Here is a 115,343-nt window from a genome sequence, read left to right as displayed (position 1 = left end):
GCGTCAGATGTCCCCGCGTCCGCCCCCGAGCACCCTGCGATCAGAATCACAGCGAGCCCCGCTGCGACCGTGGCACGACCGCGCCTGCCCCACATCCCCATCGACGTTCATCCGATCTACTTGTCGCCCACTCCCGAGACTGCCTGCACGAAGTCGTTTTGGCGTCCCCCGTCAAGGTGACGCCACGGGATGCGCCGAAGTTGCTCAAGTGGCCGGATCGTTACGCAGCCGATGCACCCCCAAACCTGGCCTGACCAGCCGATTGGGATCACGCGTTGGCGCTGTGCTAACGTTCTTCCCGTCGGAACGAGCAAGACATCCGGCAACACAAACAAGCGCCGCTAGCTCAGTTGGTTAGAGCAGCTGACTCTTAATCAGCGGGTCCGGGGTTCGAGTCCCTGGCGGCGTACTCGAAATGAAGGAAGGCTTGTGCTCGTAAAGAGCACGAGCCTTTTTTCATTTCTCGGTGTCTTTTGGGAGCCGACTGGCGTCGCGTGGCCGGCGTGCTCCGCGAGCTGCACCGGTTGACGGAGGCCGGCCGCAGCGCCTAGGGGTGGCGATCGTCCGCCGACCTCCTGCACGCCGAGACCCACATCGCTCGGGTGAGTGGCCGGATCAGGAACTGATCTTCGCGACCGTCGCCTTCGCGGTCGGGCCGACGCCGATGAGCGTCGCTGAGGCGGGTCCGGTCCAGCCGCCGTAGCCGAGCAGGTGCAGGCGCGGCTCTTCAACAGCGGTCGTGCCGTCGACGGCGACCCGGCCGTCGACGTCGCGCAGTCGCAACGGGGCCAGGTGGCTCAGGGCGGGCCGGAAGCCGGTGCACCACACGACGACATCGGCGCCGGACAGGGCTTCGAAGTCCATCGGGGCCGCGACGAGCAGTCCGTTGTCGCGGGCTTCGCGGACCGGTGGCACGGCCACGATGTCGCCGAGGCCGCTGACGCTGCCGTGCCGGGTGGCGATGTCGAACAGGGCTTTGCCGTCGATCTCGTCCGGCATGTACCGCGGCGGACGGCGGGTCATCCAGGTCAGTTCGGTGTGCGGCACGAGGTCGGCCGCGATCTGGGCGCCGGAGTTGCCGCCGCCGACCACCACGACCTTCTGCCCGGCGAATTCGAGGGGGTCGCGGTAGTCGACTACGTGCAGCTGGCGCCCCGGCAGGTCCATCAGTGGCCGGAACGGTCGCCACCAGGTGCCGGTCGCGCTGATGACGTGCCGTGCCGTCCAGGTTCCGGCGTCGGTGTGCACCAACAGCCGGTCACCGTCGCGAGTCACCGAGGACACGTGGACGGGTCGCTGAACGGGGATGTCGTAGCGCTTCTCGTAGGCGGTGAGGTAGTCGACGACGTGTTGGGCGGTCGGGTAGCCGTCCGGAAAGGCCGGCATCGGCCAGCCCGGCAGCGAGCTGTGGCGGGCGACGGAGAACAGGCGCAGCGAGTCCCACGTGAGCGGCCACGCCCCGCCCGGCACGGGTTGCGCGTCCAGCACCACGTGGTCGATCCCGGCGCGGCGCAGGTAGAAGGCGGCGGCCAGCCCTGCCTGGCCGCCGCCGAGCACCACGACGTCAGACCTGAGCACGGGCCACCCATCGGCGCCGCAGCCAGAGGCTGACGTAGACCAGCGCCACGAGCACGGGCACCTCGATCAGCGGCCCGACCACGCCGGCCAGAGCCTGGCCGGAGGTCACCCCGAACACGCCGATCGCGACGGCGATGGCCAGCTCGAAGTTGTTGCCCGCGGCGGTGAACGCCAGCGTCGTCGTCCGCTCGTAGGACAGGCCGGAGGCCTTGCCGAGCGCGTACGAACCGGCCCACATGATCGCGAAGTAGACCAGCAGCGGCAGCGCGATGCGGGCGACGTCGAGCGGGCGGTTCGTGATGTTGTCACCCTGCAGCGCGAACAGGATGACGATCGTGAACAGCAGGCCGTACAACGCGATCGGGCCGACGCGCGGCAGGAACCTCGACTCGTACCAGTCACGTCCGCGCGACCGCTCTCCCAGCCTGCGGCTCAGAAACCCGGCCAGCAGAGGGATGCCGAGGAAGACGAGCACGGACTTCGCGATCTCCCAAGCGGAGAAGTCGACCGCGGCGGCGTCGAGGCCGAGCCAGCCGGGCAGCAGTTCGAGGTAGAACCAGCCGAGCACGCCGAACATGACGACCTGGAACACCGAGTTCAGCGCCACCAGCACCGCGGCGGCCTCGCGGTCGCCGCACGCCAGGTCGTTCCAGATGATGACCATGGCGATGCAGCGGGCGAGGCCGACGATGATCAGGCCGGTGCGGTACTCCGGCAGGTCCGCCAGGAAGATCCACGCCAGCGCGAACATCAGCGCGGGACCGAGAACCCAGTTCAGCACCAGGGAGAGCAGCATCGTGCGGCGATCGCGGGTGACGGTGTCGAGCCTGTCGTAGCGGACCTTCGCCAGCACCGGGTACATCATCAGCAGCAGGCCGAGCGCGATCGGCAGCGACACCTCACCGATCTTCACCGCGTCCAGCACGCCCCGCAGTCCGGGGACGAACCGGCCGAGCAACAGGCCGGCGACCATCGCGACGCCGATCCACACCGGCAACAATCTATCCAAAAAGGACAGTCGGTGCAGCACAGCAGTGTCCGTGGTGCTCAACAGGTTCTCCCGGGGTCAGCAGCAGGAACTGGCGTCGCGCAACGGTCCACCCGGCGCCAGCACCGCCGCGAGGGCGTCGATGGCGGCGTTGTCGACGCGGTACCAGCTCCAGGTGCCGCGCCGCTCACGGCTGAGCACCCCGGCCTGCACGAGGATCTTGAGGTGGTGACTGAGCGAGGACTGCGGCATGTCGAACTGGTCGGCCAGGTCGCAGAAGCACGCCTCCTGCCCCTCGGTCCGGCGCACCAGGCCGACCAGCTCGACCCGGACCGGATCGCCGAGCGCCTTGAACAGGCGGGCGGCGGTCGTCGAGTCGAGCAGCGTCTGGTCCACGGCGACGACCATAGCCGCTTGGATTGACAAAAGTCGATACAGAGGGTGTGATCTGCATCGAAGTGCTCCGGTCCAACGAGGAGAACCGCCGTGCCCAAGACCCCCGAGGTGCTGTTCGTCTGCGTGCACAACGCGGGCCGCTCCCAGATGGCCGCGGCACTCCTGCAGCACTACGGCCTGGGACGCATCGCCGTCCGCTCGGCCGGTTCCGAACCCGCGGAGAAGGTCAACCCCGCGGCCGCCGCGGCGCTCGCGGAGTGGGGACTCGACATCACCGCCGAGGTGCCGTCGAAGCTCACGACCGAGGACGTCGAGGCGTCGGACGTGGTGATCACGATGGGCTGCGGCGACACCTGCCCGGTGTTCCCCGGCAAGCGCTACCTCGACTGGCAGCTCGACGACCCGGCAGGCCAGGGCATCGACGCGGTCCGTCCGATCCGCGACGACATCGACCGCCGGGTGCGCGGCCTGGTCGCCGAACTGCTCGGCTAACGCGGCACGCTCGCGATCGACAACGCGGCCGCCAGCACCCCGATCGCGCCCAGCACCACGAACACCGCCGGATACCCGCCCAGCCACGCCGCCATCGCACTACCCGCCCACGGCGCGATGGCGGCCGTGAGCATGACCGGCGCGATGAGCAGGCCGTTGAGCTGTCCGTAGTGGACGGCTCCCCACCGGTCGGTGATCGCGGTCGCCTGCACCAGCGTGAAGATCCCGCGCGTGACACCCGCGAGCACCGAACCGGCGATCAGCAGCAGCGCCGGGCCCGGCACCACGCCCAGCAGGACCGTCACGGCCGCGCTCAGCAGGAGCACCAGCAGGGTGCGGGTGCGCACGGACGTTCTCGCGGACAGCCTGGCGTAGCCGAGCCTGCCGAGCACCTGGCCGACCCCGCCCAGGCCGAGTGCGATCGCGGCGGCCGAGGTGGTCATACCGCGTTCGGTCAGCAGCGGGACGAGGTTGATCACGACGGCGTACACGCTGAACGCGGCCAGGCTCATCGCGACCACGAGCACGAGGAACGGCCTGCTGCGCGCCACCGCCGACGGAGCGTGCGCGGTCTCGTGCTCGATCGACGGCCACGCCAACCTCAGACCCCACAGGTGCAGCGGAATCGTCGTGACAGCAAGGAATCCGGCGAGCACGAGATACGTGCCGCGCCAGTCCAGGTGGTCGTTGAGCACGGCGGTCAGCGGCGCGAACACGGTGCTGGCCAGCCCCGCGATCAGCGTGACGGCGGTGAGCGCGGTGACCCGGCGCGGCCCGTACCAGCGGGTCAGCGCGGCGAACGCGGGTGCGTAGAAGACTCCTGCCATGGCGACACCGGCCAGCAGCCACGCTGCGGTGTATCCGGCCAGCGAGTCCGCGGTCGCCAGCGCGACGAGCGCGAGCACGGCGACGATCGAGCCGGCGGTCATGATGGCGCGCGGGCCGTGCCGGTCGAGCAGCTTGCCCACCGGGATGCCCACGAGGCCCGCGACGATCTGGCTCGCGGAGAACCCGGCGGTGATCGCCGCGAACGACCACCCGGTCCGCGCGCTGATCGTGGGCAACAGCACGGGAAACGCGTAGTACAGCACGCCCCAGCTGATGATCTCGGTGGTGCACAACACGATCAGCACGCGGCGCAGCCCGGCGTCAATGCCGGGCCGCGCCGTCGTGTCAGCGTGCACTGGGCGCGAGGCCGATCGTCAGCTCACCGTGTTCCGGCGAGCCGCAGCAACCTCCGCCGTTCTTCTGCTCTGCCGGTGCGTCGAACACCCCGGCGCCACCGCACACTCCGGTCTCCGGCAGCACGAGCTCCACCCGCCCGGCCGCCTCGTGGTCACCGGCGATCGCGGCCACGACCGACCGCGCCTGCTCGTAGCCCGTCAACGACAGGAACGTCGGCGCACGGCCGTAGCTCTTCATGCCCACCAGGTAAACACCCGGCTCGGGGTGCCGCAGCTCAGTCTCACCATGCGGGTAGACGGTGCCGCAGGAGTGGACGTTCGGGTCGATCAACGGCGCGAGCTTCGTCGGCGCCTGCAGCACCGGGTCCAGGTCGAGCCGGATCTCCGACAGCCACGACAGGTCGGGCCGGAATCCCGTCAGCACAACAACTTCGTCGACTCCTTCGACGCGCTGGCCGTCGAACGACTCCAGCGTGAGGCTGCCGTCCACCGCACGTTCGACCGCTGCGGTGCGGAACCCGGTCGCGGTGGTGACGTGCCCGGCTTCAACCGCCTTCTGCGCTCGCAGTCCCAACGCGCCGCGCGCCGGCAGTTGGTCGGCCTCACCGCCACCGAAGGCGTTGCCGACGGCACCGCGGCGCAACAACCACACGATCTTCGTGCCGGGCTCCTCCTCCGCGAGCTCCGCCAGCACGACCAAGGCGGTCAGCGCGGAGTGACCGCTACCGGCGACCGCGATCCGCTTGCCGGCGTAGCGAGCGCGCTCGGTCACGAGGTCCGGCACCCGGTAGGTGATCTTCTCGGCGGCCGCCTTCTCCCCCGCCGCCGGAAGTCCGTCCCCACCCAGCGGGTTCGGCGAGCCCCAGGTGCCAGATGCGTCGATCACCGCACGCGCCGCGATCCGCTCTTCCCCGGCCGCGGTCTGCACGTGCACGGTCAGCGGCTCGTCCTCGCGGCCGGCGTCCACGATCCGGTCCCGCCCTCGCCGAGCCACGCCGACCACGCGCGCACCGAACCGCACCCGGTCGCCCAGCACCTCGGCGAGCGGTCGCAGGTAGCTCTCCACCCACTCGCCGCCGCTCGGGTAGGCGTCGCCGTCCGGCCGCACCCAGCCGGCCTCGTTCAGCAGGCGCTCGGCAGCCGGGTCGACGAGCTCGCTCCACTGCGAGAACAGCCGAACGTGGTTCCACTGCGACACGGCCGCACCGGCACGGTCGCCTGCCTCCAACACGAGAACCTGCTCGCCCCGTTCGACCAGGTTCGCCGCCACGGACAAACCCGCAGGTCCGGCACCCACCACGACGACGACTGGAAACTCGCTCACCGCACACCCCTTGCATCGAAGATTTTCGAATCAACGCCGTGACTGTATCGACCGGGATCGATTGACGCAACCATCGATCTGCGTCGATACTTCAGCCATGACGACTACAGCGGCCTCCCCCGCGGTGCTGCCCACGGGCGACGCCGCGACCTACGCGGAGTGGTTCGCGTGCCTCGCCGAACCGACCCGCGTGCGCTTGCTCCACGCGGTCGCCACGGCAGGCCGGTCGATGACCGTGGGCGAACTGACCGACCTCCTCGGCATCAGCCAGTCCACCTGCTCGCACCACGTGCGCAAGCTGGTCGAGGTCGGCTTCCTGCGGCAGCACAAGGAAGGCACCGCCACGCACGTCAGCGTGAACCCGTCGTGCTGCACCGGCCTGCCCCACGCCGCCGACGTCGTGATGGGTGTTCTCGCACCGCGCCCGTGCTGCCCGGTCGACCTCCCAGCGGACGTCCTGGTGCGACCGTTGCAAGGCGCCGACTGGACCGCCGTGCGCCGCATCTACGCCGAAGGCATCGCCACCGGCGACGCCACCTTCGAAACCGAAGTGCCCCTGCGCAGAGCACTCGACGCCAAGTGGCTGCCGGACCATCGGTGGATCGCCGAGATCGACGGCCGGGTCGCGGGCTGGGCCGCTCTCACAGCCGTGTCCACCAGGGACTGCTACGCCGGTGTCGCCGAGACATCTGTCTACGTGGGCGCGGACTTCCGCGGCCGCGGCGTCGGCAAAGCCTTGGTGCACAAGCAGGTCAACGCCGCCGATGACGCCGGCCTCTGGACGTTGCAGACGTCGGTCTTCCCCGAGAACCGCGCAAGCCTCGCCCTGCACCACTCCGCCGGCTTCCGCACCCTCGGCGTCCGCGAACGCATCGCACAGCACCACGGTGTGTGGCGCGACACCGTCTTCCTCGAACGCCGCGCCACCAACTGACACCCGACCGACCGCCCACCCGTCGCCGCACTCGGCGACGGCTACTTCGAGGTGCCCATGAACAGCCACGACGCCATCGTCATCGGCGCCGGCCAGTCCGGCCTCGCCACCGCCCACGCCCTTCTCGAACGCGGCTCACGTCCGCTCGTCCTCGAAGCCGGCGACGAACCGGTCGGCTCCTGGCCGCACTACTACGACAGCCTGACCTTGTTCTCGCCGGCCAGGTACAGCGCTCTCCCCGGTCTGCCGTTCCCCGGCGACCCCGAGCGCTACCCGCACCGGGACGAAGTCGTCAGCTACCTGCGCACCTACGCCGCGCGCCTCAACGCCGACGTTCGCACCGGCTGTCGCGTCACAGAAGTGGTGCACGACAGCGAATACCGCGTGACCACCGCAGACGGCGAGATCTTCACCGCGCCGGTCGTCATCGCCGCCACCGGAGGCTTCGGCAACCCGCATCGGCCGGCTCTGCCCGGTCTCGACGCGTTCCCCGGCACTGTCCTGCACGCCGCGCGGTACCACTGCCCCGAACCGTTCCGGGGCCGGCGCGTCGTCGTGGTCGGTGCCGGAAACTCCGCCGTCCAGATCGCCGCAGAACTCGCCGAACACGCCCGCGTCACCCTCGCGACCCGCAAGCCGGTGAAGTTCACCGCCCAGCGCCCGTTCGGCAGAGACCTGCACTTCTGGCTCGACCGCACCCGCCTCGACCGCCTCCCGATCGGCCCGTGGCTGCCCGGCGAGCTCACGACCCCGGTCCTGGACACCGGCATCTACCGCGCCGCGCTCGACCGACGCCGCCCGGACCGCCGGCAGATGTTCACCGCTATGGAGGGCTCGAAGCTGATCTGGCCCGACGGGCAACGCGAGCACGTCGACTCGATCATCCTGGCCACCGGCTATCGCCCCGACCTGCCGTACCTGGGCGCCCTGGGCACGGACCACGACCGCGGCATCTCCCGCCGGCATCGCGGCCTCGGCTTCGTCGGGCTCGAATGGCAGCGGAGTCTGTCCTCCGCGACCCTGCGGGGTGTCGGACGTGACTCAGTCCACGTGGTGCGCCGGCTGCTCCGGTGACGCCGGATCAGTTCAGCGAGAGCTGTTCGCGGTGGAAGTCGAAGTGCCGCACCGGGAAGCGGTACAGGTCCGCCGCGGTCATGAACTCGCGGAAGCACGGGTCCCACCGCGTCGGGTAGGGCATCCCCTTCGCCAGGCTGATGTCGTTCTCCCGGTCGAGGCGGCGGTGCAACGCGGCGATGGTGCGGTCACACAAGACGATCATCGCTCGGCGCGGCATCAGGCTGCCGCCGAGCCAGGAGCCCGCGAAGTTGACCGCGTCGAACGGTTTCGTGCCCGCGTTGAGCAACCTCGCCCAGCCACGGCCCACCCCGGCGGGCAGCCGCGCCATGATCCGCGCCAACGCCAGCAACGCTCGCATGATCAGAAACCCGAGCAGCATGTGGAAGAGCAGCTGCCGGTTGGTCCAGCGGGTGCCGTTCGAGCGGCGACCCAGTTCCTCGTCGGCCGCACCGTCGAGCAACGCCCGGAACGCCGTTCGTGTTCGCTCGTAGTCGTCATGAACCGCTTGCTTGTCCACCACTTCAGTGTGAGCGGGGAGAGGCCGGCGCGCGACCTCTCCCCACCCGCGACTACTTCAGCGTGTACGCCTGCAGGACCGTCTGGTCGACGGTCCCGTGTGCGTCACCGGTCTTCGCCTTGAACGACACGGACTTCGCGTCCTTCGGGTGCGCCAGCGTGGTCAGCCACCTGTTGCCCGCCTTGAACACGACGACCCGCTGCCAGGTCTTGCCCTCGTCGTACGAGACCTCGACCTGCGGCGTGCGGACGTCGGTCACGTCGGCCTTGGCGCCGTTGCGCTGCACGGTCACCGGGACCGTGAGCACGCTGCCCGCCCTCGCCTGGTTGCGGTCGTCGAGCTTCGGCGAGAACCGGACCGCGAGCAGCGGCAGGGCCTTCGAGCGGTCGCCCGAGACGGTCCCGGAGGTGAAGGTCCAGTCCGCCGTCACCTTCGACGACAACGGGGTGCGGTTGCCCTCGGTCTGCAGCCGGTAGGTGGTCTTGGCCGCCGGCACCGGGGTGAAGATCCTGCCCGGCGTCGGTGCCTCGGCGACGACCTCGCCGTTGGCGCTCAGCCTGGTGAAGCCGGTGCTGCTGTCGAAGTCGAACGCCGAGTGCTCACCGGTGCCGTCGGCGAACAGCTGCGCGTTCACGAACAGCTGGTCGCCCAGCCTGCCGCCCCACGCGGCGGTCATCTCGGCCGGGACCGCGGGGAAAGCCGGTCCGAACACGGCGGTGTTCCACTGCTCGGTGCCCTTGGCGCCGCGCCGGAACGTGTTCGGGTTCGCGTCGTCGACGATCGTCGGCACCGCGCTCGGGTCGGTCTGTTCGACCAGCCAGCGGCCCCACGCCACACCGGGCGTGTAGTACTCGGTCAGCTTGAACGGCAGCGGGCCGGAGACGCCGTTGTTGCGGCTGCCGATCGAACCCGGGATGCGGGCCTTGAGCGTGGTGTCGATCTTGGCCATGTCCCGTTCGCGGTCGCTGTGCTTGATCGCGGTCGGCATCTTCTCCTCGCCCGCGGTCTGCGAGTGGAACTGGTACGGGCTGCCGTAGAAGCCGCCCTCGGCGTTCTTCTTGGCGAACACGCTGCCCGCGGACCAGCTGAAGCCGGGGTCCGACGTGGCGGAGGGGTGGACGTAGAAGTCCTTCCAGTCGCGCAGGCCCCAGCCGCCGCCGTACCCGAAGTTCTCCTTGCTCATCCGCACGTTCAGCGACGCGCTCGCCGGCGCGGCCTCCTCGCGGTCGACGGTGATCGACGGTGCGGAAGCGTTGCGGGCGTCGAGGTCGAGGGTCTTGTCACCGGTGACCTCGACGGACGGTTCGTACGCCACCGTGATCTTCGGGGGCGTGCTCGGGTCGGTGGTCACCGTCTCGAAGAACGTGGACAGGAAGTACCGGCCCTTCGGCAACCGGAGCGTCACCTTGCCGGTCGGTGCGGCACCGCTCTGGAACCCCGGGGTGTCGATGCCGATCAGCAGGAAGCGCCACGCGTTGCCCGGCTTGCCGTCGTGACCGGTGTAGTTGAGCGTGAGGTCGTAGCTCTCCGGCTCCTTGTGCACGCCGATCGGCACGCGGGTGCCGTTGGAGGCGACGATCGCGGCGCCGTAGCCACCGTCCGGGCCGGCCACGCGGGTGTCCGCGGTGACCGAGGCCTCCGCGGTGCCGCCCGCCGGGACCGTCAGTTTCGCCGGGGACACGCTGAACAGGCCTGCGGCCGCGGGCTTCTGCTCGGCGACGGCCAGATCGAGCGTGAGCGGCTCGGTGCCGGTGTTGCGGTAGGTGATCTTCTTCGTGATCGGCTGGTCGTCGTCGTGCGGCCAGCGGGCCGTGCCGAAGCTGAGGCTGGCCGGGGTGGCGACGGGGCTCGAGGTGACCGCGCGGGCCACGTCGACGCGTCCGGCGCCCTGGTCGAAGACGCTGGAGTCGGCAAAGGGCTTGGCGGTGTTCATCAGCGCGGTCTTGATCTCCAACGGGGACCACGCCGCGTTCTTCGCCGCGAGGATCGCCGCCGCGCCCGCGACGTGCGGTGCCGCCATCGACGTGCCGGACAGGGCCACGTGACCCTCGCCGACCGGCGTACCGATGACGCCGTTCTTGGCCTTGGCGGCGACGATGTCCACACCGGGCGCGGTGATGTCCGGCTTGATGGCGCCGTCACCGACGCGCGGGCCGCGGCTGGAGAAGCTCGCCAGCCGGTCGTCCCGCTCGACCGCACCGACGGTCAGCGCCGAGTCGGCGGCCGCGGGCGAGGCGACCGGGCCGCCGGAGTTGCCCGCCGAGACCACGAACAACGCGCCGTGCTCGGCGGTGAGCCGGTTGACGGCCTGCGACACGAGGTCGGTGCCGTCGCTGGGACTGTTGGTGCCGAGGCTCATGTTGACGACGTCGGCCTTGGTGGCGGCCCACTCCATGCCCGCGATCACGCCGGACTCGGAGCCGCTGCCGTTGTCGTCGAGCACCTTGCCGTTGACGAGCTTGGCGTCCGGCGCGATGCCCTTGTACTTGCCGTCACCGGTGATCGTCGCGGCGACGTGGGTGCCGTGACCGAGCTTGTCGTCGGTGGTCGCGGCCGGCGTGAAGTTCTTCTCCTCCACCACGCTGCCCTGCAGGTCGGGGTGCGTGACGTCGATGCCGGTGTCGAGCACGGCGACCGTGGCACCGGCCCCGGTGAAGCCCTGCTCCCAGGCCTTCGGCGCGCCGATCTGCGCGGCGCTGCGGTCGAGCGTGGCGGTGATCTTGCCGTCGAGCCACACCTTGGCCGCGCCGGTGGTCCGCGCCGCCGACCAGAAACCGCCCTTCTTGTCAGCGGTCACGGCGTGAGCGTTGATGCTGGGCAACGACTTCGCGTCCGCTCGCAGCCCCGCACCACCCTGGACGATCAACGGGATCGTGTCGCGGTTCGCGTCGTCGTACCCGGACCGCGCGAGCAGCGAGACGTCGAACAGCCGCTGGTCGAGCGCACCGGCCGAGATCTGCCCCACGACGTCGAGCGGCACGACGTGCAGGTCGCCCCGCGCATCGGTGTAGTGGTGGAACCGGACGTCCTCACGCCCCTTGGCGGGGTGCGTCCGCACCTCCCCGTTCGCGACGTGCACGAGGTCACCCGTGATCAGCGTGACCGTTGTCGTCAGACCGTCCGCGGCCTGCGGCGACGCGGTGGTGATCTCCCCCATGGCCGGGGGCACGACAGCCGTGGTGACACCCACGGCAGCCGCGAGCCCAGCAGCGAGAATGGATTTCTTCAACGCGAACTCCCCTTGTTCGGCGTCAGAGAGCGATGTCGCCCTCCGTGACAGAGATACCGCAGAGAGTTGCCACGTTGCGTTGCTTCGGGGCATCTGTCCGAATGACGGCGCGATCCGCCGATCCGGCCTTCCCCGTTCAGTCCGACAGGTACCTCGACATCTCCTCGACACGGGCGTCCCAACGCTCCACCGGTGTTCCCTTCAGCTCCGGCAGGTAGTGCGGTGCGACGCCCGCGCGGTTCTTGCCGTGTCGCTTGGCCATCCGCACGCCCATGATCGCCCGCAGGATCAGGGTGGGCAGGTCCTCCCCATAACCCCGGTCGGCCGAAGCGGCGGTGACGCTCACGTGCAGATCGGGCGCGATCGTCGACCAGTCGTGCGCCCGGATCGCGGCCAGCACCTGATTCGCCCGCAGATGCAGGTCCGGCCTCACACCGGCCTCCGCGATCACGTACTGGTCCCCGCGCAGCCGGCACACCACGCCGATGCCGTCGCAGACCTGGCGGACCAGCCGTCCGCAGGTCTCCAGCACGAGATCTCCCGCCCCGCGCCCGTAGACCTGGTTGATCCCCAGCAACCCGTCCACGTCGACGTAGGTGACGACACCGGCCTCGCCCCCGAGGTGGTTTCGCACGAACTCCACGCATTCGGTCTCACCGAGCACCGGAACCGGCTCCACCTCCAGACCTTCGTCGAGGCCGCCCGGCCCGGCGCCGGAGCCGGAGCCGGAGCCGGAGCCGGAGCCGACGACGATGTGCACGTCGCCGTGGATGTCCCGCGCCTGCAGGATCGCTTGGGTCGTGGTGTCCCGGATCTTGTTGTGGTGCTCGGGGACGTCGCTGTCACTCGTCACATCTTCAGGTTCCCATCCACACTCGAACCAGGGCGGCAGTTGTCCGCATCTGGTGCCACGATCCCGCCATGATCGGACGTTGGCACGGACTCGTGATCGACTGCCCTGACCCGCAGGGCCTCGCGGAGTTCTACGAGAAGCTGCTCGGCATGATCCGGGTGCAGGACGAACCCGGCTGGGTCGTCATCGGCGACGCCCCCGACCGCCCCGGCGTGGCGTTCGCCAAGGTCGACACCTGGCAACCACCGCGCTGGCCCTCCGAGTCGGCGCAGATGCACTTCGACGTCCGCGTCGACGACCTCGCTGCGGCGGGCGAGAAGGTGCTGGCGCTGGGCGCCCGGCGACTGGAAGGCGGCACGGAGGTGTTCAACGTCTACGCGGATCCGGTCGGGCATCCGTTCTGCCTCGTTTGCTGGTGACTTCTTACGCTGTGCCGATGAAGAACCTGGTGTACGCGGCCGCCGCGCTGGTGGATTCAACGGTGGCGGCTTTCGAGCGCGGCGGTGCGCTGCGCAAGGTGACCAAGACGTCGCTGATGCCGGCGCTCGCGGTGGCCAGTCCACCTCAGAACGCCGGCATGGCGGTCGGACTCGCCGGCTCGTGGGCGGGAGACGTCGCGCTGCTCGGCGACTCGGACCGCGCGTTCCGGGCCGGGCTCTTCAGTTTTCTGGTGGCGCACCTCGGTTACACGGCCGCGTTGGCCCAGCGGTCACAGCCGGGATCCCGGCGGGCGGTGGTGCCGATCGTCACAGCTTCGGCGATCGGCGCGGTGGTTTTTGCTCGTGCGGCGGGGCCGATGGGCCGGCCGGTGGGGCTTTACGCGCTCACGCTCGGGACGATGGTCGCCGCCGCGTCCACTGTGCGCGGCGCGGGCGCGCGGCGGGTTTTCGGTGGTGCGGCGCTGTTCGCGGTGTCGGACGCGTTGCTCGGGGCCAGCCGGTTCGTCCTCAAGGGACGGGCGAAGCGGGTCGCGGCGGCCGGGGTGATGCCCACGTACGCGGCGGCGCAGTGGCTGATCCACACGGGGTTTCGCGGGGAAGGTAACCCGCGTGAAACGGCGTGAACCCGTGTGCTAACGTTCTTCACGTCGGAACGAGCAAGACACCGGCACACAAACAAGCGCCGCTAGCTCAGTTGGTTAGAGCAGCTGACTCTTAATCAGCGGGTCCGGGGTTCGAGTCCCTGGCGGCGTACTCCAAAGAAGCAGGTAGAGATTCGTCTCTACCTGCTTCTTTGTATTTTCCGCACTCATATTCAATTTTCGTTTCTTCGCTGTGGATCATGGTTGGCGAGCCCGACATCCCTGGGATCAAGGGATCAGGCGGCTGGTACCGCTGTGTGATGGGCCCAGGCGGTGGCCTCGTCGTAGGTGGTGTCGGTGGCGACGCAGCCGTGAAGGGATCCCGACGAGGCGGTTGCTGACGTGCCGCAGCCAGGCGCACGAACCACGGGCAGGATTCACCAACTCCGAACGAGCCAAGTGCTCACCCGCTGGGCAGCCACCTCACGGTGAGGTGTCGGCCGCCTCCCCTGACATCCTCTGCGTGTCGCTCGAAGGTGCACTAAATCGTGTGCGGCCAACCGAGCACGGCGCCGGATGTGCTCATTGGCAGCCGCAACCAGCTGCTGACTTCGCTTCCGCCACGGTGAGATTCGAGTCGACCGGCTGCTCGCTGGAGGTGCAGCAGGCGCTGACACCACAGCACGAGCCTGCGGCCTGCGGCGAAGCACCTGCGGTGACGGGGTTGATGTCGAGGGGCTTCACCGCCCGGACGATCGCGGAGTGCATGCCGTCCGCTGCCTCGAACGTCGGTGTGATCTCGACGTTGGCGAAGCCGACGGACTCCAAGCCCTCGCGGTACTCGCTGAAGGTCAGGGCTCCCGCGATGCAGCTGACGTAGGAGCCGCGCTCGGCTCGCTCGGCGGACGTGAGGTGATCGTCGGCGACGACGTCGGAGATGCCGATGCGGCCGCCGGGTCGTAGCACGCGGAACGTCTCGGCGAACACGGCGGGCTTGTCGACGGAGAGGTTGATGACGCAGTTGGAGATCACGACGTCGATGGTGTTGCCGGGCAACGGGATGGCTTCGATGTTGCCCTTGAGGAACTCGACGTTGGTGGCGCCTGCCTTGTCGGCGTTGGACAGGGCGAGGGCGAGCATCTCGTCGGTCATGTCCAGGCCGTAGGCCTTGCCGGTGGGACCGACGCGGCGGGCGGAGAGCAGGACGTCGATGCCGCCGCCGGAGCCGAGGTCGAGCACCCGCTCACCTTCGCGGAGCTCGGCGACGGCGATGGGGTTGCCGCACCCGAGGGACGCGGCGACCGCCTCGACGGGCAGCTCGCCGCGCTCCTCCGCGCCGTAGAGGGCGGCCCCGAAGGTGTCGTCCACCTCACGGGCCGCCGGGCCGCAGCAACCGCCTCCGCCTTCGACAACGGCGGTCGCGGCCGCGGCGTAGCGGGCACGGACGGTCTCGCGCAGTTCGGTCTGCTCACTCATAGGTGGCGCACCCCCAGGCTGTATTGAAGTCTGTCTATGTCATGTTGCGCCTGGAACGCGGAGCAGTCAATATTGAAAGATGTCGAAGCAAGAGGGTGGCTGCTGCGAGCCGCTGTCGGAGTCGCCACTCGAGGAGGATCAGGCGGCCGAGCTGGCGTCGATGTTCAAGGCGCTCGGCGACCCGGTGCGCCTGCGGTTGCTGTCCATGATCGCCTCGCGCCCGGACGGCGAGATCTGCGTGTGTGAGCTGACGCCCGCGTTCGAGCTGTCGCAGCCGACGATCTCGCACCACCTCAAGCAGCTGCGCCAGGCTGGCCTCGTCGACTCCGACCGCCGAGGCACGTGGGTGTACTACCGGCTCCGCCCGGAGACCACCGCACGGCTGGCCGCCGTCCTGTCCTCCGCAGGCAACCGGCAGCCGGCCGACGTGGCGTGACCTGTCAGCTTTGCGTGGCCGCCGGGTGCGGCACCACGACGTCTTCCGCGGCCTGCGCGGTCATGGCCGGGTAGAGCGCGCGGATCAGCAGCACGGCGAGCACGCCGCCGACCACCTGGGCGAGGACGTAGAGCGGCACGGAGGCTGGTGCGATGCCGGCGAAGGTGTCGCTGAACATGCGGCCGATGGTGATGGCCGGGTTGGCGAAGCTGGTGGAGCTGGTGAAGAAGTAGGCCGCACCGATGTAGGCGCCCACCGCCGCCGGTGCGGTCGCGGCGCGTCCGGAGCGGGCGAGCGAGAAGATCACCAGGAGCAGGCCGACGGTGGCGACCACCTCGGCGACGCCGTGCGCGAGCGTCGCACGGTCAGTGGTGCTGATGCTGACCACCGGCGCGGCGAACATGATGTTGGCCAGTACCGCGCCGGTGACGCAGCCGAGGACCTGGGCGGGCAGGTAGGCCAGCGCGTGTCGCCACGGCAGGCCACCGAGCGCCGCGTCGACAAAGGTGACGACGGGGTTGAAGTGGGCGCCGCTGATCGGCCCGAAGATGAGGATGATCGCGTAGAGGCCGGCCGCGGTGGCCGCGGCGTTCTCCAGCAGTTGCAGGCCGACGTCGCCGGGTGAGAGCCGCTGGGCGGCGATGCCGGATCCGATCACCAGCGCGGCGAGCAACGCGCTGCCGAGGAACTCGGCCAGCAGCTTGCGGGGCAACCCCATCGAGACTCCTTTGTAGACGCTGCCGGGCTCAGACGCGGGCTTCGACGCCGAGTTCGCCGAGCAGGCCGCGAACCCTGCGCTCGATCTCGTCGCGGATCGGGCGGACTGCGTCGACACCTTGACCGGCGGGGTCGTCCAGCGTCCAGTCGAGGTAGCGCTTGCCGGGGAACACCGGGCAGGCGTCGCCGCAGCCCATGGTGATCACGACGTCGGCGGCCCGGACGATCTCGTCGGTCCACGGCTTGGGGAACTCGCGGGAGATGTCGATGTCCCGCTCGCGCATGGCTTCGACCGCGGAAGGGTTGATCTCGTAGCCCGGCTCCGACCCACCCGACCACGCGACAGCCCGATCCTCAGCGAGGTGGTTGAAGAAGCCGAGTGCCATCTGGCTGCGGCCGGCGTTGTGCACGCACAGGAAGAGCACGATCGGCTTGCCGTCGTTGACGTGTCCCTCGACCTTCGCCAGCGCCTGCAACCGCTGCCCGGCGAACCGCTCAGCGAGCAGCGGCAGGAAGTTCGGCACGGTGCTGCGTGCAGCGAACTGGTCGAAGCTCGTGTGCAGGAACCGCTCGATGGTCTCCTGGGCGAACACGCCGTCGAACTTCGCCTGCAGGCGAGTCGCGGCGGTGCGCAGGGCGAGCTGCTGGTCGATGGTCAGGCTGGCGAGATCGTGGTGCTCAGGCATCGTGTTCTCCGGAGAAGTGAACGGCGGGCGCCAGCCGGTCGACCCGGTCGGCGAGATCACGGAACGCGGTGTCGAAGGCCTCATCGGTCCCGATCCGGGACGGGTCGGGCACCGACCAGTGCAACCGCTCCGGCATCGCGAGCTCTTCATGGGCGTTGTCGCACACCGCGACAACGAGGTCGTCCGGTCGCAGCACGTCGCTGACGTGCGCCGTGCGCGCACGCGCGAGAGACACGCCGTGCGCTTTGGCGGCCACAACGGCCAGCGGGTGAACACGTTGCGCGGGCTGCGTTCCCGCGCACGCGGCCGGCACCGGGCTACGGCGTTTCCACAGCGCGAGGGCCAGCTGCGAGCGAGCCGAGTTGTGCGTGCACACGAACACCACCCGCGGCACCTGCAGGACACCGGCGGGCACCAGACCAGTCAGCATGTCCGGCCGCAACCGCAGATAGCTGCGCCGATGGTCGCCCTCAGAACGAGTCCGGTCGACGACACCGGCCTGTTCGAGCAGCTTCACGTGATGCGCCAGCAGGTTGCTCGGCAGGCCCAGCTCTTTGCCGATCTCGCCGGGTGAGGCGTCACCGAGCAGCAGGCGGTCCACGATCGCCAGCCGCGCGGGCTCGCCGAGCACCGCGTGCAGTCGCGCCCGCGCCACCACCGAGGAAGACCACTCAACGTTCATTGAGTCAATGTTTGCTGAGCTATCTCGCTGAGTCAAGCTCCCGCTCGCTCACCGCCGAGCCAGGTAGCCAGAGTGCTGCCACTCACGTCACCGTGAACCCGTCGTGCTGCACCGGTCTGCCGCACGCGGCCGACATCGTCATGGGCGTCCTCGCGCCCCGCCCGTGCTGCCCGGACAATCTCCCCCGTCCGCGCAATGCGCGACGACGACTCGGCCGCCGTGCGCCGCATCCACGCCGAAGGCATCGCCACCGGTGACGCCATGTTCGAAACCGAAGTCCCCCAACGCAGAGCGCTCGACGCCAAGTGGCTGCGCGACCACCGGTGGACCGCCGAAGTCGACGGCGCGATCGCGGGCTGGGCAGCGGCCGCACCAGTACTGCTACGCAGGCGTTGCCGAGCACTCGGTCTATGTCGCTGCCGGCTTCCGCGGCCGAGATTCGGCAAAGCCCTGCTGCACAAGCTGGTCACCTCCGCCGACGAAGCCGGCCTGTGGACCGCGAAACAGGCGACGAACCGCCGGGCGATGTTCACCGCCGTCACTCAGACGAGGCATTTGGCGGCCGAGACCCGAACCTCGGTCATCGCTTGGCTCTACCTGCCGCCCACTGTCCTTTCTGGACCACGGCTGCGGGTGACCGTGGTTCGCCTGGCCGTACCGCTCGCTCAGACTCTCGCCCGTCGGCCACACCTCGCTCAGCCCGTGGTTCCGGCGGGGATGGCGCTAGCTCAGCCTGTCGACCACCTCGCACAGCGGGCCGCCTGCTTGCATTTCTGCCAGGCAGGCGCGGAGTTCCGCGGTGCGGCGTTCGGACTCGGCCAGCAGGGCGGCGGCCATGCGGGCCCAGTCCTCCTGGCCCACCGCCGGCGGCAGGTCGGCGAACAGGTCGGCGATCTCGCGGACGGTCAGGCCGACGCGCTGGGCGAGCTTCGCGACCTTGATGCGGCACGACGCGGACTCGTCGAACAGGCGTTGGTTGCCGTTACCTCTGGTGGCGGTGATGACGCCGTGCTTCTCGTAGAACCGGACGGCCGACGGGGCGACCCCCGCGGCGCGGGAGACGTCGCCGACGGTCAGCGCGATGGCGTGGGTCATGAGGCCACGGTAGCGAGCTTGACTTCAACCAATGTTCAACCTGCAGCGTGGCAGGCATGAGCGAACAACTGGAGCTGGTCGTCATCGTCGCGAGCGTGCGGGAGCCGCGGATCGGGCCGGTCGTCGCGGACTGGGTGGTGGCGCAGAGGCCCGGTGGGGTTCGGACGCGCGTGATCGACCTCGCTGAGATCGCGCTGCCGCCGGACGCGGAGCTGAGGCCCGGCGGCAGTGCGCGGACAGAGGTGTCTGACGTGCTCGCTGCGGCGGACGGGTTTGTGATCGTGACGCCCGAGTACAACCACGGCGTGCCTGCGAGCCTCAAGCGCTTTCTGGACTGGCACTACACCGAGTGGATGTTCAAGCCCGCGACCGTCGTTCCCTACGGCGTGCGCGGTGGTCTGCTGGCAGGGGAACACCTCCGCCCGGTTCTCGCCGAACTGTCGATGGTGACCACGCGACGCATGGTCGCGCTCAGCGCGCCCTGGGCGTACCTGGCCGAGGGGCGTTACGTGCCGCAGAACGGAGAGGACGCCGCTCTCCGCGAGGCGTTGCGTGAGCTGACGTGGTGGGCGCGAGCGCTGAAGCACGCACGCCACCGTCAACCCTTCGCGCTGGTCGACTGGGTGGGCGCACAGCGGGCGGACACCGATCCGGAGGCGCTCGCCGATCTGGTTGGCCACGCGTCGGTCGTCGGGCTGGGCACCGGGACGCGCAGTGGGCGCGAGACCTTCGCGATCGTGGAGCGGACGACGCAAGCCCTTGTCGAGCGCGGGTTCCGGGTTGTCGCGGTGCTCGACAACCAGAAGGTCGGCGAGTTGTACGACCGGTTCGTGCGCGGTGAGGACGTCGACATCGACGGTGCTCTTCGGCAGGCGTGGGGGCCGTGGCGGACCGAGGAAATGCGCAAAGCCCTCGAAAGGCTGCGGCTCCGCAACGCCGAACACCCCGAAGATGCCGTGCGTGTGGTCGGTGTGGGCGGCTCAAGCGTGCTCCCCACCGACTACGAACGCGTCGCGGCCATGGTCGAGGAGGCCGCCCCCGCCGAGGCGGCGAAGATCCGCGTGCTGTTCGACGTCATCCGCACCGCGCACGACAGCGGTGAGCACGTGCAGCGTGCGAAGGGCACTCACCCCGGCACGCCGTTCGTGGAGCTGGCTCGCGAGGCGCGGGCGATCGCCGGGCAGGCAGGCATCGCGCACGAGCTCCTCGACGCGATCGTCGACCACCACGCCAACGCGATCGGCGTGGGCTACGACGCCGATCGCGAGGAGCGCAGGGCTGCCGAACGCGTGCTGGCGCTGCGCCCCGCACGGGTCGTGCTGTGGGAGGGCAGTGCGCACGTCGCGCGGGACGCCATGATGGGCGAACACCTGCGGGCAGAGTTGGGCGAGGCGTACGCGGCGGTGCACGTGACGTTCGGCTACGGCCAGGCCGCGGGTGTCGACGTCCCACCGCCTGCGCCCGGCTCCCTTGAGGACGTCCTGCTCGCGGCGGGTGGGGAACGAACCGTGGCGCTGAGCAACGGCGCACCGGCAGCTCTCGACGCACCGTGGCGGACCCGGTTGATCTCCGGCGTCTACGACCCGGCCCGCGACGGCGAGCACTACCACGAGGTGCGTTCGCTGCGCGGCGCTTACGACGCCGTGGTCTTCGTCCCGGAGATCACCTCGACCACGATGGTGTCGTAGCTCAGCGGTTCGTCGAGTACGAGTGCGCGCCCGTGCCCGCGAGCTTGCCGCCGTCGACGATCAGGTACTCGTCGCGGATCGGCGTGCCACCGAAGAACGACTCCAGGATCTCCCGCGTGCCGGCCGCGTACCGGGCCTGCGCGGACAGCGAGCTGCCGGAGATGTGCGGCGTCATGCCCTGGTTGGGCATGGTGCGCCACGGGTGGTCCGCGGGCGCGGGCTGCGGGAACCACACGTCACCCGCATACCCCGCGAGCTGGCCGCTCTCCAGGGCGCGGACCACGGCGTCGCGGTCCGCGATGCGGGCACGGGCGGTGTTGATCAGGTAGGCGCCGCGCTTCATCGTGGCGATCAGCTCGTCGTTGAACAGCCCCTCGGTCTCGGGGTGCAGCGGCGCGTTGATCGTCACGACGTCGCAGTGCGGCACCATGTCCGCCGCGGTCTCGTGGAACGTCAGGTTCAGCTCGCGCTCCACCTCCGCGGGCAGGCGGTGGCGGTCGGTGTAGTGCAGGCGCATGTCGAACGGCGCGAGCCTGCGCAGCACTGCCAGGCCGATGCGGCCGGCCGCGACTGTGCCGACGTGCATGCCCTCGACGTCGTAGGAGCGGGCCACGGCGTCGGCGATGTTCCAGCCGCCGTCGAGCACGATCTGGTGCGAGGGAACGAAGTTGCGGACCAGGTTCAGGATCGACATCACCACGTGCTCGGCGACGCTGATGCTGTTGCAGTACGTCACTTCCGCGACCGTCACGCCGTGTTCGATGGCCGCGTCCAGGTCGACGTGGTCCGAACCGATGCCCGCGGTCAGCGCGAGCTTCAACCGGGGAGCGCGGGCGAAGCGTTCGGCGGTGAGGTAGGCGGGCCAGAACGGTTGTGAGATGACGACATCCGCGTCGGCCAGGTGGCGGTCGAACTCGGAGTCGTCGCTGTCCTTGTCCGACGTGACGACGAGCGTGTGGCCCTGGCTCTCCAGGTACTGGCGCAGGCCCAGCTCACCGGACACGCTGCCGAGCAGGTGGCCCGGCGTGAAGTCGATCGCGGACGGGGTGGGCAGCGTCTGGCCGCCCGGATAGCCGTCGAGGTGCGGCAGATCGTTGCGGGCGTACGTCGTGGGGTAGCCGTTGACCGGGTCGTCGTAGAGGACGCACAGGACCTTCGCCATTGCAGGTCTCCCCTTGTCGGAAGTCGTTGTGCCGTCGACCTTCCTCCGGGGATCACCGCGGTGTCCAAGCGAACGTTCCTATCGCTTGACAGCGGGCGGCTATCAAGCCGGATAGGTGTGCGTTTCGGTCGCCTTCACCGCCGCCCACACCGTGTCGCCCGGTCGCAGCCGCAGGTCCGCGAGCGTCGCGGTGGTGATGTCCGCCAGCACGGGTGGCGAACCGTTCAGCCGTACGCGGGTGGTGTGTGCGTGCTGCTCGATGGCCTCCACCGTGACCTGCCAGGTGTTGCGCGGACTGCCCTCCGGCTTCCGCAGGTGCAGACTCACCGCGCTGGGAGGGAAAGCGACGTGCACAGAACCGGAAACAGGCTCGGCGACGGTGATCGTGCCACCTTCGTTGAGGTCCACTGTGGACCCGTGTGCCGTGCCGCGGTAGAGGTTCAAGCCGACGAGGTTCGCCACGTAGTCGGTGCGCGGCTGACGGGCGACCTCGGACGGTGAGCCCTGCTGCACCGCGCGGCCGTTCTCCAGGATCACGAGGCGGTCGGCGAGCACCATGGCGTCCAACGGGTCGTGCGTGACCAGCAACGTGTGCCCGTCGAACTCGGCGAGATGCCTGCCCAGTTCGGAACGGACCTGCAGCCGCGTGCTGGCGTCGAGCGCGGCCAGTGGTTCGTCGAGCAGCAGGAGGCTCGGCCCGGTGGCCAGCGCGCGAGCGAGCGCGACCCGTTGTGCCTGGCCACCCGACAACGCGCGGGGCTTGCGCTGGGCGTACTCCCCCAGCCCGACCCGTTCCAGCCAGCTCTCGGCCTGTGCCCGAGCCTCTGCCCGCCGAGTGCCGCGTGCACGCAGCCCGAACGCGACGTTCTCCAGTGCGGTCATGTGCGCGAACAGCAGGTAGTCCTGGAACACCACGCCGATCGGGCGTTGTTCCGCGTGCACGAAGGCATCCGCGCTGTCCCAAGTGGACTCACCGAGGGCGATGCCGCCCGAGGTGAGCGGCGACAGCCCTGCCAGCGCGCGCAACGCCGTGGACTTGCCCGCGCCGTTGGGCCCGAGCAGCGCGACCACCTCACCGGGCGCGATGGTGAGGTCGAGTTCGAGGTCGAAGTTCCCGCGCGTGACGCGCAGTTCCGCGTTCAGGGTCATGTCGGCCCGCTGATCCACCGGTCACGCAGACCGGCCAGCACCCCGACGGACACCAGTAGCAGCACGATGCTCAGCACGATCGCCGCGTCCGGATCCGTTTCCAGGGCAAGATAAACAGCGAGCGGCATCGTCGTGGTCTCGCCGGGGAAGTTGCCCGCGAACGTGATCGTCGCCCCGAACTCGCCGAGCGCCCGAGCCCAGCACAGCACGCCGCCCGCCACTACGCCGGGAAGCACGGACGGCAACGTCACGCGGCGAAACGTCAGCCACCGCGACGCGCCAAGGGTGGCGGCGGCCTCTTCGAACCGCGGATCGGCCGCTCGCAGCGCGCCCTCCACCGAGATCACGAGGAACGGCATCGCCACGAACGCTTCCGCCACAACGACTCCGGCCGTGGTGAACGGCAGTGAGATCCCGAACCACGCGTCGAGGTGCTGCCCGACCAGCCCCCTGCGGCCGAGCACCAGCAGCAACGCGACACCGCCGACCACCGGTGGCAGCACCAAAGGCACCGTGACGAGTGCGCGGAGAAAGCCGCGTCCCGGCAGACCGGAGCGTGCGAGCAGCCACGCCAGCGGAATGCCGAAGATCAGGCACAGCACCGTGGCCAGCGAGGCGCAGATCAACGACAGCTTCAAAGCCTCGCCCACCTCGGCGCTGAAGAGCTGCCCGGACAGGCTGCCCCACGGTGCCTTGATCAGCAGCCCGGCCAGCGGCACCAGCAGGAACGCCAGGCCGATGAAGGCGGGAAGGGCGAGCACGACCGGAAGCCGTCCGCGCCCTCGATGACGTGTCATGGGCTGACGAACCCGGCCTGGCTGAGCACCGCACGACCCTTGTCGGACAGCACGTAGGCGATGAACGCCTTGGCAGCGGCCGCGTTCGGGGCCTTGGCGACCGGCGCGATCGGGTAGTCGTTGACTGCCTGGTCGGCCTCGGCGAAGTCGATGCCCTCGACCTCGTCGCCGGCGGCCTTCACGTCCGTCTTGTAGACCAGCGCGCCGTCGACCTCACCGAGCGAGACCTTCGTCAGCACGGCCTTGACGTCCTGCTCCAGCGTGTCCGGCGCGGGCTTCACCTTGGCCACCTCGAAGACCTTCTTCGCCGCCGCACCACAGGGCACCTGCTCGGCGCAGAGAGCGATCTTCTTGTCCGCCTGCGCGAAGTCGGGCAGCCCGGAGATCTTGCCGGGGTTGCCCTTCGGCACCGCGATCGCGAGCTTGTTCTTCACGAACGTCGTCGGCGCGTCCGTGATCGCCTTGGTGTCGGTGACCTGCTTCATGTTCGACGGCGCGGCGGAGGCGAACACGTCCGCGGGAGCGCCCTGGTTGAGCTGCTGGGCGAGCGCGGAACTGCCCGCGAAGTTGAACTTCACCTCGGTGCCGGGGTTCGCGGCCTCGAAGTCCTCGCCGAGCTGGGTGAACGTCTCGGTGAGCGACGCCGCGGCGAACACCGTGATGTCGCCGGCGATCTCGGGAGTGTCCGAAGCAGACGTCGAGGCCTGCTGGCCGGAACCGCAGCCCACGAGCGCCAACGCGACCGCGGCGGCGACGACGGTTCTGGACATGAGCTCAGACCTCCGCAAATTCGGCACGAAAGACATAGTAAGTTCCGCTTTTGCGGTTGCAAGCCTGGGCAGTGTTTGCGGATCGAATCGTGATCCGACCCGTCCGCATCGTTCACCGACGTTGACTGATCGACCGGCTCGCGACACCCGGACGTCAGGCCTTGACCTGCACCTGGGCCACATCGGCCGCAACCCGTACCCGCACGCCGCGGAGAACGACGTCATCGTGCGGGTGTGCGCGGCCGGCTTCACCCCCGGCGAACTGGACTGGCCGGGAACCTGGACGGACCGGGCCGGCCGCGACCGGGCCGGCCGCGACCGGACTCCCAGCGTGCCCGGTCACGAGCTGTCGGGCGTCGTGGCAGAGCTCGGCTACGGCACCACCGGGCTCACCGTCGGGCAGCGGGTGTTCGGGCTCGCCGACTGGACCCGCGACGGTTCGCTCGCCGAGTTCACCGCCGTCGAGGCCCGCAACCTCGCGCCCCTCCCGGCAGATATCGATCACGCCGTCGGCGCCGCCCTGCCGATCTCCGGTCTGACCGCGTGGCAGGCGCTCTTCGACCACACTCAGCTCAGGTCCGGGCAGACCGTCCTGATCCACGGCGCGGCGGGCGGGGTGGGATCGATCGCGGTGCAGCTCGCACGCAGGGCTGGAGCGAGGGTCATCGGCACGGGCCGCGCGTCGCCACCGCCGTACAACGAACACCTGGTGCGGGACTGCGGTTTCATGAACCTCGGGCCGACGCTGTTCCTCGTGGTGGCCGCGATCAGGCCGACACCGGTGCTCGTCCGGCTGAGCAGCGCCGCGGTGTTCCTGTTCGGCCTGCCGCACATGATCTTCCACGCCTTCCACCTGGACCACCTGAGTCCCGCGGCGGCAACAACACAGACCATCACCACTGTGGTGCTGACCGTGCTGCTGCCCGCCGCGGTGTTCCTGATGGCAGGTCACACAGACTTGCGGGCCCGCAACACGTAGCCGTCCAACGCGAGCGGGCGGACGGTCTCCAGCACGAAGCCCGCATCGGCCAGCAGAGCGCGGTAGTGGGACTCGGTGCGTTCGCGACCGCCCACGTTGCACAGCATGTGGATGTCCCACGGCACGGAGAGGGACGGTGCGTCGGTCTCCGGGAGCAGCCGCTCGATGATCAGGAGCTCGGCGTGCGGCGGCATTCCGAGCGCACAGGTGGTGAGGATCGTGCGGCACATCGCGTCGTCCCAGTCGTGCAGCACGCGGGAGAGCAGGTAGACGTCGCCGCCACGGGGAACGTCGACCGTGAAGTCGCCCGGAATCAACAGGCACCGGGTCGCGTGGTCGGCGAGCTTCTCCTCGGCGACGGCGATGGCTTCCGGGCGGTCCATCAGAACGCCGCTCAACGACGGGTTCGCGGCCAGGACGCGCGACAGCAGTTCGCCGTTGCCACCGGCGACGTCGACGACCAGACGGGCCTCCGCGAAGTCCACGGTCCTGACCAGCTCGGCGAACATGGCGTTGCTCGCGGCCATCGAGCGGTGGAACAACGAAGCCAGCGCGGGATCTTCAGCGAAATAAGGGAAGTGGTGGGCGCCGAAGACCTTCGCGAACGACTCCTCGCCCGTGCGCACGGCCTCGGTGAGGGCGCCGAACGAGCGGTAGAAGGGACCGCCGTACATGAGGGCGAGCGCACTCATGGAACCCTCGATGCCGGTGCGCAGCAACGTGCCCAGCTCCGTGAGCACGAAGCCGTCCGCACAACGCACCACACCCAAAGTCCCCAGGTAGCGCAACAACCTGCCCAGGCTCTCCTCGTCGGCACCGGTGGCCAGCGCCAGCTCCCCCAGGTCGGACGTCGCAGCGAGGTGGTCGGGCAGCCGCAGTTCGACCGCCGCCGCGATGGCCTGGGTCGCCCACGCGCCGGTCAGCAGGCCCAGCAGCTCGGTGCCGGGTTCGGACTGGCGTTCGTGGGCGGCGAGCACGTCCGAGAACTCGCCCGTGCACAGCAGTTCCAGCCGGCGGTAGGCCGCGCACGACTGGTGGACGTCGCGGAAGTAGAGAACGGTCGAGCCCTCGTGGCCGTTGTAGCCGCCGCCGTCCGGGCGCATGCGGGCGGTGATGGCCGCACGCAGTCCGTTGAGGACGATCGGGTCGGCGTTCGGCACGGCCAGCGCGAAGTGGTTCTCGCGGCCGTGGAGGCGTTCGTCGGCGGCGATGTGCTCCAGCTCCGGCGGCGTGGCCATGGCGAAGATCTCCAGCACGCACTCGCGGCCGGCGCCGTCGGTCACCGGAGTGCGCAGGATGCCGACCTCGAGCTCGTCGAGCGGCACGCCGTAGCGGCGGCTCAACCTCGAACGCACGACAACGCTGGGCACCATCGGGCCGGTCTCGATGCCGTGCCACGACAGTTCGTCGCGCAGGCCGTCCAGGGTGCGGGGGAAGATCAGCAGGGCGGTGTGGGAGAACGGGGCGTGCCAGGCCAGCGCGGCACGTTCGGCGGCGGTGAGCGTGGGCATGGCGGCCGCGAGAACCGACTCGGTGTCGTTGGTGCAGATGAGATCCCTCGCCACGCCAAGGCGGTCGAGGTCCTCCACGGCGAGGGTGATCGTCGTGGTCACGGGTGGCTCCAGAGGTCAGATGCCGACGTAGTGCTCGGCGAAGAAGTCTTGGTGGGCGCGTGACTCGCGCAGGTCGTCGAGCCGGGCGCGGCGCAGGGCGGCCCGGAACGGTGCGTCCGGCCCGGCGTCGACCGGGTCGTGCAGCAGGTTGATCATCCAGTGGGAGAACTCCTGCGCGCGCCAGATGCGCGGCAGGCAGGTGCTGGAGTAGCGGGCGAGGGCTCGCTCGTCATCGCGCTTCAACGCGTCGATGAGCCCGCGCGCGAGGATCTCGGCCTCCATGATCGCCAGGTTGGCGCCCTTCGCGGCCGACGGGCTGATCAGGCTGGCGGCGTCGCCCGCGAGGAACAACCGGCCGTGCTGGATCAGGTCCACGACGTCCGACCGCAGCCGCACGATCCGGCGTTCGGTGATCGGGCCCTGCCGCAGCGGGCCGAACTCCTCGACCCGCATCCGCACGGCCAGCTCGGCCCAGATCCGGTCCTCGGTCCACGACTCGGCGTCGTCACCGGGCGGCACCTGCAGGTAGTAGCGGGTGACCTGCGGACTGCGGGCCATGTGCCCGGCGAACCCGTTGGGGTGCAAGGCATACGTGACTGCGGCCATGCTCTGGGGCGCCTCCGCGAGCACCGCCAGCCACGACACGCCGTGGTCGCGGACGTACCGGCTCTGCGCCGAGAACGCTTGCCGCGCAACGCCGTTGCTGCCGTCGCAGCCCGCCACGAACCGCGCGCTCACCTCGGAGTCCTGAAAACGAACCGTCGCGGTCTCGGTGTCGATGCCGGTGACCGTTGCCCCGAACCGGATCTCCCCGCCACGGGCGACGTACTCGGCGACAAGGTCGGTGACCAGGTGGTGCTGCGGGTACACGGTGTGCGTCTCGCCGCGCCCGAGCTTGGCGTAGTTCAGCTCGAACTCGCCGTCCTCATTGCGAAACGCGCACGTTCCGTGTGAGCTTCCGCGCCGCAGCATCCCGTCACCGAGACCGTGCTCGACCAGCACACGAGCACTGTTCGCACCGAGGAAGCCCGCCCTCGCCCTGGCCTGCACGTGCTCACGACTGCCACGTTCCAGCACGAGGGTGTCGATCCCCTCGGCTCGTAACAGGTTGCCCAGCACGAGGCCCGCCGGACCCGCGCCGATGATGACTACCGACTTCTGCTCGGCCAACACTTCTCAGGCCCATTCCCTCACGCACGATGAACCGGCCAGGTGGCCGCAGCGCGAGAGCTAACCAGCCGCATCAGGCCAGAACCGCTTGCGGCGCGGTGAATTCACCCGTAAGTGATCATGAAACAGGTCGCTCGACTGACCACTGTGGACAATGTTGTTGCATTCGCAAGCAATCCGTCGGCCACATGAGACGCAACACGTTGATCCCCGGCACTTCATCACGATTTGATGCGCTGGACGCCGCGACCGGGCATTCTTCGCGAATGGCACTCCGGCAGGCGAGCGATTTCGCCCAGTTGGCCGCCCAGATCAAGCAGGCCGGCCTGCTTGCCCGGCGGCGCGGTTACTACTCCGCACGAATCAGCGTGAACCTGGCGCTCTTCGCGGGAGCCTGGGTCGCGTTCGCGCTGCTCGGCGACTCGTGGTGGCAGCTGGCCGTGGCCGCGGTGCTGGCGGTGATGACCACCCAGCTGGCCTTCATCGGCCACGACGCGGGCCACAAGCAGATCTTCGCCTCCAGGAAGTGGAACGAGATCGCCGGTTACGTCCACAGTGGACTGACCGGCGTCAGCTACGACTGGTGGGTCGGCAAGCACAACCGGCACCACGCCAACCCGAACCACGAGGACGAGGACCCGGACGTCGACATCTCGGTGCTCGCGTTCACCCAGCGGCAGGGCGCGGCCAAGCGCGGCCCGCTGCGGTGGATCGCGTCGCACCAGGCCCTGTTGTTCTTCCCGTTGCTGCTGCTCGAAGGCTATGCGCTGCACTGGCACTCGATCCGGCACTCCGGCCGCGAGCGGTACCTGATGATCGCGAACGTCGTGGTGTACCTCGGCGTCGTGTTCTGGGTGCTCTCCCCCGTCTACGCCGTGGCCTTCATCCTTGTGCACCAAGGGTTGTGGGGCTTCTACATGGGGTGCTCGTTCGCCCCCAACCACAAGGGCATGCCGGTGCTGTCGGCGGGGCACTCACTGGACTTCCTCCGCAAGCAGGTCCTGACCTCGCGCAACATCCGCGGCGGCTGGTTCGTCGACATCCTGCTGGGCGGGTTGAACTACCAGATCGAGCACCACCTGTTCCCGAGCATGCCGCGGCCGCACCTGCGGCACGCGCAGGTGATCGTGAGCGAGTTCTGCCGGCAGCACGGGATCTCTTACGCGCAGTGCGGGTTGTTCCGGTCGTACGGGTACGTGCTGAAGTACCTGCACGAGGTCGCACCACCGCTGCGCAACAAAGCCGCCGTCTGATTCCCGCCAGACTTCCCGCACCGGGTCGGCCAGGCTGGTCGGTATGGGAACACTGGAAGGAAAGGCAGCTCTCGTCACGGGCGGCAGCCGCGGGATCGGGGCTGCGGTCGCCGAGAAGCTCGCGGCACTGGGCATGCGGGTCGCGGTGACGTACGTCAACACCAAGCCGGAGGGCGTGAAGGCGATCCGGGCGGACAGCGCCGACCCGGACGCCGTGGTGGCGGCGGTGGACGAGGCGGCGGCGGAGTTCGGCCGGCTCGACGTGCTCGTGAACAACGCTGCGGTGTTCCAGGTCGGGCCGTTGGAAGAGCTCGGCCAGGAGGAGTTCGACCACACCATGGCGGTGAACGTCCGGGCGCCGTTCCTCGCGGCACGGGCGGCGGTCCGGCACATGCACGACGGCGGCCGGATCATCAGCATCGGCAGCAACGTGGCCGTTTACGCGCCGTTTCCCGGGTTCGCGCTGTACTCGGCGAGCAAGACGGCGTTGATCGGCATGACGAAGGGCCTGGCGCGTGAGCTGGGGCCGCGCGGCATCACGGCGAACGTCGTCAACCCCGGCCCGACCGACACCGACATGAACCCGGCCGACGGGCCGATGGCGGAGACGATCACGAACCTCACCGCGCTCGGCCGTTACGGGCAGCCTGCGGAGATCGCCGAGGTGGTGGCGGCGCTGGCGGGCGACGCGGGTGCGTACGTCACGGGCGCGAGCATCAACGTCGACGGCGGGTTCACCGTGTGACGAAGAAAAGCGATGACCGGCGCGGGTGGCCAGCACGCTCAACCCCCAGGTGAGCGCGATGGCACGACCGCGCCGGTCATCGCCAGAGATCCAGGTGCTGCTCAGGTCGTGCGCCAGGTGACCGGCAAGGCGTGCACGCCGTAGATGTTCATGTCGGTCCTGAGCTTCACCTCACCCGCGGGAACAGCGAGTTCCAGCGTCGTGAACCGGCGCAGCAGCCCCTCGAACCCGGCGCGCATCTCGATGCGGGCCAGCTGCTGACCGAGGCACTGGTGGATCCCGTGCCCGAACGAGAGATGACCGCGAGCGTTGCGGTGCACGTCCAACGTGTCCGCGTCCTCGAACTTCGCACCGTCGTGGTTGCCGGCCAGCAACGACAGGATCACCGTCGAGCCCTCGCGGATCGTCTCCCCGAAGAACTCGATGTCCTCGGCGGCGTAACGGAAGAAGATGTCGCCCACCGCCAGGTACCGCAGCAGTTCCTCCACGGCGTCGGGGATCAGCTCGGGGTTCGCCCGCAGCTCGGCCAGCTGGTCCGGGTGCTCGAGCAGTGCGAAAGTGCCCAGCGCCAACATGTTCGCGGTGGTCTCGTGACCGGCGAGCAGCAGCAGGAACGCCATGCCGGTCAGTTCCTCGAGACTGAGGTCCTCGTCCTGGGCCAGATCGGACAGCAGGTCGTCGTCAGGCTTGGCGCGCTTGCTGCTGACCAGTTCGTACAGGAACGTGTGCATCGCCATGTACGCGGCCATCTTGTCTTCGAGGTTCACGTCCCGTTCCATGAACTTGGTGGAGTTCGACTGGAACGTGTCGCGGTCCGCGTACGGCACCCCGAGCATCTCGCAGATCACCAGCGACGGCACCGGAAGCGCGAACTCCTGCACCAGGTCGACCGGCGGGGTGAGCTTCGCCAGCTCGTCCAGCTGCCGTTCGGTGATCTCGATGATGCCCTCTTCGAGAGCCTTCATCCGCTTCACCGTGAACGCGCCGGTGAGCTTGCGCCGCAACCGGGTGTGATCCGGCGGGTCCATGCTGATGAACAGTCCGGGCGTCTGCGGCGACGGTTCGGTCTGCTCGGGCATGCCGGGCGTCGGGAACGGGACGTGGAGGATGCCGAGGTCCTGCCGTGAGCTGAACCTCGTGTCGGCTAAAGCGGCCCGTACGGCTTCGTAGCTGGTGATCAGCCACCCCTCGTGGCCGTCGGGGAAGAGCATCGGGCTGATCGGGCGGGTCGAGCGCAGCGACGTGATCGCGCTGGGCGGGTCGAACGGGTTCACGTCGCGGTCCATGGGAAGGCCGTGCAGCATGTCAGGGTCTCCTTCAGCGGGTGGATTCGCGGTTGAAGAGCTTCTTGGACCAGAGGTAGCCGCCGAACCCGATGACGGCGCACCAGCCCAGCGCGATGTAGCCGCTGTTGCCGATCGGCGTGCCCATCAGCAGGCCGCGCAGTGCGTCGATGAACGGGGTGAACGGCTGGTACTCGGCGAACCAGCGCAGCACGGTCGGCATCGAGTCGGTGGGCACGAAACCGTTGCCGAAGAAGGGAAGCAGGATCAGCGGGAGGCCGACGTTGCTCGATCCCTCGACGGTCTTGCTCGCCAGTCCGAGCGCAGCGGACAACCAGATGAGCGCGAACGCCATCGCGATCAGGAGACCCGCCATCGCGAGCCAGTCGAGCGCACTCGCCTGCGGCCGGAAGCCGATCGCCAGCGCGACACCGAAGACGAACGTCATGGCCAGGACCGTCTGGACCATGCTGCCGACCACGTGTCCCGTTAGGACGGAAACACGGGCGATCGCCATGGTGCGGAAGCGGTCCACGATGCCCTCGGTCATGTCCAGGGCGATCGAGATGGTCGTGCCCTGCACCGCCGCGGTGATGGCCATCAGGATGATCGTCGGCGTGACGTAGTTCAGGTACTCGGCGCGACCGCCGGACGGTCCGCCCAGGCCGGCGCCCAGCGTGCCGCCGAAGACGTAGACGAACAGCAGCAGGAAGACAACCGGCATCAACAGGAGCTGGAACGTCATCGACGGGTAGCGGATCATGCGCTTGAGGTTGCGACGCACCATCGTCGCCGAGTCGGTCAGTGCGTAACTCATGAGTGGGCCACCGTTTCGGGCTTGCCGGTGAGGGCGAGGAAGACGTCGTCGAGGTCAGGGGTGTGCGTGCTGAGCGAGTCGACCAGGACCTCGTGCTCGTCGAGCCGGTCGAGCAGGGCCTTGAGCGAACCGACGCTGCCGTCGTTCGGCACGCGCAACGCGAGCGCTTCACCGTCGCGGGAAGCGTTGCGCACCACGCGGATGGCGGCTTCGAGGTGCCGCGGGTCGTTGAACTGCAACAGGACGTGCCCACCGGGGATGCGGCGCTTGAGCTCGTCCGCGGTGCCCTCGGCGACGATCAGTCCGTGGTCCAGCACCGCGATCCGATCGGCGAGCTCGTCGGCCTCCTCCAGGTACTGGGTGGTCAGGAAGATCGTGACGCCACTGGCCACCAGCTGCCGCACGATCTGCCACATCGCGCGGCGGCTGCGCGGGTCGAGGCCGGTGGTCGGCTCGTCCAGGAAGATCACCTGCGGCGACCCGACCAGCGTCATCGCGAGGTCGAGCCGGCGCCGCATGCCGCCGGAGTAGGTGGCCGCCGCCTTGTCGGCCGCGTCCGCGATGTCGAACTGCTCCAGCAACTGCTCGACCTTGCGCTTGCCGTCAGCGCGGCCGAGGTGGTTCAGGTCGGCCATCAGCTTCAGGTTCTCCCGGCCGGTCAACAGGTTGTCGACCGCGGAGAACTGGCCGGTGACGCCGATCGCCTTGCGGACCGCGTTGGGATCTCGCGCGACGTCGTGGCCCGCGACCGACGCGGTGCCGCCGTCCGCGCGGATCAGCGTGGAGAGGATCTTGACCGTGGTGGTCTTGCCGGCACCGTTCGCGCCGAGCAACGAGAAGACGGTGCCGCGCTGGACGTTCAGGTCGACGCCCTTGAGGACGACGTGGTCGCCGTACGAGCGGCGCAGGCCGGTGGCCTTGATGGCGTTCATGGAGTTCCCCTCAGGCACGGCGGACGGAGATGTCGCCGAAGGACGTGTGGGCGGTGACCTTGACGGTCTCGGCGGAGCCGCCGGGGCCGTCACTGCCCTCGAGCGTGTTGGAGACACGGCCGAAGCTGGTCTTGGCGTCGATCCAGGCGGCGGTGCCCTGGGCGATCCCGACCTCGATGCCGCCCATCGCCGTGTTCAGCGTGACGGTGTCGCGGACGACCTCGCCGACCTCGATGGCTCCCATCGCGGTCCGGGCCTCCACCAGTGCGCCGGCTCGTTCGACGCGGATGTCGCCGTTGGCCGAACGGGCCCTCAGCGCGCCGTCGACCGTGCCGACCTCGATGTGGCCGTTGGAGTTCTTGATGACCAGCGTTCCGTCGACCCTGCCGACGCGGAGGTGGCCGCTGCCGGTCTTGACCTCGGCGTTGCCGGTGACGGCGCCGACCTTGACGGCCCCGGCACCGGTGTCGGCCTTCAGCGAGCCGGCGCGGTCGACGTGAATGTTGCCCGCGGACATGTCGACCTCGGTCTCGCCGAGCGCGCCGCTGGTGCGGGTGCTGCCCGCGGTCACGTCCAGGTCCACTTTGGACCCGGTGGGCAGCTCGATCAGGACGTCGACCGACCTGGTCTTCTTGGAGAAGTCGAAGGTCCGCTTCGGCCCGCGCACCATCAGCGTGCCGTCGGCGTAGTCGACGCTGGTCTTCCGCGCCGCCTCGACGTCCGAGGAGTCGGACGAGTCGGAGGGCCGCACGTCGACCGCGGTGGTGGTGCGATCGGTCGCGACGATCTGGACGTGGCCCGCGTAGATGTCGAGCAGTACGGAAATCGGTTCTGGCGTGTCGTAAGAAGGCATGGCTGTCCCCTCAGAAGGTGTCGGTGGAACATCCCCGCAGGTCGGGGCGAAGTGGTGAAGGGCTGGAGCTAGTGCGGTGACCGGCTGCCTTTGCCCCGTATTCGGCGCAGGTTGCCGGTCACGGCACTAACGGACCCAGCCGACGAAACGCGTCGAGCCGGTGATCTCGGACGTGATGGCTTCGGCGATGGTGTCGCGCTTCGGGCTCAGCTGCGCGGTCGCGGCCCGCACGAGCCACGCGTTGACCGAGCGGCCCTCCTTGGCGGCGGCCTCGTCGATCGCCGCCTTGAGCGGTTCGGGCAGGCGGACGTTGATGCGCACGGTGCTGCCGTCGTCGAAGCTGGCGGCGACGTCCTCGGCCGGCGCCGCGGGGGTGGGTTCCGGCGCGACGGCCGGTGCTGCCGGCACCTGGCGCGTCACGACGAACTTCGGGTCACGACCCCGCAGCAGCACCTGCACCGAGTCCGGCGCCAGGTCCGCGGTGATCTCGTCGGCGGCGGCGGACAGCGCTTCGAGCAGTGCCAGCCGGATCGCCGACTCCATCGTCACGGTCAACCGCTCGACCAACGCGCCCGCTTCCTCACCGCCGGTTTCAACGGCGGTCAGCAGCTCGCGACCGAGGGAAGCCACATACGGGGTCAGATCCATGGCATCACTATGGCACACGGTGGCACCACGAGCAAGGATTTCTGGCTCAGTTTGGCACCACCTTGGCTCACCGCAGGTCAGAGGCCTGATCGAGGGGAGGTGAGCCGTTCCTACAGCGCTACCGCCGCGACGTGAACGTCGTCGACGAGTGCCACGACGGCGGGCGTGATCTCGACCGCCGGGGCTTCTCCCACGACGGCGGCCGCACGCCGGCGGGCCGGTCGCACCGACGCGGGAAGGCCCCGGAACCTGAGTTCCGGAGCCTCCGCAAGGACCTGTTCACTCGGAACAGGGTGGGCGACGCACCGATGCCGAGACATCAGCCAGCATGCGTAGGTATTGAATCCCCCGCACGAACGATCTCCAGCCGCGAGCTCAGGCCGAGCTTGCCCAGGACGTTCGACACGTGAGTCTGCACGGTCCGGCGTGACAGGAACAGCTCCGCCGCGATGTCGGGGTTGGACAGGCCTCGGGCTACCAGCCCGGCGATCCGCACCTCCGCCGGGGTCAGCGCCTCCCACCCCGAGGTGGCCCGGCGGTGCAGGCTGCGTGGTCCGCGCCGGATGCCGAACGCGCGCAGCCGGGCCTCGGCGCGGCGCTGGTCCCAGGTGGCGCCGAGGTCCGCGTAGATCTTCAACGCCTCGACGAACGCCTCCCTGGCACGGCCCGCGTCACCAGGAGCCAGCCGGACCGCGGCCTCCTCCAACGCGAGCGCCCGTTGCAACGGCCACCCGTGGCGTTCGTAGTCCCGCGCGACCTCCAGGAGCCCGTCGGCGTCGTCGTTCAGCTGGGCCTCGCAACAACGTGCGGCAACGGCCTCACCGACCTGCAGATCGGCATCCGCGTCGGCGCGCGCCACCTCGGCCGCGGTCACGGCGGTCTCCCGGTCGCCGGCGGCCAGCGCCAGCCGCACCAGGTGGGGCAGCACCTCCTGCCGGGTGCGTTGGCCGGGCACCGGCGCCGGGTCCAGCCACGAGGTCATCAGCCCCAGCGCGGCCTGCTGATCACCGTCGACCTCGGCCTGCAACGCCCACGCGGCCGTCAGCCGCCAGTTCGCGGGGTTCCGCGCGGACCACGCGTCGACACCGCCCGTCGCCCGCAGGTACTCCTCGGCCTTGGCCTGTTCGCCGCGGTGCAGCGCGATGAGCGCGCCGATCGCGGGAGGGTTCAGGTTCGAGGCGTTGCCGACGAACGCCGTGTCGATCCCGCCGAGGTGGACCAGCGCGTCGTCCCAGTTGCCGCGCTTGTAGGCGACCTCGGCGGCGGTGGCGAGCAGGCTGGCGCCGCGGAACGTGCCCGCGCGTTCGGCCAGGACCAGCACGCTCTCGGTTTCCTCCCACCGGCCGAGGCCCGCGAGGTAGGTCAGTCTGTTGTTGAGCAGGAGAAGGCGCAGGTCCATCGTCTCCGAGCCAGAATCGTGGATCCCGTCGCCCAGCACCGCGAGCGCCTCGTCGATCCGGTGCACGGCGATCGGTGCGACCGCGACGAGCGCCGAGGCGTGCAGCGCGTAACCCAGGGCCAACGGGTCGCCGCTGCGTTCGGCGTCCTCCCGCGCGGCGTCCACCACCGGTCCGGCCTCCTCGACCGCGCCCGTGCCGGCCAGCATCACCCCCGACCAGGCACCCAACGCGGCTCGCGTCGCGTCGGAAACCCCTTCTGCCACAGGCTCGTGCGCAATGGCCAGTGCCTCGTCCATGCGGCCCGACCGGCCCGCCGCGCGCAGAGCGAGCAGGTTCATCCGCGCGGCGAGTTCGACGTCTGCGGTGCGCCGGGCGACCTCACGAGCAAGTCGCAGCGCATCTTCGTCGCGGCCGAGCCAGAACGCCACCCGTGCCGCTCGGGCGGCCAGGACCTCCCACGACGGGCCAGCCGACTTCAGCACGCGACCCAGCAACTCGGCCGCCACCTGCGGCACCGCGTAGAGGCACGCATCCGGCACCTCGCTCAGCCACCGCCGCACCCAGCCGTCGGTGATGTCCGGAACCGCGAGCAGGTGCCGTGCCACCACATCCACGCCCCGCCCGGCCGTGGCGAGCTGCTCGGCGAGGTGCCGGTGCAGCGCGACGCGCGTCGCGGCGGACGTCTGCTCGACCAGCACCTGCCGGATCAGCTCGTGCCGGAACCGCAGCCGTTCGCCGGACGCGCGCAGCACCCCGGCGGTGATGGCGTGCTCCACCACACCGGACAGCTCCACGACCGACCTCCCGGACGCGATCGCCAGCTCGGTGAGGTCGAAGTCGTTGCCCAGCAACGCCGCGACCCGCAGGACGTCCGCGCTCGGCAGCTGCAGCCGCCGCCCGATCGCCACCGCCAGCGAGGACGGCACCGCGCCAGACTCGCCGATGAACTCGGCGTTCTCGACCAGCCCGTCGCGCACCAGCGAGTCCACCAGCTCGCGCGCGTACAGCGGATTGCCGCCCGCCCTCGCCAGCTCGGCACTCAGCCGCGGCCCCGGTTCGGCGTTCAGGATGCGCGCGGCGATGGTGCGGATGTCCTGGTCGGTGAGCGGCCCGAGCTCGACGACCTCGTCCACGAGATCGCGCAGCCTGGCCGCGGTGTCCCGGTGCGGCACGGGCTGAGCGGTACCGATGAGCAGCAACGGGATCTGGCCCACGGACCGCGCCAGCCGGCCCCACACCAGCAGGCTCGGCTCGTCCGCCCACTGCAGGTCCTCGGTCACCAGCACCACGGGCCGTTCCGCGCACAGCCGGTCGACCAGCTCCAGCATCCGTTCGCCGGCGGCCAGCACCGGGTCGACCGCGCCGGACCCGTCGATCTCGCCGCGCAGCAGCCGGGTGATCTCCTCCGACTCCAGCACGTCCGCCAGCAACCGCAGCGGAAACGCTTGCGCCAGCTCGTCCGCGGTGGCTCGCAACACCAGGCAGTCAGCGGCCTGAGCAGTGAGTTCGTCGATCAGGGTGGAGCTGCCGGCCCCCGCCTCGCCCTGCACCCAGGCGAGCCCGCCGCGACCCTGCGCGACCTGCCGCACCAACCTGGTCAACCGCTCCAGCTCGTCCGCACGACCGACAGGTCCCATGCCCCGGAGGGTAAGCCGCGCGGAACCTCAGCGGGCCAGGATCGGTGAGAAGGTTCTCGCGGCTACTTCACTTGTCGCACCGCGGTGCTGAATGCGGCCAACGTCGGCGTGTCCCTCGCCCGGTCGAGCACCGCGAACACCACGTGGTCGAAGTAGCGGTTGTCCTGCAACGCGGTCATGAACGTCTCGGCGACGAGCGCGGGCTCGTTGCCGAACACGCCACAACCCCACGCGCCCAGGACGAGCCTGCGGTGCCCGTGCGCGGCGGCAACCTGCAGCACGCGGACGGCCCGGCGCAGCAACGCCGCTGGGATGCCGTCGGCGCGTTCGGGCTGGTTGCGCAGGATCGCGGACCGGTTGGGCGCCGCGGCCGTGAGGAACGAGACCTCGTAGGGCTCCGCCAGCAGAGTGCCCTTGTCGTCGCGGAACACCGGCACGCCGGGCGAGTAGATCACCCGGTCGCTGTAGATGAGGTCCTCGTGCGCCCGGTGGTGGGCGTAGAAGTCGCCGGCCGCGCGTAGACAGGGGTAGAGCGCCGACGCACGGGCGACGCTCTCCTCCTGAGCCTGGGCGCCGTTCAGGAAACCGCCGCCGGGGTTGCGCGCGGAGGCGAACACCAGGGCGGCGAGGTCGCCGCCCAGCCGCGCGGCAGCCTCCAAAGTGGACTCGTTTGTGACGTCGACGCGGGGAAACCCGCCCTGTTCCGGGAGGTTCAGCGTCTCGTCCGGGAGGTGGAGCCGGGTTCCGGCCACCGCACGGGTGATGTCGACCGGGACCTCGCCGGTGCCGGTGGAGTAGGAACCTCGCTCCGCGATCGCGACGGTGTCGTGGGCGATCGCCCTCAGCCTTCTGCTCATGATGCTTGCGATTGTGGCTGGCGCGGTGAGGCGCGCCAACCGATTTCAGATCCGGGCGTAGATCTCGGCGACCGCGCCGAACGCGGCCTTGGGTTCCCAGCGCAGGTCCTCGTAGACCTTCACGATGCCCGGGCTGGCGATGTCGAAGTCCCGCAGCGGATCGTCCGGCCGATGCGTGTAGTTGTTGAGCGCGAACATGTAGACGAACGCGCCGTCGACCCCCTCGGCCTCGAAGGTCTCCAGCAGCTCACGGAGATAGGTCGCCTGTTCGCCCTCATCGCGGACATAGCCGTCCTTCACGCGAACTGGACGGCCGTCCTCGGTCTCGACGATCTCCATGCTGCGCGGCGCCACCGCACCCGAACCACGCCAGGCCGCCGTGCCGAAACCGGTGATCGCGACCGGCTTCCCTTGTGCCACCACGTTTCGGATGCTCGCGGCGAACTGACCGGCGACCTCGGCCGACCGGATCAGCTCGAACGAGCTGATGTCGAACAGGCTCCAGTCGACCTGTTCGAACGGGATGCAGGCATAGGTGACCTTGCCGCGGAACTCCGCGCGCACCACGGCGACGGCCCGCGCCAGGAACTCGTTGAGGCGATCACCGAGCCCCGCGATCTCGGCCGGATCACCCAGCAACCGGGTCACTCGGTCCATGACGTCGTCGCCCGACAAGAAGCCGGAGTTCATGACGCTCAGCTCGACGCCGGCCACGAACACGACCTCGGCGCCGGCAGCCCGGACCCGTTCGGCCCGACGTGCGCAGTCGGCGAACAGCTCCAGGATCTCGTCGGGGTTCAGCTCCAGCGGGTAGGGCGAGAACCAGACCTCCAAGCCCAGCGCGGCGGCGATGTGCGCGGCCTGCTCCAGCCGTTCCGGATCACCGCCGACCAGGTGGACGGCGTTGCAGTGCAGGTCGTCCCGGATGACGGTCAGCTCCCGCCGCACCGCGTCCAGGTCGAAGTCCGGCACGGAGATCTCGCCGTTCCGGACGAACCCGGTGTCGTACGCAATTCCCTTGGCTCTCATACCTACATGCGTACACGCAATTTTGCGCGCACGCAATCTATGGCCACACCAGCAGCACTGGACAGGGCGCGTGGTCGACGACGAACCGGGTGGCCGGGCCGAGGCTGCGCGGACCCGGATGATCGGCATCGCGACACACCACGAGCAGCGAGGCACCCTGTGCCGCAGCAACGACTTCGTGCTCGACGCGACCGACGCGCGCGGACGTGGTGCACGGAAGGCCAAGCCGTGAGGCGGCCGCCTCCAAGATCTGCGAGGCGTGGTCGGCGGCGAGGTGGTCCAGGCGCGTGCCGGGGTCGCGGTCCGGGTGGCTGCGGCCGAAGAGTCCCGCGAACGCCCCGTGCGCGGCGCCTGGGACGTCGTGGTCGCTGACGTGCAGCAGCAGGAAGTCCGATCCGGCGTGGGCGCGGGCCGCGTCGACGCAGGACTGCCAGGTGTCGTCGGCGATCCACACGACCACCGTCATGGTCATCCTCCGATCACGTGCAGGGACGCCCACAGTGCCACGACGGCGCCCACCAGGGTGGCCGGCACGGCGAGCAGGCCGAGCCGGGTGAACTCCGGCAGGTTCACCTCGGTGTCGTGGTCGTGCACGATCCGCCGCCACAGCAACGTGGCCAGCGATCCGGCGTAGGTGAGGTTCGGGCCGAGGTTGACGCCGAGCAGCACTGCCAGCACCGCGCCGGAACCGAGCGGCGCGACCAGCGGCAGCAGGACCAGCACCGCCGGCAGGTTGTTGATCACGTTGGCCAGCACGGCGGCGACCGCGGCGACCCCGAGCAACGCGAGCAGGCTGTTGCCGTGCGGCACGACATGCCTGAGCACGTCGTCGAGGCCGTTGTCGACCACCGCCCGCACCACGACGCCGAGGCCCAGCACGAACGCGAGGAACGGCAGCGAGGCCGCCCGCACGATCTTGAGCAACGACGTGCGGCGGCGTGCGAGAGCCCGCACGGCCATCGCCAACGCACCCGCGCAGGCGGCCCACGCCGGGTCGATCCCGGTCGCCGATGCCACCACGAACCCCACCAGCGTCAGACCCACCGTGGCCAGCGCGAACACCGGCAGTTCGCGCGGCTGCGTGATCAAGGGCTCGTGCATCGGCGCGTCGAGGTCGGTGCGGAAGAACCGCCGGAACACCACGTACTCCACCAGGATCGCGACCACCCACGGCAACGCCATCAGCGCCGCGAACCGGGTGAAGCTCAGCCCGCTGGACGCGAACGCCAGCAGGTTCGTCAGGTTCGACACCGGCAGCAGCAACGACGCACTGTTCGAGAGGTGGGTGCACGCGTAGACGTGCGGCTTCGGCCGGACGCCGAGCTGCGCAGCCGTCGCGAAGACGACCGGCGTCAGCAGCACGACCGTCGCATCAAGGCTCAGCACCGCCGTGGTCACCGACGCCGTGACGAACACACCACCCAGCAACCGCCGCGGCCGCCCGCCCGATGCGCGCGCCATCCAGGTGCCGCAGGCGTGGAACAACCCGTCGTCGTCGCAGAGCTGGGCCAGGACGAGGATCGCGGCCAGGAACCCGATCACGGGCCCCAGCCGCACCGCCTCGTCCACCGCGTGGTCGACGGGTAACGCCCCGGCGAGCACGACCAGGAGGGCCGCCGGTACCGCCACCGCCGCCTCGGGCCAGCCCCACGGTCGTACGACCGCACAGACGAGCACAGCGACCAGCAGCAACACCGACAGCGCCAGCACGGGATCCTCCTGCGCCGGCCTGCCCCGGCTACATCTTGGCTGCGGCTGACTTTATGGCCTGCCGGATGCGGAAGTACGTACCGCACCGGCAGACGTTCGCGATCCGGTCGATGTCCTCGTCGGTCGGCTCGCTCTTGTTCTTCAGCAACGCCACGGCGGCCATGATCTGACCCGGCTGGCAGTAGCCGCACTGGGCGACGTCCTGCTCCAGCCACGCCTCCTGGACCGGGTGCAGCTCGTCACCGGACGCCAGTCCCTCGATCGTGGTCACCGACCGGCCCGCGCACTCCGAAACCGGTGTCACACAGGGCTGGACCTCGGCGCCGTCCAGGTGGGACGTGCAGGCGCGGCAGACGCCGATGCCGCAGCCGAACTTCGGGCCGCGCACACCGAGCTTGTCGCGCAGCACCCACAGCAACGCGAGGTCGGACGGCGCCTCGACGGTGACCGACTCCCCGTTGACGACGAAGGTGTAGGTAGGCACAGGGGAATCTCCTTCAGCGCGGGAACGGCTCGAAGTCGACCGGGAAGATGATCGGGAAGCTGCGCGGCACCACGCCGGTGGCCCGCGCGTAGGCGTTGGCGATCGCGCCGACCGCCGCGGGCACGCCGAGTTCGCCTGCACCACCGGGTTCGCCGGTCGCGGGCATCACGAAGATCCGCACGTCCGGCGGCGCGTCCTTCTGCCGCGCGTAGTGGAACTGCGAGTACGAGCCCTCCAGCGGCAGGCCCTTCTCGATGTGCAGACCGGCGCGCAACGTGGTGGAGATGGCGTCGGTCAGACCGCCGAGCATCTGCGCTTCGAGGCCGCGCGGGTTGATCGGACGGCCCACGTCGACCGCGATCACAGCCTTGACCACGCGCGGCTTCTGCGGGTCGCGGGCGTCGATCTCGACCAGGCACGCCGTGCACGACTTGTACTCGTCGTGGAAGCCGACGCCCTGCGCGAAGCCCTTGGGCATCGTGCGGCCCCACTGGCCCTCTGCGGCGACCTTGTCGAGCACCGCGCGCTGACGTGCGGACTTCAGGTGCTCGCGGCGGAACGCGACCGGGTCCTTGCCCATCTTCTTCGCGAGCTGGTCGACCAGGATCTCTTCCGCGCCACGGGTGTTCGCCGAGTAGACCGACCGCCACGAGCCGGTGTGCATCCGCAGCGGCACCTCGTTGAGCAGCGAGGTCACGACACCGAAGTTGTACGGCACCTTGCACGTCGTGAGGAACACCGTCTGCGCGAACGAGAGATTGCCGCCGACCGGCAGTGACGCGGCCGTGGCGGTGAGGATCTCGCCCAGGCCGTGCCGGAAGTCGGTCTCCACGGACGCCACGCGGTGCTCGAACGTCAGCACGTTGCCGAGCCCGAACGTGGCGCGCAGCTTGTGGTGGCTGGCAGCGCGCGCCCGGCCGTGACGCATGTCGTCCGTGCGGGTCCACATGAGTTTCACCGGGCGCCGCAACGCCTTCGAGATCTGTGCGGCCTCCAGTGCGGAGTCGAAGAACAGCCGGCGCCCGAACGACCCGCCGCCCTGGACCACGTGCACGGTCACCGCGGACTCGGGCAGTCCGATGGCCGACGCGATGGTCTGCCGCGCCACGATCGGCGACTTCAACCCCGCCCAGATCTCGGCGCGGTCGTCGCGGACGTCCGCGATCGCCGAGTTCGTCTCCAACGGTGCGTGGCTGACGAACGCGAAGTCGAACTCCATGTCCACGTGCTGGGTGAGCAGCGGCGGGACCACGAACGGCAACGCCGCCGCGCGCAGCTTGTCGCGGATCTCCTTGTCGGACAACGAGTCGATCGTGCCGGGGTTCCAGGTGACCTTCAGCGCGTCCCTGGCGGCGAGCGCCTGCCCGAACGTCTCCGCCACCACCGCGACACCCGTCGGCACGACACCGATCGCGATCACGCCGGGCATCGACCGGGCGACCGACGAGTCCACGGACTTCACGCTGCCGTTGATCGTCGGCGGACGGCGGACGACGGTCGGCATCGCGCCCGGCACGTCGTGGTCGAGCGTGTACTTGAACTGACCGGTGACCATCGCGCGGGCGTCGATGCGCGACTGCGGTGTGCCGACCAGCCGATGCTCGGACGCGGGTTTCGGTTGCGCGGAAAAGACTCCGGTCAGTTGCGCGGCGGCCGAGGTCAGCAGACCGTACGCGATGTACCGGCCGTCCGGCAGGATCACCCCACCGTCGCGTGTGGACAGTCTTTCGACCGCCACGCCGTGCTGCTTGGAGGCGGCCGCCAGCAACCTGGCCCGTGCGGCCGCCGCCGCCTGACGGACCGGGCCGTAGACGGACCTGATCGTGTTGGAACCACCGGTGAGCTGGTTGAACAGCAGCTCGGACCGCGCGTCGGCGAGCACGACCCTGACCTTGCCGAGCGGCAGGTCGAGCTCCTCGGCGACGAGCATCGCGGTGGCGGTGGTGATGCCCTGGCCGACCTCGGCGCGGGGCAGTTCGAGGGTGACGACGCCGTCCTCGCCGACGCTGAGCACGGCGAGCGCGCCCGCGGTCGGGGTTCCGGCCAGGATGAGGATCTCGCCGAGGTCCATGATCTCGGCAGGTTGCGGCAGGGTCGGGATGACCGCTTCAGCGGTTCCGGGTACCGCGACGGTCAGCACCGGCGCGGCCACCAGGAACGTGAGGAACTGCCGGCGACGAACCGGAACCTGGGCATCAGGGACCGGGACTTCGTTGTCACAGGTCATGTAATCGTCAACGACATTTGGTGGACGTGGGTACGACCGTCAGCCGAATGGGTGCACGACTGCTTGGCAGATCACCGTAACTGCGGCGCGAACGGGGACGATCTGCCGAACATGAGACGATTAGCAGTGCTGCTGCTGTCACTTGTCCTGGTCTCTCCGATGCCGGCGCACGCGGCCGACAACCCCTACGCCACGCTCTTCTCTCCCACCACCGACGCCTCCGTCCCGCTCGGTGTTCCGCTGCTCGTCATCGGCGGCGCCTTCAACGGCGAGGCGGGTGGCATCACCGAGGTCGAGGTCTCCACCGACGACGGCGCAACCTGGACGTCGACCGACGCGCACACCGAGAAGTGGGCCCTCGTGCTGACGCCCACCACCCCAGGCCCGTTGATGATCAAAGCCCGTGCCCGCACCGCCTCGACCACCGGCCCGATCACCGTGTCGCGCACGGTCTTCGTCGGCGGCTCGACCACGCCGGCGGTACCCGGCAGCACCTCGCTCTTCCTGAACGCCATCCCCGCCCCTGTCGTGAACGACCCCGACGACCAGGCCGTCGAGCTGGGCGTCCGGATCACCGTCGACCGGCCGGGTTCGTTGACCGGCATGAACATCCGCCGCGGTGACTACACCGGTGCGGTGACGGCCCGCGTGTGGTCCGCTTCCGGCACCCTTCTCGCCGAACAGGCCGCGCCCGCCGCCCAGCGCTTCCCGCTGATCACGTTCGACACGCCGGTGCCCGTGTCTCCGGGCAACGAGTACGTCGTCTCCTACTACACGCCTGCCGGTGGTTACGTCTCAACGGAGAACTACTTCGTGGGCGGTCTCGCGCATACGCCGTTCTACGTGCCGGTGAACGGTGGTGTGTACCGCTACGGCGGCGGGTTCCCGACCGACTCGTGGAACGCCAGCAACTACTGGGTGCAGCCGACGTTCACGCCTTGACCCTCGACGAGCTGCCTGCTGGGCGACCCCCAGCAGGCATTCTGAGCTCCTCTCCCCGCCACCGCTGCCGCAGCAAACGGTCGTGCGATGCCACGACGACCGCACCGGGGTAGTCGGCGAGTGCGGCTTCGAGCTCTTCCACGAGCGCGAGCGACAGGTGGTTGGTCGGCTCGTCCAGCAGCAGCACGTCCGATTCCTGGTTCAGCAACCTCGCGAGCGCGAGCCGTCGCCGTTGACCGATCGACAGCGCGCCCACCTGTTTGCCGAAGTCGGACTCGCGGAACAGACCCAGCGACGCCAGCTTCTCCGCACTCCCGCCGAACGCCGCCAGCACGGTCTGTTTCGGCCGTGCGACAACGGTTTCCTGCGGCAGGTAGCCGACCACGCCGTTGCGGGTGACCGTGCCGCGGTCGGGTTCGAGCACGCCCGCCAGCACGTCGAGCAACGTCGACTTGCCCACGCCGTTCGGTCCGGTCACCAGCAACCGCTGCCCCGCTTCGACTTTCAGCTCGTCGACGCACATCCGTTGATCAACTCTTGCCTCCTGGAGTTCGAGAACCGCGCCCTCACGGACCGCCGCGTCGAGCGGAGCGTTGAGGTGCAACGGTTCCGGCGGCTTCGGCACCGGATCGGCGTACAGCCGTTCGAGCCGTTCGGACGCGCTGCGCACCCGCGTCCTGATCGACGCCTGCACCCGCCTGCCGTCGCCGTTGTACTTGCACTTGTTGTGATCCGGGATCGGCCGGCCCGGCGCCACGCGATGTGCCGTGGTGCCACGCCACTCGGTCCAGTGGCCGATCTCGCCGACCCACTCCGCGTAGGCCTGCTCCCACCGCTGCCGCGCCGCTTTCTTCTCGGCGACGTAACCCGCGTAACCGTTGCCGTAGCGGGTGATCTTCCGCTCGTCGACCTCGATGATCGCCGTCGTCACCCGTTCCAGCAGCAGCCGGTCGTGCGTCACCACGACCAGCGTGCCGCGATGGGCCCGCAACCGGTGCTCCAGCCAGGCGAGGGCCTGGTCGTCGAGGTGGTTGGTGGGCTCGTCGAGCAGCAGCAGTTCCGGTTCGGCCGACAGCACACCGGCCAGCGCCAGCCTCGCCCGTTGCCCGCCGGACAACGTGCCGAGCTGCCTTTCCCTTGTGAGGAAACCGATGCCGAGCGCGGACATGGCAGACGAGACCCGCGCGTCGGCCGAGTAGCCGTCACGCAGCTCGAACGCCGTGAGCAGGTCGCCGAGCTCGTCCAGCAGCTGCTCTTCGGCGGCGACCGCGATCTGCTGTTCCAGCAGGCGGATCTCGACTAGCGCGGCGTCGACGGCGTCACCGACGGTCGCGTCGTCCGGCAGGTCGAGCACCTGCGCGAGGTACCCGACCCCTTGCGCGACAACGGTGATCTCGCCGTCGTCCGGCAGCTCCTGCTGTGCGAGGAGCCGCAGCAACGTCGACTTGCCGGAGCCGTTCTCCCCCACCAAGCCGATGCGCTGGCCGGGCGAGGCGGACAACGAGACGCCGTCGAGAACGCGGTGTTCGCCGTAGGACTTCACGAGATTTCGGGCATGCAGATAAGACACGTTCGACATAGATCCCCCATCGCCAGAACAGAAAGCGGGAAACGGATGCACGCCGGGCGGTGCCGCGGACGCGTGCGGGCGATGAGGTCAGCAGATCACGAGAACCAGACTCCCATACACTGTACGAGAGCGCAACCCGTTGACTCAGCCGACGGCGGAAACCCTTGCGGTGACCAGATCCGAGAGCACGGTGTTGAGCCCGGTGGCCACAGCACCGGTGAGAATGGCCGCCTCACCCAGCCGCGAGGTCTCCACAGCGGGCGGGTAGACGGACAGGCGACCCAGCGACGCACGCACCGGCTCAGCGAGCAGGTCGCCGTTCAACCCGATGCCGCCACCCAGCACGACCATCGACACGTCGACGACCGACGAGATCCGTGCGGCGTGTTCGGCGATACGCGCCGCCTCCCACGCGACCAGCCGCAACGCGGTGTCGTCGTTCGCCCTGGCCGCGCTCATCACCTCCTCCGTGGTGGCGAATGCGGAGTGCTGCCAGACGTGGGCGAGGAACGCGTCCGCGGCCGGGCTGTCGGACCGGAACCGCTGCCCTTGCGGCACGTGGTCGATCTCGCCGGCGGCCCCGTTCACACCGCGGTGCAGCACGCCGCCGAGCACGAGCCCGGCGCCGACGCCGCTGCCGATCGACAGGAACGCGAAGTCGCGCACCCCGAGCCCGACCCCGCGCCAGCCCTCGCCGACCGCGGCCAGGTTGACGTCGTTCTCGACGATCACCGGCAGGTCGAGCACGACGGAGAGCTCGGCCTTGGCGGCGAACCCCTCCAGCGCGTCCTGGTTGGCGTCGTGCACGATCCCGGTCCGCGGGTCGATCACGCCACCGACACCGATCGTGGCGATCTCGGGCACGCACCCGGCGGCCGCGGCGAGCTCGTCCCGCACCCGTACCACCACGTCCAGCACGTGCGTCGGATCGTTGCTGCTCACCGGCTGGTCGAGCCGGGCGAGCACGGTCCCGTCGAGGTCGGCGATCATGCCGCGCAGGTACCGGCTGCCGAGGTCGAGCGCGAGCACCGCCGCCGCCCGCGCGCACGGTCCGAAGTACACCGCGTCGTACCCCGCCGCGTCCTGCGGCCTGGGCACCTCCTCGACCAGCCCGGCGGCGAGCAACGCGTCGATCGCCCTGTTCGCGGTCGGCTTGGACATGCCCAGGTACCGCGCGAGCTGCGCGCGCGTGACCGGATGTGACTGCCGAATCGCCTGGTAAACGGCTTGCAGGTTGGTCTCCCGCACATGTGCCCCGGTCACCGCTCCCGTCATGCCTGCCAAATTAGTAACGAGGCGTTACCGGTGTCTACATACCGCGCGCATACCGGCTCTCATATCCGGCCGCTGTTGCCTGACGTCGTTCCTCGACGAAGGGAGACCGGCGATGGCCGGCGACAAGCAGTACAGCCGCCGCACGATGGGCAAGCTGGCGGCGGGCGCCGTCGCGGCGGCGGGCCTGGCCTCGTTGCCGGGGCAGGCGTCCGCGGCCCCGCACTACCGGGCGCACGGCCCGCTGCTCACCGACGGCTACCAGACGTGGATCGACGCGATCAACAACCAGGGCGCCAACCTCGCCAAGGTCGTGACGGGCTGGGGCGTGCCAGGCCCCGGACCGTGGGCGAACTACCCCGACCACGTGTGGACCGCCGCCGGTGCGACGAACTTCCTGATCGTCCGCACGGTCACCGGCGACACCGACAACGTGATCGACCCGAACCGGGCGGTCGCCGAGATCCGCGACTCGCGCTTCTTCGAGTACAAGCGAATCCGCTCGGGCGCCGACAAGTGCATCATCGAGCTCGGCAACGAGCCGAACATCCGGGTCGCCGACCCGTGGGTCTACGGCTACAACCTCGGCGTCACGATCGACCGCATCCGGGAGACGTTCCCCGGAGCCAAGATCTGCGGCACCGCGCTGTCGCCGAACAAGGGCACGAACCCGGACACCTGGTACGGCAACCCGAACTTCGTCAACGCCATCAAGAAGTGCGACTTCGTGGGCGTGCACTTCTACAGCAACCCCGACGACGGCAGCTTCACCCGCCAGGGCGACTGGAACGAGCTGACCTACGCCGAGACGCTCTCCAGGTGTGCCCAGAAGTGGCCGGGCAAGCCGGTGATCGCGACCGAGTACTCGATCAGGACCACCCGGCTCACCCCGTACCAGAAGGGCTACAAGTACGGGAACCTCATCCACTTCGACGACTCGGTGGCCACCAGCCTCTGGGGTGCCTGCTACTACCACGTGCAGACCAACCCCGGCGGCATCGACTTCCACGAGAACGTCGGCTCGGAGGGTGCCCGCGGCTACCGCAAACGCCTCAGCGAGGGCGGCCTCTGAGGTAGACTGAAGGCCGATCTACCTGGGGGTTCAGGTTGCTTCGGCACATCAGGACGGTCGACGACGTCCTAGTTCTGCTCGACGGTCTCTTCGCACCGGAGGCCGACCGCTGGACCGAGCGGGGCGGCGACTGGTGGGACCGCTTCTACGCCGACCGCGGCCGCGAGGTGCCGTTCTTCGTGGCCAAACCGGACGAGAACCTGGCCGGGTACCTCGACCGCGGTCTGCTGCAACCGGGCCGGGCGCTCGACGTCGGCTGCGGACCGGGGCGCAACGCGATCTTCTTGGCGCGCAACGGGTTCCGGGTCGACGCCGTGGACCTCTCGGCGACTGCGATCACGTGGGCTCGCGAACGCGCGGAGGGCGTTGATGTCCGGTTCCGGCACGGCGACGCGTTCGCCACCGAGGGCGCGTACGACCTGATCTACGACTCCGGCTGCTTCCACCACCTGCCGCCGCACCGCCGGATCAGCTACCTCGCGCTGCTGGACCGGGCCCTCAAGCCCGGCGGTCACTTCGCACTGACCTGCTTCACCGCCGAGGAGGGCAGCGCCGCACCGGACACCGACCTCTACCGACAGGGTGGCCTGGCCGGCGGCGTCGGCTACCACCCCGATGAGCTGCGGTGGATCTTCCAGGACCTCACCGAGGTGGAGCTCCGCCGGATGAACGAGGAGCCGGCGGACTCTCCCGCGTTCGGGAAGTCCTTCTTGTGGACCGCGTTGTTCCGCAAGGCATGACACACGTGTCCGGCAGGCGGAAACACCCCAGGTCGCCACCTGCGAAAGTAGGGTGTTTCCCCTGCTCCAGTAGGTGATCGCAGGCACAAAACCGGCAGTATCGTCAGGCCCGTGAGGCGGGCAGGAGATCTGGCGCTGGTGCTGCTCGTCGCAGCACTGGGTATCTGGCGTGAGCTCGTGCCGCCCGCGGCATCCCGGCAGGCCGTGGGGTTCGCCGTGGCGATTCACCTGCTGTCGGCGGCCGCGCTGTGGTGGCGGCGCACGCATCCCGTGACATCGGGCCTGGTAATCGCTTTCCTCGCCCTGCTGACCCCCACCTTCGCGTCGGTGGTCTCCGCGTACTCGGTCACGGCGTACGCGGTCAGGCACCGCTGGGTGGCCGCCCTGTTGCCGGTCACGTGGCTGATCGGCGCCGGCGTGTGGGCGATGCCGCGCCTAGCCGGCCCCGCCGTGATCGTGATCGCCGGGCTGGCCGGCCTCTACCTCGGCGCGCGGCGCAGGCACGGACAGGCACTCGTCGAACGCGAGCACGAACTGCAGGCCGAACAGACCCGCGCCGACGAACGCACCAGGCTCGCCGCCGAGATGCACGACGTCGTCACGCACCGCCTGAACCTCATGGTGCTGCACGCCGGAGCGTTGAAGGTCGCGGCCAAGGACGACGAGGTGCGCAAGGCCGCCGAGGAACTGCGCACCGCGGGCTGCCAGGCGCTGGAGGAGCTGCGCGACCTGGTCGGCGTCCTGCGCTCCGGCCGCACCGCCCGCATCCCGGACGTCCTGCCCGACCGCCTCGCCAACCTGGTGGCCGACTCCGCCGCCACGGGCCTGGAAGTCACCCTCACCGAACACGGCGACGCCGACATCATCTCCCCCGCCGTCCGCCGCACGATGTACCGCGTGGTCCAGGAATCCCTGACGAACGTGCACAAACACGCCCCCGGCGCCCACACCGAGATCACCATCCACTGTGGACCGAGCAGCGTGCGCGCGGTCATCCGCAACACCGCCCCGTCGTCCGCACCGGACAGCGCACTGTCCGGCTCCGGCTCCGGTCTGCTGGGCTTGCGCGGCCGCGTGGAGATGGTCGGCGGCACCCTCACGGCCGGGCCCACCGACGACGGCGGCTTCGAGGTCGACGCCGTCCTGCCGTCGTTCGTGCCGACCTAGTGCCGTGACCGGCAGCCTTTGCCCCGTATTTCGGCGGTCAGACGGGTGCATCGCGGTGCCGGCCCCGCGTCCTCATCCTGGTTGGCTGTGGGCGTGGGGCCGGTGCCGTGAGGCGCCCTGCTGGGCGCCGGAAGACGCGGCGAAGGTTGCCGGTCACGGCACTAGCTCTCGTCCGACGCGCGCACGGCCCGGCACGCCAGGTGCACCGCGAGTCGCTCATCCGGGTTCAGCAAGCTGACCCCGAGCAGCTGCTCCGCCCGGTTGATCCGCTGCGCCACCGTGTTCCGGTGCACCTTCAACCGCACCGCCGCCGAAGACGTCACGGACTCCTCGTCGAGGTAGATGGCCAGGGTGCGCAGCAGCTGCCCGTCCTCCACCCCCGCCAGCGGCTCCAGCAACCGGGTCGCCTGCTCCACCAGTGCCGGCGTCTCCGCGGCCATCGACAGCAACCGGCGCACGCCCAGCTCGTCGATGTGCACGACCTTCGCCGGCCCGGTCATCCCCGCGGCCTCCCGCGCCTCGGCCAGCGTGCGGCCGACACCGGAGGAACCGGGATGCGGACGGCCCACGCCCGCGACGAGGTTGCAGGAGCCCAGCGCGTGCATCAGCTTCTTGGTCAGCTCGCGGTGCTGCGACTGCGGCGGCTCGGAGTCGTTGGTCAGCCAGAACGACCAGCCCTCCGCGCCCTCGACCAGCTGGCCGTGCAGGCCGCGCCGGGAGAGTTCGACGCGCAGGCGTTCGGTGTGGCCGGCGTCGAAGCACGTCGGCGACGGCGGGGTCGGCATCGCGTAGACGCCGGTGTGCCAGCCGTCGAGGCGCCAGCCGGCGAGCACGGCCTGTTGCACGAGCTGCGGCGGCACGTCGTCGCCCGCGGCCAGCAGCTCGGCCAGCAACGAACCGCGCGAGCGGGCGCGGCGTTCGGTTTCGAGGCGTTCGGCGGCGACCCAGTTGCCCAGCGCCCAGGACGCGATCTGGCTGACCTGCTGCACTGTCTCGGCCCACCGCTTGTTGCGGCCGCGCGCGTGCGAGACCAGCCACAGGTGCACGTGGCCGGTCCGGTCGGTCTCCACCGGGACGGCCACGGCGAAGCCGCCGTCGGTCATTTCGACGGTGGTGGCGACCGAGCCGACCAGCAGGTCCGGCGGCAGGCCGGGCGGCGAGACGCCCTCGATCGCGGTGCCTTCCGCGCTGATCACCGCGCACGTCACGTGCAGCTCGCCGGACAGGATCGTGATGACCGAGCGCGGATCGGGACGGCTGCGGCCCAGCCGGGCGGTGACGGCGTTCAACAGCCGCGCTGCCGCGACCTCGGGGCGGCGCACGGCCGTGCGCAACGAGTCGGCGACGAGCAGCGGGTCGTCGGCTTTGATCTGCAGCAGCGGCACGCCGAGCCTGTTGGCGAACGAAATCGTTGCGGTGGAGGGAGGTTGGTAGGTGCCGGTCGACGACCGCACCAGCACGACGGCCCGCACATCCGCGCTGTAGGCCCGCCGCAGCGCCACTTCGACGAGGTACGGCTGGTGCCCGGTCAGGATCACCAGGTCGCCCGCCGAGCACGCCTCGACCGCGGTCATGTCCGCCGCCAGCCGCACGTCGCCGACCTCCGTGTCGACGCCGCGTTCGCCCGCCAGCAGGCAGGCGTCGCCGAGCACACCGATCTCCAGCAGATCGCGCACGGTCAGCGAGTCGGCGTCGTCGATCACGTGACGTCCCGGAACGGCACGTAGTCGAGGTCGTAGCCGAACGCCCGCGGATCGACGCGGCCGAGCATCTCCTGACGCACCCACTGCGCCGGTGATGGGAGCGCTACCACGTCCACGACGGCACCGAACGTCAAGCGCTCGGTCGAGACCGGTTTGCCGGATTCCGCGTCCAGGCAGCACAGCAGATCGGGCGTCGTCACGAGCGGTTCGCCGTCCGCGAGCGCGACGAGGTACTCACCCTGCATCTCCAGGCGCACGTACGCATCGTCGGTGTCGAGACGGCGCAGCGCCACCGTTCCACGAGGAAAGTCCCCGACGGACTCACGCCACAGTTCGACGACTTTTCCCCGTGCCACCAGGAAACCGCCGGACGACTTCGCGCGTTCGTCTACTGAAATCGTTTGCTGCGACCAGATCTCGCCGAGCTCCAGAGCCCGTGCCAGCGAGCCCGTTATGCCTGCTTTGAGCGCGTCCGCGAGTTTCAACGGCTTCGCGACCATCATCGCCCAGCCGCCGAAGTCGACCATCACCGTGCGGGCGAGCTTCTCGATCCCGGTCGCGTCGAGGACCGCTCGGTTTCCACTGGGTTCGGTGATGGCCAACGGGGTCGTGGGCAACCCGGCCGCGTCGTAGGTCGTCTGGTCGATCCGTGGGAACGCTCTCCCCATCCCGTCGACATCGACGTACGGCAGCCCCAGCCGAGCCGCGAGGATCAGCGGCAGCAGGCCGTTGCACCCGCCGACCTCCCACCCGATGACGGCCGTGGCGGTCGTGGAGTCGTGCGCCTGCAACGCTTTCAGGGCTTCCTCGGCTTCGAGTCCCGACGGCAGCTTCTCGATCATCACGCTCGGCGCGCCGATCAGACCCAGCCGCGCGCCGTACCCGTCCGGGTCGGCCTCCTCGGGTGAAAGAACCGTGACAGGACCGCTTTGCCGCATCTCGTGCCGCAGCATGGCGGCGAACGCGTGGGTCTCGTGCTCACCGCCCCCGCCACCGCTGCCGAGCATGACCACGCCCAGGGCGAGCTGGTCCACCTCGTCGGGCTGGAGCAGGTGCATGCGCGAGACAGTAGTGGTTCCGGTCGCTCTGACGGCCGAAACCGCTCACGACCCGAGTGGCGCGTATTCGTGCGAGTAGCCGAAGGCCGACGGACCGACCAGGGCAAGCCCCTCCGGCGTTCGCCAGCGCGGGTGGCACGGCGCGCCGACGACCGCGACGCGCTGACCGTACCGCAGCCGTTCCGCGGGGATGGGCTCACCTTCGGCGTCGAGCACGCAGATCAGGTCCGGCACCGAGGCGACGACCTCACCGTCGCGCGACGCGACCAGGTGCTCGTTCTGGAACGCGAGCCGGCAGTTCGCACCGTCGTACGCGGCCATGCCTTCGAGCCACGCCTCACCCTTCGCGAACCCGGGATCGGTGGCGCGCATGACGTCGATGACCTTGCCGGTGAACAACACCTGCCCGCCGAGGAACGACGCGATGGCCTCACACGGGTCCACGCGAGCCTTCCTCGCTTCCTCCACCAACTTGCCCAGCCGCGACGCCAGCGTGAGCGTGCCGGGGATGGTGATGTCGCGGGCCTGCTTGCCGGACATGGGAAAGCTGCTCATCAACGCGGTGCAGCCCATGCCGATCGTGGCCGAGCGCGCGAGCCGTTCCGCCCAGTGGTTGTCGCGGACGTCGAGGACGATCGAGTTGCCCTTCTCGTCCGCGATCGCGAGCGGCTTCGCGAGCACACCGTCCAACGTGCACACCACCATCTGCACCATCGGGAACGCGCGGCCCATGCAGTCCGCGTCGAGCACCGGCAGACCGAGCGACGCGGCGACCGGGAACGGCGCGAGCGAGTTCATCCCGCCGACCTCGATCGGCAGCACGTGCGTGATCGGGCGGCCGATTTCCCGTTGCAGAGTCAGGAAAGCCGTCACCGCCTCCTCGCCGGCCGGCAGCTTCTCGATCATCACGGTCGGTGCGCCGATCATGCCGATGCCGGCCACGAGCGCGTCGTCCGGCACCTCGTGGAGTTCCGCGACGAGCACCGGGCCGTACTCCAGCACGGCCTGTTCCGCGACGAGTCTGCCGATGTACGGGTCGCCTCCCCCGCCGGTGCCCAGAATCGCCGCGCCGCGCGCGATGTGCCTCAGTTCGCCGGCCCCGATCTCACGCACGGGCCCTCCTCGGAACGTCCTCCAGCACGAGATCGCCCACCGCTCTCGCGCGCACCCGGCTCGCGTTGCCCGGCAGGTACGCCAGCGGGATCTCCTCGACCTCGACGATCCGCACGCTGTCCGCCTTGGCGCCCGCGGCCACCGCCTTGTCCACGGCCTCCTGGCGCGCGGCGTCGAGCACCTCGTCGCGCCGCGCCGGGTCCATCGTGAAGACCCGGTCGACCTCGCCGCCGACCTGCGCGATCGCGGCGCCGATGGCGTTGGCGAAGGCGTGGTGCCGCGGCCTGATCATGTCGCTGACGCCCTCGATCTTGTCCGGCACCAGCACGCTGCCGCCGCCGACGAGGACGACGGGAAGTGGCGCCGGGCTGGTGCGCATGCGGTCGACCAGCGTGGCGATCCGGTCGCAGACGTGGTCGAGCACCGAACCGACCAGCGCGGGGTCGAGGTGGCTCACGAGCTTCCGGTCACCGATGTCCGCGAGACCCGCGGCGACCGCGACGTCCGTGGCGGTCAGCGTGTCGCCGCCGAACACCAAAGCCTGCTGGGACAACCGGAATCCGACGCTGTCCGGGCCGACCTCGACGCCACCCGGCTGCTCGCGCACGACACTGCCGCCACCCAGGCCGACGGACAGCACGTCGGGCATCCGGAAGTTCGTGCGCACCCCGCTGATCAACACCTCGGACGACGCCTCGCGCGGGAAACCGTTGTGCAGCATGCCGACGTCCGTCGTGGTGCCGCCGACGTCGATCACCGCGCACTCGTCCAGTCCGGACAGGAACGCCCCGCCGCGCATGGAGTTCGTGGGTCCGGAGGAGAACGTGGCGACCGGGTAGCAGCGCGCGTACTCCAGGTCCATCAACGTGCCGTCGTTCTGGCTGAGGTACAGCGGCGCCTCGATGCCCTGTGCCGTCAGCGATTCGGTGAGCCCGTCGGCGATCTGCTCGGCGAGCTCGCGCAACGCGGCGTTGATGATCGTCGCGTTCTCCCGCTCCAGCAGCCCGAGCCGCCCGATCTCGTGGGAGTAGCTGACCAGCAGGTCCGGTACCTCGGCGGTCAGGATCTCGGCCGCCTGACGTTCGAAGTCGCCGTTGACCAACGAGAACACCGACGAGATGGCGACCGACCGCACACCCTTGGCGGCGATGTCGGTGGCCACGCCGCGCAGCTCGTCCTCGTTGAGCGGCGAGATGACCCGCCCGTCGTACTCGTGCCCGCCGTGGCAGAGGTACGAGTGCCCGCCGATGACCTGACGCAGCCGTTGCGGCCAGTCGACGAACGGCGGAAGTGCTTTGGTGGCGGGAAGTCCGAGCCGCACCGCAGCCGTCTGCGCGAGCCCTCTGCCCTCGACGATGGCGTTGACGAAGTGCGTGGTGCCGATCATGACCGCTCTGATCGCGGCCGGTTCGAACGCCCTGGCGGCTTGCAGGCCGCCGACCGCTTCGACGATCCCGGTCGTCACGTCGACCGTTGTCGTCGTCTTGCACTCGGCGAGGACACGCCGTCCCTCAACGAGAACGGCATCGGTGTTCGTGCCGCCGACGTCGATACCGATGTGCATCTACCGAACCACCCCTCAGGCGGCGGACGCTTCCCCGACCACCTTACGGTTGGTGGCCCTCCGCGTCCTCATGCGAAGGAGGTCCAATCTCCCAGCTGAGACGTAGAGGACGAAGGCGAGCACGAGCGAGTTCACACTGGATTGCCCGAAAGGCAGCAGCTCACCGAGCCAGGCCGAGGCCGGCCAGATGACCACCGTGGCGGGCACCCAGCTCGGAGCTGATCTCGGTACGCGCGGTCTCGTGGAGATGATCTCGTTTCGCCACCGGCGCACGACGTAGTACTCCGCGATCATGATCCCGGTGACGGGCGGGAACACCACGCCCAGCAGCACCAGGAAGTGGCTGAACTGGTTCACGATGCCCGCGGCGGCGAGAAAACTGCCCGCGCACCCCACCATCACGGTCACCTGCGCCCGGCTGATCCGCACCGCGAACACCGCGTCGAAGAAGTTCACCAGGCCCAGCGAGGCCGAGTAGAGGTTCCAGTCGTTGATCTTCAGCACCGCCGTCACGACGATCAGTGCGCCGATCCAGCCACCGGATGAGCTGATGACCCCCATGACGTCGGTGGTGCGCAGCCCGTGCGCGAGCATGACGCCGGCCAGACTGATGATCCACTCCCCGGCTGTGATGCCGAGGATCGTCTGCTTGACGACGTCCCACTCGGAACGGTTGAAGCGCGTCATGTCCGGCGCGATGGCCGCACCGACGATGAAACTGCCCGTGACCAGCGTGACCGCGGTCATCATGCCGATCGGCGGCCCCGGCGCCGGACTGCTGAGCACAGCGGGGATGTCGTTGACGTTCGCCAGCACGAGCCACCCGAGCAGCAGCAGAAACGCAGGCACGGCCACATACGCCGTCCACGCCATCCACCGCACGCCGTAAGCCGCGATGACCGTGACCACGATGCCGAAGATCAACGACCACACCGGCGCCGGCAGCACCCCCGCGACGTCCGCGAGCGTCACGCCCGCAAGCCCCGTCTGCACCCCGAACCACCCGGTCGAGGACAACGCGATGATCAACCCGAGCATCGCCGACCCCGCGTGCCCGAACCCGGTCCAGCGCGTGAGCATGGCGGTCGACAGCCCCTCACGCTGCCCGATCACCCCGACCGTCACCGCGATGGCGTTGAGCAGGAGGGCTCCGAGCGTGAGCGCCAGGAAGGCGTCCCAGAACGTCATGCCGAACCCGAGTGTCGCGCCCAGCAACAACTGGCTCAGCGCGGTCGTCTGCCCGAAGCGCTGGGTCGCGACTGACAACCACGGGTGCCGCGCCTGGTCAGGGACACGGCTGAGGGCCTGATCATCACGCCCGAGAAGAGCGGCCACAGATCGTCCCTCCGCCCTGTGATCGACAACCCGGACAGTAATGGCCGAGTCACGATCGAGCTACAGACAATCTGCACAGTCGGGCGAATCAACACGTTGCGATTCGCACAGGCCGCTTCAATTCATCGCCAGTTTGATCCTCCGCCGCGCCACCAACCGCGTGTGGTGCACGTCCAAGCTCGCCCCAAGCCCAGGCCGCCGCTCAAACCGGTCGTAGCTGCGGCTGAGCAGCCAGTGCGCCGCCTCAGCGGTGATCGACTCCAACCGCATCTGGTTGCGCAACCGTTCCAGCGCTTCTTCAACCCGCCGAGTCAGGAACGCGTGCCGCGTGAGGCTCCCACTGATTTCATCGATCATGAAAACCATCGCGTGCGGCTCGTCGTCATACGCATAACTGCACAGCAGTGCCAGATATCCCGCGTCGATGGACCGATCCCCGATCCAACACTCCCCGAACTTCAAGCCTTTGAGATCCCACGGCGGCGCGTCCTGCTCCTTGGCCGCCTCCCCCGCCCACACCCCAGGCCGCCCCGGCAACAGATGCGCGAGCGCCGTCAACAACGCGGCACTACGCCGACTAGGCACCTCCTGCAGGTGCCGGACAACGACCTCCCACAACTCCTCGTTGCCGGCGAACGGCCCCACGAACGCACTGACCTGCAACTCGACCTCGAGCGGGTCCGTCAACTGCGGCAACGGGCGCCCGGCGTCCACCACCGCCTGCTGCATCGGGGTCAGCCTCGTCCGCACGCGCGGGAGGTTAGCCCGATCGGCGCAACACAAACCCTTCCTTGATCCACGCCACCACGCGGATCACCCCATCGTGATCACCACCCGTTACAGGACGCTCCGCAAGCGTTCGAGGACGTGCACGGCGCGGTCGCCGGGAACCAGGCGCGGTTCCGCGATCGAGAACGGCGCTTCAGCACGGACAGATCCCAGCACGTCGGCATAGCGCTTGTCCGTCGTGAGGAAGAGGTCGCAGTCGACGAGATAGGCGCTGTGCTGTTCATCTGCCGGGTTGCCGAGGCCATCGATCTTCTTGGTGAGCTGAAGGGTGCTGACGGCCCAGCGCACCCACTGCCTCGGCAAGGCGTTCAGTTGCACGTCGTCGAGCCAGAACCTGGTGAAGTCGGCGCGATCCGAACGCAAAGCAGCCAGGTCCACATAGGCTCCGACCCAGTCGGCATAGGTCGTGTCCTCTCCGCTGAGTGACGCACGGCCCTTGACCTCCACCAACTCGCGCCAGAACACATCCCGGGAATGCAGACGCCACGGCTCCACCGGTCCGCCGTCCCAGCCGGCCAGATAGCTCTCCGGGGCCTCAGGGGTCGCTGCAGCGGTCAACCCGGTCAGCTTGCCGAACTTGAAGTTCTCCTCCAGGTACGACTTCTTGTTCGCTTTCTGCACGGCAACGATGTGGGCGTGCTTCGGCATCTGTTTCATCGTGTGGTCGTGGAAGGATTGCGAACTCTCAGCCGCCGCTCGCCAGATCTTCTTCATCCAGAACGTGTTGTGCGTTGCCACCATTGCGGTGTCCGGCATCCGGCGCAGCCAGCCCGGCCGGGCTCGGCGAACCTCCGCAACCACCTCGGCCGACTCCGCCTCGGCTTCAGTCCGCAGCCGCCGCCACGGTCCCTTCGCCAACGCGTGAACGATGCGTTGACGCGCCTCTGCTTTGGGGTTCCGAAAGACCTCGACGAGGGTGCTGGGAGCCACCACGACCTCAAGGGAGTGCGACCTCGCCAGTTCAGCGAATCCACCAGCCGCGCCGTCGTCACCGATCGACGACCACAGGTTGGTGTCCAACAGCACTCGCACGTTCCCCACCCCTCGGCCCTCGCGAAAAGTTTGGCCACAAAAATACCGGCTTCGGTACCGGGAACTCGTTACGAAGATCGGCCGCTCGCCGTGTCACCCGAAAGAGCTACATCGACCCGCTACGGTGGGCCACGTGACGAAGTCTCACAGGGTGCCCGCGGACCTGTTCCGCTTCACCACGGCCGAGCGCGCGGAGCTGCACACTGCGGTTTTGCGTGCCTTCGGCGTGGCGAACGAGCACATGGAGACGTCGTTGACCCTCGACGACCTGCAGCTGCGGCTCAGGGACGTCGGTTGGTCCGAGCAGGTGACGGACGACGAGCTGACCGCGTCCGCTAACGCGCTCCGGCAGTGGGGCCTGGTCGAGTGCACGCAGCACCGGTACGGGCTGACGAAACACGGCGAGGCCGCGTACGCCGGCATCCAGCACGCGCTGCACACCCTGACCAGCAGCGGTGCGCTGCAGACCGCGGTGCTCGACGCCATCGCGGATCGCCTCGCCGAGCTGAGCGCGCCGACAGAGCGGGTGTTCGCGGCGCTGATGGAGCTCGAAGGTCACCTGCAAACGCTCCAGACGAACACCGCGCAGTTCAACGCGGACCTGCAGCGGCTCCTCAAACAAGAGCACGACCTCGCCACGTTCCAGGACGTCAAGCGCACGACGATCACGTACCTGCGTGACTTCATCGCGGACCTGGACGCGCGCAAGCATCAGATCCGCGAAGCCGTCGGCAAGGTCCCGGCCACCGTTCACGAGCAGGCCAAAGAACGCGCCGGCCTCTACCAGGACGACGACTGGCTGCGGCAGCGAGCCGAGAGGTGGCAGAACCTCAAGGCGTGGTTCCACGACACGCCGTCGAAGGCCGACGAGCTGCAGGACGTGGCCAGGAAAGCGATCGTCCAACTCCTCCGAGTCCTCGACCGCATCAGCGAGCAACGCCGCAGACCCACCAACACCGCGGCGGACTTCAAGGCGCTGGCGCACTGGTTCGCGAAGACGAGCACCGAGGACGAGGCGCACGAGCTGTTCAACGCCGCGTTCGGCCTCCACCCCGCGCGGCACGCCCACCTCGCGCACGCCGACGGTGAGCTGATCCCGAGCGGCGAGCCGTGGCACAACACGCCGCCGGTCCGACTGTCGCCGCAACTGCGCAAAACCGGCAAGCAGGAGCACATCGGCAGCACCGGCAAGATCCGCAACGTCGACGAGGTGCGGCGGAACCGGCGTGAACAAGCGGAAAGAGAGCGCGAAGAGCTCGAACACGCGTGGGGGCAGATCCAGACCGACGGCCCGGTGCGGATCTCGACGCTGAAAGAACTCGACCACGACACGTTCCACCGGCTGATCGACCTGGTCGGCAGGGCGCTCGGCAGCGATCCGGACAGCACCGGCACGCGCACGGCCGGCACCAGTGACGGGCGCATGCAGATCAACCTGCGCAACGCCCGCGGCTGGGCCACCATCACCACCCAGAAGGGCACGCTGAGCGGGCCCGACTACGTGATCGACGTGCAGAACCGATGAGCCGTACGGGAAACCAGCTCGCACGGCTGGAGAGCGAGGAGGTCGCGCGTGGCGTGCGGTTGCTGCTCGCACGGCCGTTGCTCGCCGCTAAGCACGACCCGGACGGGTTCGACCTCATCCGACGTCGGCGCGAACCGATCGTGAAGTGGTTCGACTACTACTGCGGCTGGCGGGTGCACGTCGAGCCGCGCGCCGGGTACGCGCGCCTCGTCAAGACGACGCAGCAGCCCGACCGCACGCGGCCCGCGCCGGAGTTCGACCGGCGGCGCTACACGTTGCTGTGCCTTGCGTGCGCGGAACTTCTAGCCGCCCCAACGACAACTGCCGAAGCGTTGGCCGACCGCGTCCAGCGAACGGCCGCAACAGAAAACCTTCCGCCGTTCGATCCGAGCCGCCGCAGCGACCGGAACGCGTTCGCGGACGTGTTGCGCTACTTGGAACAACAGGGCGCGATCGAGCACGACGAGGACATCCGCGCCGACCCGGTGATCATCACCCGCCTGCTGGCCGCACCCGTCTCACCATCCACAGTGGACAGCATCGAGGACCTCACGCGGGAGACGCGGTACGAGAACGCGCACCGCAGCCTGTGGCAGCGGCACTCCACGATGCGTCGGCTGATCGACGATCCCGTGGTGTACAAGGAAGATCTCACCGCGGGCCAGCTCGCGTTCCTCAGCTCACCCACCGGGCGCAAGATCGTGCAGACCGGCATCGGGCTGGCCGGCTGCACGTTGGAGGAGCGCGCGGAGGGGTACCTCGTGGTCGACGCCGATGCGATCGCCACGGACACAAGGTTTCCGGACGACGACAGCCACGCGAAGGTCGCCGCGTTGTTGTTGCTCGACCGGTTGGCAGAGGGTCCTGCACGGCATGAGGACCTGGTCGAAGAAGCACGCGAGTTGCTCACGAAGTTCCGGAACTGGGCCAAGGCCTACCAGTCGGACGGTGGCGCGGGCAGGCTCGCGGCGGACGGGATCGCGCTCCTGCAAGCGTTCGGGCTCGCGCGCACGGAGAACGGCACCGTTCGCAGGCTGCCCGCGGCAGCCAGGTACGCGGTGGAGGAGCTGCATGACTGACCGGTGGCAACCCAGCCGCGCCGGCATCATCAACGTCTGGCGCTACTACGACGAGATCTTCACGTTCCACCAGGGAAGACTGCTGCTCAGAGGCCCCAACGGCACGGGCAAGTCCAAGGCGCTCGAACTGCTGCTGCCGTACCTCTTCGACGCGAACCTGCGCCCGCACCGCCTGTCGACGTTCGGCAGCGCGGACCGCACCATGCACTGGAACCTCATGGGCGAGGGCAACCAGGGCAGCACCCGCGTCGGGTACGTGTGGCTGGAGTTCCAGCAGGGCGACGACTGGTTCACGTGCGGCGCCCGGTTGCAGGCGACCACGAACACGTCCAACGTCTCCGCGACGTACTTCACGACGTCGTTGCGCGTCGGCGATCTCGCGCTGGTGAACGAGGCCGGCCGGCCGTTGACCAAGACCGATCTGGTCGAGGCGATCGGCGAACACGGCGTTGTGCACGCCTCACCGACCGATTACCGGCACACGGTCAGGACGACGTTGTTCCCCGGCGTGACCGAGCAACGGTACGACTCGCTGATCACCGCACTATTGCAGCTCCGCACGCCGAAGCTGTCCGAGCGGCTCGACCCGAGCGTGCTGTCGTCGTTGCTGTCCAAGGCACTTCCGCCGCTGGACCAGTCCGATCTCACCGAGATCGCCGAGGGTTTCGAACGGCTCGACCGTCAACGCGAAGAGCTGCGGCGGCTCGACGAAGAGATCACCACCGCCGAACGTCTGGCAGATGTCCAACGCACGTACGCACAACGCGTGTTGGGTGCGGCTGCTCATGTGCTCCAGTCTTCTTCTGAGCAACTCGAAGACCTGACGCGTGCCGCACGGATGAGCGAACGCCGCTACCAGCGCCAGGTCACGTTGACCGACGAGGCGTACGAGCAGCTGCTGGCCCTGGGACGGGAGGCGAGCGCGGTCGACGCCGAGATCTCCGGCATCTCCGACCTGCCCGCCTACCAGGAGGGCAAGCAGCTCGACCTGTTGCGGCAACAGCTTTCCGCCGCCCAGCTCCGTGCGTCGGAGGCCGCCGCGCATGCCGCGAAACTCCGCGCACGAGCCGTTGCGGACGATGAACACGCAACGCACGCCAAGGCCGATGCCGCCGCACGTGCAGACGCGGTCCGACGCTCGGCCGAAGAAGCCCGGGAAGCCGCTGACCTCGCAGGCATGCCGTCCGTGTTCGAGGAGATCGACGCTGGCACGGACGCGCGCGCCGGCCGTGAGTTGCTCTCCGCCGCCGTGGACTCACGCACACAAGAGATCAGCTCGATCATGCGCGCCGTTGCCGTGCACGAGAGGGCGGTCGACGCACGGGACGCCGCGCGCCAACGGCTGGAGGAGACCCGCGAGGAGCTCGAACTCGCCACCGACGCGGAAGTGTCGGCACAGCAAGCGTTCGAGCAAGCATTTGCGAAGTTCGGCGCGGACTTCGAAACGTGGGCTCACGGGTGTACTGAGCTGGTCGTTTCCGAGCCAGGCGCGGTCGTGGAAGCCGCCGCGCTGGCACGCGAGGAGTTCAGCGGCATCGAGGCCCGACTGCACGAGACCCGTGCGTCGCTGAACGGCCAGCTCGCGCAGTACAACTCCATCCGCGAGAAGCTCGCCAATCAGGTCGACGTACCACCACCCGCGCCGTACACCCGTGATGCCGCCTACCGCTCCGCTGCTGTAGGCGCACCGCTCTGGCGGTTGGTCGATTTCCGCCCCGGCACGCCTCCAGCCGTGTGCGCCGCGGTCGAGGCAGCCATGGAAGCATCCGGCCTCCTGGACGCCTGGCTCACGCCGGGCAACTCGTTCGGCCTCTCAGACCAGGACCGCTTCGCCGAACCGCTGCTCGCCACCCCCGCGCCCGGTCGCACGCTCCTCGAAGTGCTCGTCACCGACGACGACCGCTGCCACCGCTTCCTCGAAGGCGTCGCGTTCGGCGAAACGGCGACCGGCCACACCGCCGCGATCGGCGCCGACGGCACGTGGCGGCTGGCCAACGCCCACGGCAGCTGGAACAAGCCCGCACCCACCTACATCGGCGCCGACTCCCGCAAACGCGCGCGGGCGGGCCGGATCGCCGAGCTCACCGGCCTGATCGAACAGCTCGCCACCGACCTGGCCGGCGTGGACGCCGCGTTGTCGCAGATCGCGGTGCGCCGCGCGACTCTGGCCGGTGAGCTGGCCCGGCAACCCTCGACCGAACCCGTCGAGATCGCCGAGGAACACCGCACCAAGGCTCAGTTGCGTTGCGCGGCAAGGAAAGACGCCGTCGCCTCCGCAACCCGTCAGGTGGCCGAGGCCGAAGCGGCGGTCGCGGACGCGCTCCGCCTGGTCAACGGCGACATCCCCACGAACGCGGAAGCCGTTGCCGCGTTCCGCACCGCCGGCCACCGCTGGCTGGACGACCGCCACGACGCCTTTGCGGCAGAAGCGCTTTCGCATGACGCGCTGAACCGGACGTTGTCGAGCGGATCACTCGCCGACGAGGCCGAGGAGACCGCTGCGGCACGCCAGCAGGAGGCCGCCGACCTCGCCATCAAGCTGGAGACCGTCGAACGCGCCGCGGGTTCCGAGTTCCAGGCGCTCGACCAGCAGCTCATCACGTTGCGCGCCAAGGCACTCGAACTGGCCGAGCAACGCGAGACGTTGCAGGACAAGCAAACCTCCCTGGCCCGCATGTTGGGCACGTTGGAGGAGAAGCGCAAGGTGGACGCCTCCCGCGTCGCGGAAGCCACCGTCGCCAAGGAACTCGCCGAAACCAGGCACCGCCACCTCACCGGCGGCCACCTCCCCGCTGACGCCGGCGACCTGCCGGAGGGTGCCGTCGACCCGAGGCTGATCCGCGACGCCGAATCCCGCCTCGGCCTGGCCGTGCACGATGCCCAACAACAACTAGCCGGCCGAATCGACCTCTCTCTCGACCCCGACGACGACGTCACAGTTCTGAGCGCAACCCTCGACGGCACACGCATGGGCGCCACCGCACTGCTGTCCGCGTTGACGGCCGAACGCGACCGCATGCGCACACACATCACCGACGGCGAACGCGACCTCTTCGACCAAACCCTCACCGGCGACACCCGAAGGCACATCGCCCAACGCATCCAGGGCGCCGCCGAACTCGTCGACACGATGAACCAACGCCTGGAACGCGTCCAAACCGCCTCCGGTATCCGCGTGCAGCTCGACTGGCAGGTGGACCCCCAACTGCCACCAGGCACCCGAGAAGCCCGCGACCTGCTGCTGCGCTCGGACCTCGACGACTCCGAACGCGCGCTGCTGCACCAGTTCTTCCGCGAGCGCGTAGAAGAAGCACGCGCGCACGACACCGCATCAGGCTGGGAACAACAACTCGCCCAGGTGCTGGACTACACGACGTGGCACCAGTTCGTGGTGAAGGTCGACCGCGGCGACGGTTGGGTCCCGGTGACCAAACGCGTCCACGGCGCCCTCTCCGGCGGTGAGAAGGCCATCGTGCTGCACCTACCGCTGTTCGCCGCGGCCGCAGCCCACTACCAGGCCACACCCACCGCACCCCGCCTGATCCTGCTGGACGAGGTGTTCGTCGGCGTCGACGCCACCAACCGCGGCCAACTGCTGGAGCTGCTGGTCAACTTCGACCTGGACCTCGTGCTCACGTCGGACCACGAGTGGTGCGACTACCGGGAGCTGACCGGCATCGCGATCCACCAGCTCACCACGGGCACGGACGGAGACGACGCCGTCACGACAGTCCGCTTCACATGGGACGGTCACAGCCTCACGGCTGATGACTGAACAACGCCAGTAGTTCCCGCTGCTCGTCAGTGAGCGGGAACGCCGGGTTGTGCCGCGGATAGATCTCCGCGGCGTCCCACAGGTGAGCGCGCACGCTGGACGCAACACCGATCCGGAGGCCACGCGCCAGTAGCTCGGCCACGACCTTCCCCGCGTCGAAGAGGTAGACGGCGTCGATCACCATCGGCCGCACGTCCGCGGCCACCTCGGGACCGGTCAGCACGAGGTACCGGTCGGGCCCGTCCTCGCGCAGGTCCAGCAGGTTGTCGCGCTGCAGGTACCACCTGATGTTGACGGTCCGCCCGTCCGCGAACCGCCCGTCGACGCTCTTGGCCCCGTGCCGCTCCAGCGCGATGCCGAAGACCTGGGCCGCGATCCAGTCACCGAGGTGCCCCAGTTGCGGCGGCCGCCGGATGCACGCCGCCAGCGCGGCGTCGACGCGGTTGCGGTCCTTGATCAACTCGGCCACCCGCCTCACGTCGTTCACGCACGTCCTCCGGTGAGCTCCCCGAGCAACCCCGCGAACAGGTCCTCGGACACGACCGGAATCCCGTACGAACGAGCCTTGTCCGCCTTCCCCGACATGGAGTCCGGATCGGCCGCGATCACCAGCGCGGTCTTCTTCGTGACCCCGCCCTTCACCGCCAGTCCAGCCGACAACGCCCGTCCCTCCCACACGTCCCGTGGCTCACGCATCTGACCGGTGAAGACGACGAGATCACCCAGCGAAAGCCGCACCGACGGCCGCAGCACGTCGCCCACGTCCACTCCGAGCAGCGACGCGACCAACCGGAGATCGGCTTCCTCGGAGGCCGACACCACCCCGTCCTCCCAGGCGGCCTCGGCCAGAGCGCTGAGGTATCCGCGATGCAGCCCCATCACCTCCGGCAGTCCCAGCCCGAGCGCCGAAGCCACGTCGATCAGCTCCTCCTGCTCCTCCGCCGAAAGATGCCGATCGACCAACGCCCGATCCAGCACGTCGAGGTACTCGTCGCCCTGCGGCGTCTCCACGCGCGGCAGCAACCGCACGAGCTTCGCCAGGAAGTGCTGCTCAGCCACGTGCCCACGACTGCGTTGCACGGCAAAGGCACTGGTCCGCGGCACATCAAGCTGCACCGGCGGAACATCACTCACGCGGTCAAGGCATCGCACGAGCAGACCGGCAGCCGCGCGCGCGTCGTGCAAGGCCGAGTGCGCGGTACCAAGAGGCACACCGGCTGCCGCGCAGCACGCGGCCAACGAGCGTGATGACACGCCCAGAGAACGGCTGAGCTGCATCGTGCACAGCCCCGAAGCCGGGAACGAGTGCCCCAGCCGGGCGAACTCCGCCTGCAGGAACCGCAGGTCGAACGACAGGTTGTGCGCGACGAGCACCCGCCCGGACAGCCGCGCCGCCAGCTCACCGGCGATCCCCGCGAACCGCGGCGCGCGGCGGGCGTCGGAAGCACTGATGCCGTGCACGTGCTGCGCGCCGAGGTCCCGCCCCGGATTGACCAGCGTGCACCACTCGTCGGTCCGGCGCCCGGCCTCGTCGACGTGCACGACGGCCACCTCGATCACCCGGTGGTGGTGACCGGGTGACAGCCCGGTGGTCTCGACGTCGACGACGGCGTAACCGTTGCTCATGCCGGGGCTGTCGTTCGGACCCGTGCTTTCCGTTATCCGCTGTCATCCAGAAGGATTAACGCGAGCTCGCCGCGGGTCGCGATCCCGAGCTTCGCGTAAGCGTTCGACAGGTGGTTGTCGACGGTCCGCACAGAGATCACCAACGACGACGCGATCTCTTTGTTCGTGAGTCCCCGCGCGGCCAGCACGGCGATCTCGCGCTCACGACGAGTCAGCGGCGAAGCCGTCATGAGCGCCGGCGTCCGGGCGCCCTGACACAGCGCGACCAGCCGGCTGAACAACGCCCGGTCCCCCGCCGCCGCGGCGGCCTCCGCCGCGTGCAGCATCATCCCCGCCTCCTCGAACCCCGCGGCCACCGCTACCAACGCCGCAGAATCGTTGCGCACCAACGCCTCCGCGTGCCGGAAGTACAGCGGCACAAGCAACCCCGTGGTCGCCCCAGCAAGCTCCTCAAGCCGCGCAACGGCCTGAGCGGCGTACCCGAGCCGTACGCCCTCGTGCAGCAACACGGCCTCATTGGCGTACTCCCCGCGCGCACGAACGTCCGCGGCAGCGTCGAACGGCGAAGCGCCGCTCACCCAGATCCGCGCGAGCCACCAGGAGTTGCGATAGGGGAACTGCGCGGTCGTCACCAGCAGCTTCTCCGCCTGGGCCAACAGGTCACGACCGTCGTTGCCCAGCAACGCCTCCACGTGAGCGAGCTCGCACAGTTGCACGAACGGGCGGGGTGGCCGGGCCTCGCGCAACAGGCGGCGCGCGTCCTCCAGCCGGCCGCGCATCCGGGCCAGGACACCGAGCGACACCGCCCACGAGGAACGCATGGTGTCCCAGTCGGCCTTCCCCTGATGTGCCTGCAGGGCAAGGCTTTCCGCACCACGCAGGTCGCCGTGCACGGTGAGGACGAACGCCTCGGCGGCCAGGATCACCTCGGTGCTGAGCGGAAGCTCAGGACGTGGGGCAACAGAAGGAAACGGGCCGGCGTACCTGCCCTGTACCGCGTCGATCATCGCGATGATCGCGGCCTCCTCCGGCTCCGAACCGGTGAGCACCGCGCGCGCCTCGTCGTACTTCCCCGCGTCGAACAACAGATTCGCCCGCACGGCGGACATCCCGACCATCGACGCGGCCTCCTCGCTGCGGCCGAGCCCCCAGCCGAGGTTCATCGCGCGCATGGCGATCACACCTTCGGGATCATCGTCCGTGGCCACCGTCGCGAAGACCTCTTCGGCCTCCTCCGGGCGATCGGTGTAGACGAGCACCTCGGCCAGCAGGCGTCCGGCCTCCACACCACCACCGACCGACCATGCGGCACGCGCGAGTCGTTCTGCCAGAACAACACCACCCGTCGCGCACGCCAGACGCGCTGCAGTGAGCAGCAGTGCAGGGTCGTCTGCCGTACCGCTGTCCAGACGCAGCACCGCGACACGTAGTGGGTCATCAAGCACCGAAGCCAGATACCGCTGGTGGTTGCGCTTGCGCAGAGGCGGGCACTGCGCGCGCAACACCTCGCCGTACAACGGATGCGCGAGCCGCAGCCCGTCTTCCGAGACGGTCACCAGACCGTCCAACGCCTCAGAGGCCGCCAGGTCGAGCGGCTCACCGAACGCGAGCAGCTCCAGCACCCTGCGTTCGGAGTCCGGCACCGCGGCCAGGTGCGCCTCGATCAGCTCCACCAACCGCGGCGACAAGGGCACCGGCCCGTTCAACGACCAGATCCCGTCGCGCGACACCCACTGCGCCGCGACGTGCATCTCCCGCAGCAGCAACATGTTTCCCGCGGACGCCGTCCACAGCCGGTCGGCCGAAGCGCTCTCGACGTCGCCACCGAGCACGGTTTCCAGCACCTCGGTCACCGCGGCACGGCCCAACGGCGCCAGCTCGATGCGCGGCAGCAGCTCGTCCTTCCACAGCGACAGCACCGGATCCGGCGCCGGTGTGCCCGAACGGAGCGTCGCCACCACCACGGCCTCGCGGTGCTGCACGAGCATGTGCAACAGAGCCGCCGACGCGTCGTCGAGCAGATGCACGTCGTCCACCACCACAACGCGACCACGCAACGCCTCGCGTGCGGCGTGCAACATGGCCAACGGCGAGGGCTCCACCGACGGCAAGAAGGGCGCCATCACGCCGAGAGGAATGTCGGCCATCGCCGCAGTGGCCCGCAGCCGGACGTCGCACGCCACCTCGTCCAGCAATCGCGTCTTGCCCACACCGGCAGGCCCCGCCACGATCAGCCCGGTGCCGCGCACCGCCCGGCGAACCTCGACGAGCTCGGCGTCCCTCCCCACGAACGGCCACCCCATGCCGCCAGGCTAGGTGATCCCCGCGCGAAAGTTGGGTGATCACCTACTCAGGTCATCGACCTGCGGAAACGCCACGCTGAAGCCATGAGCATCTTCTCGGACCCGACACCGTACTTCGACGAGTGGCGCGCGCAGGGGCCCGCGCTGGTCGAGACCCCGGACGGCCTGAAGTCGTGGATGATCGCCCGCCACGACGACGTCGTGCAGGCCCTCAGCCACCCCGGGCTCAGCAGTGCCGTGATCCCCGGCGGCATGCTGAACCACACGGACCCACCGGAGCACACGCGGCTGCGCAAACCCATCGCGCGTGCGTTCTCCTCACGGCGTATGGAAGCACTACGGCCGCGCATCGAGCAGATCACCAACGACTTGCTCGACGCGTGGGAGACCGAAGACGAGGTGGACGTGATCACCACGTTCGCTTATCCGCTGCCCATCACGGTCATCTGTGAACTCCTGGGTGTGCCCGAAAGGGACAGGAAAGATGTCCAGAAGCTCTCCGCGGAGCTGATGGCCCCGGCGACGATGGCCGAGGCCTACGGCAAGTTCGCGGCCTACGTGCAGGGCCTCCTGGAGACCAAGGAGCCCGGTGACGACGTCATCACCGAGCTCCGCGACGAACCGAACCTCGTGCAGAACCTCGTGTTGCTGATCACAGCAGGACACGAGACGACCGTGCAGCTCATCGGCAGCGGTCTGCTCGCACTGCTGCGCGACCCCGCCATGAAGCAGAGGTTGATCGACGACCCGCTCCTGATCCCGGACGCCGTCGAGGAGCTCCTGCGCCACGACGGGCCGTTCGCGACGGGGCTGAACCGCGTCGCGACCACCGACGTGGTGATCGGAGGGGTAACGATTCCGCAGTCTTCGCTGGTCACCGTCTCACTTGGGGCGGCGAACCGGGATCCGTCCCGGTACTCGGATCCGAACGTGTTGCAGCTGGGTCGAGACCCACACGTCGGGTTCGGGCACGGGATCCACTACTGCGTGGGTGCGCGGCTGGCTCGTATCGAGGGCGAGATCGCGTTCGGAACGCTCCTTCGACGTTTCCCGGAACTCGCGCTCGCCGCTGAGCCCGAGTGGAGGGAGGCATTCATCCGAGGCTTGGCATCATTTCGCGTGCGACCGAAGCCTTGACGGCCGCACGGGCCGCCGACAGGTCGTCGACAGCGTAAATCTCCGGGCAGGAGGCGATGACGAGGTCCTTGTCTGACGCGACAGTCAACAAAGAAACTTTCTCAGTCAACGACTTGGCTTGCCGGACAACTCCCTTGGCATCGACGCGGATCAACGTGACCCACGTCTCTGACCAGGGGAAGTCCGCGACGGCGCTGGATTTACGCAGGCCTTCCACATCGAACTCGGCAAATCTGGGCATGCCTCCAAGATAACGAGTGCAGGTTGCGGAAAGTCAAAGATCACCCTTTCACCGCAATGCCGCCAGCAGATGAGACAGGTTGACACCAACGGCGTCCGCCAACCGGCGCACGACTTCTGGAGCGGGTGCCAACGGGTGGGTCTCACGGGTGAACGGCAAGCCTTCACCACCTGAAAACTTGGATTGCGGGGTAACGGGCGCGAGGATCGGGTAGACCCGCCAGCGGGGGATCTTGGAGTCCGCCATCGCGAGCGTGTTCTCGTGCCACAGCATGATGGCGGACTGCCGGATGTTGCGCGCCAGGACACATCCGTAACCCGTCAGGGTGATCGCGCGCGCGGCCGCCCGAACCGGGTTCCGGAAGTCCCCGTCCACCACCCACACGCCGTTCATGAACTCCGCGGTGAGGCCTTCCGCCTCCAGTGCGGCGATCGTCTCAGCGTGGTCGTCGTCGGCGGCCGCGGTGGCCAGTTCGACGACCTCCTGGACCTCTGAGGCGGTCACGACGCGCGCGCCGGCCTCCGTCGACGCGTGCAGCAAGCGTTCGACGTGCCAGTCCTCCGCGTAGGCCGCCCACTCCTGCGCCTTCTCCCACGCCGAACGCGCGATGACGTCCGCCTCGGAGCCGCCGCGCAGACGAGCGTCCTGCAGCAGCTGCGCGAGCACCACGGCGATGACAGAGCTCAACAGCGCGTCGTCACGTGACTCGTCGTCCTCGGGCACGAGAGTGGCGACCAGGTCACGCAGATCCCCGCGCCAGCTCTCGTCGCCTGCCCACACGCCGATGGCGAGCAGGTTCAGGTAGTGGTCCGCCAGCGCCATGCGCACGAGCAACGGCTGTGTGCCCGCCTCGCGCGCGTCGCGTCGTGCGGTCGCCTTCACCTGCTGCCGTTCCGCGGGATCCACCACGCTCACGCGGATCTTGTCGAGTTCGTCGAGGAAGTCGTCCCACCGGTTCTCCGAAAACCGGGCGAAGACGTCGTCCACCTGTATACCTCCAGCTCACAGTCGAGCGACGGACTCGAGTACTCGTCTGGTGCGCGCCACTTCGTGCGCGCGGAAAACCGCGGCGCCCGCCAACGCCGCGATCGCTGTCGCGACGAGGGTGCCCTCGACGCGCTCGTGCAGTTCCACGCCGAGGGTCTCCCCGACGAAGTCCTTGTTGGACAACGCCATCAGCACCGGCCACCCGGTCGCCACCAGCTCGTCCGTGTGTCGCACCAGCGCCAGGCTGTGCCACGTGTTCTTGCCGAAGTCGTGCGTGGGGTCGATCAGCACGCTCTTGCGCGGCACACCGAGCGCGACCACTCTCTCGGCGTGCGCGGTCGTCTCCGCGATGACGTCCGCCACCAAGTCTGGATACGTCACGCGGTGTGGTCGCGTGCGGGGCCGCACTCCACCTGTGTGCGAGCAGACGTAGCCGGCGCCGTACTCCGCGGCGACCTCGGCGAGCTGCGGGTCCGCACCGGCCCACGTGTCGTTGAGCAGGTCGGCACCGGCCTCGCAGGCGAGCCTGCCGACGTCCGCGCGCCACGTGTCGCTGCTGATGATGAGTTCGGGGTAGGCGGCGCGCACACGTGCGATGAACGGCACGACGCGGCGCACTTCTTCTGAGGAGTCGACCAGGTCGCCGGGGCCCGCCTTCACCCCGCCGATGTCGATGATGTCCGCGCCCTCGTCCACGACCCGGTGGACGGCGTCCATCGCCACGTCCTCGGCGTAGTTGGCGCCCTTGTCGTAGAACGAGTCCGGGGTGCGGTTGATGATCGCCATCACCAGCGCGTGGTCGCGGACGACGGTCCGGCCGCGGAACTGGAGCTCGATCACATCCCGTGTCTACCAGGTGGGTCCCGGCCTTTGCACATGGCGGACGTCTCATACTGCCCAGGTGGAACTGGTTCAGGCGATCGACACGGCGTGGCAGCGGGGCTGGCTGCCCTATGACGTTCGCGAGATCGTGTCGCGTTCGCTCTACGAGACGCACACCTCTCTCGTGGTGGACGCGATCGCTTTGTCCTGTTCGCCGCATGCCGCGTCGACAATCCATCCGCGGTGGCGACGTCAGCTGGACGAGATCGGCGCCTCCGTGTGGTGGGAAGGCCCGCTGCTGGAGGCGTGGGCCACGCGCCACATCGAGACGGCGGACTTCACGTCTCGCATCGCTGCACGGCTGGTGACGTTCCTCCAGCGGTTGCCGACGTTGCCGCGCATCTTGCCGTTGCCGGGCGACGCGTTGACGTCGGCCGTGCGCGCGGGTCTGGACCCGAAGGTGCTCAACCGGGTGCGCGCGCTGCTGGCCAAGGCCGAGTCGACGTCGTTCCCGGAGGAGGCCGAGGCGCTGTCCGGCAAAGCGCAGGAGCTGATGAACCGGTACGCGCTCGAACGGGCGATGCTCGACGCGGACCTGCCGCCGTTGGCGACGTCGCGGCGGGTGTGGCTGGAGAAGAGCTACTTCAAGGAGAAGTCGCAGCTCGTGCACGTGGTGGCCGGTGCGTTCCGGTCGCGGGCGGTCGCCTACGACGGGTTCGGGTTCGTCACGCTGGTGGGTGACGAGGTGGACCTGGAGGGCGTGGAGCTGCTGTCGACGTCGCTGCTGGTGCAGGCGACGCGGGCGATGGTGGCGATCGGCGGGCAGGCGGGGAAGGGCAGCGAGGCGCGTTCACGGCCGTTCCGGAAGGCGTTCCTGGTGGCCTTCGCGACGCGGATCGGTGAGCGGCTTCGTGAGGCACCTGACGTGTCGGACGAGCGGTTGCTGCCGGTGCTCGCGAACCGCAAGAAGGCCGTGGACACGTTGTACGAGCAGATGTTCACGAGGACGCGCAAGTCGAGCGTGACGGTGCGTTCGGCGGCCGGGTGGGGTGCGGGTCGTGCCGCTGCGAACGTCGCCGACATCGGGACCGGTCGAAAGACCGTGACTTCCGGCTAAGCTGACGCCGCCGCCCCGCGACCTAGGGTGGTGCACGTCCATGTTCGGGAAGTCCGTTGTTGTCGCCGCAGTGCTGGCGGTGGCCTTCACTTCTCCCGCTTCCGCATCGTTCTCGCTGCTCAGACCTCTGACGCACGGCAACGGTGACTCCACGACACCGGTCATCAGCGCTGATGGGCGCTATGTCGCGTTCCCCTCACTCGCGTCCGACCTCGTGCGCGGTGATCGCAACGGTGTCTCTGATGTCTTCGTGAAGGACCTTCGCACCGGTGTGGTGCGTGTCGCCTCGCGCGGCGGCGACGGGCCTTCGTTCGATCCGCCGGCTTTGAGTGCTGACGGGCGGTTCGTTGCCTTCGTGTCGTCGGCGACGAATCTGGTCGCCGGTGACACCAACGGCGTTGACGACGTGTTCGTGACGGACATGCGCAGTGGGCGGGTTGAGCGCGTCAGTGGTGGCAACGGTCCTGCGTTCGGGAGTCCGGTGTTGAGCGCCGACGGGCGTTATGTGGCGTTTCGGTCTGAGGCGTCGACGTTGGTGGAGGGCGACACCAACGGTGTGGCGGACGTGTTCCTCGCGGATCGTTCGTCTGGTGCCGTGACGCGGATCAGCACTTCGGCCTCCGGTGCGCAGGGCGACAAGCTGGTGCACCACGGGCTCGCGATGAGTGCTGACGGACGGCTCGTCGTGTTCCCCTCCGCCGCCACGAACCTGGTGCCCGATGACACCAACGGCAGCGTGGACATGTTCGTGAAGAACGTCGTTTCCGGTGCGGTGGAACGGGTCAACGTCTCTGCTTCTGGCACGCAGACGTCTTCCTACACGCTGATGCCCGCCATCACGGCAGACGGCTCACGCGTGTTTTTTGTGGCGTGGGGCGACACTCTTGTTCCAGGTGACACCGAGGACACTCCTGACATCTTCGTGAAAGACTTGCGCACCAAGGCGATCGCTCGCGTGAACACACGTCCTGACGGGACGGTGTCGGACGCGCAGCCCTACCAGCCGTCGGTGAGCGCGGACGGCCGCTACGTCGTCTTCTCGTCGCTGGCGTCGAACCTGGTGCGCCGCGACACCAACAACGTGGACGACGTGTTCCTGAAGGACCTGGTCTCCGGTTCCGTCGTGCGCTTGAGCGAGCGATTCGGCAAGCAGGGCAACAACTTCTCCGTGGCCCCGACGATCAGCGCGGACGGCCGCCGCGTGGTGTTCGCGACGCTGGCCACGAACCTCTCGCACGGGTCCCCGTCCATCCCTTCGAGTGAACTCCTCCTTCACAAAGGCATCTGAAGGGGTCTCCCGCTGAAAACCGTCAGACCCCCTCCCTAACGTCACCCCCATGACATCCACCTTCCACAACGAGATGAAGCTCGGCGAGGTCACCTACCGGCTGAGCGCGACCACGGACTCGGACGAGTCCCTGACGCTGGACCTGCTGGGATCGCTGGACTCGGGAGAGGTCATCGCGGACGGCCGCCTTCGACTGCCGGTCGAAGGCGGCGCCACGATCGGCAAGCTCCTGTCCCGCGTCCTGTCCGCCCACACCCGCCTGCGCACCCGCCCGAGCCGCCACGCGAACGCCAACCAACCCTGGACCGAACCCCTCGACACCACCCTGCGCACCGCCTGGCTGACCCCGACCGAGGACACGGCAGCCAAACGCATCCGAACCCTGGCCGACGACATGCAACGCTCCCCCACCGCCATCCGGGCCCGCCTGCCCAGGGTGGGCTGCGACCCGGACATCCCGGGCCGCGAACTCTCCGAGGTGGCCGCCGCCCTGCTAGGGGGAAAGTCAGGGCCCACTCAGGGAAGAACCTGATTCGCCACACCCCCGCACGCAGGACCCTGGAGTAGCAGCAACCAGAGTCTCAGGGGGTAAACCGTGGAAATCGGCGGCCTTTTCACCGCACTGCTCTTCGGAGCCGTCATCGGCGGCCTGGGCCGCCTGGTGGTCCCGGGCAGGCAACACGTCTCACTGCTCGCAACAATCCTCGTGGGCACAGTCGCCGCTCTGCTGGGCACCGCAGCGGCCACAGTCCTGGGCGTGGCCAACACCCCGGGCATCGACTGGATCGAACTGGCCCTCCAAGTAGGCCTGGCCGGCGCCGGCGTAACCCTCCTGGCCAACCGCGCCAAGCCCAAACTCCCCCGCTGACCCCGGCACGGCCCCACCCGGCCACGCCCCACCCCGGCCGCAGACCCGAGCCGCCACGCCCGCCGTGCCATCCGAGCCCGGCCCGCACGGCAACCAACGGGTCCCGGCCCTCCCACCCCTGGCCCAACCCCGAGCCGCCTGCCCTCCGCCGCCCCAACGCGCCCGGACCGCAGCGCCCCAACGGATGCCCCGGCCACCTCAACCCGCGAGCGGCTCTCACCCACCCGTCGCGCGGCCCACGCTGGGCTCCCAACGCCCGCCGTCGCCGCGCCCGCTGGACTGAGCCGCCTACACGAGCGCACCCAAACCTTTTCGTTCCAACGGATCCCGGCGAAGGACGTTGCCGGACCTCGCCACCCGAATGACTCAAACCTGCGAGCAGCAAGCGACGACGTCCCGACGAAGCACCCAGCAACCCGACATGGCCATCCCCCAACACGTCGGGGCTCGATCGCCCCCAGGCTCCACCCGACAACCATCACCACGGCCAACCCGACGACAGCCCGCCGAAGGCCCCCACGCCAAGACCGAACTCCCCGCCAACCCCCAGCCACCTTGGGCGTGCCCAGCACCCACAAAGCGCGATGTCACCATGTCGACATGACGGAACGCCGCCGCACCGTGCTGGAAGGAACCCGAACCCGCCGCATCCGGAACCCGAACGACAGCCAAATCGAGGCAGCCGTCCTCAACCTGGCGCGAGAAAGCGCCGTGGTCCACTCGGAAACCACCGACGACCACACCTACATCCAAGTGTGGCAACGCCTCGACGGCCTCTACCAACTGGAGCACCGCGCCGGCTCCCCAGCCGAGCACTACCAGACGATGACGGTGTCAGCAGACAAGGTCCACACAGCCTTCATCGCCTGGCGGAACCACGACGAACACTGGACCGACCCCTTCACCTGGAAGCCGATCGGCCACCTGCTCTAGTCGGAAGGAGGCTGCAACGACAGATAAGCCGGCCGCAACAGATCCACGAGCTGCGCCCGCCCCACCGTGATCGGCACCGAGTCGAGCTGGTCGAGCACCGCATCCGCCCGCACCGAAGCAGTCGGATCCCCGAGGTTCAAACTGGAAACGGTCTGCCGCTGCCAGAACGTGTCCAGGCACCGAGTCAACGGCGCAGCCTCCTCCCGAGCACGGGCAGCCACCGCCCCCGCGGTACCGCGCAACATCCGAAGACGCTCAAGCAGATCCTCACGACTGCGACCACGCCAAGCCAAGATCTCGAACGGGTCGCTGTCGAACGACTCGGCGAGCAGGTAACAGGTGGCGGCGAGGTGTTTGCACGGCACCTCCCAGTCCGGGCAGGTGCAGTCCATCGTCAGCTCACGCGAGGAGGCCGGGAACAGCTGCAGCCCAAGGGAAGCGAACAGGGTCTCGATGTCCGGAGGCATCTCGCCGGCCAGCAACTTGGCCGCGTACAAGGCTTTGCCGGCCAGCGCGTGTTCGATGCGCTGCCACTCCGGCGTGGTGAACGCCTTGATCGCGACGCGCGTCTTGTACGGCGTGGGTCGCGAGCCCTGGACCAGAGCGATGGCCATGCTCGTCGACAGCGACAAGGACAGGACCTGGCCCTGGCGCGCGTAGTTGCGGCCGCGGGTCAGGCGGCCGCCCATGCCGAACGACTCGAGCACCTCGATGAAGCGGCGCGACCACCAGGTGGCGCCGATGTCGCCGCGTTTGCTGACCGCTTTGAGGCCGTTCTCGACCTTGATGGTCTTGCCGAAGCCGGAACCGGAACGGGGGCGTTCGCCGGACCAGTGCTCACTCACCGATGGCCTCCCCGGACAAAGTCAGCAGGTCGCGCAGTGCGGACGTGGACAGCTCGGTGAGCCAGTTCTCGCCGGCGCCCACCACCAGCTGGGCCAGGGCGCGCTTCTCCTCGATCATGGTGTCGATGCGTTCCTCCAGCGTGCCGATGCACACGAACTTGCGCACCTGCACGTTGCGGCGCTGGCCGATGCGGAACGCGCGGTCGGTCGCCTGGTCCTCGACCGCGGGGTTCCACCAGCGGTCCAGGTGGATCACGTGGTTGGCGGCGGTCAGGTTGAGGCCGGTGCCGCCTGCCTTCAGGGACAACAGGAACAGCGACGGGCCCCGCTGATCCTGGAAGCGTTCGACCATGCGGTCGCGGGAGGCCTTGTTCGTGCCGCCGTGCAGGAACATCACCTCGGTGTCGAAGCGCGCGGCCAGGTAAGGCACGAGCATGCTGCCGAACTCGGTGAACTGCGTGAAGCACAACGCTTTGTCGCCCTCGGCGAGCACTTCCTCCAGCACCTCTTCGAGGCGCGCGAGCTTGCCGGAGCGGCCGGCGACGCGGGAACCGTCGCCGAGGAAGTGCGCCGGGTGGTTGCAGACCTGCTTGAGCTTGGACATGGTCGCGAGCACCAAACCCTTGCGCGCGATGCCTTCCGACTCCTCGATCTTCTCCAGCATGTCGTTGACGACGGCCTGGTACAGCGAGGCCTGCTCGGTGGTGAGGTTGCACAGCTGGCGCATCTCGACCTTGTCCGGCAGGTCGCTGATGATGCGCGGGTCGGTCTTCACGCGCCGCAGCACGAACGGGTTCGTGATCTTGCGCAGGCGCGCGGCGGCCTCCTGGTCGTTGTGGCGTTCGACGGGGACGGCGTAGCGGGCGCGGAACGTGTTGATCGTGCCGAGCACGCCGGGGTTGGCGAAGTCCATGATCGACCACAGCTCGGCCAGGCGGTTCTCCACCGGGGTGCCGGTCAGCGCGACGCGGTGGCGCGCCTTGAGCTGGCGCACGGCCTGGGACTGGCGGGTCGCGCTGTTCTTGATGTTCTGCGCCTCGTCGAGCACCACGCGGTCCCAGGTGAGGTCGTTCAACGCGTCGGCGTCGCGGCCGGCCAGCGCGTAGGTCGTGAGCACCAGGTCGTGGCTCTCGACGGCCTCACGCAACGCGTCGCCGTCGAGGCGGTCCGCGCCGTGGTGCACGTGCACCGAGAGTTCCGGGGTGAAGCGGGCCGCCTCGCGCTGCCAGTTGCCGACCACCGACATCGGGCAGATCAGCAACGTCGGCGGGCGCTTGCCGTGCGCGCGGTTCAGCGCTTCGAGGGCCAGCAGCTGAACGGTCTTGCCGAGACCCATGTCGTCGGCAAGGCAGGCGCCCAGGCCGATCTTGTCGAGGAACGCCAGCCAGGCCAGACCGCGCTGCTGGTACGGGCGCAGCAACGCGCCGAAGTTCTCCGGCGGTTCAACGGGTTCGAGCTGCTCGTCCGCCTTGCCGGACAACAGGTCCCCGAGCCAGCCGTCGGCCTCGACCGAGGTCAGCGGGAGCGGGAGGCTCTCGTCCTCCTCGGTGAGTCCACTGTGGAGCATCACCTCGGCCGCGGTCATCTGGCCGCCACCCCGCTTGAGGAACGCGAGCCCGGCGGCGAGCCGCTTCTGGTCGACCTGAACCCACTGACCGCGCACCTTGACCAGCGGCACCTTCGCCCTGGCGAGTTCGGCCAGCTCGGCGTCGGTGAGCGCGTCCTCACCGAGAGCGAGCTCCCACTTGTAGTCCACAATGGACTTCAAGCCGATCTCGCTCTCCTTCGCGACGGTCCCGGCCGTGCCGCGGCTCTTCGTGTTGAGCTTCAGCCCCAGCTTCACCCGCTGCTGCCACCACGACGGCAGCAGCACGCCGAAACCGGCCTGTGCCAGCACGGGTGCCGCAGTCAGGAACCGGTACGCGCCCTCCGCGTCGACCTCCATCTCGGCGGGGTGGCTGCCGCGCAACGCCTCGTCGAGGTCGGGGTGCAGCCGGCTCGCCCGCCCGAGGTCGGCCAGCAGGTGTTCCTGCGGTGCCGGGATCCAACGCCGCAACACGCCGTCGTCCGCGAACCACACCTGGTGCGCGGGCACCAGCACGCTCGGCTCGTCGACGGCCTGCAGCAGGAACTCGACGGCCCACTCGTCCTCGTCGCGCTGCTCGGGCGAACGCAACCGGAAGCACGTGCGCACCGGGCTCTCGTTGCCCGCGCTCTGCCGCCACCGGTCCAACTGCTCGCGCAGCTCGTAGAGCTCCACCGGGTCCGCGTCGAACGCCGGCTCACCGGTCAGCGCGGCCAGCCAAGCCTCCGCGGTCGTCCCGCGCCCCCGTGCTGCAGGCGCGAGCGCCATGCCGTTCAGCCGCGCGCGCACGTGCTCGTCGACCGCGGTCGTGAGTGACTCGCGCACCAGCTCCGCGGGATCGCCGGCGATCTCCTCGCACCTGCAGGCAGGAGGCATCGCGGCCTGCAGCGCCGCGAACCGCGCCGAGTCCGTTCCGGACAACACCGGCACCCACCGCGCGACGGCCTGATCCGGCGCGACCGCCGGCAACACCCGCCCGCGGTCGACGAGATCGGCGGCGAACCCCGCCACGTCGAACACGAACCGCGCGGAGTCGCTCAGCCGCACCTCGGCGCCGAACTCCGGCCTGGTGGTGAAGCTGATCGTGGGCACGCCCCACTGCCGCAGCTGCACCTTGCCGCGTTGCGCCCGCCCCGCCGCCAGCGGATCGCGGACCAGCTCCGGCGACGCCATCGGCCCCGAGGCGAACGACGGCAGCAGCAACCCGCGCACGACCGGTTTCAAGGCTTCGAGACCGAGCGCGGCCGCCAGCGATTCAGCCGTCGCCGCGAACGGGTGCGGGGCGTCCCGCCGCGCGCTCTCACTGCGTACCGGCAGCCCGGAGTCTTCGGCCCACAGCGCCAGAACGCCGTCGGTCGAGCACAGGCCATGCAGTACGAGCACCTTTGAACCCTATGTGCTCACATTGGTGCCATGGTCGATGACTCCCCTGTCGTGCTGGACGGCGAATCCCTGGGCGGCGACGACGTGGTGCGCGTGGCGAGGTACCACTGCCCGGTGGAGCTGCACGCGGACGGCCTCGCGCGCCTCGAAGGGTCGTGGCGCGCGAGCCAGCGCCTCGTCGTGCGGCGACAGGTGTACGGCCGCACGACCGGAGTCGGCGCGAACCGCGACCAGATCGTCAGCACCGAGGGCTGGGCCGAGCACGGCCTGCGGCTGCTGCGCAGCCACGCCGGCGGTCTCGGCGGCATGCTCCCCGAGGAACAGGTGCGCGCCATGATGGTCGTGCGCCTCAACCAACTCCTGGCAGGCGGCGCCGGCGTGCGCAGGGCCGTGGCCGACGCGCTGCTCGCCGCCCTGAACAGCAGCTGCTACCCCGGCGTGCACGAGTACGGCGCGATCGGCACCGGCGACCTCACCGCCTTGGCCGAAACGGGTCTGACCCTGCTCGGCGAGCGCTACTGGCTCGGCTCCACGCAGACGCCCAACCCGATCGAGCTCGACTCGGGCGACGCACTGGCGTTGATCAGCAGCAACGCCCTCACCATCGGCATGGCGGGCCTGGCCTGGCACGACGCCCACCAGCTGCTCAAAGCCACGAACGTCGTCGCCGCGCTGTCGTTCCTCGCGGTCAACGGCGCCATCGAGGCCTACGACGAACGCGTCCACCTCGGCCGCCCGCACCCGGGCCAGGTGGCCGTGGCCGCCGACATGCGCCGCCTGCTCGGCGACCCCTCACGCCCGGCCGCGCGCATCCAGGACCCGTTCGGCTACCGCTGCTTCCCGCAGATCCACGGCCCGGCCGTGGACGCCGCCACAGACCTGCGCCGCGTCCTGGACGTCGAGTTCAACGCCGCCGCCGAGAACCCGCTGATCGTCGCCGACCAGTTCGGCCCCGACGACGACGCCGCGTACCACCACGGCGCCTTCCACAGCGCGTACCTGGGCCAGGCTCTGGACCGCCTGCGCCTGTCGATGCTGCACACCGGCCACCTGTCGACCGCCCGCCTGGCCACCCTGGTCGAACCGAACTTCACGGGCCTGCGCCCGTTCCTCGCCGAGGGCGTGCCCGGCAGCTCGGGCGTGATGATCCTCGAGTACAGCGCCAACTCCGCACTGGCCGAGGTCCGCACTCTCGCCGAACCCGCGAGCATCGGCAACGCCGTCGTGTCGCGCGGCCAGGAGGAGAACTCCAGCTTCGCCTTCCAGTCGGCCTCCCAGGCCCTGCGCTCCCTGGGCGCGTTCCGCCTGGTGCTCGCCTGCGAGATCGTCGCCGCCGTGCGAGCCCTGCGGCTGCGCGGCATCACACCCGACACCCCCGACCTGCGCGCCGCCTTCGAGGCCGCCGAGTCGAAGCTCAACCCGGACATGTCCGACCGCCAGCTCAGCCCGGACGTGGAGGTCGCCTCGGCCCTGCTGGACGACTTCGCATCGTGCTGACTCCGGGTTTGCCCACTGCCGCGAGCCGCGGGATGTGATGATCGTTCTCATGGGTCTCGCTCATGACGAAGTCGGCTCCGGTGCACCACTGCTGGTCGTGCCGGGAGGTCCGCTGCTCGCCCCGTCGTACCTGGGCGATCTCGGCGCAATCCCCGCGAGGATGCATCTGCTGCACCTGCGCGGCACCGGCAGGTCAGGACCTGCGGACCTCTCGGAGCTGCGGTTCGACCTGCACGTCGACGACGTCGAGGCCTACCGCGCACATGCCGGCTTCGAGTCGGTGGACGTGCTGGCGCACTCGGCGGGCGCGGCCATCGCGGTCCGATACGCCCTGCGGTACCCGGCACGGGTGCGGCGGCTGGTGCTGGTGACGCCCAGCCTGCGGTCGTTGGGCTTCGCGCCCGACCTGGCTCAACTGCGGGCAACGGCCGAGTCGCGTGCGCACGAGGACTGGTTCCCGGCGGTGAAGGACTCGCTCGAGGCCGTGCTGGGCGGAAGCACCGCATCCGACGACTGGGCGGCGGTGACTCCTTTCTTCTACAGCCGCTGGGACGACGTGGCTCGGGAACACGCGCGTGCCGCCGATGCGATCCGGCTGCCTGGTGCGGCAGCCGCCTATTACGCGGCTGGGGCGCCTGTTGCCTCGGCCGCCGAGTTGGCGGGGCTGGACATGCCGGTGTTGTTGCTGGCCGGTGAGGCTGACGCGCTGCCTTCGCCCGCGGCGGCGGAGGAGGCCGCGCGGTTGTTCCCCCAGGCCAGCGTCGTGGTGCAGCCGGAGGCGGGCCACTACCCGTGGCTGGACGACCCCGAGTTCTTCCGGAACGCCGTCGCCGGCTTCCTGGCCGAGTAACCCGGCCGGGCTGCGGCTCCGCTGTCAGCCGCCTTCGAGGGCACCGAGCGCTTCCGGTCTCTTCCTTCGCCTCCGTCTGATCACGCGTGACCCGGCTGTGAGCGATTTGCAAGATGCTGGCCCGGTGAGAGAGAAGTTGACCTGGGCGTTGGTGCCGTTGCCCGTGCTGCTCGCCGTCGCTTTCTTCGCCTACGCCTGGGGAATCGGCCTGCTGGGGGTGAGCGAGCACGGCGAGGCGTGCCAGAAGGGCCTGCACCACGAAGGCTCGCCCCTCAAGGAGGTGCGGACCGACCTTTGGCGACTCACCAGCACGTGCGCGTTCGAGGACGGCGCCACCCACGTCGAGCAACTGACTCCGTGGGTGCCACCGCTGGTCGCCACGAGCCTGGCCGGCGCCGCGGCCAGTGGTGCCATCGCGACCTGGGCTTACCGGCGGCGGTGAGCTGAGCCCTGCACCGGGCTGCACCCCCGGTGCAGCGCAACCCACCGTGGCGATCGCCCGCCGGCCACCGAAGGAACTGGACCTCAGCGCCCGCGAGAAGCGAGGCGGCCCGGCCGTCGAGGCGAGCGTGATGCGGGGCCGGCGCCGGGTTGCGTCGCCATCCCCGGCGCGGCGCAACCCGGCGTGGCGGTCACCCGCCGGCCACCGAGGGCAGGATTTGGATTTCGGCGCCCGCGGGGAGTGGGGTGGCTGGGCCGTCGAGGCGGCGGCATTCCTCGCCGTTGACGTAGAAGTTCACGTAGCGGCGGAGGGTGGCGCGTTCGTCGCGCAGGCGGCGGTCCAGGCCCGGGTAGGCGTTGGCCAGCACGTCCAAGGCGCCGCCCAGCGTTGCTGGTTCGGGCACGTCCACGTCTACGTGGGAGGCGCCGTCGGTTGCTGTGCGGAGGACGCCTGGGATCAGGACGGTCACCTTCACGTTGGGATCACCGCGGCTCGGACAGACATCACGTCGGGCAGGTGGGCTGCTACCTGGTGCCAGGTCTCGCCTTCGTCTGGGCTTGCGTAGACCTCGCCTGAGCGGGAGCCGAAGTAGACGCCGGGGACGTCGGCGGTGTCGGTGCACATGGCGTCGCGCATCACGGCTGTCCAGAAGGCGTCTGGTAGGCCGGTGCCCAGGGCCTGCCACGTGGCGCCGGCGTCTCGGGAGCGGTAGACGCGGCATTTGCCTTCTGGTGGGAAGCGGCGGCCGTCTGCCTCGATCGGGAACGTGAAGATGGTGTCCGGGTCGTGCGGGTGGACGACCATGGCGAAGCCGAAGTCGGTGGGCAGGCCCTCGGCGATTGACTGCCAGGAGTCGCCGCCGTCGTCGCTGCGGTACACGCCGTGGTGGTTTTGGGCGTAGAAGCGCGAAGGTGTCGAAGGATGCTGGGCGACCTTGTGGACGCACTGGCCGAACTCGGGCCACGGGTCGGGGAAGAAGTACGCCTTGATGCCCTTGTTGCGGGCTTCCCAGGACTTGCCGCCGTCGGAAGTGCGGTAGACGCCGCCGGTGGACATGGCCACGAGGACGCGATCGGGGTCCACCGGGTCCGGCACGATCGTGTGGACCGCCTGGCCGCCGAAGCCCGCGTCCCACTCCGGGCGGTGCGGGTGGTTCCAGAGGCCCTCCACGAACTCGAACGAGCGGCCGCCGTCCGAAGATTTGAACAGCGCTGACGGCTGGGTGCCTGCCCAGACCACGCCCGGTTGCGAGGCCGGGGCCGGCTGGAGTTGCCAGACGCGTTCCAGCGCGGCGTCGTCCACCGGGAAGGCGATCGGCGGTGTGGAGGACTCCTCCCAGGAAGCACCGAGATCGTCCGAAATGGACACTCCGGGGCCGAAGTGCGGGGAGGCCACTCCGGCCAGCAGGCGGGTGCCGGAGCGGACGTCGAAGGCCACGGCGTACACCTCCTGCATCGCGTGATGCGGGCCGTCCACCTGCCAGGTGACCCGATCCTCGCTGCGGGCGAGCCACAGCCCCTTGCGCGTACCGATCGCCAGCAACACCGTCATCGCAACGCAGCCTCCCGACCAACGAGAATGTGACTCACAGCACGTTACGCCGGGGGTCTGACAATTTCTGACTGTGCAGGAAACCCCACGTAGACCCGCAAGTTACTGACTGGTAGCGTCCGAACGGAGACGAAGGAGGCGCCAGTGCTGCTCGACCCGAACCACTACGACCCCGCCCACCTCGACGACGAGACCCGCCGCCTGCTCAGGGCCACGGTCGACTGGTTCGAGGCCCGCGGCAAGCGGCAGCTGATCGCCGACGCGCAGGACAAGGTCTGGTACACCGAGTTCCTGGACTTCGTGAAGCGCGAGAAGCTCTTCGCCACCTTCTGCACGCCGGCGAGCGTCGACGGCACCAAGCGCTGGGACGCCGCCCGCAACGCCGCGTTCAGCGAGGTTCTCGGCTTCTACGGGCTGCAGTACTGGTACGCCTGGCAGGTCACGGTGCTCGGCCTCGGCCCGATCTGGATGAGCGACAACTCCGAAGCCAAGCAGAAGGCGGCAGCCCTCCTCGACAGCGGCGCGGTCTTCGCGTTCGGCCTCTCCGAGAAGGAGCACGGCGCGGACGTCTACAGCACCGACATGATCCTCACCAAGACCGAGGACGGCTACCGGGCGAACGGCAGCAAGTACTACATCGGCAACGGAAACGTCGCCGGCATGGTCAGCGTGTTCGGCAAGGAAGGCGACGACTACGTCTTCTTCGCCGTCGACAGCCAGCACGAGAACTTCAAGCTCATCAAGAACGTCGTCGACAGCCAGATGTTCGTGAGCGAGTTCCGCCTCGACGACTACCCGCTCACCGATGCGGACATCCTCCACCGGGGAACAGACGCCTTCAGTGCGGCGCTGAACACCGTCAACGTCGGCAAGTTCAACCTCTGCACGGCCAGCATCGGCATCTGCGAGCACTCCTTCTACGAGGCGATCACGCACGCCCACAACCGGATCCTCTACGGCAACCCGGTCACCGACTTCCCGCACGTGCGCCAGAACTTCGTCGACGCGTACGCGCGCCTCACCGCGATGAAGCTCTTCGCGGACCGCTCAGTCGACTACTTCAGGTCAGCCAACGAGAACGACCGCCGCTACCTCCTCTTCAACCCCATCACCAAGATGAAGGTGACGAGCGAGGGCGAGAACGTCATCGACCTGCTCTGGGACGTCATCGCCGCCAAGGGCTTCGAGAAGGACACGTACTTCACCCGCGCCACCGCCGACATCCGCGCACTGCCCAAGCTCGAAGGCACCGTGCACGTGAACCTGGCCCTGGTGCTGAAGTTCATGCCGAACTACCTGTTCAACCCGAAGCAGTACGACGAGGTCCCCAGCGTCCACGAGCCCAAGGACGACGACTTCTTCTGGCACCAGGGCCCCGCGCGAGGCCTCGGCAAGATCCAGTTCCACGACTGGGAGCCGATCTACACCGAGCACGCCCACCTGCCCAACGTGCAGCTGTTCCACGAGCAGGCCAAGGCCATCAAGACCCTGCTCACCACCGCCGCACCGGACGCGGAACAGCAGAAGGACCTCGACTTCCTGCTGAACCTCGGCCACCTCTTCACCCTGGTCGTCTACGGCCAGCTGGTCCTGGAGCAGGCCAAGATCACCGGCACCGACGCAGCCGTCCTCGACCAGATCTTCGACGTCCTGGTCCGCGACTTCGCCGGCTACGCGACCGCCCTGCACGGCAAGCCGAGCAGCACCGAGGCCCAGCAGCAGTGGGCGCTCGGCCAGATCCGCAAGCCGCACGTCGACCAGCAGAGGTTCGACGCCGTGTGGCAGCAGGTCGTGGCCCTCTCCGGCCGGTACGAGATGCGCCCGTAAACCCAAACGGGACAGAAAGGGGGCGAAGCCGACAGGCCTCGCCCCCTTGACGTATCAGTTCCACAAACGTTTTCATGAGCACGCCGCCGCCCTCCGAGCCACAAGGAGCGCGTGCACGTGGATCACCGCAGATGGCGCACAGCCGCGCTGGCCGCACTCGTCGCCGCCAGCACCCTCATCGCACCCCAAGCGCAAGCAGCAGAAAAACCCGAGCTGGCCCTCACGCCGCCGATGGGCTTCAACAACTGGAACACCACGCACTGCCGCAACGACTTCAACGAAGAGATGGTCAAGGGCATCGCCGACATCTTCGTGAACAAGGGCCTCAAGGACGCCGGCTACGAGTACGTCAACATCGACGACTGCTGGGCCCTCCCGGAACGCGGCGCGGACGGCAACCTCGTCCCCCACCCCGTGCGCTTCCCCAACGGCATCAAGGCCGTCGCCGACTACGTCCACAGCAAGGGCCTCAAGTTCGGCATCTACACGTCAGCAGGAACCAAGACCTGCAACAGGGACAACGGCTTCCCCGGCGGCCTGAACCACGAGGAGCAGGACGCCAAGCTGTTCGCCAGCTGGGGCGTCGACTACCTCAAGTACGACAACTGCAACAACCAGGGCGTGGACGCGAAACTGCGCTACACCAAGATGCGCGACGCCCTGAACGCCACCGGCCGCAAGATCGTGTTCAGCCTCTGCGAGTGGGGCCAGAACAAGCCGTGGGAGTGGGCCAAGGACGTTGGCCACCTCTGGCGCACCACCGGCGACATCAGCGACAACTGGAACTCCATGGTGTCGATCGCCAAGCGCAACATGGTGCTGCACGAGTACGCCGGACCGGGCCACTGGAACGACCCGGACATGCTCGAGGTCGGCAACGGCGGCATGACGGACCTGGAGTACCGCAGCCACTTCAGCCTCTGGTCGATCATGGCGGCACCGCTGCTGATCGGCTCGGACCTGCGCAAGGTCACCCCGGAGACCTTCGACATCCTCAACAACCGCGAGGTCATCGCGGTCAACCAGGACAAGCTCGGCGTGCAGGCCAAGCCGATCCGCGCCGAGGGCGGCATGTACGTCCTCGTGAAGCCGCTCAGCAACGGCGACAAGGCCGTGCTGCTGTTCAACGAGAACGACAGCGCCGCCAACATCTCCGTGACGGCCCAGGACCTCGGTCTCACCCAGGCGGGCGGCTACAAGGTCCGCGACCTGTGGGCCAAGACCACCACGCACACCGCGGGCTCGATCAGCGCCGCCCTGCCCCCGCACGGCAGTGCGATGTACCGCGTCAGCGCCGCGCAGGACTGGTACAAGTACCCGCCGGCCATCACCACGGCCGCGGACGGCGAGGTCCTCTACCCGGGCGCCCTGCCGATCGTGCAGCCCGGCAAGTCCGTCACCTACACGACGTCGGTGACCAACTCCGGCCGCCTGCCGATCGCCCTGGTCCAGGCAACCCTGAACGTCCCGCAGGGCTGGACCGCGAAGGCGACGTCCAGCACCTTCAAGGCGATCCTGCCCGGCGAGAAGACGTTCAAGACCACCTGGCAGGTGACAGTGCCACCAGACGCGAAGGAAGGCCGCTTCCCGGTCGGCGCGAGCTTCACCTACCACTCGCCGCACGAGAACAACCCCGTGACCAGGCAGTACTCCACCGAGGCACTGGTACCGGGCGCGGCACCGAAGGGTGATCTCTTCGTGAGCGACCTGAAGTGGCTCAGGTCGGCCAACGGCCACGGCCCGGTCGAGGTCGACAAGACCAACGGCGAGGCGAAAGCCGGTGACGGCGGCCTGATCACCATCCGCGGCCAGGTCTTCACGAAGGGCCTCGGCACGCACGCACCCGCGCACATCGAGTACTACGCGGGCGGCGCGTGCTCGAAGCTGACCGCCACGATCGGCATCCAGGACAACAAGGTCAACCCGCTGAGCCTCGTGACCTACGAGGTGTGGGGCGACAACAAGAAGGTGTTCGACAGCGGCCCCGTCACCGGAGCCGACGCCGCGAAGGCGCTGGAGGCCAACGTGTCCGGCGCGACCGTCGTGCGGCTGGTCGTCACCGACGGCGGCAACGGCAAGTCCTACGACCACGCGAACTGGGCAGACCTGAAGATCACCTGCTAGTCGGGTTCCCGGTAGCGCTCCAAGGCCGCGATCATGAGTTCGAGACCGAACTCGAACTCATGGTCGTGGTCGAAGGTCCCCAGCTCGTCGATGACCTCGGCGGACAACGGAAACGCCGCCGCGTCAACGCCAACGTAGGGCGACAACGCGATCCCGCCCAGCTCGGGCGAGGTCGCGACCTCCCGCATCAACGTGCCGAGCAGGTACGACACCATCGCGCGCATCATCCCGACGGCGACCTTGCCCCGGAAGCCGGCCCGGTCGAAGTTCTGCAACGCGGCCTCGATGGTCATGAACCCGGCCTGCGTGCTCAGCCGCCGCGTCGCCAGCATCACGAACGCGCGGGGGTGCTGCCGCGCCAGCTCCCGCACCGCACGCGCGTGTGCCCGGAAGTGATCACGCCAGTCGTCACTGTCGACGTGGTACGGCCGGGCCTCCGACATGATCCGTTCGGCGGCGAGATCCACCAGCACGGCCTTGTTCGGCACGTGGTTGTACAACGACATCGTGCCCGCGCCGAGCTCGGAGGCGAGGCGCCGCATGGAGACTGCCTCGACGCCCTCACGTTCGATCAACCGCACGGCCGCATCCACGATGCGGTCGCGGGTCAACGGTTCACGTGACGAGGACACTGGCGCCGACCATATGACGTGGAGTAGCTTCCCTGCGACGTACGGCGTACGTAGGAGGCTCGTCCGGCATGACCGAATCGAAGGCGCTCAGAGCGCTGCGCGAGGCGATCGTCCTGGAGCACATGGAATGCCAGAACGACTTCGACTTCGACACCTCCCTGAACACGTTTCCTCACCCCCGCTACGAGATCATGGCGTCCGGCCAGGTCCTGGACGGCGTGGACGAGGTCCGCGCGTACTGGCAGCGCACCCGTGAGACGTTCCCCGACCAGCGCAGCAAGGTCATCGAGGTCCACCACGCCGATGACGCGGTGGTCGTCGAGTTCGAGCTGTCGGGAACGCACCTGGGCAGCCTCCTCGGTGAACAACCGTCGAACAAGTCCTTCAAGGTCAGGATGGTGGCTTTCTTCCTGTTCGAGAAGGACGTCCTGGTCTGCGAACGGGTCTACGGCGACTCCGCGACCGTCATGCAGCAGCTCGGCCTGCTGAACGCTCCTGACGAGTACACCGGCCCCTACTGAAACACGACCCTCACCTCACCGACGACCTGACCGCCACCCAGCACCGGCACGGACAGGTGCTCCTTGGCCGGCGACACGTCGAAGCCCAGCGCGGCCAGCGCCGTGAGCCCGATCGCCGTGGTGGCGCGGGGATTGCCGTCGAGCACCTTCACCGCGACCGCGTGCCCGGCGGTCGTCGCCAGCACCAGCACGCCCTCCGCACCACCCTTGGCCACCACGCCCGGCAGCAGCTGCATCACGACCGTGTTCACGTGCCCGGTCCCGCCGACGAACTCCGGATACTTGCGCATGGCACCGGCAACGGGCGTGCGCACCAGCCCCTGCATCGCGCGCGCCAAGCCGCGCAACGACAACGCGTACACCGGCGCGCCACAGCCGTCGACCGCCGTGTGCGCGACGGTCTCGCCGGAGAGTTCCTCCACCGTCCGCAACACCATCTGCTGCAACGGATGCGTTGGCTCCAAATAGGTCTGGGTGGGCCACCGGGCCGCCACGCACGCCGCCAGCATCGCCGCGTGCTTGCCCGAGCAGTTCATCCGCACGCGAGACGGCTCGGTCATCCGCTGTCGCGTCTCCTCGTCCTCCGGCCAGGACGCCGGGCAGCGCAGCAACCCCACCGGCAACCCGCCGAGCAGCTTCATCACCAGCTCGACGTGCCGGTTCTCCCCCGTGTGCGACCCGGCCGCGATGGCCAGCGCGGGCCCGGCCAGCGACGCTCCGGCGGACAGACAGGCCAGCGCCTGGAACGGTTTCATGCACGACCGCGGCAGCACCGCGTCGTCGACGGCCCCGACGGACACGCCGGCCGAGCCGTCCGGGTGCAGGCCGACCACGCTGCCGTGGTGCAGGCTCTCCACGAAACCGTTCCGCGTGACCTCAGCGAGCAGTTCTGGCAAGGGATGCCTCCAGGTAGCGCGACAGGCCCGACAGCGCGAGGTTGACGACCAGGTACAGCACAGCGATCACGAGGTAGGTCTGGATGAGCAGGCCGTTGTAGGTCGCCAGGACCTTGCCGTTGAACAACAGCTCCGTGTAGCTCACCACAAACCCCAGCGCGGTGTCCTTCAGCAGCCCGATCGACTGCGTCACCAGCGACGGCGCCATGTGCCGCACCGCCTGTGGCAACACCACCACTCGCCGTGCGGCGGTCTCGGTGAACCCCAACGACAACGCGGCCTCGCGCTGCCCGGGATCCACCGCCTGCACACCCGCGCGGAAGATGACGCCGAACGCCGCCGCGTGCGAGAAAGCGAGCGGTACTACCAATTTCCAGAACAACGGCAGGTCGACACCGTACGACGGCAGCACGAACAGCATCACGTAGACCAGCAGCAGCACCGGGATCATGCGCATCAGCTCGGTGTAACCGCGGGTGAAGCGGTTCGGCCACAACGCGAGCAGGACGCCACCCGCCATCGCCAGCACCCCCGTCGCCGCCGCGGCCAGCACCGTCGATCCCAGGCCGTTGAACAGATAACGCCACACCGGCCAGGTGAGATACGGCTGCCACTTCGCCGCGTCGAGCTGACCGTTGATCGCGAACTGCCGCAGTGCCAACGCGACCAGCCCCGCGACGACCACAACGGACACCACGCTGATCCAGAACACCCGCCGGCGCGCCCGCGGCCCAGGAGGGTCAAACACGCGCCCACCGCCGCTCCACGACGCCGGCCAGCAGCCCGATCCCACCGGCCAGCGCCAGGTAGCACAGGCCCGCACCCGTGAACACCAGCAGCGGACGGGCGAGGTCGAGGTTGATCCGGTTCGCCGCCCGCGTCAGCTCCACCACGCCGACCGCACCCGCCAGCGCCGTCGCCATCGTCAACGCGATGGCGATGTTCGCGAGCGGCTGCACGACCCGGCGCGCGGCCTGCGGAACGATGATGTGCCGCAACGACTGCCGGAACGTGAGCCCCAGCGCGCGGGCAGCCTCACCCTGCCCCGAAGCCACCGAGTTCACGCCCGACCGCAGCGCCTCGCAGACGTACGCGGCCTCGTACAGCGAGATCGCCAGGAACGCGCTCCAGAACAACGAGAGCGTCAGCCCGATCTCCGGCAGCCCGAACACGAACAGCACCAGCCACGCCAGCAGCGGCACGTTGCGCCAGACCTCCACGTACACCGCGCCGACCCCGCGCAGCACGGGAACCGGCGCGATCCGCAGCACCGTCACGAACAGGCCCACGACCAGCGCCGTGCCGAAGCACAGCACGGTCAGCAGCACGGTCGTGAGAAACCCTTCGAGGACAAGGCTCATGGGGTGATCGCGGGCGGAGCGGGAGCGTCACCACGCACGACCGTGCCGATCGAGGACTTCCACGTCTCCTGCCACAACCCGGTCTTCTGGATCTCGCGCAACCAGTCGTTGACGAACTTCGTGAACTCCTCGTCGCCGTGCTTGATCCCGATGCCGTACGGGTCGACCGTGAACGGCTCGCCGACCAGCTGCAGCTCGGCGTCCTTGCTGGCGTCCGCCACCAGGATCGCCTGGTCCTGCACGTACGCGTCACCACGGCCCTGCTTCAACGCCGTCACGCACTCCGGGTCGGAGGAGAACTCCACGATCTTCGCGGTCGGCGCCTTCTCCTTGATCGCCGCGATCGACGGGGTGTTCGCACCCGCGATCACCGTCTTGCCGGCCAGGTCCTCCGGCTTCGCGATGCCCGACGTGCCCTTCTTCACCGCGATCGCCTGACCGGACTGGTAGTACGGCCCGGCGAACGCCACGCGCTCCTTGCGGGCGGGCGTGATCGTGTACGTCTGCAGGATCACGTCCACGGTTCCGTTGTCCAGCAACGGCTCCCGCGTCTCCGAGGTCGCCGTCACCAGCTCGGTCTTCGGTGAGCCGAGGATGTACTGCGCCAGCAACCGGCCCAGCTCGGCGTCGAACCCGGTCAGCTTGCCCGACACCGGGTCCAGTTGGGACAGCAGCGGCGCGTCCTGCGATCCACCGATCTTCAGCACGCCCCGCTTGCGGATCTTGTCCACCGTGGACCCTTCGGCGACCGTGCCGCTGAACACCGGCCCGTTCGACACAGTCTCCTCCGGGGCGGCCGAACACCCGGTGAGCACCAACAGCGCGATCAGCAGCAGTCTCCCCATGACCTGGAAACTACCCACGGCGATCGAGCGGACACAAGACGTTGTCCTGCGGGTTGTCTAGTCCTCGTCCGCGAACGCCAGCTTCTTGCCCCTCCGCACGTACGGCAGCACCAGCGACACCACCGCCAGCATCAGGATGACCAGCGTCAACGGCCGCGTGACGATGGCGATGAAGCTGCCGTCGGAGATCACCAGCGCCCGCCGCAGCTGCGTCTCGGTCATCGGACCGAGAATCACCCCGAGGATCACCGGCGCGATCGGGAACCCGAACCGGCGCATGAAGTAGCCGAGCACACCGATCCCGTACGCGAGGAACACCTGCAACACGTTGCCGGACAACGAGTACACCCCCAAAGTGGCCAGCACGAGGATGCCGCCGTACAACACCGGCCGCGGCACCTGCAGCACCTTCACCCACACCTGGATCAGCGGCAGGTTCAGCACGAGCAGCAGCACGTTGCCGACGAACAGCGACGCGATCAACGCCCACACCAGGTCCGAAGACGTTTGGAACAGCTGCGGTCCCGGTTGCAGGTTGAAGATCTGGAACGCCGCCAGCATCACCGCCGCCGTCGCCGAGGTGGGCAGGCCGAGCGTCAGCAACGGCACCAGCACGCCGGAGAAGCTCGCGTTGTTCGCCGCCTCCGGTCCGGCCACGCCCTCGATGGCACCTCGACCGAAGTCGTTCCGCCCCGCTCGTTCAGCCCGGCGCTTCTCGAACGTGTACGACAGGAACGTCGGCACCTCCGCGCCACCGGCCGGCAGCGCGCCGAACGGGAACCCGATCGCAGCACCGCGCAACCACGGCTTCCACGACCGCTTCCAGTCGTCGCGCGACAGATAACCGGTGCGCAGCCGGGCTTTCTCCAGCGGCGCCACCGTGTCCGACCCGTCGCGCACGCGAGAAGCGCAGTACAGCACCTCACCGATCGCGAACAGCCCGACGATCACGATGGTGATGCCGATGCCCTCGGCCAGGATCGGCGCACCGAACGTGAACCGCGGCTGCCCGCTCACCGAGTCCAGCCCCACCAGGCCGAGGAAGAGCCCCAGCACCAACGAGATCAGTCCGCGCACCAGTGACGCGCCGAGCAACGCCGTCACCGACACCATCGCCAGCACGGCCAGCGCGAAGTAGTCGGCGGCCTGGAACTTCACCGCGAGCTCGCCGATCGGCTCGGCCACGAACGCCAGCAACACCGTGGAGATCACGCCCGCCACGAACGACCCGATCGCCGCCGTGGCGAGAGCCGCCCGCGCACGGCCACGACGAGCCATCTCGTGGCCCTCGATCGCGGTGGCCACCGACGCCGATTCCCCAGGCGTGTTCAGCAGGATCGACGTCGTCGACCCGCCGTACATCGCGCCGTAGTAGATGCCGGCGAACATGATGAACGCACCGGTCGGGTCGTCGAAGTTGAACGTGATCGGCAACAGCAACGCGATCGTCAGAGCGGGCCCGATGCCGGGCAGCACACCCACCAGCGTCCCGATCGTCACGCCCACCGCCGCGAACAACAGGTTCAGCGGCAGCAACACGGTGGCGAAGCCGTTCAGCAGGTCCATCACAGCGGCAGCACCCCACGCGGCAGGCGGATCGAGAGCAGTGACGTGAAGCCGAAGTAGAGGGCGACGGCCAGCAGCACGCCGACCACCACGTCACGAACGAGGGACCGCGACCCGAGGATCCGGGTCGTCAGCACGAACGACAACGCCGTGGAGATGATGTACCCCAACGGAATCACGACGTACGCATAACCGACGAGCGTGGCGATCAGGTACAGCGGCGTGCGGTCGAATCCCTCTGACGGTCCTGGTGCACGAACTGTCTGCGCCACGTACAACACCGCCAGCACGACCCAGGCACCGCAGACCACGAGCGGCACGAACCGCGGCCCGCTCACGCTCCAGTCGCCGCGGATCACCCAGACCTGGGTGAGGGCAACGACTCCGAGCGCCACGAGCACCAGCCCGAAGACCAGCTCACCGGAACGGAACCGCGTCACGACAACCCCAGCTCCTTGACGAGCTCGCTGATCCGCATGGTCTCGTTCGCGATGAAGTTCCGCGCCTCGGTGTCCTTCTTGTAGAAGTCGGTCCAGCCCTGCTTCGTCAGCGTCTCCTGCCACTTCGGCGAGCTGTGCAGCCTGTCCACCAGGGCGACGACGGCAGCACGGTCGACGTCGGAGAGCCCAGGACCGGCGACGAGCCCGCGCCAGTTCATCAGCTCGGCGTCGTAACCGGCCTCCTTCAACGAAGGCGCGCCGTTGGCACCCTTCGGCGAGGTCACCGCGAGCAGCCGCATCTGACCGGCGTCGATGTTCGCCTTGAACTCGCTGACCCCCGCGACACCTGCTGTGACGTCACCGGACAGCACACCGGCCTTGGTCTCGCCACCACCGGAGTAGCCCACGTACTGGATCTTCTTCACGTCAGCACCGGCCGCCTTCGCGAGCACGCCGACCACCAGGTGGTCGCTGCCGCCCGCGGAACCGCCGCCCCACTTCACCGAGGCCGGGTTCGCCTTGAAGTCGTCGACGAGCTGCTTGATGTTCTGGTACTTCGAGTCCGACCGCACCACGATCGCCTCCGCCTCGGCGGTCAGCGTCGCGATGGGCGTGGCCTGGGTGAGGTCGCTGCCGTTCTTCGCGCGTTCGGTCGCACCGATCATCACGAGCCCGGTGACCATCCACTGGTGGGCGTCACCCTTGCCCTTGCTGAGCAGCTGCGCGAGTCCGGTCGCACCACCCGCGCCGACGACGTTCGTGACCTCGACCGCCTTGTCGTAGAGCTTGTCGTCTCGCAACGCGGACTGCATCGCGCGGGCCGTGAGATCCCATCCGCCGCCAGCTGCCGCCGGCGCCATGATCTCCAGGTTTCTGCTGGGGAACGCGGCCCCGCCACCACCTGCGGTGTCGGTGAACTGACCGCAGGCGGACAGCGCGACCACAGCGGTGACAGCAGCCGCTGTCTTGAGTGACGGCTTCATTGCACGTCTTCCCTTCGATCCATCTAGTGGTACGTTTGAACCGCCTGGCGGTTTCTCGGGACTATAGGTCGCCCCTTCGGCGGTGGCAAGGCTCATAGGAGGTGCCCGTGCTGCTCGACGGGATTCGAGTGCTCGACCTGACGAACGTGCTGGCAGGGCCGTTCGCGAGCTACCAGCTGGCGCTCTTCGGCGCCGACGTGGTCAAGGTGGAGGCGCCACGCACGGGCGATCTGGCCCGCCAGCTCGGCGCGGATCCCGAGCTCAACGACGAGCTGCTCGGCGCGTCCTTCCTCGCCCAGAACGGCGGCAAGCGCTCGGTCACGGTCGACCTGAAGTCCGAGGAGGGCAAGCAGGCGTTCCGCCGCCTGGTCGCCGACGCCGACGTGGTGCTGGAGAACTACCGGCCCGGCGTGCTCGCCCGGCTCGGTTTCCCCTGGGACCTGCTGAAGGAACTCAACCCACGGCTGGTGTACTGCGCGATCTCCGGCTTCGGGCAGACCGGTCCGATGCGCGCGCGACCCGCGTACGACCAGGTGATCCAGGGCCTGGCCGGGATGATGAGCGTGACCGGCAAACCGCAGGACGCACCGTTGCGCGCGGGCTACCCGATCGCGGACACGATGGGCGGGCTCGCGGCGGCGTTCGGCGTCTGTGCGGCTCTGGTGCAACGAGAACGCACCGGCATCGGCTGCGAGCTCGACGTCTCGATGCTCGACACCGCGATCACCGCGCTGGGCTGGGCCGTCTCGAACTACCTCATCGCGGGCACGGAACCCGCCGCCGCAGGCAACGACAACATGACCTCCGCACCGTCCGGCACGTTCCGCACGGCCGACGGAGAGCTGAACATCGCGGCGAACAAGCAGGAGCAGTTCGTCGCGCTGTGCCGGGTGCTCGGCCGGATCGACCTGGTCACCGACGCCAGGTTCGTCACGCGCGAGGACCGCAAAGCAAGTCGCGAGGCGTTGCAACACGAGCTGGAAGCCAGTCTGCGCAAGCGATCCGCGCTGGAGTGGGAACAGCTGCTGGCGCCGGCCGGTGTCCCCGCCGCCCGCGTGCTGACCGTGCCGCAGGCCCTCGACCTGGTGCCGTCGCTGATCCACACCCTGCCGTTCCCCGGTACCCCCGAACGCACCATTCGCGTGCTGGGCAACGGAATCCGGGTCAACGGCTGCCCGGTTGCCCCCAGTTCACCGCCGCCCCTGCTCGGCGAGCACAACGACGAGGTGCTGACATGACAGCCAGAAACATGATTACCGCAACCCAGTGGTGGCAAACAGCTCTGGTGCGCATCCAGCCCGGCGAGATCGCGTTGCGCGGCTATCCGATCGAGCAGCTGATCGGCGAGATCTCCTTCCCGCAGGCCATCTGGTTGCTGCTGCGCGGCGAACTTCCCACCCCGGCCCAGGCGAAGCTCCTGGAAGCCGCCCTCGTCGCCGCCGTCGACCACGGCCCGCAGGCACCCTCCATCGCGGCGGCGCGGATGGCCGCGACGTGCGGCGTCGGGCTGAACAACGCCGTGGCCACCGGGGTGAACCTGCTCGGCGACGTGCACGGCGGCGCGGGCCAGCAGGCGATGTCGATGCTGCGCGACCTGCGCGACAGCGACCTGCCGCTGCCGAAGGCGATCGAGGAGTACCGGCGCTGGCACCGGTTCCTGCCCGGTTTCGGGCACCGCTTCCACCCGCGCGACCCGCGGCGGGATCCGTTGCTGCGCCTGGTGGCCGAGGCCGTGGAGGAGGGCGTCGTGTCCGGCGAGTACCTGGTGATCGCCCTGGAGGTCGAACACGCGATCGCGCCGGTGCCGATGAACATCGACGGCGCCACCGCGGTGATCTACGCCGAGCTCGGCTTCCCGCCGGAGCTCGCGCGCGGGCTGTTCGTGCTGTCCCGATCTGTCGGGATTCTGGCGCACGCGTGGGAAGAACAGCAGTCCGGCGCCCGGATCAAGGGGCCGATCCCGCGGCCGTTGCTGGCCGACTACACGGGTCCCGCACTGCGCGACCTACACGACGGCCGGAAGCCCCAGCCGTGAGACTTCCGCTGCCGCGTCAGCGAGTGCGGTCCGGAACAGCGGCACCCGGTCCTCGGTGAACCTGGTCGTCGGGCCACCGAGGGCCAACGCGGCCACGACCCGGCCCTTCTTGTCGACCACCGGCGCCGCGACACCGGACGCACCCGACTCGCGTTCTCCGTGGCTGACAGCGAACTTCTCGGCCGCGGCCTCGGCGATCTGCTCCCGCAGACCCTCCCCCGCGCGCTCGACCATGGCGTCCACGACGTCCGCCGGCGCGTCCCCGAGCAGGATCTTCGACGCCGCTCCCGCCCACAACGGCATCTCGTCGCCGATCCGCACCACGTGCCGCAACGTCTGCGGCCCCTCGGCCTGAGCCACGCACACCCGCGCGAAACCCTGACGCACGTACAGGTTCACGGTCTCCCGGCTCGACGCGGCCAACGCCTCCAGCACCGCGCGCACCTCGAACGGCAGCTCCCAGGCCGCGCGCGCCAGCCGCGCCCACCGCATCAGGCCGGCGCCGACCGTGACCTGGCCGTCGGGGCGTTCCCACAACATGCCCGTCGACGAGAGAGTGGCGACCAGCCGGACCACGGTTGTCTTTGGCAGCCCCGAAACTCGGGCCAGCTCCGCGACCGGCCACACCATCCGCTGCTCGGTGAAGTGCCCGAGGAGGTCGAGAGCCCGGGTCACGCTGCGCACTGCACCGTCTTCTGCTGCCACCACTACACGGTACAACCGAACCGCCAGGTGGTCCGAACATGACAAAGCCGCCTGCACCCGTGAATTAGGTCAGGCGGCTTTGTGACAGATCAGATGTGCTGACCAGTCAGACTCAGACGGCGCGAACGCCCTGGGCCTGCGGGCCCTTCTGGCCCTGACCGATCTCGAACTCGACCCGCTGGTTCTCCTCGAGAGCCTTGTAGCCGTTCATCTGGATCTCGGAGTAGTGGACGAACACGTCGGCGCCACCGTTGTCGGGGGAGATGAAGCCGAAGCCCTTCTCCGCGTTGAACCACTTGACGGTGCCCTGTACTGCCATCTTGCTACTTCTCCTCTAACAGGTGCCGGATCGCGCTCGCGACCACCGGGTCAAGCTGGAGAGCTGCGTCCTCTCCGGAACCTGGAGAAACCACACGCTCACTAACTTCGCTTCCGCGAGCGTGGGACACGAACACGAAAACGTACGACCAAGGACAGTCAACCATGACCCCCTGGTCTCAGTCGAGCCATCAATCGCGCTGCTACCGTGAGACCCCGAACGACCACGCGGAGGGGAATCCGTGCCCGAGCATCCGACGGTTTCGATCGACGTGTCGATCGCGTCACAGGTGGCCTCCGGCCTGCACGCGCTCGTCGCGAAGCACCTGTCCGCGGCCCGTGCGAAAGAGGCTCCGCGGCGGTCCGGCGACACCTACGTGAACAAGGTCAGCGGCACCGTCGACGGCACCGTCATCCAGATCGGCCGGATGCACGGGAACGTGAACGACAACCGGGGGCGGTAACCTGGTGGGTCGTTGACCCAGGGGGCCGTGCTTGACCGGCAGCGAACGACTGCTCTTCTTCTTCGTCGGCTTGGTGACCACATTCGTGTTCATCCGCATCAGCGTGCGGTTGATCAGGGCGAAGGTGCGCTGGTGGCCGCGAAACATCGTGCACGGCGACACGCACGTGCATCACGTCGTGTTCGGCACGGTGCTGCTGCTCCTGTCCAGCGTCACCAGCCTGGTCATCCCCGACGACCTGCACGGTGCCCGGCTGGTGGCCGCCGCCGGACTCGGGGTGGGCGCGGCGCTGGTGCTCGACGAGTTCGCGCTGATCCTGCACCTGCGGGACGTGTACTGGACCAAGGCGGGCCGGCTGTCCGTCGACGCCGTCTTCCTCGCCATCGGCCTGACCGGCACGTTCCTGCTCGGAGCCCGGCCGCTGGGCTACGACGAGGTGCTGCAGCTCAACCCGGACACGACGCCGACCGACACGTTCACGCTGCGGCTGATCACGATCGGCGTGAACCTGTGCTTCGCGATCGTGGCCCTGCTGAAGGGCAAGATCTGGACCGGGCTGCTCGGCCTGCTCGTGCCGGTGGTGCCCGCGGTGGGGGCAGTCCGCCTGGCCCGGCCGGGCTCGCCGTGGGCGCGCTGGCGGTACCCGGAGGGCTCGCGCAAGCTCACCCGCGCGTACCGGCGCGAGGCGCGGATCCGGCAGCCGATCATCCGGGCGAAGATCGCCGTGCAGGAGTTCATCTCAGGACGTCACGACCTGCCCGACGAACGGGGCAGGCCGTGATCGAGCGAGCGCCGTGGCGTGAAAACCAGCGGGCCGTTTCGCGGTCAGACGGGCGCATCGCGGTGCCGCCTCCACGTCCTCATACCGGAGTCGTATGGGGGCGTGGAGGCGGTGCCGCGAGGCGTCCTGCTGAGCGTGAAACGGCCCGCCGGTTTTCACGTCACGGCGCTCAACCTCCGAGGATGTCCTGCTGCGCGCACGCCTGAGCGAGGTCGCCGGCGCACAGTTCCTGCGGCTTGACGATGCCCTCGGTCACCAGCGTTCGCACGGTGTCCTTCTTGATGAGCGTCGCGCCGAGCAGCACGGACTTGATGTCGCGCCGCGCGACGGGATCCCGCAGGTTGCCGGTGGCGAGGTCGTCGGCACCCTCCAGGTCGCCGCGAGCGATCGCGATGGCCAGCCGGGCCGCCGCCTCCGCCTCGTCGCGCACGGGCTTGTAGACGGTGATGCACTGCTCGCCGCGCAGCACCGCGCGCAGACCGTCCACAGTGGCGTCCTGCCCGGTGACCGGCACCTTGCCCGCGAGGTTCTTGCGCCGCAGCACCTCGATCACCGCGCCGGCCAGGCCGTCGTTGGCCGCGACCACGCCGTCGACCTTGTTGTTGTTCTCGCTCAGGATCTGCTCGAACAACTGGCCGCCGAGCTTGTTGTCCCAGTCAGCGACGGGCTGCGACTTGACCAGCTTCAAGGCGCCGCTGTCGTACTTCGAGGACAGCCGCGACTTCTGACCCTGCGTGAACAGCGTCGCGTTGTGGTCGGTCGGGGCGCCCTCGATCTCGATGATCTGCGCGCCCTGCTTGTCGCCGAGGCAGCCCAGCAGACCGTCCGCCTGGAGCTGGCCGACGTTCACGCTGTCGAAGCCGACGTGGTACTCGGCCTGGCCGCCGAGCGTCACGCGGTCGTAGTCGATGACCGGGATGTTCGCGGCTTTCGCCTTCTTCTGCACGGCGAGACCACCGGCCGCAGACAACGGCGTGATCATCAGGACCTTCACCTTGCGGCGGATCATCTCGTCGGCGATCTGTGCGAACTTCGCCTCGTCGCCCTCCGCGTTCTCCATGAACGGTTCGATGTCCGCGTAGTTGAACGCCTGGCTCAGCAGCGGCCGATCTTGTTCTTCCCAGCGCGTGGATGTCGTTCGGTCGGGAAGGATTACCCCGACGATTGGTTTGGGTCCACGCGCGGGCAGCGTCGGAGCACCCTGACCAGCGTCACCGCAGGCAGTCAGGAGAAAGAGCAGGCACGCCGACGTTGCCATTACCCGTCTTCGCATAATCGCGGATTGCATCGCTTGAATGTTGTTAAGTCAAGATTTGTTCGGGACCATCACGCTCCGCTTCCGGTCGGCTACAGTTCGATTCCGTACGAAAGGCGCTGATGCGTGGGGAATTTTCGTGTCAGTGTGTCGGACTTGGGCGGCAATCGGGGGCCGCTCCGTGTTGTTGGATCCAGCCCTGACCGGGTGTGAGGAGACAGCTAGGTGAGAACGACCAGAACCGTGATGGCGGTGGCGGCAACGGTGTCGCTGATCGCCGCGGGTACTTCGGCGGCGGGGGCAGCGCCGGCTTCGGCCGGATCGCAGCAGAAGGACACCGAGTACACCGTCCTGCTGGAGCAGCCCGGAAACCGCGATTACGCGATCGACGCCGTGCAGAAGGCCGGCGGTGAGGTCGTCCGGGCCAACGACGCCGTGGGTCTGCTGACGGTCAAGGCGCCCGCGAACGGCTTCGTGGAGAAGGTGTCCGCTTCGGACGCCGTCGTCGGTGCCGCTCGGTCGAAGCCGATCGGGCACGCTCCCGCCGCGCGCAAGGCCGAGGCGACCAAGCGCGACAACGTGGAGAAGGAGAACAAGTCGGAGCAGGCCGCCAAGGCTCCGGCCGCTTCCAAGGCCACCGCGGGCATGGACCCGCTGGACGGCGACCTGTGGGGCCTGAACCTCGTGCGCTCCAACATCGCGCGGGCCAAGCAGGCCGGTGACAAGCGCGTGTACGTCGGCATCCTCGACACCGGTGTGGACGGTTCCCACCCGGACATCGCGCCGAACTTCAACAACGAGCTCTCGCGCAACTTCACCGTCGACATCCCCAACGACTCCGACGGCGGCGTGTTCGACGGCCCGTGTGAGTTCCGCGGCTGTGTCGACCCGAACAACTGGGACGACGGCGGCCACGGTACGCACGTCGCCGGCACCATCGGCGCCGCTGCCAACGGCTTCGGCATCTCCGGTGTCGCGCCGGGTGTGTCGCTGGTCAACATCCGCGGTGGCCAGGACGCCGGCTCGTTCTTCCTGCAGCCGGTCGTCGACGCGCTGACCTACGGTGCCGACGTCGGCCTCGACGTGATCAACATGTCGTTCTACGTCGACCCGTGGTACATGAACTGCATCAACGACCCGACGGCTTCGCCCGAGGAGCAGCTGGAGCAGCAGACGATCATCGCGTCCGTGCAGCGCGCGCTGAACTACGCGCACCGCAAGGGCGTCACGCTGATCGGTGCCGGTGGCAACAACCACGAGGACCTCGGCAAGCCGCGTCAGGACACCGTGAGCCCGAACTACCCGCCGGGCCACAACCGTCCGCGTCCGATCGACAACGCGACCTGCCTCAACCTGCCGACCGAGGGCAACCACGTGATCTCGGTGTCGGCTCTGGGCCCGTCGACCGCGAAGGCCGACTACTCGAACTACGGCCTCGAGCAGACCTCGATCTCGGCTCCCGGCGGCTGGTTCCGCGACGGCCTCGGCACGCCGTGGTACCGCACCAACGAGAACCTGATCCTGTCGACCTACCCGCGCAACGTCGCTCTCACCGATGGCGCGATCGACGAGGCCGGCAACATCACCCCGGCCGGTCTGGCCGCGGGCGTGAAGAAGGCCGTCGACGGCGACAAGGTCGGCTACTACCAGTTCCTGCAGGGCACCTCGATGGCCGCCCCGCACGCTTCCGGTGTCGCCGCCCTGATCGTCAGCCAGTACGGCAAGAAGGACAAGGGTCGTCCTGGCCTGACCCTCTCCCCCGACAAGGTGGAGAAGGTGCTGTACAAGACGGCGATCCAGCGCGCGTGCCCGAGCCCGCGCCTCGTCGACTACACGCCGGTCGGCCGCCCCGCGGAGTTCAACGCGCTCTGCGAGGGTGACGCGAAGTTCAACGGCTTCTACGGTCACGGCATCGTGGACGCCTACGGCGCGGTCACCCGCGGCGGCCAGTTCATCTGATTTTCGTTGTAACGCAAAGGCTCCCGGTTTACGCCGGGAGCCTTTTGCTTACAACTAAAGTGGATTCCCCTTTCACACCTTCGTCTGAAAGTGCCGGGTCGCCTTGACCGTGCCGTAGCGGCATGGTTTCAACTGAACGTCATGTGGAGCACGAGTCAGCTGGCAGACCTCGCCGGCACGACCCTGCGCACGATCCGGCACTACCACGACGTGGGCCTGCTCGCCGAGCCGGACCGCAGGCCCAACGGCTACAAGAGCTACGGCGTGCCGCACCTCGTGCGAGTGCTCAGGATCAAGCGCCTCACCGATCTCGGGTTGTCGCTCACGCAGATCGCCGATCTGGGCGACGGCGACGAACATCCGGGTGAGGCACTGCGACAGCTCGACGCCGAGGTGGCGGCGACGATCGAACGTCTCCAGCGGGTGCGCGCCGAGCTCGCGTTGATCCTGCACCAGGAGACGCCGACCGAGCTGCCACCGGACATCGCGGCGACGATCGCTGATGCGGACCTGTCACCGCAGGACCGCTCGTTCACCGTCGTGCTGGCGCAGCTGCTCGCGCCAGACACGTTGATCAGGTACGCCGAGACTCTGAAGGGCTACTCCAGGGATCCGGCGGTCGTCGAGTTCGACACCCTGCCGGAGGACGCGGACGAGCAGACCCGGCAGAACCTGGCCGAACGCATGCGCGCGATGCCGTACATGGACGAGATGCGTGCCGCGTTCCCGGATCCGAACGGTCTGTACAGCAACGCACCGCGAGGTGTGGAGCACGCGAAGCAGACGATCATCAAGGTGATGCTCGAGCTCTACAACAAAGCTCAGCTCGACGTTCTCGTCCGCATGAACGGCTGACATTTCTGTTTGGCGCACCCAACCGGGGTGCGCCGTCGGGGAAGGGATTTGCAAATGCGAAAGACGTTGCCATTGGCTGTGGTGGTTGCCGCAGCAGCAGCGTTGGTAGTGCCAGGGGTGTCGTCCGCGGCGCCCGTCCACGAGGTCCAGTGGGTCGCGTGTCCCGCTGACGTGGCGCTTCCCGGTCTGGAGTGCGGAAAGCTCCAGCTACCGCTCGACTACCGCAAGCCGCAGGGTCGCAAGACCGAGGTGATGATCACCCGCCTCGCCAGCAAGAACCCGGAGAAGCGGCGCGGCATCCTGCTGACCAACCCCGGTGGGCCGAGCGAGGGCCTGACGTTCCCGTTCGTGCTGAAGGCGTTGGGACTGCCCCAAAGCGTGCAGGACGCGTACGACATCATCGGCATGGATCCGCGTGGCATCGGCTACAGCTCACCGTCCACATGCGACCTCACGGAAGAACAGATGGCCGCGGGCAGTGTGCCGCCGTATGCCGTGAAGCCGTCTGATGTGCGCAAGCGTGCCGACGAGACGAAGAAGATGGCGGAGCAGTGCCTTGCTTCGTCGACAGCCGACGCGTTGCCGTACAACACGACCGCGAACATCGCCCGTGACCTGGACAGCGTCCGTGCCGCACTGGGCGAGAAGACGGCGTCGTTCCTCGGCTACTCGTACGGCACGTACCTGGGTTCGGTCTACGCCACGCTGTTCCCGAAGAGCAGCGACCGCGTCGTGATCGACAGCAACCTCCCCGCAAGCGGGTGGGACGTCGAGGGCGGCCGGCTGATGGCCCGCGGTGTGGAGGACACGTTCCCGGACTTCGCGCAGTGGGCCGCAGCGCACCCCGAGTACCACCTGGGCACGACGCCGCAGCAGGTGCGTGCCAAGTACTTCGACCTCGCCGGCCGCCTGGACGCGAAGCCGTCGGTCGAGGGCATCAACGGTCAGGCGTTCCGGATGCTGACGTTCGCCGGGCTCTACGGCACCGGTGACGCGGCATTCTCGAAGCTCGCCGCGTCGTGGAAGGCGTTCGACACCAACCAGCCGCAGCCGCCGCAGGACTACCCGGAGGTCCCGCGCATCCAGGCCCTGCTCGCCGGCCGCCTGCACGTGATCTGCGGCGACTCCGAATGGCCTTCGTCCGTGCGCACCTATGAACGCAACGTGGCGCTGGACCGCGTCCGCTACCCGATGTTCGGCGCGGCCGCCGCGAACATCCAGCCGTGCGCGTTCTGGCCGAAACCGGTCGAGAAGCAGGTCCAGCTCTCCGACCGCGGGCCGCGCAACATCCTCATGGTGCAGAACGAGCGCGACCCCGCCACGCCGCTCGCCGGTGCCTACTCGACGCGTCGGGCGTTCGGTGACCGGGCGGCGATGTTGACAGTGGACCAGGGCGGGCACGGCGCGTACGTGATCGGGAAGAACCAGTGCGCCAACGACAAGGTGACCTCGTACCTGGTCGACGGTCGGTTCCCGACACATGACGTCAAATGCTGACCCTTGTTGATGTAACCGCTCCCACGCTACGGTGCGCGGGTCGCCGCCGATCCCAGTATCGGACGGAGCGACGTGAAGACGTTTACAAGACTGGCCGCAACCCTGGTGTGCACCGCGGCGTTGATCACTCCCGGCACCGCACAGGCAGCCGACCTGAACGAGCCGCACCTCAAGGACATCGCCATGCAGCTGGTGTCCAGTGCGGAGAACTCCTCTTTGGACTGGCGTGCCCAGTTCGGCTACATCGAGGACATCTGGGACGGTCGTGGCTACACGGCCGGCATCATCGGGTTCTGCAGCGGTACCGGCGACATGCTCGACCTGGTGCGGCTGTACCGGGACTGGAAGCCGGGCAACGTCCTGGAGAAGTACCTGCCGGCACTGGAACGCGTGAACGGCACCCCGTCCCACGACGGCCTGGACCCGCACTTCCAGGACGACTGGCGCGCGGCCGCGTGGGACGGCACGTTCCAGGGCGCACAGGAGCACGAGCGCGACCGCGTCTACTTCAACCCCGCGGTGAACAGGGCGAAGCAGGACGGCGTGCAGGCACTGGGCCAGTTCATCTACTACGACGCGATCGTCATGCACGGCGACGGCTGGGGCTGGCTCGACTTCTCCAGCATCCGCCAGCGCGCACTGGACTCCGGGGCGGTTCCGCCGTCGTGGGGCGGCGATGAACGCTCATGGCTGCACGCGTTCCTCGACGCACGGGTGTGGGCCATGAAGCAGGAACCCGCACATGAGGAGACCAGCCGGGTCGACACGGCCCAGCGCCGGTTCCTCAACGAGGGCAAGCTGAACCTCGAACGTCCCCTGCAGTGGCACGTCTACGGGGACTACTTCGAGATCCGATGACCGTTTGACCACAAAGGATCCCGGCGCCCCGCCGGGAGCCTTTGTCAAGCCGAAACCGTTTGCAGCGCCCGGTTTTGTCGCAATCTCACGATGATCGTCCCGATCTGTCCGATTCGCGAAATAGTAAACCCTCTTGCCAATAAAGGTATGGACCCCTTACCTTCGTCCTCACGCCGCCCGGGACCCCCAATCCCTGCCCCGGAGGAAATTCGTGAAACTCTCTGGTCGCCTCGCGGCCGCACTGCTGACGTGCGCCGCACTCATCACCACCACGGCAACGACCGCCTCGGCGGCCGACCTGAACGACCCGCGCATGAAGGACATCGCGATGCAGATCGTGTCCAGCGCGGAGAACTCCTCGTTGGACTGGAGGGGTCAGTTCGGCTACATCGAGGACATCAAGGACGGCCGGGGCTACACCGCCGGCATCATCGGCTTCTGCAGCGGTACCGGCGACATGCTCGACCTGGTCGAGCGCTACAAGCAGCGCAAGCCGGGCAACGTGCTGGAGAAGTACCTGCCCGCACTGCGCAAGGTGAACGGGACGTCCTCGCACGCCGGCCTGGACCCCAACTACACCAAGGACTGGAAGACCGCGGCCAAGGACTCCGTCTTCAAGGCAGCACAGGAGTCCGAACGCGACCGCGTGTACTTCAACCCGGCCGTGAAGCAGGCCAGGGCCGACGGCGTGCGCGCCCTGGGCCAGTTCGCCTACTACGACTCGATCGTCGTGCACGGCGACGGAGGCGACAAGACCAGCTTCAGCAACATCCGCAAGCGCGCACTCGGCAAGGCGAAGCCGCCGTCGCAGGGCGGCGACGAGAAGACGTGGCTCAACGCCTTCATGGACGCCCGCGTGTGGGCCATGAAGCAGGAAGCGGCCCACGAGGACGTCTCCCGCATCGAGACCGCGCAGCGCGTGTGGCTCAAGGCCGGCAACTTCGACCTGAAGACCCCGCTGAGGTGGAAGGTCTACGGCGACAGCTTCGAGATCAAGTGACCTCGCACTGACTTGCGGAAGAGGGGCACTCCGAGCGGGGTGCCCCTCTCTTGTGGATCCGGTAACGCGGTTTACAGGTGAGAACGGTTGTGGCGCAAGCAGTTCCGCTGTTCGAACCAGTGCCGGTACCACCCGATCCGAGATCCGGTAACCCCTCTTGTCGGCAGAGGTTCGCACCACTTACCGTTGCCCCACTGCCGCCCGGGACTCACCCGGAGGACCTACGTGAAGATCTCAAGCCGCATCGCGGCAGCAGTTCTGACGTGCGTCGCACTCGTCACCACGACCGCAACCACCGCGTCCGCAGCCGACCTGAACGACCCGCGCATGAAGGACATCGCGATGCAGATCGTGTCCAGCGCGGAGAACTCCTCCACGAACTGGAGGGCCCAGTTCGGCTACATCGAGGACATCGACGACGGCCGCGGCTACACCGCCGGCATCATCGGTTTCTGTTCCGGCACAGGCGACATGCTCGACCTGGTCGAGCTCTACAAGACGCGCAAGCCCGGCAACGTGCTGGAGAAGTACCTCCCCGCACTGCGCAGGGTGAACGGGACGGACTCCCACGCGGGTCTCGATCCCAACTACACCAGGGACTGGAAGACCGCAGCCAAGGACTCCGTCTTCAAGGCAGCACAGGAGTCCGAACGCGACCGGGTGTACTTCAACCCCGCCGTGCGGCAAGCGAAGGCGGACGGCGTGCGCGCGCTCGGCCAGTTCGCTTACTACGACGCGATCGTCATGCACGGAGATGGTTGGGGCAGCCTGGACTTCTCCGGCATCCGCAAGCGCGCACTGGCCAAGGCCAAGCCCCCGGCCCAGGGCGGCAACGAGACCACGTGGCTCAACGCCTTCATGGACGCCCGCGTGTGGACCATGAAGCAGGAGCCCGCGCACGAGGACACCACCCGCGTCGACACGGCGCAGCGCGTGTGGCTCAGGGCCGGCAACCTCGACCTGAAGACCCCGCTCAAGTGGAAGGTCTACGGCCAGAGCTTCGAGATCAAGTAGCCTCGAAGGCAGCAGGTGAAGAGGGACGCTCCGAGCGGGCGCCCCTCTTCCCGCACACCTGGGGGTGAGCGTGGATCCGTTGGAAGGCGCGAAGGTCGTCGCGCACTGGAGTTTCGCGGCCGACACCGAGAACGACTACGTGGTCGGCGAAGTGCTGGTCCGCGACGACGGCGTGCTGTTGGAACGGTTCGGTGGACTGTCGGGCTCCGGCGACCCGAAGAGCACGGCGAACTACGTGTTCGGCTCGTGGCACCGCGTGGACTGGTGGGAGGGCCACACCACCCTCGCCGCCGCCTGGGCCAGGCTGCGCGGCATGGGCTACGACCTCGGCGATCCCAGCCCGGTGCCGATCGAGGACGGCAGGACGGGTCCGTTCATCTTCGAACCGGACCCGCCTGCCCACCTCGAGTAGAGATCCCTACAGCTGGGTCCAGTCCAGCACCGGCGCCGCGAAGTCGCGGATCGACGCCAGCAGCCCCAGCCTGGCCGCCTTCACCGCCGGGTCCTCCGCCATGACCAGCACCTCGTCGAAGAAGGTGTTGATCGGTGCGGTCAGCCCCTCGGTCGCGGCGACGAACGCGGCCAGCCCGGCGACATCGCGCGGGACACCGTCGAACGCCTTGTGCAGCGCCACTTCCGCGGGCTCGGACAGCACCGAGGCGTCGTACGAGGCGGTCACGTCGGCCGGCACGATCCTGCGGACGCGCTGCAGGGCGGCCGCCAGGGCGTCGAAGGACTCGTTGCCCGCCAGCGACTCCAGCTGCGCCAGCGTCTCGTCGGCCAGCACCGGCGAGTCGGCCAGCGGCAGCACCGCCTGGACGAACCGGTGCTCGTGGCCCGCGTCGAGCAATGCCTGCTCGTAGCGGCGGACCGCGAACTCGCGAGCGGTCTCCAGTGCCTCGGCGGAGACCTCAAGTCCTTCGGCGGCAAGGGAAAGTGCCACCGGCAGGGTGATCGCGCGCAGGTCGGGGAACGCCCGGAGCACCGTCACCGCACCGAGAGCCGCCCGCCGCAGACCGAACGGGTCCGACGAACCCGTGGGCTGCGCGCCGATGCCGAACAGGCCGGCCAGCAGGTCGAAGCGGTCCGCCAGCGACAGCAGCGCACCCGGCACCGACGACGGCAGCGCGTCACCGGCCGAGCGCGGGAGTTCCATCTCCCACAACGCCAGCGCGACCTCCGGGGTCTCCCCCGCCCGTGCCGCGTACTCGCGTGCCATCACGCCGGCCAGCGACGACAGCTCGATCACCATCTGCGAGCCGAGGTCGAACTTGGCCAGCGCACCCGCCCGGTCCAGCGTCTCGCGGTCCACCGAGACCACGGAAGCGAACCGACCGGCCAGCGAGGCGATCCGGGCGGCGCGGTCCGCCATCGAGCCGAGCTTGTCGGCGAACGTCAGCTTCGCGAGGCCGGACTTCATCTCCTCCAGCGGGGTCTTGAGGTCCGCGCGCCAGAAGAACGCCGCGTCCTCGTACCGCGCGCGCAGCACGGCCTCGTTGCCCGCCCGCACCAGGTCGGCGTCGATCGACCCGTTCGCCACGGCCACGAAGTGCGGCAGCAGCGAGCCGTCTGAAGAACGCACCGGCAGGTAGCGCTGGTGCTTGCGCATCACGGTGGTGAGGATCTGGCCCGGCAGCTCCAGGTACCGCTCCTCGAACGAGCCGAGGATCGGCGTCGGCCACTCGACCAGGTTCGTCACCTCGTCCAGCAACCCGTCGACCTCCACGACACCGCCGACGGACGCCGCGAGCTCCTGCGCCGCCTCGACGATCGAAGCCGCGCGAACCGACGCATCGGCCTGGATCCCGTGCGACTCAAGGAACTCCAGGTAACCATCCGCAGTGGACACCTCGATCACGGGCGAGGCAGCCGTCCGGTGCACGCGCGTCACCGTTCCCGACGACAGCGACGACACCGCGACCGGAACCGGCGTGGAACCGAGCAGCGCCACCAGCCAGCGGATCGGGCGGGTGAACGACAGCTTCGGGTCGTTCCACTTCATGTTCTTCTCGGCGCGCAGGTCCGAGACGACCTCGGCCAGCAGACCGCTCAGCACCTCGACCGCGCCACGGCCGGCGTCGGTCTTCGTCAGCGCGACGAACTCGACCCCGTTCTCCTCGACGCGACCCAGCGCGGCGACGTCGACGCCCTGGCCGCGCGCGAAGCCCTGCACGGCCTTCGTCGGGTTGCCGTCGGCGTCGAAAGCAGCAGAAACGCGCGGGCCGCGAACGGTGCGCTCGGCGTCCGGCTCGCGCGGCGCCACCGCGGGCACCAGCACGACGATCCGGCGCGGCGTTCCGTGCACGGTCACGTCGCCGTGCGTCAACCGGGTCGCACCGAGCTTCGCGGCGACAGCCTCTCGCACAGCGTCGACAGTCCGCAGCACCTCGTGCGGCGGAAGCTCCTCGGTACCGATCTCGAACAACAACGTGGCCGGAGCGACAACGTCCTCAAAGGACGAAGGCTTCTCGGCAACGGCAGGAACCTCAGCCACGCCAAGGGGATGCCCGAGCTCCGCACGACGCTCGGCCCACAACCCCGCGACTTCCCGCGCCAGGCCACGCATCCGACCGAACGCGCGCGCGCGTTCAGTGGTCGAGATCGAGCCACGCGCGTCCAGCACGTTGAAGATGTGCGAGCACTTCAACACGAAGCTGTGCGCGGGAACAGGAAGGCGAGCGTCGAGCATGCGCCGGGCCTCGGCCGCGAACTCCTCGAAGAGGCGCTTGTTCGCCTCCACGTCCGCGTCGTCGAGGTAGTACCGCGACATCTCGTACTCGGCCTGGCCGAACGCCTCGCCGTAGGAGATGCCCGGCGCGTACGCGATCTTCTTGAAGTGGTCGACGCCCTGCAGCGCCATCATGATCCGCTCGATGCCGTAGGTGATCTCCACCGACACCGGGTCGAGCGTCATGCCGCCGGCCTGCTGGAAGTAAGTGAACTGGGTGATCTCCAGGCCGTCCAGCCAGACCTCCCAGCCCAGCCCCCAGGCGCCCAGCGCGGGAGACGCCCAGTTGTCCTCGACGAACCGGACGTCGTGCGCGCGGACGTCGATGCCCAGCGCCTCCAGCGAGCCGAGGTAGAGCTCCTGCGGGTCGCCCGGATCCGGCTTGAGGATCACCTGGAACTGGGTGTGCGTCTGCAGCCGGTTCGGGTTCTCGCCGTAGCGGGCGTCGTCGGGCCGCACGGACGGCTCCACGTAGGCGACGCGCCACGGCTCGGGACCCAGCACGCGCAGCACGGTCGCCGGGTTCAGCGTTCCGGCGCCGACCTCCGTGTTGAACGGCTGCACCACGATGCAGCCCCGATCGGTCCAGTACTTGGTCAGCGCGAGCAGCGCGTCCTGCATCGTCAACACGGCGTCGAGTCTACGAAGCGGACAAAACAGCTGGTCAAGGCCCCTGGATCAGGTGGCGTGGGCCACTGTGTCACCCTTTGCACAACCGAGTGGAGTCCCCGCACGTCTACTTGGGGTACCCGAATGTGCTGAGAGGAGTGGGTGTGGACAACCGGCCGCCACGGCCGGGAGAACCGAACGGTACTCCCAGGCGACCCTCCGCCACCCCGCGTCCCCAGGCGGGTCAGCCCCGCCGCCCGCAGGTGCCGCCGCGCAGCTCAGAGCCCCCGCGCAGGGAGCCTGGCACGCCGCGCCGCGAACCCCAGAAGCGCGCCGAGCCGCCCCGCAGGGAGCCTCCGAAGCGCTCCGAGCCACCACGCCGCGAGCCACCGCGCCGGGAGTCCGCGAACCGCGCCGAGTCGCCGCGTCGTGAGCCGGCCCGCGCCACGTCGTCGGCCCCGCGCCCCCGTCCGCTCGCCGACCGCCCGACGGTCCGCACCACCCCGGCCAAGGCGAAGGCAGCGTCCCCGGCTCCGCGCCCGCGGCCGAGGCCCGCGACCCGCCGCCCGAGTGCGGCCAAGCGCGGCGCGTCCACCGGTGCCAAGGTCTTCGTCAGCATGCTGTCCGCGGTGATCCTGCTGGTCACCGGCATCGGCTGGCAGAACCTGAACGCGCTGACCGAGGGCCTGACCAAGCAGGACCTCAACCTGGCCGACGCCGGCGAGAAGCCCGCGGACGGCGCCATCGACATCCTGCTGGTCGGCATGGACAGCCGCACCGACTCCAAGGGCAACCCGCTGCCGCAGAACATCCTCAACGAGCTGCAGGCGGGTGGCAGCGACGACGGCGGGTTCAACACCGACACGCTGATCCTGCTGCACATCCCGAACGACAGCGGCAAGGCCTTCGCGGTGTCGTTCCCCCGCGACTCCTACGTGAAGATCGCGGGCGGCTTCGGGCGTCACAAGATCAACTCTGCCTACGGCTACGCCAAGGGTCAAGCGGCCGAAAAGCTGCAGGGCAGCGGCAAGAGCGCGCAGGACATCGAGATGGAGTCCCGCAAGGCGGGCGCGAACAACCTGATCGAGACCATCCAGAACCTCACCGGCGCGAACATCGACCACTACGCCGAGGTCAACCTGGTCGGCTTCTACGAGATCACCAAGGCCATCGGCGGCATCGACGTCTGCCTCAACGCCAAGGTCCGCGACAGCTTCTCCGGCGCGAACTTCCCCGCCGGCAAGCAGACCATCGAGGGCAAGAACGCGCTCGCGTTCGTCCGCCAGCGCCACGGCCTGCCGATGGGCGACCTGGACCGCGTCGTGCGCCAGCAGGTCTTCATGGCGGGTCTGGCCAAGAAGATGCTGTCCGCGGGCGTGCTGACCGACAGCACCAAGCGCAACGACATGATCAAGGCCGTGAGCGGCGCGATCGTGCTCGACGACGGCTGGGACATCACCAAGTTCGCCCTGCAGATGAAGGACCTGACGGGCGGCAACATGACGTTCCAGACGATCCCGACCGGCAACCCGGACCTGCAGACCCCCGAGGACGGCTCCGCGGTCGAGGTCGACGACGCCGAGGTGCGCTCGTTCGTGAAGAACCTCGGCAAGGCGGCCGATCCCTCGCTCGCCCCCGACCCGAAGTTCGACAACAAGACCGTCACCGTCGACGTGCGCAACGCCTCCGGCCAGCCCGGCCTCGCGGCCACGGTGTTGCAGTCGCTCACCGCGAAGGGCTTCACGGGCGGCCAGACGGGCAACGCCGAGGCGATGGCCAAGTCGGTCGTCCGCTACGGCAAGGGCGGCGAAGCGGGCGCGAACGCGGTCCAGAAGGCCCTCGGCGGCGTGAAGATCGAGGAGGACGTGAACATCCCGGCCGGCCGGGTCCGCGTCTTCCTGGGCTCGGACTACTCGGGCCCCGGCGCGCAGGGCTTCACCGGCTCGGGAGCGCTGCAGCTCGACGGCGCACGGCAGCAGCCGGCCGACCCGTCCGCACCCCCGCCCATCACTGCTGACGGCGTGCGCTGCGTCAACTGACTGCGCTGGTTGTGAGCTTCGCTAACGGCCTGCGCTGCGCAAACTCATACAGAGAGTAGAGATATATACCCCATTCGGGGGATTCCGACAGTAAGTTGCGTAAGCGGCGAAGCACTCGCGCCTTCCATCACCGTGAGACCCGCTCACGGGGTGGAGGGACCAGGTGCAAACTGCGAACGGCCAAATCGACACAGCGGCGTACCAGCGCGTGCTCGGTGATGAGATCCGCAGCCTTCGCAAGCAGCGCGGATGGACCCGCAAGGAGCTGAACAAGCGGCTGCAGACCGAGATCTCGCTGCAGACGCTGGCCACCTACGAGCTCGGCACCCGGCAGTGCTCGGTCGTGCGCCTGGTGGAGATCTGCCACGCCCTGGACGTTCCGGCACACGAAGTCCTCGCTCGTGTGCACGAACGCTTCTTCGGAGACACCCCGGCAGGCCACCTGACCCTGAACCTCGCCGCCGTCGCCGCCGCGGACAACCCCCGGCTGATCCCGTTGAAGCGCTGGGCCGCGGGACGGCTGCACGCGCTGCCACCCGGTGCGTCACCGGAAGTGCACCTAGACCTGCCCGCCCTCGAGAACATGGCTCAGCTCTGCCAGCTGCCGACCGTCGAACTGATCCGCATCCTGCGCTCCATGACCCGCTGAGAACGCCGAACACCCCCGCCGGAAGATCCGGCAGGGGTGCGCCCAGGGGTGGGCCCTCTCAGGCGGCGAAGCGCGTCAGGGTGTTCCAGGCGGTCCCTCCCTCGGTTCCGAAGTGGAAGTTCCCGGTGCCGTCGCCGTAGTAGTAACGGAACTTGTCCCCGGCCACACCGATCAGGTCGCCCTTGCCGTCACCGTTCATGTCCGTGACCGCGAGCTGGGTCAGCGTGCTCCACCCGTTGCCACCCTCGTGGCCCCAGTGGAAACCGCCCTGGCCGTCGCCGTA

The 115,343-nt window shown here is 68.8% G+C and carries 106 protein-coding genes, 2 tRNA genes and 1 pseudogene; 45 read left to right on the top strand and 64 right to left on the bottom strand.

Features of this window, described 5'->3' with window-relative positions; genetic code table 11:
* Positions 1-335: 335 nt before the first annotated feature.
* Positions 336-409, top strand: a tRNA-Lys gene (locus tag LFM09_RS19760).
* 206 nt (positions 410-615) lie between these two features.
* On the opposite strand, the gene LFM09_RS19755 is transcribed toward LFM09_RS19760, so the two are convergent.
* The 3 genes from LFM09_RS19755 to LFM09_RS19745 are packed head-to-tail and all read right to left on the bottom strand — an operon-like array spanning position 616 to position 2,962.
* Positions 616-1,578, bottom strand: a complete 963-nt coding sequence (locus tag LFM09_RS19755; RefSeq protein ID WP_414097960.1) for an ArsO family NAD(P)H-dependent flavin-containing monooxygenase — start codon at positions 1,576-1,578, stop codon at positions 616-618.
* Positions 1,565-2,629: an ACR3 family arsenite efflux transporter gene (gene arsB / locus LFM09_RS19750; protein ID WP_414097959.1), complete on the bottom strand. Its 1,065-nt coding sequence runs from the start codon at positions 2,627-2,629 to the stop codon at positions 1,565-1,567. Before arsB ends, LFM09_RS19755 begins: the two co-directional genes overlap by 14 nt.
* A gap of 15 nt (positions 2,630-2,644) precedes the next feature.
* Positions 2,645-2,962 (bottom strand): ArsR/SmtB family transcription factor, encoded by a 318-nt coding sequence (locus LFM09_RS19745; protein ID WP_414097958.1) that lies wholly within the window; start codon positions 2,960-2,962, stop codon positions 2,645-2,647.
* Positions 2,963-3,052: 90 nt separating this feature from the next.
* On the opposite strand from LFM09_RS19745, the gene LFM09_RS19740 reads away from it, so the two are divergent.
* A complete protein-coding gene (locus LFM09_RS19740; RefSeq protein ID WP_414097957.1) occupies positions 3,053-3,454 on the top strand; it encodes an arsenate reductase ArsC in 402 nt (133 codons plus the stop codon).
* Here LFM09_RS19740 and LFM09_RS19735 read toward each other — a convergent pair.
* Positions 3,451-4,638, bottom strand: a complete 1,188-nt coding sequence (locus tag LFM09_RS19735) for an MFS transporter (protein WP_414097956.1) — start codon at positions 4,636-4,638, stop codon at positions 3,451-3,453. The two genes, LFM09_RS19740 and LFM09_RS19735, sit on opposite strands and share 4 nt — an antisense overlap.
* Entirely contained in the window at positions 4,628-5,962 is a 1,335-nt protein-coding gene (locus LFM09_RS19730; RefSeq protein WP_414097955.1) for an FAD-dependent oxidoreductase, read from the bottom strand. The genes LFM09_RS19735 and LFM09_RS19730 overlap by 11 nt, the downstream gene beginning before the upstream one ends.
* 97 nt (positions 5,963-6,059) lie before the next feature.
* Between LFM09_RS19730 and LFM09_RS19725 the strand changes: the two genes are divergently transcribed.
* The gene (locus LFM09_RS19725; protein ID WP_414097954.1) at positions 6,060-6,896 is read left to right on the top strand and encodes a helix-turn-helix domain-containing GNAT family N-acetyltransferase; all 837 of its coding nucleotides are present in this window, start codon (positions 6,060-6,062) and stop codon (positions 6,894-6,896) included.
* Between the two features lie 57 nt (positions 6,897-6,953).
* On the top strand, positions 6,954-7,970 hold the full coding sequence (locus LFM09_RS19720) for a flavin-containing monooxygenase (protein WP_414097953.1): 1,017 nt from the start codon (positions 6,954-6,956) through the stop codon (positions 7,968-7,970).
* 7 nt (positions 7,971-7,977) lie between these two features.
* On the opposite strand, the gene LFM09_RS19715 is transcribed toward LFM09_RS19720, so the two are convergent.
* The 3 genes from LFM09_RS19715 to LFM09_RS19705 all read right to left on the bottom strand — a co-directional run bounded on the left by LFM09_RS19715 (position 7,978) and on the right by LFM09_RS19705 (position 12,572).
* Positions 7,978-8,490, bottom strand: coding sequence for a DinB family protein (locus tag LFM09_RS19715; protein ID WP_414097952.1), 513 nt, complete (start codon positions 8,488-8,490; stop codon positions 7,978-7,980).
* A 52-nt stretch (positions 8,491-8,542) separates the two neighbouring features.
* The gene (locus LFM09_RS19710) at positions 8,543-11,719 is read right to left on the bottom strand and encodes a S8 family serine peptidase (RefSeq protein ID WP_414097951.1); all 3,177 of its coding nucleotides are present in this window, start codon (positions 11,717-11,719) and stop codon (positions 8,543-8,545) included.
* A 136-nt stretch (positions 11,720-11,855) separates the two neighbouring features.
* Positions 11,856-12,572: a GGDEF domain-containing protein gene (locus LFM09_RS19705; protein WP_414097950.1), complete on the bottom strand. Its 717-nt coding sequence runs from the start codon at positions 12,570-12,572 to the stop codon at positions 11,856-11,858.
* Between the two features lie 68 nt (positions 12,573-12,640).
* Here LFM09_RS19705 and LFM09_RS19700 point away from each other — a divergent pair, with 68 nt between their 5' ends.
* The 3 genes from LFM09_RS19700 to LFM09_RS19690 all read left to right on the top strand — a co-directional run bounded on the left by LFM09_RS19700 (position 12,641) and on the right by LFM09_RS19690 (position 13,765).
* Positions 12,641-12,991, top strand: coding sequence for a VOC family protein (locus LFM09_RS19700; RefSeq protein WP_414097949.1), 351 nt, complete (start codon positions 12,641-12,643; stop codon positions 12,989-12,991).
* 17 nt (positions 12,992-13,008) lie between these two features.
* Positions 13,009-13,635, top strand: coding sequence for a lysoplasmalogenase (locus tag LFM09_RS19695; RefSeq protein ID WP_414097948.1), 627 nt, complete (start codon positions 13,009-13,011; stop codon positions 13,633-13,635).
* 56 nt (positions 13,636-13,691) lie between these two features.
* A tRNA-Lys gene (locus LFM09_RS19690) sits at positions 13,692-13,765 on the top strand.
* A 410-nt stretch (positions 13,766-14,175) separates the two neighbouring features.
* Here the strand turns inward: LFM09_RS19690 and arsM are convergent.
* Positions 14,176-15,069 carry an arsenite methyltransferase gene (gene arsM / locus LFM09_RS19685; protein ID WP_414097947.1) on the bottom strand — a complete coding sequence of 298 codons (894 nt, stop codon included), beginning with the start codon at positions 15,067-15,069 and terminating at the stop codon, positions 14,176-14,178.
* Between the two features lie 79 nt (positions 15,070-15,148).
* Here arsM and LFM09_RS19680 point away from each other — a divergent pair, with 79 nt between their 5' ends.
* On the top strand, positions 15,149-15,505 hold the full coding sequence (locus LFM09_RS19680) for an ArsR/SmtB family transcription factor (protein ID WP_414097946.1): 357 nt from the start codon (positions 15,149-15,151) through the stop codon (positions 15,503-15,505).
* 4 nt (positions 15,506-15,509) lie between these two features.
* Here the strand turns inward: LFM09_RS19680 and LFM09_RS19675 are convergent, their stop codons facing one another.
* Genes LFM09_RS19675 through LFM09_RS19665 form a run of 3 tightly spaced genes read right to left on the bottom strand, consistent with a single transcriptional unit; the run spans position 15,510 to position 17,590 of the window.
* Positions 15,510-16,223: an aquaporin gene (locus LFM09_RS19675; RefSeq protein WP_414097945.1), complete on the bottom strand. Its 714-nt coding sequence runs from the start codon at positions 16,221-16,223 to the stop codon at positions 15,510-15,512.
* 28 nt (positions 16,224-16,251) lie between these two features.
* Positions 16,252-16,908, bottom strand: coding sequence for an arsenate reductase ArsC (locus LFM09_RS19670; RefSeq protein ID WP_414097944.1), 657 nt, complete (start codon positions 16,906-16,908; stop codon positions 16,252-16,254).
* On the bottom strand, positions 16,901-17,590 hold the full coding sequence (locus LFM09_RS19665; RefSeq protein WP_414097943.1) for a helix-turn-helix domain-containing protein: 690 nt from the start codon (positions 17,588-17,590) through the stop codon (positions 16,901-16,903). Before LFM09_RS19665 ends, LFM09_RS19670 begins: the two co-directional genes overlap by 8 nt.
* A 77-nt stretch (positions 17,591-17,667) precedes the next feature.
* Here LFM09_RS19665 and LFM09_RS19660 point away from each other — a divergent pair.
* A pseudogene (locus LFM09_RS19660) lies at positions 17,668-18,115 on the top strand (N-acetyltransferase family protein); the annotation flags it as partial.
* Between the two features lie 198 nt (positions 18,116-18,313).
* Here the strand turns inward: LFM09_RS19660 and LFM09_RS19655 are convergent.
* Positions 18,314-18,685: a MerR family transcriptional regulator gene (locus LFM09_RS19655; RefSeq protein WP_414097942.1), complete on the bottom strand. Its 372-nt coding sequence runs from the start codon at positions 18,683-18,685 to the stop codon at positions 18,314-18,316.
* A gap of 56 nt (positions 18,686-18,741) precedes the next feature.
* Here LFM09_RS19655 and LFM09_RS19650 point away from each other — a divergent pair, with 56 nt between their 5' ends.
* The gene (locus LFM09_RS19650) at positions 18,742-20,373 is read left to right on the top strand and encodes an NAD(P)H-dependent oxidoreductase (protein WP_414097941.1); all 1,632 of its coding nucleotides are present in this window, start codon (positions 18,742-18,744) and stop codon (positions 20,371-20,373) included.
* A 1-nt stretch (position 20,374) separates the two neighbouring features.
* Here the strand turns inward: LFM09_RS19650 and LFM09_RS19645 are convergent, their stop codons facing one another.
* From LFM09_RS19645 to modA, 4 genes are all read right to left on the bottom strand, one after another.
* Positions 20,375-21,535, bottom strand: coding sequence for an NAD-dependent formate dehydrogenase (locus LFM09_RS19645; protein ID WP_414097940.1), 1,161 nt, complete (start codon positions 21,533-21,535; stop codon positions 20,375-20,377).
* Between the two features lie 102 nt (positions 21,536-21,637).
* Positions 21,638-22,684, bottom strand: a complete 1,047-nt coding sequence (locus LFM09_RS19640; protein WP_414097939.1) for an ABC transporter ATP-binding protein — start codon at positions 22,682-22,684, stop codon at positions 21,638-21,640.
* Positions 22,681-23,481, bottom strand: coding sequence for a molybdate ABC transporter permease subunit (gene modB, locus LFM09_RS19635; protein ID WP_414097938.1), 801 nt, complete (start codon positions 23,479-23,481; stop codon positions 22,681-22,683). Before modB ends, LFM09_RS19640 begins: the two co-directional genes overlap by 4 nt.
* Positions 23,478-24,251: a molybdate ABC transporter substrate-binding protein gene (gene modA / locus LFM09_RS19630; protein ID WP_414097937.1), complete on the bottom strand. Its 774-nt coding sequence runs from the start codon at positions 24,249-24,251 to the stop codon at positions 23,478-23,480. Before modA ends, modB begins: the two co-directional genes overlap by 4 nt.
* Positions 24,252-24,417: 166 nt before the next feature.
* On the opposite strand from modA, the gene LFM09_RS19625 reads away from it, so the two are divergent.
* Positions 24,418-25,230: an NADP-dependent oxidoreductase gene (locus LFM09_RS19625; protein WP_414098128.1), complete on the top strand. Its 813-nt coding sequence runs from the start codon at positions 24,418-24,420 to the stop codon at positions 25,228-25,230.
* On the opposite strand, the gene LFM09_RS19620 is transcribed toward LFM09_RS19625, so the two are convergent.
* Positions 25,200-26,843, bottom strand: a complete 1,644-nt coding sequence (locus LFM09_RS19620; protein ID WP_414097936.1) for a methyltransferase — start codon at positions 26,841-26,843, stop codon at positions 25,200-25,202. The two genes, LFM09_RS19625 and LFM09_RS19620, sit on opposite strands and share 31 nt — an antisense overlap.
* Before the next feature lie 15 nt (positions 26,844-26,858).
* Complete coding sequence (locus tag LFM09_RS19615) at positions 26,859-28,013, bottom strand: 4-hydroxybenzoate 3-monooxygenase (RefSeq protein ID WP_414097935.1); 1,155 nt, start codon at positions 28,011-28,013, stop codon at positions 26,859-26,861.
* 266 nt (positions 28,014-28,279) lie between these two features.
* Here LFM09_RS19615 and LFM09_RS19610 point away from each other — a divergent pair, with 266 nt between their 5' ends.
* Together LFM09_RS19610 and LFM09_RS19605 are read left to right on the top strand one after the other, a co-directional pair.
* Positions 28,280-29,266, top strand: a complete 987-nt coding sequence (locus tag LFM09_RS19610; RefSeq protein WP_414097934.1) for a fatty acid desaturase family protein — start codon at positions 28,280-28,282, stop codon at positions 29,264-29,266.
* Positions 29,267-29,309: 43 nt separating this feature from the next.
* Positions 29,310-30,011 carry an SDR family oxidoreductase gene (locus tag LFM09_RS19605; protein WP_414097933.1) on the top strand — a complete coding sequence of 234 codons (702 nt, stop codon included), beginning with the start codon at positions 29,310-29,312 and terminating at the stop codon, positions 30,009-30,011.
* 101 nt (positions 30,012-30,112) lie between these two features.
* Here the strand turns inward: LFM09_RS19605 and LFM09_RS19600 are convergent, their stop codons facing one another.
* From LFM09_RS19600 to LFM09_RS19545, 12 genes are all read right to left on the bottom strand, one after another.
* On the bottom strand, positions 30,113-31,315 hold the full coding sequence (locus LFM09_RS19600; RefSeq protein WP_414097932.1) for a cytochrome P450: 1,203 nt from the start codon (positions 31,313-31,315) through the stop codon (positions 30,113-30,115).
* A 13-nt stretch (positions 31,316-31,328) separates the two neighbouring features.
* Entirely contained in the window at positions 31,329-32,111 is a 783-nt protein-coding gene (locus tag LFM09_RS19595; protein WP_414097931.1) for an ABC transporter permease, read from the bottom strand.
* On the bottom strand, positions 32,108-33,043 hold the full coding sequence (locus LFM09_RS19590) for an ATP-binding cassette domain-containing protein (RefSeq protein WP_414097930.1): 936 nt from the start codon (positions 33,041-33,043) through the stop codon (positions 32,108-32,110). The genes LFM09_RS19595 and LFM09_RS19590 overlap by 4 nt, the downstream gene beginning before the upstream one ends.
* A gap of 10 nt (positions 33,044-33,053) precedes the next feature.
* Positions 33,054-33,896, bottom strand: a complete 843-nt coding sequence (locus tag LFM09_RS19585) for a DUF4097 family beta strand repeat-containing protein (protein WP_414097929.1) — start codon at positions 33,894-33,896, stop codon at positions 33,054-33,056.
* 126 nt (positions 33,897-34,022) lie between these two features.
* Positions 34,023-34,544, bottom strand: a complete 522-nt coding sequence (locus LFM09_RS19580) for a ribbon-helix-helix protein, CopG family (protein ID WP_414097928.1) — start codon at positions 34,542-34,544, stop codon at positions 34,023-34,025.
* Positions 34,545-34,863: 319 nt separating this feature from the next.
* Positions 34,864-37,581, bottom strand: a complete 2,718-nt coding sequence (locus LFM09_RS19575; RefSeq protein WP_414097927.1) for an ATP-binding protein — start codon at positions 37,579-37,581, stop codon at positions 34,864-34,866.
* A 62-nt stretch (positions 37,582-37,643) separates the two neighbouring features.
* Positions 37,644-38,438 carry a TIGR02452 family protein gene (locus LFM09_RS19570; RefSeq protein ID WP_414097926.1) on the bottom strand — a complete coding sequence of 265 codons (795 nt, stop codon included), beginning with the start codon at positions 38,436-38,438 and terminating at the stop codon, positions 37,644-37,646.
* Positions 38,439-38,483: 45 nt separating this feature from the next.
* Positions 38,484-39,467 (bottom strand): hypothetical protein, encoded by a 984-nt coding sequence (locus LFM09_RS19565; protein ID WP_414097925.1) that lies wholly within the window; start codon positions 39,465-39,467, stop codon positions 38,484-38,486.
* 37 nt (positions 39,468-39,504) lie between these two features.
* Positions 39,505-39,933: a universal stress protein gene (locus tag LFM09_RS19560; RefSeq protein WP_414097924.1), complete on the bottom strand. Its 429-nt coding sequence runs from the start codon at positions 39,931-39,933 to the stop codon at positions 39,505-39,507.
* Positions 39,934-39,935: 2 nt separating this feature from the next.
* Positions 39,936-41,168: an SLC13 family permease gene (locus LFM09_RS19555; RefSeq protein WP_414098127.1), complete on the bottom strand. Its 1,233-nt coding sequence runs from the start codon at positions 41,166-41,168 to the stop codon at positions 39,936-39,938.
* Positions 41,169-41,205: 37 nt separating this feature from the next.
* Positions 41,206-41,661 carry a (2Fe-2S)-binding protein gene (locus tag LFM09_RS19550; protein ID WP_414097923.1) on the bottom strand — a complete coding sequence of 152 codons (456 nt, stop codon included), beginning with the start codon at positions 41,659-41,661 and terminating at the stop codon, positions 41,206-41,208.
* Positions 41,662-41,674: 13 nt separating this feature from the next.
* Complete coding sequence (locus LFM09_RS19545; RefSeq protein ID WP_414097922.1) at positions 41,675-43,888, bottom strand: molybdopterin cofactor-binding domain-containing protein; 2,214 nt, start codon at positions 43,886-43,888, stop codon at positions 41,675-41,677.
* 111 nt (positions 43,889-43,999) lie between these two features.
* Between LFM09_RS19545 and LFM09_RS19540 the strand changes: the two genes are divergently transcribed.
* Entirely contained in the window at positions 44,000-44,830 is an 831-nt protein-coding gene (locus tag LFM09_RS19540; RefSeq protein WP_414097921.1) for a DUF4082 domain-containing protein, read from the top strand.
* On the opposite strand, the gene LFM09_RS19535 is transcribed toward LFM09_RS19540, so the two are convergent.
* Positions 44,820-46,409 carry an ABC-F family ATP-binding cassette domain-containing protein gene (locus LFM09_RS19535; RefSeq protein ID WP_414097920.1) on the bottom strand — a complete coding sequence of 530 codons (1,590 nt, stop codon included), beginning with the start codon at positions 46,407-46,409 and terminating at the stop codon, positions 44,820-44,822. The two genes, LFM09_RS19540 and LFM09_RS19535, sit on opposite strands and share 11 nt — an antisense overlap.
* 135 nt (positions 46,410-46,544) lie before the next feature.
* Positions 46,545-47,675, bottom strand: coding sequence for an ROK family transcriptional regulator (locus tag LFM09_RS19530; protein WP_414097919.1), 1,131 nt, complete (start codon positions 47,673-47,675; stop codon positions 46,545-46,547).
* A gap of 112 nt (positions 47,676-47,787) precedes the next feature.
* Between LFM09_RS19530 and LFM09_RS19525 the strand changes: the two genes are divergently transcribed.
* From LFM09_RS19525 to LFM09_RS19515, 3 genes are all read left to right on the top strand, one after another.
* Entirely contained in the window at positions 47,788-48,744 is a 957-nt protein-coding gene (locus tag LFM09_RS19525; protein WP_414097918.1) for a hypothetical protein, read from the top strand.
* A 35-nt stretch (positions 48,745-48,779) separates the two neighbouring features.
* Complete coding sequence (locus LFM09_RS19520; protein ID WP_414097917.1) at positions 48,780-49,484, top strand: class I SAM-dependent methyltransferase; 705 nt, start codon at positions 48,780-48,782, stop codon at positions 49,482-49,484.
* A gap of 111 nt (positions 49,485-49,595) precedes the next feature.
* The gene (locus tag LFM09_RS19515) at positions 49,596-50,651 is read left to right on the top strand and encodes a histidine kinase (protein WP_414097916.1); all 1,056 of its coding nucleotides are present in this window, start codon (positions 49,596-49,598) and stop codon (positions 50,649-50,651) included.
* A gap of 161 nt (positions 50,652-50,812) precedes the next feature.
* On the opposite strand, the gene LFM09_RS19510 is transcribed toward LFM09_RS19515, so the two are convergent.
* From LFM09_RS19510 to LFM09_RS19480, 7 genes are all read right to left on the bottom strand, one after another.
* Positions 50,813-52,354, bottom strand: a complete 1,542-nt coding sequence (locus LFM09_RS19510) for a helix-turn-helix domain-containing protein (RefSeq protein ID WP_414097915.1) — start codon at positions 52,352-52,354, stop codon at positions 50,813-50,815.
* Positions 52,351-53,412: a DUF917 domain-containing protein gene (locus tag LFM09_RS19505; RefSeq protein ID WP_414097914.1), complete on the bottom strand. Its 1,062-nt coding sequence runs from the start codon at positions 53,410-53,412 to the stop codon at positions 52,351-52,353. Before LFM09_RS19505 ends, LFM09_RS19510 begins: the two co-directional genes overlap by 4 nt.
* Before the next feature lie 45 nt (positions 53,413-53,457).
* On the bottom strand, positions 53,458-54,525 hold the full coding sequence (locus LFM09_RS19500; RefSeq protein ID WP_414097913.1) for a DUF917 domain-containing protein: 1,068 nt from the start codon (positions 54,523-54,525) through the stop codon (positions 53,458-53,460).
* Entirely contained in the window at positions 54,518-56,089 is a 1,572-nt protein-coding gene (locus LFM09_RS19495; RefSeq protein WP_414097912.1) for a hydantoinase/oxoprolinase N-terminal domain-containing protein, read from the bottom strand. Before LFM09_RS19495 ends, LFM09_RS19500 begins: the two co-directional genes overlap by 8 nt.
* 15 nt (positions 56,090-56,104) lie before the next feature.
* Positions 56,105-57,424, bottom strand: a complete 1,320-nt coding sequence (locus tag LFM09_RS19490) for a purine-cytosine permease family protein (RefSeq protein WP_414097911.1) — start codon at positions 57,422-57,424, stop codon at positions 56,105-56,107.
* Between the two features lie 117 nt (positions 57,425-57,541).
* Positions 57,542-58,174 carry a hypothetical protein gene (locus tag LFM09_RS19485; RefSeq protein ID WP_414097910.1) on the bottom strand — a complete coding sequence of 211 codons (633 nt, stop codon included), beginning with the start codon at positions 58,172-58,174 and terminating at the stop codon, positions 57,542-57,544.
* An 87-nt stretch (positions 58,175-58,261) separates the two neighbouring features.
* Entirely contained in the window at positions 58,262-59,245 is a 984-nt protein-coding gene (locus LFM09_RS19480; protein WP_414097909.1) for a hypothetical protein, read from the bottom strand.
* Positions 59,246-59,378: 133 nt separating this feature from the next.
* Here LFM09_RS19480 and LFM09_RS19475 point away from each other — a divergent pair, with 133 nt between their 5' ends.
* Genes LFM09_RS19475 through LFM09_RS19465 form a run of 3 tightly spaced genes read left to right on the top strand, consistent with a single transcriptional unit; the run spans position 59,379 to position 65,624 of the window.
* Complete coding sequence (locus tag LFM09_RS19475; RefSeq protein WP_414097908.1) at positions 59,379-60,770, top strand: TIGR02677 family protein; 1,392 nt, start codon at positions 59,379-59,381, stop codon at positions 60,768-60,770.
* Complete coding sequence (locus LFM09_RS19470) at positions 60,767-61,849, top strand: TIGR02678 family protein (RefSeq protein WP_414097907.1); 1,083 nt, start codon at positions 60,767-60,769, stop codon at positions 61,847-61,849. The genes LFM09_RS19475 and LFM09_RS19470 overlap by 4 nt, the downstream gene beginning before the upstream one ends.
* Complete coding sequence (locus LFM09_RS19465) at positions 61,842-65,624, top strand: SbcC/MukB-like Walker B domain-containing protein (protein WP_414097906.1); 3,783 nt, start codon at positions 61,842-61,844, stop codon at positions 65,622-65,624. The genes LFM09_RS19470 and LFM09_RS19465 overlap by 8 nt, the downstream gene beginning before the upstream one ends.
* On the opposite strand, the gene LFM09_RS19460 is transcribed toward LFM09_RS19465, so the two are convergent.
* Genes LFM09_RS19460 through LFM09_RS19450 form a run of 3 tightly spaced genes read right to left on the bottom strand, consistent with a single transcriptional unit; the run spans position 65,608 to position 69,553 of the window.
* A complete protein-coding gene (locus LFM09_RS19460; protein ID WP_414097905.1) occupies positions 65,608-66,111 on the bottom strand; it encodes a hypothetical protein in 504 nt (167 codons plus the stop codon). The two genes, LFM09_RS19465 and LFM09_RS19460, sit on opposite strands and share 17 nt — an antisense overlap.
* Positions 66,108-67,250 (bottom strand): exonuclease domain-containing protein, encoded by a 1,143-nt coding sequence (locus LFM09_RS19455; protein WP_414097904.1) that lies wholly within the window; start codon positions 67,248-67,250, stop codon positions 66,108-66,110. The genes LFM09_RS19460 and LFM09_RS19455 overlap by 4 nt, the downstream gene beginning before the upstream one ends.
* 32 nt (positions 67,251-67,282) lie before the next feature.
* Positions 67,283-69,553, bottom strand: a complete 2,271-nt coding sequence (locus LFM09_RS19450) for a LuxR C-terminal-related transcriptional regulator (RefSeq protein ID WP_414097903.1) — start codon at positions 69,551-69,553, stop codon at positions 67,283-67,285.
* A gap of 84 nt (positions 69,554-69,637) precedes the next feature.
* Between LFM09_RS19450 and LFM09_RS19445 the strand changes: the two genes are divergently transcribed.
* Positions 69,638-70,690 (top strand): cytochrome P450 family protein, encoded by a 1,053-nt coding sequence (locus tag LFM09_RS19445; protein ID WP_414097902.1) that lies wholly within the window; start codon positions 69,638-69,640, stop codon positions 70,688-70,690.
* Here LFM09_RS19445 and LFM09_RS19440 read toward each other — a convergent pair.
* The 3 genes from LFM09_RS19440 to folP are packed head-to-tail and all read right to left on the bottom strand — an operon-like array spanning position 70,647 to position 72,758.
* Positions 70,647-70,931: a hypothetical protein gene (locus tag LFM09_RS19440; RefSeq protein ID WP_089922056.1), complete on the bottom strand. Its 285-nt coding sequence runs from the start codon at positions 70,929-70,931 to the stop codon at positions 70,647-70,649. The two genes, LFM09_RS19445 and LFM09_RS19440, sit on opposite strands and share 44 nt — an antisense overlap.
* Positions 70,932-70,979: 48 nt before the next feature.
* Positions 70,980-71,918 carry a hypothetical protein gene (locus tag LFM09_RS19435; protein WP_414097901.1) on the bottom strand — a complete coding sequence of 313 codons (939 nt, stop codon included), beginning with the start codon at positions 71,916-71,918 and terminating at the stop codon, positions 70,980-70,982.
* Between the two features lie 15 nt (positions 71,919-71,933).
* Complete coding sequence (gene folP / locus LFM09_RS19430) at positions 71,934-72,758, bottom strand: dihydropteroate synthase (RefSeq protein WP_414097900.1); 825 nt, start codon at positions 72,756-72,758, stop codon at positions 71,934-71,936.
* Positions 72,759-72,819: 61 nt separating this feature from the next.
* Here folP and LFM09_RS19425 point away from each other — a divergent pair, with 61 nt between their 5' ends.
* The 5 genes from LFM09_RS19425 to LFM09_RS19405 all read left to right on the top strand — a co-directional run bounded on the left by LFM09_RS19425 (position 72,820) and on the right by LFM09_RS19405 (position 76,946).
* Positions 72,820-73,857: a DUF2786 domain-containing protein gene (locus LFM09_RS19425; protein WP_414097899.1), complete on the top strand. Its 1,038-nt coding sequence runs from the start codon at positions 72,820-72,822 to the stop codon at positions 73,855-73,857.
* Positions 73,858-73,897: 40 nt separating this feature from the next.
* On the top strand, positions 73,898-75,145 hold the full coding sequence (locus LFM09_RS19420) for a TolB family protein (protein ID WP_414097898.1): 1,248 nt from the start codon (positions 73,898-73,900) through the stop codon (positions 75,143-75,145).
* 49 nt (positions 75,146-75,194) lie between these two features.
* Positions 75,195-75,677: a hypothetical protein gene (locus tag LFM09_RS19415; RefSeq protein WP_414097897.1), complete on the top strand. Its 483-nt coding sequence runs from the start codon at positions 75,195-75,197 to the stop codon at positions 75,675-75,677.
* 63 nt (positions 75,678-75,740) lie between these two features.
* The gene (locus LFM09_RS19410) at positions 75,741-76,013 is read left to right on the top strand and encodes a GlsB/YeaQ/YmgE family stress response membrane protein (RefSeq protein WP_414097896.1); all 273 of its coding nucleotides are present in this window, start codon (positions 75,741-75,743) and stop codon (positions 76,011-76,013) included.
* A 600-nt stretch (positions 76,014-76,613) separates the two neighbouring features.
* Positions 76,614-76,946 (top strand): hypothetical protein, encoded by a 333-nt coding sequence (locus tag LFM09_RS19405; protein WP_414097895.1) that lies wholly within the window; start codon positions 76,614-76,616, stop codon positions 76,944-76,946.
* On the opposite strand, the gene LFM09_RS19400 is transcribed toward LFM09_RS19405, so the two are convergent.
* Positions 76,943-77,791, bottom strand: coding sequence for an SWIM zinc finger family protein (locus LFM09_RS19400; protein WP_414097894.1), 849 nt, complete (start codon positions 77,789-77,791; stop codon positions 76,943-76,945). The two genes, LFM09_RS19405 and LFM09_RS19400, sit on opposite strands and share 4 nt — an antisense overlap.
* On the bottom strand, positions 77,784-80,759 hold the full coding sequence (locus LFM09_RS19395) for a DEAD/DEAH box helicase (protein ID WP_414097893.1): 2,976 nt from the start codon (positions 80,757-80,759) through the stop codon (positions 77,784-77,786). The genes LFM09_RS19400 and LFM09_RS19395 overlap by 8 nt, the downstream gene beginning before the upstream one ends.
* A gap of 30 nt (positions 80,760-80,789) precedes the next feature.
* Here LFM09_RS19395 and LFM09_RS19390 point away from each other — a divergent pair, with 30 nt between their 5' ends.
* From LFM09_RS19390 to LFM09_RS19380, 3 genes are all read left to right on the top strand, one after another.
* Positions 80,790-82,256: an aromatic amino acid ammonia-lyase gene (locus tag LFM09_RS19390; protein ID WP_414097892.1), complete on the top strand. Its 1,467-nt coding sequence runs from the start codon at positions 80,790-80,792 to the stop codon at positions 82,254-82,256.
* Between the two features lie 49 nt (positions 82,257-82,305).
* A complete protein-coding gene (locus tag LFM09_RS19385) occupies positions 82,306-83,106 on the top strand; it encodes an alpha/beta fold hydrolase (RefSeq protein WP_414097891.1) in 801 nt (266 codons plus the stop codon).
* Positions 83,107-83,230: 124 nt separating this feature from the next.
* Positions 83,231-83,548, top strand: a complete 318-nt coding sequence (locus LFM09_RS19380) for a hypothetical protein (RefSeq protein ID WP_414097890.1) — start codon at positions 83,231-83,233, stop codon at positions 83,546-83,548.
* Between the two features lie 190 nt (positions 83,549-83,738).
* Here the strand turns inward: LFM09_RS19380 and LFM09_RS19375 are convergent, their stop codons facing one another.
* Together LFM09_RS19375 and LFM09_RS19370 are read right to left on the bottom strand one after the other, a co-directional pair.
* Positions 83,739-84,023 (bottom strand): ubiquitin-like small modifier protein 1, encoded by a 285-nt coding sequence (locus LFM09_RS19375; protein ID WP_414097889.1) that lies wholly within the window; start codon positions 84,021-84,023, stop codon positions 83,739-83,741.
* Positions 84,020-85,099: a WD40/YVTN/BNR-like repeat-containing protein gene (locus LFM09_RS19370; protein WP_414097888.1), complete on the bottom strand. Its 1,080-nt coding sequence runs from the start codon at positions 85,097-85,099 to the stop codon at positions 84,020-84,022. Before LFM09_RS19370 ends, LFM09_RS19375 begins: the two co-directional genes overlap by 4 nt.
* A gap of 144 nt (positions 85,100-85,243) precedes the next feature.
* Between LFM09_RS19370 and LFM09_RS19365 the strand changes: the two genes are divergently transcribed.
* Complete coding sequence (locus LFM09_RS19365) at positions 85,244-86,926, top strand: acyl-CoA dehydrogenase (RefSeq protein ID WP_414097887.1); 1,683 nt, start codon at positions 85,244-85,246, stop codon at positions 86,924-86,926.
* A 117-nt stretch (positions 86,927-87,043) separates the two neighbouring features.
* Positions 87,044-89,050 (top strand): NPCBM/NEW2 domain-containing protein, encoded by a 2,007-nt coding sequence (locus tag LFM09_RS19360; RefSeq protein ID WP_414097886.1) that lies wholly within the window; start codon positions 87,044-87,046, stop codon positions 89,048-89,050.
* Here LFM09_RS19360 and LFM09_RS19355 read toward each other — a convergent pair.
* Positions 89,047-89,682 (bottom strand): TetR/AcrR family transcriptional regulator C-terminal domain-containing protein, encoded by a 636-nt coding sequence (locus tag LFM09_RS19355; RefSeq protein WP_414097885.1) that lies wholly within the window; start codon positions 89,680-89,682, stop codon positions 89,047-89,049. The two genes, LFM09_RS19360 and LFM09_RS19355, sit on opposite strands and share 4 nt — an antisense overlap.
* Before the next feature lie 68 nt (positions 89,683-89,750).
* Here LFM09_RS19355 and LFM09_RS19350 point away from each other — a divergent pair, with 68 nt between their 5' ends.
* Complete coding sequence (locus LFM09_RS19350; protein ID WP_414097884.1) at positions 89,751-90,203, top strand: ester cyclase; 453 nt, start codon at positions 89,751-89,753, stop codon at positions 90,201-90,203.
* Here LFM09_RS19350 and LFM09_RS19345 read toward each other — a convergent pair.
* Genes LFM09_RS19345 through LFM09_RS19315 form a run of 7 tightly spaced genes read right to left on the bottom strand, consistent with a single transcriptional unit; the run spans position 90,197 to position 96,294 of the window.
* Positions 90,197-91,099, bottom strand: a complete 903-nt coding sequence (locus tag LFM09_RS19345) for an asparaginase (protein WP_414097883.1) — start codon at positions 91,097-91,099, stop codon at positions 90,197-90,199. The genes LFM09_RS19350 and LFM09_RS19345 overlap by 7 nt on opposite strands.
* Positions 91,080-91,847: an amino acid ABC transporter permease gene (locus LFM09_RS19340; protein ID WP_414097882.1), complete on the bottom strand. Its 768-nt coding sequence runs from the start codon at positions 91,845-91,847 to the stop codon at positions 91,080-91,082. Before LFM09_RS19340 ends, LFM09_RS19345 begins: the two co-directional genes overlap by 20 nt.
* A complete protein-coding gene (locus tag LFM09_RS19335) occupies positions 91,840-92,460 on the bottom strand; it encodes an amino acid ABC transporter permease (protein WP_414097881.1) in 621 nt (206 codons plus the stop codon). Before LFM09_RS19335 ends, LFM09_RS19340 begins: the two co-directional genes overlap by 8 nt.
* Entirely contained in the window at positions 92,457-93,305 is an 849-nt protein-coding gene (locus LFM09_RS19330) for a glutamate ABC transporter substrate-binding protein (protein WP_414097880.1), read from the bottom strand. The genes LFM09_RS19335 and LFM09_RS19330 overlap by 4 nt, the downstream gene beginning before the upstream one ends.
* A gap of 57 nt (positions 93,306-93,362) precedes the next feature.
* Positions 93,363-94,871: a tripartite tricarboxylate transporter permease gene (locus LFM09_RS19325; RefSeq protein ID WP_414098126.1), complete on the bottom strand. Its 1,509-nt coding sequence runs from the start codon at positions 94,869-94,871 to the stop codon at positions 93,363-93,365.
* A complete protein-coding gene (locus LFM09_RS19320) occupies positions 94,871-95,311 on the bottom strand; it encodes a tripartite tricarboxylate transporter TctB family protein (protein ID WP_414097879.1) in 441 nt (146 codons plus the stop codon). Before LFM09_RS19320 ends, LFM09_RS19325 begins: the two co-directional genes overlap by 1 nt.
* Positions 95,308-96,294: a tripartite tricarboxylate transporter substrate binding protein gene (locus tag LFM09_RS19315; RefSeq protein WP_414097878.1), complete on the bottom strand. Its 987-nt coding sequence runs from the start codon at positions 96,292-96,294 to the stop codon at positions 95,308-95,310. Before LFM09_RS19315 ends, LFM09_RS19320 begins: the two co-directional genes overlap by 4 nt.
* A 107-nt stretch (positions 96,295-96,401) precedes the next feature.
* Here LFM09_RS19315 and LFM09_RS19310 point away from each other — a divergent pair, with 107 nt between their 5' ends.
* On the top strand, positions 96,402-97,532 hold the full coding sequence (locus tag LFM09_RS19310; protein WP_414097877.1) for a CaiB/BaiF CoA transferase family protein: 1,131 nt from the start codon (positions 96,402-96,404) through the stop codon (positions 97,530-97,532).
* Positions 97,529-98,329: a citryl-CoA lyase gene (locus LFM09_RS19305; RefSeq protein WP_414097876.1), complete on the top strand. Its 801-nt coding sequence runs from the start codon at positions 97,529-97,531 to the stop codon at positions 98,327-98,329. Before LFM09_RS19310 ends, LFM09_RS19305 begins: the two co-directional genes overlap by 4 nt.
* Here the strand turns inward: LFM09_RS19305 and LFM09_RS19300 are convergent.
* On the bottom strand, positions 98,300-99,034 hold the full coding sequence (locus LFM09_RS19300) for an IclR family transcriptional regulator (RefSeq protein ID WP_414097875.1): 735 nt from the start codon (positions 99,032-99,034) through the stop codon (positions 98,300-98,302). The two genes, LFM09_RS19305 and LFM09_RS19300, sit on opposite strands and share 30 nt — an antisense overlap.
* Before the next feature lie 112 nt (positions 99,035-99,146).
* A complete protein-coding gene (locus LFM09_RS19295) occupies positions 99,147-99,353 on the bottom strand; it encodes a cold-shock protein (protein WP_030468404.1) in 207 nt (68 codons plus the stop codon).
* A 241-nt stretch (positions 99,354-99,594) separates the two neighbouring features.
* Between LFM09_RS19295 and LFM09_RS19290 the strand changes: the two genes are divergently transcribed.
* Entirely contained in the window at positions 99,595-99,816 is a 222-nt protein-coding gene (locus tag LFM09_RS19290) for a hypothetical protein (protein WP_414097874.1), read from the top strand.
* A 31-nt stretch (positions 99,817-99,847) separates the two neighbouring features.
* Complete coding sequence (locus tag LFM09_RS19285) at positions 99,848-100,597, top strand: hypothetical protein (RefSeq protein WP_414097873.1); 750 nt, start codon at positions 99,848-99,850, stop codon at positions 100,595-100,597.
* Between the two features lie 169 nt (positions 100,598-100,766).
* Here LFM09_RS19285 and LFM09_RS19280 read toward each other — a convergent pair whose 3' ends face one another.
* Positions 100,767-101,870, bottom strand: coding sequence for a sugar ABC transporter substrate-binding protein (locus LFM09_RS19280; protein ID WP_414097872.1), 1,104 nt, complete (start codon positions 101,868-101,870; stop codon positions 100,767-100,769).
* A 228-nt stretch (positions 101,871-102,098) separates the two neighbouring features.
* Here LFM09_RS19280 and LFM09_RS19275 point away from each other — a divergent pair, with 228 nt between their 5' ends.
* From LFM09_RS19275 to LFM09_RS19245, 7 genes are all read left to right on the top strand, one after another.
* Positions 102,099-103,811, top strand: coding sequence for a S8 family peptidase (locus LFM09_RS19275; RefSeq protein WP_414098125.1), 1,713 nt, complete (start codon positions 102,099-102,101; stop codon positions 103,809-103,811).
* Positions 103,812-103,952: 141 nt separating this feature from the next.
* The gene (locus LFM09_RS19270) at positions 103,953-104,666 is read left to right on the top strand and encodes a MerR family transcriptional regulator (RefSeq protein WP_414097871.1); all 714 of its coding nucleotides are present in this window, start codon (positions 103,953-103,955) and stop codon (positions 104,664-104,666) included.
* 54 nt (positions 104,667-104,720) lie between these two features.
* Positions 104,721-106,163, top strand: coding sequence for an alpha/beta hydrolase (locus LFM09_RS19265; protein ID WP_414097870.1), 1,443 nt, complete (start codon positions 104,721-104,723; stop codon positions 106,161-106,163).
* 72 nt (positions 106,164-106,235) lie between these two features.
* Positions 106,236-107,021, top strand: a complete 786-nt coding sequence (locus LFM09_RS19260) for a chitosanase (RefSeq protein WP_414097869.1) — start codon at positions 106,236-106,238, stop codon at positions 107,019-107,021.
* Positions 107,022-107,232: 211 nt separating this feature from the next.
* Positions 107,233-108,021 (top strand): chitosanase, encoded by a 789-nt coding sequence (locus LFM09_RS19255; protein WP_414097868.1) that lies wholly within the window; start codon positions 107,233-107,235, stop codon positions 108,019-108,021.
* A 225-nt stretch (positions 108,022-108,246) separates the two neighbouring features.
* On the top strand, positions 108,247-109,035 hold the full coding sequence (locus LFM09_RS19250; protein ID WP_414097867.1) for a chitosanase: 789 nt from the start codon (positions 108,247-108,249) through the stop codon (positions 109,033-109,035).
* Between the two features lie 70 nt (positions 109,036-109,105).
* Complete coding sequence (locus tag LFM09_RS19245; protein ID WP_414097866.1) at positions 109,106-109,447, top strand: hypothetical protein; 342 nt, start codon at positions 109,106-109,108, stop codon at positions 109,445-109,447.
* 6 nt (positions 109,448-109,453) lie between these two features.
* On the opposite strand, the gene LFM09_RS19240 is transcribed toward LFM09_RS19245, so the two are convergent.
* Both LFM09_RS19240 and LFM09_RS19235 read right to left on the bottom strand, forming a co-directional pair.
* Positions 109,454-112,384 carry a glycine--tRNA ligase gene (locus LFM09_RS19240; protein ID WP_414098124.1) on the bottom strand — a complete coding sequence of 977 codons (2,931 nt, stop codon included), beginning with the start codon at positions 112,382-112,384 and terminating at the stop codon, positions 109,454-109,456.
* Between the two features lie 232 nt (positions 112,385-112,616).
* Positions 112,617-112,991 carry a hypothetical protein gene (locus LFM09_RS19235; RefSeq protein WP_414097865.1) on the bottom strand — a complete coding sequence of 125 codons (375 nt, stop codon included), beginning with the start codon at positions 112,989-112,991 and terminating at the stop codon, positions 112,617-112,619.
* On the opposite strand from LFM09_RS19235, the gene LFM09_RS19230 reads away from it, so the two are divergent.
* Both LFM09_RS19230 and LFM09_RS19225 read left to right on the top strand, forming a co-directional pair.
* Positions 112,990-114,411 (top strand): LCP family protein, encoded by a 1,422-nt coding sequence (locus LFM09_RS19230; RefSeq protein WP_414097864.1) that lies wholly within the window; start codon positions 112,990-112,992, stop codon positions 114,409-114,411. The two genes, LFM09_RS19235 and LFM09_RS19230, sit on opposite strands and share 2 nt — an antisense overlap.
* 163 nt (positions 114,412-114,574) lie before the next feature.
* Positions 114,575-115,060, top strand: coding sequence for a helix-turn-helix domain-containing protein (locus LFM09_RS19225; protein WP_414097863.1), 486 nt, complete (start codon positions 114,575-114,577; stop codon positions 115,058-115,060).
* A gap of 58 nt (positions 115,061-115,118) precedes the next feature.
* Here the strand turns inward: LFM09_RS19225 and LFM09_RS19220 are convergent.
* On the bottom strand, positions 115,119-115,343 hold a 225-nt coding region (locus LFM09_RS19220; RefSeq protein WP_414097862.1), incomplete at its 5' end, for a hypothetical protein.

Source organism: Lentzea alba (genome assembly GCF_047445655.1).
Classification (GTDB): domain Bacteria; phylum Actinomycetota; class Actinomycetes; order Mycobacteriales; family Pseudonocardiaceae; genus Lentzea; species Lentzea alba_A.
The sequence above is the reverse complement of the archived record's forward strand: the minus strand, read 5'-3'. Positions and strand labels throughout refer to the sequence as shown.

Excerpts from the sequence above, each read along its gene's own strand:
- LFM09_RS19725 (WP_414097954.1), top strand. The coding sequence starts at position 6,060 with ATGACGACTACAGCGGCCTCCCCCGCGGTGCTGCCCACGGGCGACGCC.
- LFM09_RS19720 (WP_414097953.1), top strand. The coding sequence starts at position 6,954 with ATGAACAGCCACGACGCCATCGTCATCGGCGCCGGCCAGTCCGGCCTC.
- LFM09_RS19700 (WP_414097949.1), top strand. The coding sequence starts at position 12,641 with ATGATCGGACGTTGGCACGGACTCGTGATCGACTGCCCTGACCCGCAG.
- LFM09_RS19695 (WP_414097948.1), top strand. The coding sequence starts at position 13,009 with ATGAAGAACCTGGTGTACGCGGCCGCCGCGCTGGTGGATTCAACGGTG.
- arsM (WP_414097947.1), bottom strand. The coding sequence starts at position 15,069 with ATGAGTGAGCAGACCGAACTGCGCGAGACCGTCCGTGCCCGCTACGCC.
- LFM09_RS19680 (WP_414097946.1), top strand. The coding sequence starts at position 15,149 with ATGTCGAAGCAAGAGGGTGGCTGCTGCGAGCCGCTGTCGGAGTCGCCA.
- LFM09_RS19675 (WP_414097945.1), bottom strand. The coding sequence starts at position 16,223 with ATGGGGTTGCCCCGCAAGCTGCTGGCCGAGTTCCTCGGCAGCGCGTTG.
- LFM09_RS19670 (WP_414097944.1), bottom strand. The coding sequence starts at position 16,908 with ATGCCTGAGCACCACGATCTCGCCAGCCTGACCATCGACCAGCAGCTC.
- LFM09_RS19665 (WP_414097943.1), bottom strand. The coding sequence starts at position 17,590 with ATGAACGTTGAGTGGTCTTCCTCGGTGGTGGCGCGGGCGCGACTGCAC.
- LFM09_RS19655 (WP_414097942.1), bottom strand. The coding sequence starts at position 18,685 with ATGACCCACGCCATCGCGCTGACCGTCGGCGACGTCTCCCGCGCCGCG.
- LFM09_RS19650 (WP_414097941.1), top strand. The coding sequence starts at position 18,742 with ATGAGCGAACAACTGGAGCTGGTCGTCATCGTCGCGAGCGTGCGGGAG.
- LFM09_RS19645 (WP_414097940.1), bottom strand. The coding sequence starts at position 21,535 with ATGGCGAAGGTCCTGTGCGTCCTCTACGACGACCCGGTCAACGGCTAC.
- LFM09_RS19640 (WP_414097939.1), bottom strand. The coding sequence starts at position 22,684 with ATGACCCTGAACGCGGAACTGCGCGTCACGCGCGGGAACTTCGACCTC.
- modB (WP_414097938.1), bottom strand. The coding sequence starts at position 23,481 with ATGACACGTCATCGAGGGCGCGGACGGCTTCCGGTCGTGCTCGCCCTT.
- modA (WP_414097937.1), bottom strand. The coding sequence starts at position 24,251 with ATGTCCAGAACCGTCGTCGCCGCCGCGGTCGCGTTGGCGCTCGTGGGC.
- LFM09_RS19610 (WP_414097934.1), top strand. The coding sequence starts at position 28,280 with ATGGCACTCCGGCAGGCGAGCGATTTCGCCCAGTTGGCCGCCCAGATC.
- LFM09_RS19605 (WP_414097933.1), top strand. The coding sequence starts at position 29,310 with ATGGGAACACTGGAAGGAAAGGCAGCTCTCGTCACGGGCGGCAGCCGC.
- LFM09_RS19600 (WP_414097932.1), bottom strand. The coding sequence starts at position 31,315 with ATGCTGCACGGCCTTCCCATGGACCGCGACGTGAACCCGTTCGACCCG.
- LFM09_RS19595 (WP_414097931.1), bottom strand. The coding sequence starts at position 32,111 with ATGAGTTACGCACTGACCGACTCGGCGACGATGGTGCGTCGCAACCTC.
- LFM09_RS19590 (WP_414097930.1), bottom strand. The coding sequence starts at position 33,043 with ATGAACGCCATCAAGGCCACCGGCCTGCGCCGCTCGTACGGCGACCAC.
- LFM09_RS19585 (WP_414097929.1), bottom strand. The coding sequence starts at position 33,896 with ATGCCTTCTTACGACACGCCAGAACCGATTTCCGTACTGCTCGACATC.
- LFM09_RS19580 (WP_414097928.1), bottom strand. The coding sequence starts at position 34,544 with ATGGATCTGACCCCGTATGTGGCTTCCCTCGGTCGCGAGCTGCTGACC.
- LFM09_RS19575 (WP_414097927.1), bottom strand. The coding sequence starts at position 37,581 with ATGGGACCTGTCGGTCGTGCGGACGAGCTGGAGCGGTTGACCAGGTTG.
- LFM09_RS19570 (WP_414097926.1), bottom strand. The coding sequence starts at position 38,438 with ATGAGCAGAAGGCTGAGGGCGATCGCCCACGACACCGTCGCGATCGCG.
- LFM09_RS19565 (WP_414097925.1), bottom strand. The coding sequence starts at position 39,467 with ATGAGAGCCAAGGGAATTGCGTACGACACCGGGTTCGTCCGGAACGGC.
- LFM09_RS19560 (WP_414097924.1), bottom strand. The coding sequence starts at position 39,933 with ATGACGGTGGTCGTGTGGATCGCCGACGACACCTGGCAGTCCTGCGTC.
- LFM09_RS19545 (WP_414097922.1), bottom strand. The coding sequence starts at position 43,888 with ATGACCTGTGACAACGAAGTCCCGGTCCCTGATGCCCAGGTTCCGGTT.
- LFM09_RS19540 (WP_414097921.1), top strand. The coding sequence starts at position 44,000 with ATGAGACGATTAGCAGTGCTGCTGCTGTCACTTGTCCTGGTCTCTCCG.
- LFM09_RS19535 (WP_414097920.1), bottom strand. The coding sequence starts at position 46,409 with ATGTCGAACGTGTCTTATCTGCATGCCCGAAATCTCGTGAAGTCCTAC.
- LFM09_RS19530 (WP_414097919.1), bottom strand. The coding sequence starts at position 47,675 with ATGACGGGAGCGGTGACCGGGGCACATGTGCGGGAGACCAACCTGCAA.
- LFM09_RS19525 (WP_414097918.1), top strand. The coding sequence starts at position 47,788 with ATGGCCGGCGACAAGCAGTACAGCCGCCGCACGATGGGCAAGCTGGCG.
- LFM09_RS19505 (WP_414097914.1), bottom strand. The coding sequence starts at position 53,412 with ATGCACCTGCTCCAGCCCGACGAGGTGGACCAGCTCGCCCTGGGCGTG.
- LFM09_RS19495 (WP_414097912.1), bottom strand. The coding sequence starts at position 56,089 with ATGCACATCGGTATCGACGTCGGCGGCACGAACACCGATGCCGTTCTC.
- LFM09_RS19470 (WP_414097907.1), top strand. The coding sequence starts at position 60,767 with ATGAGCCGTACGGGAAACCAGCTCGCACGGCTGGAGAGCGAGGAGGTC.
- LFM09_RS19465 (WP_414097906.1), top strand. The coding sequence starts at position 61,842 with ATGACTGACCGGTGGCAACCCAGCCGCGCCGGCATCATCAACGTCTGG.
- LFM09_RS19455 (WP_414097904.1), bottom strand. The coding sequence starts at position 67,250 with ATGAGCAACGGTTACGCCGTCGTCGACGTCGAGACCACCGGGCTGTCA.
- LFM09_RS19450 (WP_414097903.1), bottom strand. The coding sequence starts at position 69,553 with ATGGGGTGGCCGTTCGTGGGGAGGGACGCCGAGCTCGTCGAGGTTCGC.
- LFM09_RS19445 (WP_414097902.1), top strand. The coding sequence starts at position 69,638 with ATGAGCATCTTCTCGGACCCGACACCGTACTTCGACGAGTGGCGCGCG.
- LFM09_RS19440 (WP_089922056.1), bottom strand. The coding sequence starts at position 70,931 with ATGCCCAGATTTGCCGAGTTCGATGTGGAAGGCCTGCGTAAATCCAGC.
- LFM09_RS19420 (WP_414097898.1), top strand. The coding sequence starts at position 73,898 with ATGTTCGGGAAGTCCGTTGTTGTCGCCGCAGTGCTGGCGGTGGCCTTC.
- LFM09_RS19415 (WP_414097897.1), top strand. The coding sequence starts at position 75,195 with ATGACATCCACCTTCCACAACGAGATGAAGCTCGGCGAGGTCACCTAC.
- LFM09_RS19405 (WP_414097895.1), top strand. The coding sequence starts at position 76,614 with ATGACGGAACGCCGCCGCACCGTGCTGGAAGGAACCCGAACCCGCCGC.
- LFM09_RS19390 (WP_414097892.1), top strand. The coding sequence starts at position 80,790 with ATGGTCGATGACTCCCCTGTCGTGCTGGACGGCGAATCCCTGGGCGGC.
- LFM09_RS19385 (WP_414097891.1), top strand. The coding sequence starts at position 82,306 with ATGGGTCTCGCTCATGACGAAGTCGGCTCCGGTGCACCACTGCTGGTC.
- LFM09_RS19370 (WP_414097888.1), bottom strand. The coding sequence starts at position 85,099 with ATGACGGTGTTGCTGGCGATCGGTACGCGCAAGGGGCTGTGGCTCGCC.
- LFM09_RS19350 (WP_414097884.1), top strand. The coding sequence starts at position 89,751 with ATGACCGAATCGAAGGCGCTCAGAGCGCTGCGCGAGGCGATCGTCCTG.
- LFM09_RS19335 (WP_414097881.1), bottom strand. The coding sequence starts at position 92,460 with ATGAGCCTTGTCCTCGAAGGGTTTCTCACGACCGTGCTGCTGACCGTG.
- LFM09_RS19330 (WP_414097880.1), bottom strand. The coding sequence starts at position 93,305 with ATGGGGAGACTGCTGCTGATCGCGCTGTTGGTGCTCACCGGGTGTTCG.
- LFM09_RS19325 (WP_414098126.1), bottom strand. The coding sequence starts at position 94,871 with ATGGACCTGCTGAACGGCTTCGCCACCGTGTTGCTGCCGCTGAACCTG.
- LFM09_RS19315 (WP_414097878.1), bottom strand. The coding sequence starts at position 96,294 with ATGAAGCCGTCACTCAAGACAGCGGCTGCTGTCACCGCTGTGGTCGCG.
- LFM09_RS19305 (WP_414097876.1), top strand. The coding sequence starts at position 97,529 with ATGACAGCCAGAAACATGATTACCGCAACCCAGTGGTGGCAAACAGCT.
- LFM09_RS19295 (WP_030468404.1), bottom strand. The coding sequence starts at position 99,353 with ATGGCAGTACAGGGCACCGTCAAGTGGTTCAACGCGGAGAAGGGCTTC.
- LFM09_RS19280 (WP_414097872.1), bottom strand. The coding sequence starts at position 101,870 with ATGCGAAGACGGGTAATGGCAACGTCGGCGTGCCTGCTCTTTCTCCTG.
- LFM09_RS19275 (WP_414098125.1), top strand. The coding sequence starts at position 102,099 with ATGGCGGTGGCGGCAACGGTGTCGCTGATCGCCGCGGGTACTTCGGCG.
- LFM09_RS19270 (WP_414097871.1), top strand. The coding sequence starts at position 103,953 with ATGTGGAGCACGAGTCAGCTGGCAGACCTCGCCGGCACGACCCTGCGC.
- LFM09_RS19265 (WP_414097870.1), top strand. The coding sequence starts at position 104,721 with ATGCGAAAGACGTTGCCATTGGCTGTGGTGGTTGCCGCAGCAGCAGCG.
- LFM09_RS19240 (WP_414098124.1), bottom strand. The coding sequence starts at position 112,384 with ATGCAGGACGCGCTGCTCGCGCTGACCAAGTACTGGACCGATCGGGGC.
- LFM09_RS19230 (WP_414097864.1), top strand. The coding sequence starts at position 112,990 with ATGCTGTCCGCGGTGATCCTGCTGGTCACCGGCATCGGCTGGCAGAAC.
- LFM09_RS19235 (WP_414097865.1), bottom strand. The coding sequence starts at position 112,991 with ATGCTGACGAAGACCTTGGCACCGGTGGACGCGCCGCGCTTGGCCGCA.